The sequence below is a fragment of the Sinorhizobium fredii USDA 257 genome, assembly GCF_000265205.3.
In the GTDB taxonomy this organism is placed as follows: domain Bacteria; phylum Pseudomonadota; class Alphaproteobacteria; order Rhizobiales; family Rhizobiaceae; genus Sinorhizobium; species Sinorhizobium fredii_B.
In genome coordinates, this window is sequence record NC_018000.1 from 738,752 (window position 1) to 850,343 (window position 111,592).

The window sequence follows — 111,592 nt, forward strand, 5'->3', positions numbered from 1 at the left end:
GGAGGGTCCACCGGCTGCGGCCGGTCTGTTCTTCGGTTGCCTGCGCTTCGGACTGCTCTGCAGCCTTGGCGGCCTTTTCAGCCCGCTTGACCAGGATCTCGTAGGCCGATTCCCGGTCAAAGTCCTCGTCATAAAGTCCACGCACCGGGCTGACATTCATCACGTTCTGCCGCTCGGCCTCCGTCAGCGGACCGAGCCGCGAAGCCGGCGGCCGGATCAGGGTGCGCTCGACCATCGATGGCGAACCCTTGCCCTCGAGCGTCGAAACCAGCGCCTCCCCGGTCCCGAGATTGGTGATCACCTCGGCGCAATTGAAATCCGGATTGGGGCGGAAAGTCTCGGCCGCCGTCTTCACCGCCTTCTGCTCGCGCGGCGTATAGGCGCGCAGCGCATGCTGGACGCGATTGCCAAGCTGTGCGAGCACGGTTTCCGGCACATCGAGCGGGTTCTGGGTGACGAAATAGACGCCGACGCCCTTGGAGCGGATCAGCCGGACCACCTGTTCGACCCGTTCGACCAGCACCTTCGGCGCGTCGTTGAAGAGGAGATGCGCCTCGTCGAAGAAGAACACCAGTTTCGGCTTGTCCGGATCGCCGACCTCCGGCAGTTCCTCGAAAAGCTCCGACAGGAGCCAGAGCAGGAAGGTCGCATAAAGTCGCGGATTCATCATCAGCTTGTCGGCCGCAAGCACCGAGATTGCGCCGCGCCCGTCATTGGTCGTGCGCATGATGTCGGTGATCTTCAGCGCCGGCTCGCCGAAGAAGTGTTCGGCACCCTGCTGCTCGAGGATCAGGAGTTCCCGCTGGATCGAGCCCAAGGAGGACTTGGAGATGAAGCCGAACTGGCTGGAGAGTTCGCTCGCATTCTCGCCCATGTAGTTGAGCAGCGACTGCAGGTCCTTGAGGTCGAGAAGCGGCAGGCCGCCTTCATCGGCGATCTTGAAGGCGATGTTCAGGACGCCCTCCTGGGCGTCGCTGGCATTCATCAACCGCGACAGGAGAAGCGGTCCCATTTCCGAGAGCGTCGTGCGGACCCGGTGGCCCTTTTCTCCGTAGAGATCCCAGAAGATCACCGGGAATTCCTGGAAATCATAAGGCGAGAGGCCGATCTGTTCGGCGCGCTTGACGAGGAAGTCCTTGGGCTCGCCAATGGTGCCGATACCGGAAAGATCGCCCTTCACGTCGGCGCAGAAGACCGGAACGCCGGCGTTCGAGAAGCCCTCGGCGAGTATTTGCAGCGTCACGGTCTTGCCGGTGCCGGTGGCGCCGGTGACCAGACCATGGCGGTTGCCGAACTTCAGTTCCAGATATTCCGGCTTGTTGATCGAATCGTCCGGCTTGCGGCTGGTCCCGATATAGAGCTTGCCTTCTTGCAGCATGGCCTTCCTCTCCGTCGAATGGATTTTGTCAATGGAACCGGGCATTTGCCGGATTTCTTAGAAAGTCCGTCATCGAAATATTGCTCGGTTCTGTTATAGGCCGTGCACTGCGACCCGGCAACACGGGTTGTAGGGGAGGCAAGGCTCTCGCCAGCCTCTGAACGCCAGATATGTTGACGCAGGACGGATCCGTGTTCGGGTGCTATTGTCATTTCAGAAGCGATATTTTACCTTGACGTTAACGTCAAAACTACACGAGGAGATTTCCATGAGTGAACTGGTCACGCGGGTGGCGGAGAATGTCGGTCTCGAGCCCGCGACGGCAGAGAAGGCGGTGGGCATGATCCTCGGTTTCCTCCAGCGCGAAGCGGCCGAAGGGCCGGTCGCGCGGATGATCGAGGCGATTCCCGGTGCGCCTGAACTGGTCGCTCAGTACAACGGCGAGGGTGGCAATGGCGGTGGCCTGCTCGGCGGGCTCCTGTCGGCGATCGGCGGCGGTGGCGTCATGGCGCTCGGCCAGCAACTGATGAGCCAGGGGCTAGGCATGGGTGAGATCACCGGGCTCGCCAGGGAAACCATCGCCTATGCCAAGGAAAAGGCAGGCGAAGAAGTTGTGGACGAGGTGGTTGCCTCCGTTCCGGGTCTCAGCCAGTTCGTCTGAGCGGCGTCAAGTAATAGCACCTCTGGCCGGTAGGCCAGAGGTGCACCGCCGGTCTCATCTCAATCGTCCCACACCGGCGCAAGACCTGCCGGATTGACGATCCGCCCGTCCGGGCGGGCAAGCCCTCGGATCGCGGCCATTTCCTCTCGCGTCAGCGCGAAATCGAAGATCGCGAAATTTTCCCTGAGCCGCGTCTCGGTGGCGGTTTTCGAGAGCGTGATCACATCCTGCTGCTGCACGAGCCACCGGAGCGCCACCTGCGCCGCGGTCTTGCCGTGGCGGGCGCCGATGTCGTTCAGCAGCCGGTCGGAGGGGACCTTGCCGTTGGCCATGGCGTAATAGGCGGTCAGCGACATGCCGTGCCGTCGGGCCGCCTGCAGCACCTTCCTCTGGTCGAGATAGGGGTGATACTCGACCTGGTTGGTCGCAATCGGCGCATCGCTGAGGCGGACCGCCTCCTCCATCTGCGCCGTGTTGAAGTTGCTGATGCCGATATGGCGCACCTTGCCCGCCTTCTGAACCTCGTTCAGCGCGCCGATGCGCTCGGCCATTGGCACGTCGCTGCCGCCCGGCCAGTGCAAGAGCAGCAGATCGACGTGATCCGTCTTCAGCTTTCTGAGGCTCTCGTCGACCGAAGCGACGAAGTCGCCATGGCGATATTTGTCCACCCAGACCTTGGTCGTCAGGAAGATGTCGGCGCGCGGAATGCCGGAATGGTGGATAGCCTCGCCGACCTCCGCCTCGTTGCCATAGGCCTGCGCTGTGTCCACGTGGCGAAAGCCGATCTTCAGGGCTTCCGGCAGGATCCGAAGCACCTCGGCTCCCGGCATGCGGAACGTGCCGAAACCGAGGGCGGGGATGTTGGCGCCATTGGAGTTGACTGCGTGCATGGATGGCTCCTTGATGGCGGCGGAGAATTGACAGACATGCTCCTATACTTGTCGCGGTCGGTCGCGGCTTCAAGGCGCCCGGGCAAGTCGTCGTGTCGGTTCTAAAGCGTTTTGACGGCGACGATGAACAGGCGGGGAAGCGCAGCAGCACGCGCCCGTCGGCCATCACCGGATAGGCTCTGCGAATCTTCTCGGCATAGGCGGCGAGGTAATCTTTGCGCCGGCTGGCGGGCAGCGCGTCGAGATAGGGACGCAAGCCCGTGCCCTTCACCCATTCGACGATCGCATTCGCGCTGGCAAGCGGGTGGTAGTAGGTCGTGTGCCAGACTTCGACCCGCGCCGCCTTGGGAGCCAGCCTTTCGACATAGGTTCTCGGCGAGGGCAGGGGCGTTCGTCGGATCGTTCGGCCGCCAATGGCCGCGGCGAATGCCCGCTCCTCGGCCGTTTCCTGCATCAGGAGATGCGACGGCTCATCCAGGTTGTCGGGCATCTGCACCGCAAGCGTGCCGCCGGGCAGCAGCGCGTCGAGGAGCCGCTCGAGCATGTCGACATGCTTCGGTACCCATTGAAAGACGGCGTTGGCGAAGAAAAGCGCTGCCCCTTGCGGCGGTGTCCATCCCGCCAGATCGGCTCTTTCGAAGCGCAGGCCGAGCAGCCGTTTGCGAGCCGCCTCCAGCATATCCTCGTCGCTGTCGATACCGACGAGCGGGTTGTTAGGAAAGCGTTCGAGGATGAGTTGCGTCGAATTGCCCGGTCCGCAGCCGAGGTCGAAGGCGGGGCCGGCGGGCAGGTCAGGAACCTGCGCCAGGAGGTCGCGCGCCGGTCGCGTGCGCTCGTCCTCGAACTTCACATATTGCGCTGCCGACCAGGCCATCGTGGCGCTCCTTCATATGCCGAATTGCAGGCTTTCCAGTGAAGGCAGGATGAGCGAGGGGCCATAGTCCTGGTACTCGTCGGGCATATCAGCGCGGTTGATCCACACCGTACGGAAGCCGAATTTGGTAGCGCCGGCAATGTCGAAGCGGTTCGACGACTGGAACGAAACCGCATGCGGATAGAGCCGATATTGCGTCGTCACCAGGTCGTAGACGGCCGGTGCCGTCTTGAAGGCCTTGACCGCATCGACCGAGAAGACATCGTCGATGATGATGTCGAGGGCGGCATTCTTGACGGCCGAGGCAAGCATGGCCGGCGAGCCGTTCGAAAGAATGGCGATACGGGCGCCGCGCTCCTTCAACCCCTTGAGCACGGCCGGAACCTCCGGATAGCAATCGAGCGCCCAATAGGCGTCGAGCAGTTGCTTCTTGAGTTTCGGATCGGCGGAGGGAAAGCGGGCGAAAGCATAGTCCAGAGATTGCTCGGTCAATTGCCAGAAATCGACATAGGCGCCCATCAGCGAGCGCACCCAGGAATATTCGAGTTGCTTGGCGCGCCAAAGCTCGGAGAAAGCCTGGCCGTCTGGACCCATTGCCTCGGCGTGTCGGCGCACGGCCGCATGGACATCGAACAGCGTGCCATAGGCATCGAAGACATAGGCCGCATGAGACATTGAACTCTCCCGTCTTGGCCATCGTCTACGACATTCCCGGTTCGGTTGCCGTAGCGAAGGTTCTTGCGACGAAGAACGCGCCGCTTCTCCATTTGTTTTTAGGGGATCATGTCAAATTTTTGTGCGCCGCACAATGCACTTCGCCGTCGCCGTGATTTTAGCCTTTCCAGATCTTCGTCGGAAACCGCAGCGCTTGTTTGGCGAGCTTGCCCTTGAGCCCGAGGGTTGCGTCGCAGAGGCCGACCACATGTCGGTTCGGCTTGGCCTCGGGGCGGAGTGCGTGCAGGGCTGCCGCCGCCTCTTCCGGTTCCATATAGCGCGCCAGGATGCCGAGCGTCAGCGCCGTCGAGCGGCCGATGCCCCTCAAACAGTGGATCAGCAGGTCGGCGTCCTGCGGCAGCCCGTCGATGAAGGCGAAGGTCGCCTCGACCGCCTCGGCGCGCGCCGCATCCGGCGCATCCGGATCGGTCGCGTCGCCGAAATAGAGTTCCAGGTGCTGCTCCGGCGGCAGTTCGATCATCGAAAGCAGGCGGGTTGCGGGCGCACGGATCGAGACAAGATGCGTCGGCGCCCAATCCGCACGATTGTGCCGCGCCTCCGTCTGCGAGCTCACGATCACCCGTACCGGCCAGCCGCTCGGATGTGCCGGATTGGTGCCGAGAACGGGCCGGTAGAGTTCGCCTTCCGTGGCTTGAGCGGCAAGCGCCATGACGGGACCTCCCTGATTCGTCTTGCTCGCCGGTAGGGTACCAGCGCGGCGGGACGATCGGAATCCCCGATCAGAACCGGGTGATGACGCTGATGCCGAGGTCAGTGGCGCGGTCCATCGCTACCAGCGCCGGCACGGCCTCTTCCAGTGATATCTCGCGGCCGATCAGTCGCTTCGGGTCGAGCTTACCGGCGACGATCATCGAGAGCATCGCGTCATAGCGCCAGGCCTGCATGCCATGGCTACCGTAGATTTCGAGCTCGTGGCCGATCACCTGCGCCATCGGGATCTCGGGCAGCGCGTGCTCCGCGAGCATCAGGCCGACCTGGACGTGACGGCCACGGCGGCGCAGGTTCTTGATCGAGTTGAAGCAGGTGACCGGCGATCCGAGCGCATCGACCGAAACATGCGCGCCACCTCGCGTGATCTCCCTGACGGCGCCGGCGACATCCTCCATCGCGCGTGCGTTGATCGCGGCGACAGCGCCGAGCGTCCGGGCAAAGTCGAGCTTCTCCTCGGAAATGTCGATGGCGATCGGGTTGGCGCCAAGCGCTGCGGCGATCATGATCGCCGAAAGACCCACGCCGCCGCAGCCGTGCACCGCCACCCATTCGCCGCCCTGAACGCGGGCCTGATCGGCAATCGCCCGGAAGGAGGTGGCGAAGCGGCAGCCGAGGCTGGCCGCCGTCGCAAAGTCCATGCGCTCCGGCAGGTGTACGAGGTTCTGGTCGGCGAAGTCGAGTGCCACAAATTCGGCGAAGGAGCCCCAATGGGTGAAGCCCGGCTGGAACTGCGCTTCGCAGACCTGTTGGTTGCCGGAACGGCATTCGCCGCAGCGGCCGCAACCGGAAACGAACGGCACGGTCACCCGGTCGCCGACCTTGTAGCGCATGACGCCGCGCCCGGCGGCGGCAATGGTGCCGGCAAGTTCGTGTCCCGGCACGTGCGGCAGGCGGATGTCCGGGTCGTGCCCCATCCAGCCGTGCCAGTCGCTGCGGCAGAGGCCCGTCGCCTCGACCTCGATGACGACGCCGTTTTCACTCGGGCTCGGATCGGGCAGCGTTCGGATTTCCGGGGTCTTTTCGAAGGCATCGTAATACATCGCTTTCATTGGCGATCAGTCTCCATTGGTATTTTTGGTATTCTGGCACGGCGCCCGGAGTGGCTCCAGAATGGCCGCCATGACATTTTTTGATATACCTATTCACCCCAATGCTGTTTTTTCCGGCTAGATCGGATGCACGCACTTAGCCGAGTAGGAGACACCGATGCCCGTCGATACATCCCCCCGATCCACCACCTGGACCTATGTCGACGGCGAATGGCTTTCCGGCAACCCGCCGCTGATCGGCCCGACTTCGCACGCGATGTGGCTGGGCTCGACGGTATTCGACGGCGCCCGCTGGTTCGACGGCATCGCCCCGGACCTCGACCTTCATTGCCAGCGCGTCAATCGCTCGGCGGAGGCGCTCGGACTGAAGCCTACCATGGCGGCCGAGGAAATCGAGGCGCTGACCTTCGAGGGCGTCAAGAAATTCGACGGCAAGACGGCGCTCTACGTGAAGCCGATGTATTGGGGCGAACATGGCTCCTGGAGCGTCGTGGCGGTCGATCCGGATTCGACCCGTTTTGCCCTCTGCCTGTTCGAGGCGCCGATGGGCAACGCCCATGCCGGCTCGGCGCTGACGCTCTCGCCCTTCCGCCGCCCGACGCTCGAATGCATGCCGACGGACGCCAAGGCCGGCTGCCTCTATCCCAACAATGCCCGCATCCTCAAAGAAGCGCGCTCGCGCGGCTTCGACAATGCGCTCGTGCGCGACATGCTCGGCAACATCGCCGAGACAGGCTCTTCCAATATCTTCATGGTCAAGGACGGCGTCGTCTTCACCCCGGCCGCCAACCGGACCTTCCTCGCCGGCATCACGCGCTCGCGCGTCATGGGCCTGCTGCGCGAGGCGGGTTTCGAGGTGATCGAAACGACCCTGACGATGGCCGATTTCGAGGCGGCCGACGAGATCTTCACCACCGGCAACTATTCGAAGGTCCTGCCGGTGACCCGGCTTGACGACCGCGACCTGCAAGCCGGCCCGCTCACTGCCAAGGCCCGCGATCTCTACATGGACTGGGCGCATTCGAGCGGCGACGTGTAGTGAGACCCTTGCCGACCATCAAATGACGATCGCCCACAGCGAGGCGCTTGAGATCGTCGCCCGCCAGTTCGGGTTCAGACCTGGAACATCCTGTCGGCGAAAATAGACGCTGCGGGCACCGCTCGAGGCGGTGCGGGAATCGCGTTTGAGCAGGCCGTGCCGATCGTTCGCATCTTCGACGTGGCGAAGGCGCACGAATTCTATCTCGGTTTTCCTCGGCTTCACCGTCGACTGGGAGCACCGTTACGGCGACGATTTTCCGCTGTACACGCAGATCTCGCGAAGCGGACTTAAGCTGCATCTTTCCGAACACGCGGGAGACGCGACGCCCGGTGGGAATATGTGCGTCTACATGAGGGGCATCCATGCGCTCCACAAAGAACTCCTCGCCAAGAACTACCGCTTCATGAGGCCCGGTCTCGAGGACGAGGGCACGCGGCTCGAACTGACGGTCATCGACCCGTTCAGCAATCGCATCCGTTTCATGGAACTCAAGGAATAGGCGTTTATCGATCCGAACGGGAGGCGCGCGGCGCTGTCGAGCGCGCCCGCCCGTTGCGTTCCCGGCGATCGAGCCTCAGGTCTCGACGGGACGGACGACGACATCGCCGGCAGACCGTGTCGTCGGCCCGTGATGGACCGCCTCGACGTTGTTGCCGTCGGGATCGAGGACAAAGGCGGCATAATAGCCCGGATGATAGGGGCGCTCGCCGGGTGCACCGTTGTCCATACCGCCGTTTGCCAAGCCGGCGTCGTAGAAACGCTGGACCGAATCCCGGTCGGCCGCCTGGAAGGCGAGGTGAACGCGGCTGCAGTAGTCATCCGCCTGATCGACGAAGAACTCGTCGAACGCGAAAAATGCGTCGGTCTCGAAGGTGGGCCGATGTCCAAGCGCGCCAAGCACCGCTTCATAGAAGCGCTTGCTGACGGCGAGATCCTGGACGCGCAGATGCACGTGGTCGATGAGACGGCCCTGATGGAATTCCATTCTCTCCTCCTGTGCCGAGGGCGAAGTGAGTTGGCTTGCCCCCCGTAAGATAGGACAGGAATCCTGCGCGTCGACATTCGCGTCAAACGCGCACCGATCGCCGAATGAAAGTATTTTGCGCGGCTTAGGCAAAATTTGGCACCCCATCGGTTGCCTCCCGCCGAGGCGGTGCCTATGTTCCCGCTCACAGATTTCCGTCACGAAATCCAATGCCAAGAGGAGATGCCACAATGGCTTTCGAATTGCCGAACCTTCCCTATGACTATGAAGCGCTCGCGCCCTACATGTCGCGCGAGACCCTCGAATACCATCACGACAAGCATCACCTCGCCTATGTGACGAACGGCAACAAGCTCGCCGAGGAAGCCGGTCTTTCCAATCTTTCGGTGGAAGAGATCGTCAAGAAGTCCTACGGCACCAACCTGCCGCTGTTCAACAATGCCGGCCAGCACTACAACCACATCCACTTCTGGAAGTGGATGAAGAAGGGCGGCGGCGGCACCAGCCTGCCGGGCAAGCTCGACGCGGCCATCAAGTCGGATCTCGGCGGCTACGACAAGTTCCGCACGGATTTCGTCGCCGCCGGCGCTGGCCAGTTCGGCTCCGGTTGGGCTTGGCTGTCGGTCAAGAACGGCAAGCTCGAAATCTCCAAGACCCCGAACGGCGAAAACCCGCTCGTGCACGGCGCCTCGCCGATCCTCGGCGTCGACGTCTGGGAGCATTCCTATTACATCGACTACCGCAACGCCCGGCCGAAATACCTCGAGGCTTTCGTCGACAATCTCATCAACTGGGATTACGTCCTCGAAATGTACGAGGCTGCGACGAAGTAACCGTTGGTTGGTTAGACAGGAAATTCGGCCCGGCGCTTGCGTCGGGCCTTTTCGTTTCGGGCCGGCCGGCGCTATGCGTTCCCCGCCTCGAGCGGCCGCATGGCATTCGTTTTCCAGCCGGCGATCCACAATTGCCGAAGCCTCTCGCCTTCACCGCGGAAGAAAGTCGCGACCGGCTCGCAGTGCTCCACCCGGTCGGCGCGGAAGTTGCGGATGTCCTGGCGCAATTCACACCAGGCCACCATCATCGCATGCTCCGAATAATAGATCAGCGCCAGCGGCCGGACGGTGCGTTCCGTCGCCTGTCCGAGTTCGTCGCGATAGTCGAGCGCGAGCTTTTGTTCGTCGCGGATAGCGCGGCGAATCATGGCGAGGTCGACCGCCGGTGGCGGGGCGGCGATCGTGCCCCAGGCGTGCAGCGCCTGCGACTGGAAAATCTGGCGCAGCGGCTCCGGGACGGCGCCGGTGATTTTCCGGTTGACGCGCTGGGCCGCCGCCTTCAGCTCCGCGTCGCCCGTGCGCGCCAGCAGCGCGAGTGCGAGCACGATCGCTTCCGTCTCTTCGATCGAAAACATCAGCGGCGGCAGGTCGAAGCCGGGCCTCAGGATATAGCCAAGACCGCGCTCGCCTTCGATCGGCACCCGCATCGCCTGCAGGGCGACGATGTCACGATAGATCGAGCGCGGTGTCACCTCGAGCTTCTCGGCAATCTCGGCGGCGGTGATCGGCTGCCGAGCAAGCCGCAATATCTGGATGATCTCGAAAAGCCGCGCTGCCTTGCGCATCGCAAAAACCCCACCAAACCCGAAACGCTCCTGACAGAACCCTGTCAGTTGGAGAGAGCTATAGCATTTGCCAACGGATTGAAAAATCGGCGATCCGGACCTCCACCCTTATACAAATCTCGATGAGCAACTGACATGACCTACGCAGAAAACCTCTGGCTGTTCTTCACTCTTCTCTTCGGCATCATCATCGTCCCGGGCATGGACATGGTCTTCGTGCTGGCCAATGCGATAACGGGCGGGCGCACCTTCGGGCTCGCCGCTACGGCGGGCATCATGGCGGGCGGCGTGCTGCACACGCTCTATGCGGCGCTCGGCGTCAGCGTCGTGCTGCACCTGGTGCCGGAGCTCTTCAACGTGCTCCTCGTCGCCGGAGCCGCCTACATCGCCTGGATCGGCTTCTCGCTGCTGCGCAGTGCCATCACCATTGGCGGCGTCGAGGCGGGGGCGAGGCTCTCGCGTTGGGCAAGCTTCCGACAGGGGGCGCTGACGAGCCTGATGAATCCGAAGGCCTATCTCTTCATGCTCGCCGTCTATCCGCAATTCCTGAAGCCGCAATTCGGCCCCGTCTGGTCGCAGGCAGCGGTCATGGCGGTGATGATCGCCGTGACGCAGCTTGCCGTCTATGGCGGGCTGGCGCTTGCCGCCGGCCGCGGCCGGGACCTGCTGGTCGGCAGTCCGGGGGCGACGGTTGCCATCGGCCGCGGCGCCGGCCTGCTGCTTGTCGTGATCGCCGTTTTCACCGTTTGGCAGGGTTGGAGCGGTACCCGCTGAGTTGCCGCTTCGATTAAGGATTATACATGAATATGGAAGTTATGTTATTCGAGCGCGCAGATCCCGCCTGGCTGTCATGTATACCACGGCGAATTATGCTGAAATGACAAGCACATCAAGAAAATGTTACTTCCGCCGAAAAGCCAAAATGCCATCATGCCGGCGCCTTCAACAGGAAACCGCAGAAGCGGGTTCGAATGACCGGAGACCATGATGAAGATCAGAGCTTTTGTGCTTGCAGCCGCCCTTGCAGGCTTGGGGATGACCGCCGTCACCGCCGCGGATGAACCTCAGGCGGTCCGTCAGCAGTTGATGAAGAAGGTGGGCCAAGCCGCCGGTGCGCTGAGCGGTATCGCCAAGGGTGAGAAGCCCTATGATGCCGAGATCGTCAAGGCATCGCTGACGACGATCACCGAGACGGTGAAAGTCTTCCCGACTCATTTTCCCGCCGGCTCGGAAACCGGCTCGGAGACCGAGGCAAGCCCGAAGATCTGGGAGAACATGGAAGACTTCAAGGCGAAAGCCGCCAAGCTCGGCACCGACGCCGAGAAGATTCTCGCCGAGTTGCCCGCCGACCAGGCCGGCGTTGGCGCCGCTCTGGGCGTCCTCGGCAAGGATTGCGCCAGCTGTCATGAGAATTATCGCCTGAAGAAAGAGTAACGGAAGGCCATTGGTTCCTTCCTGCGATGCGCCGGTTCGTCCGGCGCGTTCATTTCCGTGTTGAGGACGAAGGAGAGATGATGCGGCGGCGCGCAGGGAAGCTGTTGTCCGGTCTGATTCTACTGGCCGTGGTCGGCGCCGGCGCCTTCTGGTTGCTGACGAAGCCTGCCCCCTGGGACGCCGCGCATTGGGAGGGGCTGGGCGAGCCGGATCTTGCCAATGGCAAGCGGGTCTTCTGGGCCGGCGGCTGCACCAGCTGCCATGCGGCGTCCGGCGCGAAGGACGATGCCCGGCTGGTGCTTTCGGGTGGCCGGCCGCTGAAGAGCCCGTTCGGGACCTTCTATCCTCCGAATATCTCGCCCGACGAAACGGCCGGCATCGGCGGCTGGACGCTCGCCGAGTTCGGCAACGCCATGACGCGCGGGGTCGGAAAGGATGGCGAACATCTTTATCCGTCCTTTCCCTACGGCTCCTATGCGCGGATTTCCACCAAGGACATCAACGACCTTTACGGCTATATGCGAACGCTGCCGAAGAGCGCCAATGTGGCGCCGCCGCATGATTTGCCGTTCCCGTACAATATCCGCCTGGCGCTCGGCGGCTGGAAGCTCCTGTATCTCAGCGACGAGCCGCGAGTTCAGGTCGATACCGCCGAGCCGAAGCTTGCGCGTGGGCAGTATCTCGTCGAAGGCTCGGGCCATTGCGGCGAGTGCCACACGCCGCGCAATGCGCTGGGCGGCTTCGAAGCAGGTCGGTGGCTGGCCGGTGCGCCGAACCCGGAAGGCGAGGGCCGGATTCCCGACATCACGCCGGGCTCCAAGAGCATCGGCAACTGGAGCGCGTCGGACATTGCCTCCTATCTCGAGACAGGTTTCACCCCCGACTTCGATACCGTCGGGGGTTCGATGGTCGAGGTGCAGAAGAACATGGCAAAGCTTCCCGCATCCGAGCGCGAGGCGATTGCCGCCTATCTGAAGGCGCTGCCTCCGTCATAGGCATCGCTCGCACTCGCCGTCTTGAACCGCGAGACCGGTCTCCTCCGGCTCAGCCCAGCTTCTGCATATAGCGCATGCCGGTCACCGGCCGGGGCACGAAACGCTCCGACTCGTAGAAACGATGCGCCTGGAAATTGCCGGTGGCCGCGCTGACCGCCAGGTATTCGCAGCCGGCCATCTTCGCCTGTTCGCGTGCCTTGCCGACGAGATGGCGGCCGATGCCGGTGCCGCGATGGGCGGGGCGCACGAAGAGATGATGCAGTTCCATGCCGCGCGCGCCTTCGGCTGCACGGTACTGGGGAACCAGGACTGCGTAGCCGATCAACTGGCCGCCGGCCTCGGCGACGAGGGCGGTGATCCAGGGGGTGCGTCCGAAGAGATCGCGTTCGAGCTGCTCCGGCGTGAGCGAGGCGACATCGCCGTGATGGGCGGTAAGTTCCGCAATCATCTCGCGCAGTTCGGGAAGATCGCGCGGCTTGGCGCAGCGGATCGTCACCATCGGTGCTCTGACCGACGCGAGGTGGTGGAGGTTGGGGTTGGCGGTCTGCAGCATTCTCGGCTCCTATGGGTTCCCACCATCAGGTGCCGTGAAAAACAAAAGCCGCCTGATGGCGGCCTTGTTGAATATGATCAGCAGGCCGCTCCTATCGGAACAGCCAAAAATACGCGCGACAAATGGGTGCGTTCTTGATCATGCGCGTAGATTGTTCATTTCCGCGATTTTGTCAACGGCGATTGTTGAACCCTCAGTGCTCGTTGTCGCACAAGGAATGATCAGCCAGCGCCCGGATGACGTAACAGTCGCCGATCGTGTGATCGCCATGGCAGGCGACGATGCGCTGAAGTTCGTGCTCCAGCTTCGTCAGTCGGGCGATCTTCTCCCGCACCGAAGCCAGATGCTCGCTCGCAATGCGATCCGCCTCGCCGCAGGGTCGTTCCGGGTGTTCGCTCAGCGCCAGCAGATCACGGATTGCCTCGATCGAAAGCCCCAGATCGCGCGCGTGACGGATGAAGGCAAGCCGCTCGAGCTGACGTTTCTCGTAGCGCCGCTGGTTGCCCTCCGAACGTTCCGGCGCCGCGATGAGCCCCATTTGCTCGTAATAGCGGATCGTCGGGATTTTGACGCCGGTCCGCCGGGAAAGGTGGCCGATCGAATACATGTGCGCTCCATAGCTATAGCTTCTGGAGCAATATAGGGAATGCCCCGCGGCCCTCAAGGCACAGACCGAACAAAGGACGCCACTTGGGCGAGGCTTCTGGGCTTCGCGCCGCCCGGAACGAAGGCTGTCGAGCACAAGGCCGCCGCATTCCCCGCCGAGCAGCCGACGTCCATCAGGGCAGCGTATAGGCAATCACATAATCGCCCGGCTTAGTGCCGACCGAGCCGTGCCCGCCGGCGACCATCAGTAGATATTGCCTGTCGCCGACCATGTAGGTCATCGGGGTCGCTTGGCCGCCGGCCGGAAGCCGCGCCTCCCAGAGCTGGTCGCCGGTGGTGACGTCATAGGCTCTCAGGAAATTGTCGACCGTTGCGCCGAGGAAAGCGACGCCGCCCTTGGTGACGATCGGTCCGCCGATACCTGGCACCCCGAGCCGGAAGGGAAGCGGCAGCGGCGTCATGTCGTAGACCGTGCCGTTCTTGTGCTTGTAGGCGATCTTGCCGGTCCTGAGATCGGCGCCCGCGACATAGCCCCAGGGCGGCGCCTGGCAGGGAATCCGCAAGGGGCCGAGGAAAGGACCCATATAGACGCCATAGGGCGCCCCCTCGTTGCGGTTCAGACCTTGCTCGCTGCCCTTTTCGCCTTCGCCCTTCGGCGGGATCTCCTCGCGTGGGACAAGCCGCGAGGTGAAGGCGAGATAGGTGGGCATTCCGAACATCACCTGGCGCTCCGGGTCGACGGCGACCGAGCCCCAGTTGAAAGTGCCGAAATTGCCGGGATAGACGAGCGTTCCTTCGAGCGAAGGCGGCGTATAGCGGCCCTCATACTTCAACGAGAGGAACTCGATCCGGCAGGCAAGCTGGTCGAACATGGTAATCCCCCACATGTCGCGCTCCCTAAGCGGCGGCGGCATGAAGGTGAGGCCGGAGACCGGCTGGGTCGGGGCGGTGAAATCCTCCGCGATGGCGCCGCCGGGGGCGGGCACCTCCTCGACCGGAATGATCGGTTCCCCGCTGCGGCGATCGAGCACATAGACGTCGCCCTGCTTGGTCGGGCCGACCAGCGCCGGCACGACGCTTCCGTCTTGCTTGGTGATGTCGAGCAGGGCCGGCTGCGCCGGCACGTCCATGTCCCAGAGATCGTGGTGTACAGTCTGCCTGACCCAGCGCACCGCGCCCGTATTGATGTCGAGCGCGACGATCGAGGAAGAGTACATTTCCACATGCTCGCTGCGCCCCGTGCCGAGCTGGTCGGGCACCTGGTTGCCGAGCGGGATATAGATAAGCCCCAGACCCTCGTCGACCGAGGAAACCGACCAGCTGTTCGGCGAATTCGTCGTATAGAACTGGCCCGGCGGCAGCGGAGCCGTCTGCTCGGGATTGCCGCTGTCCCAGTTCCAGAGGAGCGCCCCCGTGTTGATATCAAAGGCACGAATGACGCCGGACTGTTCCTGCGTCGAATAATTGTCGTTGACGGCACCGCCGACGATGATCTTGCCAGCGACGGCGACCGGTGGCGACGTCGAATAGTAATAGCCGGCGGGATTGTACCGCATGCCCTGTTCGAGGTGCAGAGCGCCTTGGTCGGCAAAGTCGGTGCAGACCGTGCCATTTACGGCATCGAGCGCGATCAGGCGGGCGTCCGAGGTCGGCAGGTAGATGCGCTCGGCGCAAGGGCTGCCCGCAGCCGCCGCGGGATCGGCCCAATAGGTGACGCCGCGGCAGGTCTGGTGCTGGCGGTCCGGGTTCAGCCCGGAATTCGAATCATACTTCCACTTCTGCCTGCCGGTCGCGGCATCGAGCGCGATCGCCCAATTATGCGGCGTGCAGAGATAGAGGGTGTCCTTCACCTTCAGGGGCGTCACCTGATAGGTGGTCTCGCCGATATCCTCCGGCAGCTTCACGTCTCCTGTCTGGTATTGCCAGGCGACCTTGAGTGTCGCGACGTTTTCCCGGTGGATCTGGGCGAGCGGCGAATAGCGCTGGCCGAACAGCGTGCGGCCGTAGTGATGCCATTCGCCGGCCGGCACATTGCCGCCGAGATCGGGATTGGCCGTGACGATGTCGGTCGGCAGGTCGCCGCGAATGTCATGAATGTCCTGCGTCATCGAGTAGGGCGCGACACCGACCGCGATCAGGCTGGCAAGCCCAAGCGGCCAGGCGCTGGCGCTGTAGCGTTCGCCTGATGGGCTGAGGAAACCGAGCGGTTGCCGGATCCACGGGGTCAGCAGCCAAAGCCCGAGCAGGATGATCACGCCGCCGCGCGGACCGAGCTGCCACCAGTCGAACCCCACTTCCCAAACGGCCCAGGCGAGCGAGCCGAGGACGATCAGCGTATAGACCCAGATCGCCGCGGCGCTCTTGCGATAGAGCAGCAACGCCGTGAGCAGGAAGCTTAGTCCGGTGATGAGATAGTATGGACTGCCGCCGAGCAGGACGAGCCTCGTCCCTCCCGCACCGAGCGCAAGACCGATCAGTGCGAAGAGAAGGGCGGTCAGGACAATGAGCATGAATGCGAACTCCCCGAGTTGAAGACGGCATGCCGGTTCTTGCGGGCAGGCCCGGACGGGCTGCAACGGGAGGCGAAGAACGGCTGCGAAATTCCCGCTGCCAACCTCCGTCTGAACTATGCGCATCGAGCCGCGGCATTCAGCGCCTCGATTGCGAAGGTAACGCGCTACACGTGCCTTTCAATGGCGCACGCTCCGGTTCGGCGCGTCTTTTCGGAAGCACAAAGGAAACGGGTAGCGCTTTGATTTGCTGAGGTTTTCGCTCTCGGATCGGCTTCGATCCACGGCGGCGGCCGAAGCGAGGCTCCGGCTCGTCAGGTGCCGCAGAAGGTTTGCAGCACCTCTTCGCCAGGTTGCGGCGGTGCCGCATAGGCGGCATGTCCCGGTTGGTCCTCATAGGGCCTGGAGGTCACGTCCAGAAGTGCTTCGAAGAGCGAGAAATCTGCGTTTTCGATCGCCGCTTCGATCGCCTGTTCCACACGATGATTGCGTGGAATGAAGGCCGGGTTGACGGCGCGCATGGCTGCCGCACGTTCGGCCGGCTGGCGGGCTTCGCGCTCGAGCCGGCGGCGCCAGTCCTCGAGCCAGGGCGACAGCGCCTCGGGTTCCTGGAAAAGCTTGGCAAACTCGACATCGCCGCCTGCATTTTCCGCGGACGAAGCAAGCGCTCGGAACGCGAGGGTGAAATCCGCTCCCCCCTTATGCATCAGCGCCAGCAATCCTTGTACCCGCTCCAGGTCCCCGTCTTCCGCGGTCGAAAGGCCGATCTTGCGGCGCATGCCGTCGAGCCAGTGATTTTGGAAGATCGTTCCGTATTCGCCGAGAGCGTCATTGGCGAGGTTCACCGCCACGTCCGCCGTCGGATCGAAGAGCGTCACGAGCGTTTCGGCAAGCCTGGCGAGGTTCCACTGGCCGATGGCCGGCTGGTTGGCATAGGCGTAGCGGCCGAACTGATCGATCGAGCTGAAGACCTTCTTCGGATCGTAGGCATCCATGAAGGCACAGGGTCCGAAGTCGATCGTCTCGCCCGAAATCGTCATGTTATCGGTGTTCATCACGCCGTGAATGAAGCCGATGTGCAGCCAGCGTGCGATCAACGCCGCCTGCCGCTCCGCCACCGCCTTGAGGAGGCCTAGATAGGGATTCTCGTCCGCTTTCAATTCCGGGTAGTGTCGGTCGATCACGTAGTCGGCCAGCGTCTTGACCGAGTCCATGTCGCCGCGCGCGGCGAAGAACTGGAACGTGCCGACGCGAATGTGGCTGGATGCAACACGCGTGAAGACTGCTCCGGGAAGGATCTGCTCCCGGTAGACGGGCTGGCCGGTTACCGTTGCGGCAAGCGCGCGGGTGGTCGGTACGCCAAGCGCATGCATCGCCTCGCTGACGATATATTCGCGCAACACGGGCCCAAGCGCTGCACGCCCGTCGCCGCGGCGCGAGTAGGGGGTCTGGCCGGCTCCCTTGAGCTGGATGTCACGGCGCTTCCCGTTGCGGTCCACGACTTCGCCAAGCAGGATGGCGCGGCCGTCGCCGAGTTGCGGAACGAAGGTGCCGAACTGGTGCCCGGCATAGGCCATGGCGAGTGGCTCTGCGCCGGCCGGAACCGTGTTGCCCGAGAAGATCGCCGCGCCATCGCGCTCCAGCGCTGCGATGTCGAGGCCCAGCTCTTCGGCGAGCGGCCGGTTGAGCTTGATCAGCCAGGGCTCCGCCACAGAGGTCGGCTCGACCCGGGCGTAGAAATTCGCAGGCAATCGCGTGTAGCTGTTGTCGAAGGGAAGCGGCGCCGTCGCCGAGCCCGATTGCGGCGGTACGTAATTCATCACATTCCAGCGGCATTGCTCAGGAAAATACCAGCCGCCCTTTCCCGACAAGTCTACACGAGCGGTCCCGTTTTCGCGAGATCGGGATTTGCGGCGATCCACCCGCCCTTGCGGCGGGAGGACCTTTCCGGCGATCAGGCACTGAGCGCAGTCGGTGGCAGGCAGGCCTCGCAGATTGCCGCGATATGGCGGTGGTCGGTGCCGCAGCAGCCGCCGAGGACGCGCAGCTTCGGCAAGCGGCCGGTGAGCGAGCGATAGCGCCGCGCGAGATCACTCATGTCGCCTATGTCCAATGTCTCGCTTTCATCGAGTTCTGCATGGCTCTTCGTCGAGGCGTTGGCGCGGATGCCGCCGATCCGCCGCACCCAGGCCTGATCCTGATCGAGGCTACTCTCGAAATGGCTCGGATGGGCGCAATTGATCATGTAGTAGTGCGGATAGCCCTCGGTTTCCGCGTCCACCGTTTCGATCGCCTCCTGCAGCGAGCGGCCAGTGACGAGCCGGCCGTCGGTCTCGACGGTAAATGAGATGGCGCAGGGCATGCCGTGGCGCTTGGCGGCTCGTGTCACGCCGATCGCCTCCTGGACATTCGTCATGGTGACCGCCGTTACCATGTCTGCTTCGCTGTCAGCGAAGGCGGCGACTTGGGCGGAGTGATACTCCTCCGCTTCCTCGGCATTCATGCGGCCGGCCTTGTAGCCATCGCCGCGCGGACCAATGACGCCATTGAAGACCATCGGGGCCTGCGGCCGCTCGTATTGCGCGCGCAGTTCGGTGAGCAGGTAGACCGCGTCTCGATTGACCTGATTGAGCGCCTCGCCGTCATAGCCAAGTTTCTTGCCCCAGTCGGCGTTGGCGCGCCACGTGGCGGTGTCGAGCACGAAACCGGTGCCGTGACACCGCGCGATTTCGAGATAGCGCGTGTAGTAGCGCAACAGCTGCCTGCGGCCCTCCGGCGAGGCAAGCAGAACGAAGGAGGCGAAATGCGGCAGCTCGGCCCCCTCGTGAAAGATCAGCGCCGTCTCCATGCCGCCGTCGCTGAGGAATGTGCCTCCCCGTAAGAGTGGCAGGTCGTGTCGGTACTTGGCGATTTCATGTTCCATCGTTTCCTCCTGTTCCTTTCGGACGCCCCAGCGCGAGGTCGGAAGAATTTCTGCCGTTTTATGATCTGCTAAACTAGCCGGCTTGCGGTACACTATGGGCCAATAATCCGCATTGCGATGTTACATCAGGAACTTGCCGTAAGATTCAGGCGCCAGGCGAATGGTCCGCCGCTGATTTTCCGAACCGAAAACTTTACCGGCGGTACAGGAGTGCATCATGCGAAAGGGCGAGGAAACGCGCGCGAAGATCCTCGATGTCGCCGAAGCCGCGGTGCTGGCAAAGGGTTTCGGAGGCACTTCGATCGACGAACTGATCGTCGAGACCGGCATCACCAAGAGCGGGTTCTTCTACCATTTTCGCGACAAGAACGAGCTCGCCAAAGCGCTGCTCGAGCGCTACATCGAAAATGACGAGCGCATTTATGACGAAATTTTCGGACGGGCGCGCGAACTTGCGGACGACCCGCTGCAGGCGTTCCTGATCGGCCTGAAGCTGCTTTCAGAATTGCTCTCGGATTTGCCGAACGGTCATCCGGGATGTCTGGTCGCGACGATGTGCACCCAGGAGCGTGCCTTCGATCGGGAAATCCAGGAGATGAACCGCCAGGCGGCGCTGATGTGGCGGCGCCGCTTCGGCGCCATGTTCCGTGACATCATGCAAGTCTATCGGCCGCGCGAAGCGCTCGATGCCGATCAACTTGCCGATATGGTCTCGACCGTCCTCGAGGGCGGCATCGTGCTTTCGAAAGCGCTGAAGGAGCCGAAGAGCCTGCCCGATCAGCTCCTCGTCTTCCGCAGTTTCGTGCGGCTGCTGTTCCAGCCCGCCGTCCAGCCGTGAGGCCAATCAGGCGCCTTCGTCCTCGAGAGCCGCGGCCATGTCCGCAAGCTTGCGCACGGTGTTGAGATTGCGTGTCGTGCCGGGCTTCAGCGCCGGCAGCTTGAGCTTCGACCGTCCCGATCCATTCGGGTAGTGGATATAGATCTCCCGTCCGTCGATCTTCACTTCTTCGCCATCCGGTGCGACGAGTTTGTCGAGCGCGTCCGCCGCCGGTGGCTCCGGAAGGAATGCGACGAGCAGGAAATTCGGCTTGGCGTCCGGAAACGGCACCCTTGCCGCGACCGCCTCGAGCTCGCGCCGGCTGCGCAGCAAGACGCCTGGCGCCTTGCCCATCCGTTCGGCCAGCGCCGCCTCAAGTTTGCGCCGAACTTCGGTTTCGGCGAGCTCGGAACGGAACAGCACGTTGCCGCTCTGGATGTAGGTCTTGACGTCGGCGAAGCCGAGACCTTCGCAGACGGCCTTCAGCTCCGCCATCGGAAGCGTACCGGTGCCGCCGACATTGAGGGCCCTTAGCAGCGCGACATAGACCGGCACGGGTGCACCTCTTAGATCTTGCCACCCACCTTGATGGCGAAGGCATATTCGAAGGCGATTTCCTCCAGCCTCTGGAAGCGTCCGGAGGCGCCGCCATGTCCGGCATCCATATTGGTCTTCAACAGGATCGGCTCGCTGCCGGTCGTCCTCTCCCGCAGTCTGGCGACCCATTTCGCCGGTTCCCAATAGGTGACACGCGGATCGGTCAAGCCGCCGAGCGCCAGGATTGCCGGATAGGGCTTGGCTTCAACATTGTCGTAGGGCGAGTAGCCGGCAATGATGTTGTAGAATTCGGCGCTTTCGATCGGATTGCCCCATTCCGGCCACTCCGGCGGCGTCAGCGGCAGCGTGTCGTCCAGCATGGTGTTGAGGACGTCGACGAAGGGGACGGCGGCGATGATGCCCCGGAATTTCTCCGGCGCCATGTTGGCGATCGCCCCCATCAGCATGCCGCCGGCCGAACCGCCCTCGGCGATGATGTTCGCGTAGGATGTGAACTTCTGCTGATTCAGATAGTCAGCCGCGGCGATGAAGTCCCTGAACGTATTGGTCTTCTTCGCCATCTTGCCGTCTTCGTACCACTCAAAGCCCTTGTCCTTGCCGCCGCGGATATGGGCGATGGCATAAACGAAGCCGCGGTCGACGAGCGACAGGCAGTTGGTGTTGAAGCCAGCCGGAATGGTGATGCCGTAGGCGCCGTAGCCGTAGAGCAGGCAGGGCGCCGAACCGTCGAGTGGCGTATCCCTGCGATAGAGGAGCGTTACCGGAACCGCGGCGCCGTCCGGAGCCGGGGCGAAAACGCGGCGGGTCACGTAATCATCCGGAGTGTGGCCGGAGGGCACCTCCTGGGTCTTCAAGAGCGTCCGCTCGCGCGTCGCCATGTTGTAGTCGAAGAGCTGCGAGGGTGTCGTCATCGACGAATAGGAAAAGCGGATGACGTCGGTGTCGTATTCGGCGGCACCGGAAAGTCCGAGCGAATAGGCCTCTTCGGCAAAGGCAATCGCGTGTTCCTCACCGGTTTTCCGGTCGCGAATGACGATCTCCGGCAGGCCCTCGCGGCGCTGCAGCCAGATAAGGTGGCGGGCATAGGCCATGTGGCTGAGGATCAGCGTGCCCGGTCGGTGCGGCACGACCTCGCGCCAGTTTTCCTTCTGCGGCGCTTCCACCGGCGCTTCCATGATCTTGAAATCCTTGGCACCGTCGGCATTGGTGAGAATGTAGAAGACCTCGCCGCCCTCGGTCATGGAATATTCGAGACCGGTCACGCGTTTCGCCACGACCTGTGGCTCGGCCGTCAGGTCTCTGGTCGAAAGCAGCCGATATTCGCTGGTCTCGTGATCATGGATGTCGATATAGATGAAGTCGTCGAGCAGCGACCCGCCGACCGACATGAAGAAGCCGGGGTCCGCTTCCTCATAGACGAGCCGATCTTCCGACTGCGGTTTGCCGACGATGTGGTGGTAAATCCGCGACGGGCGGTGGTTCTCGTCGAGGACGGTGTAGAAGAAGCTCTCGCCGTCGGGTGCCCAGGCGCCGCCGCCACCGGTGTTCTCGACCACGTCGGAAAGATCCTCGCCCGTCGAAAGATCGCGCACCTTCAGCGTGAAATATTCCGATCCCTTGTCGTCATAGCCCCAGATGCCGCGGGCATGGTCGCTCGAATGGTCGAGGCCGGCGATGCGGAAGTAGGCCTTGCCCCCGGCTTCCTTGTCGCCGTCGAGCAGCACTTGGCGGGTCGTTTCGTCGCCGGCGGCTCCATCGCGCGGGATACGGAAATAACGCGGATGCTCGCCGCCTTTCACGTAGAAAGTTCCGTAGGCAAAGGCGCCGTCCTTCATCGGCACGGAGGAATCGTCCTCCTTGATACGGCCGCGCATCTCGGCAAACAGCGCCTTTTGCAGATCCTTGGTGTCCGCCATGGCGGCGTTCATGTAGTCGTTTTCGGCCTCCAGGTGGCGGCGGATCTCCGGATCGAGGATCGTGGGATCCTTGAACATCGCTTGCCAGTTGTCGGCCCTCAGCCACGCGTAATCATCGGTCCGGCTGATGCCGTGGCGCGTATCCGTGAGCGGCTTCTTGTGAGCGACGGGCGCGGCGGGCAGGTTGTTGAAAACGGACAAGGGTCTCTCCGGGATCTCTTCGGTGGGAGATCATGAGATAGAGAGCGCCCGGGCGGCGATCAAGCGGAAAGCACCGCCGGGTGCCGTGGAGAAGGATAACGATGGGCGATAGAGATCACGCGGTGGGCGCGGCGAGATGGAGGCCGATGCCCCACGGGTCGGTGAGGCGATGGATGCCGCCTTCCTCGCGCACCGGGGTGTGCAGTTCGTCGAGCTTCCGGATCGCCGCGGCGAGCTGGTCGGCCTCCCTGAAGCGGATCGTGTAGTCGGAGAGCCCCGTCATGTTGGCCTGGCGTTTCGCCGCCCCGCGCGAGTTCCAGATATTGGCTGCGACGTGATGGTGATACTTGCCGGAGGCGAAGAAGCTCGCCCCCGGATAGCGCGCCATCAGATCGAGGCCCAGGATGTGGCGGAAGAAGGCGTCCGCCTGCGGTATGTCGGAGACCTGCAGATGGATGTGGCCGATCACGGTGCCGTCGGCAAGGCCGTTCCAGCCCTCTCGCGGTGCCTCGTCATAGAGCGATTGCAGGTCGAGCGGCAACGTGTTCATCGCAACCGTGCCGTCCGCTTCGTAACGCCATTCGCTGCGCGGTCGATCGCGATAGATCTCGATACCGTTGCCCTCCGGGTCGGCGAGATAGATCGCTTCGCTGACGAGGTGGTCGGAGGCGCCCTGGAGGCGGACGCCGTTGTTGGCGGCATGCGCGAGCCACCGTCCAAGTTCCTGCCGGTCGGGGACGAGGAATGCCGTGTGGAAGAGACCGGGTGCGCTGCGCGGCGCCTTTGCCGCGGCCGCTTCCGTCGTCAGCGTCAACAGGGGCCGTCCGGCAACCCCGAGCATCTCGCCCCTTGCGCTCCTCTCGAGCGGAGCGAGGCCGAGCATCTTTTGATACCAGGCGGAGACCATCGGCAGGTCCTGAACGATGAGATGTGCCCGTTCGATATAGGCGGGCATCGCCGCCGCGTGATCTGCAGGGAGGTTGGTCACAGGCTGCGATTGCATTGTCTATTCCTCGAGCTACGCCTTTCGGAGCGCCCACCGGAACCCATAGTACCTCCCGGTGGCACCCTGAACTGTAGCCCAATATGAGCACGTGAAGGAGTTCGGGAAAGCTATTATATTACTTGATGTTGTGTTCGATGAACGTTGACGGTCGCGGCCGTCGCGCTACCTCATTCTAGAGGGTGCAAGCGCGAGAGTGGTGACCGACTTGATTTCGATCATGGTCGGAATTGCCGTCGCCGCTCAATTTCGGCCCAAGAGGGCGAGAAAGGGCGGAAGAGGGCATTCCGGTCAAAGTTTCGCCCTCGGGTCCAAAGGATCGCCTTGCTCTCCAGCGGCGACCGGGAATGCAACGGAAGGAGCGTATCTGTATGTACAGGAAGATTATCGTCCCGATCGCGATGGATCAGCTCGAACACGGCGAATCCGTTCTCGGCATCGCCGAAAAACTGATCGACGAGGGAGGGGAGATCATCCTTCTCAACGTTGTCGAGGATCTCAACGCCTATGCTCAGGGCTATATGATCGTCGATTTCCCGCTCGAGATGATCGAGGAATCGCGCAGGCATGCGGTCAAGACGCTGGAGGCGATGAAGACCAAGCATGGCATCAAAGGCCGGATTGAAATCCGCACCGGCGGGGCGGCCGGCACAATCAACGCGCTCGCCAAGGAAGAGAACGCGGACCTGGTGATCATCGCGTCGCATCGTCCGGGGCTGATAGACTATTTCATCGGTTCGACTGCCAGCCGCGTGGTCAGCCACTGCCCCTGCGCCGTTCTCGTCGATCGCTAACCAACAAGAAGAATGCGGTACGGCTTTGCCGTGCCGCGACCCCAAGGGAGCTCCCGCAATGGACAAATACGCGCTTGATGATTTCCGCGAAAAGCTTCTGCGCCGCAAAGACGAACTCTATGGCCGTCTGGTGAAGATCGAAGAAGACCTGGACCAGCCGATGAATGCCGACGTGCCGGACCGCGTCACAGAGCGGGAAAACGACGAAGTGCTGGAAGGACTCGGCCTGGCAGGCCAGGGCGAGATCCGCGCCATCGATGCGGCGCTCGACCGGATTGCAGCCGGAACCTACGGAATCTGCGCGCGTTGCGGGGACCCCATATCCCAGGAACGGTTGCACGCGGTGCCGCATGCGCCGCTCTGCCAGACCTGCGCCGCCGAAGTTGCTTCCCGCACGCGATGAAGGCGACCCTTCGCGGCGGCGGCATGGGCTCTCGGCCGGGCTGTGGTCACACGTTCCCACCTGATGTGACCGCGTTGGCGGGAGCAGGCCAATTGTTGTAATGCGTTGCAGAATTTGATCCTTTCGCCCCAATCCGGTGCTTTGCCGGCAAAGATCTCTGTGGCACGATGTATCCGTGCATCGGCAGGGGCCACGGGGGGCGAGTTATTCGAGCCAGCTTATTGTGGTCCAGGACCCTTGCTGACATCGGAGCGATGCGGATCTGGAGGGGCCGCGTGGAGAGCAGCGAGGTCAAATGGAGCTATGACCGGTCGGAATTGATCGCCGACGGAATTGTCCACGGCATCGGCCTTTCCGCCGCGCTCGTTGGCGTCACAGCCCTGATTTTCTATGCAACGGTCTGGAGCACCTCTGGACAGCTTGCCGCCGCCTCGATCTATGGTGCGGGTCTGGTCCTCACCCTATCGGTCTCGTTTCTCTACAATCTCTATCCCGTCTGCCGGACGAAGTGGCTGCTGCGTCGCCTGGACCATTCCGCCATCTTCGTGCTGATCGCCGCAACCTACACGCCCTTTCTCCAGCGCGGCTGGGACGATCCGTTCCTGTTTTCGATGCTCATAGGCATGTGGGCGGTCGCCCTCCTCGGCATCGCGATCAAGTGTCTTTTACCAGGACGATTCGACCGGTTGGCGATCCTTCTCTACCTGGCCATGGGCTGGGGCGGCGTCCTTGCTGCAAAATCCTTGTTCGCCGCCCTGAGCGCAACGACCTTGGTTCTCGTCGTCGTCGGCGGCCTCATCTATTCGGTCGGCATCATTTTCCACGTCTGGGAGCGGCTACGCTTCCAGAACGCCATCTGGCACGGCTTCGTCGTTGCCGGCTCGGCCGTGCACTATTCCGCCGTCCTCAGCTGCATCAGCGGTGCGTCCGCCGCGTGATCGGGGGATCGGCAGGCTTCCACTCACTCAGGAGCCTGGCAATTGTCCGAGGGGCGCAGCGCCGCAGCCATGCGCGAGATGACGCCGTCGAAGCTCGTCAGCTTCGATTTGCGATACTGCAGCCGGAAATAGGCGGCGCTGCCGTCGCAGAGCGCGATCGCCCGGGTGTAGAAGACCTCCCGGCCACGAGCACCGGAGAAGCTCGCCCAAGCGGGCGTGACGCGCGAGTAGAGAATTCGCCAATCGTCGTCTCTCTCGTAGCCGATCCGGTCGGCGACGTCGGTCTCGAAATCGCCGGCGGGAGGGTGAGTGCCGAACACCATCAGCGTCGCGCCATTGTCGTCGGCATGGAAACTCGCGCCGTCGTTATTGTCGGCCTGCTGGTGCATCTCGAACCCCGGCGGAATCTCGACCGTGTAGCCAAAGCGGGGATTGGAATAGGGATGCCAGTCGTCCTGCGCGGCAGCGGGCAGGAGGGGCCCGAAGAGAAGAGCGATTGCAAAATAGACGCGGCGCATGCGGAGAGCATCCTTTGGTTTCTTACCTGCCGCTTTCCTTCGGAGAGTCGCGCGTTTCACGGGATGCGTAAAGGCCCCTTTGCAAAGACTGTCGGGTATCGCATAGGCTCTTCCCGAGCGCCCCGAGATCGACACCGATTCGATAGTCCTGCCGTCACGCGTTATCTGTTCCCCGCGGAACAGGGACCTGCGTTTCTCAATCTTCCTCGAACGTCATTGCCGTGCCGTTCAGGCAGTAGCGCAAACCGGTCGGCGGAGGGCCGTCGGGGAAGACATGGCCGAGATGGGCATCGCATTCGGCGCAACGGATTTCCGTCCGCACCATGAAATGCGATCGATCGACATACTCGGCAATCGCGTGCGCATCGATCGGAGCGAAATAACTCGGCCAGCCGCAGCCGGAATCGAATTTCGTGTCGGAACGGAAGAGCGCCCGGCCGCAGCAGACGCAGCTATAGGTGCCGTGTCGCTTCTCGTTGAGAAATGGACCGGTGAAGGGGCGTTCCGTGCCATGTTCGCGCGTGACGCGGTATTGTTCCGGTGTCAGCTGGGCCCGCCACTCCGCGTCCGTCTTCTGCATACTCCGCGCTCCGGCGTCGGCCATCGTCAAAACTCCCTTTCGATTGCGGCGATTATATAGGAACGCGGCCGCGCGCCGGCAAACAGAGAAACGGCAGCCGCACACCAGCGGCTATCAACGGCTTTGTTGAATTTTGCGCAGTATAACCGCGCACGAGACTGAGGACTGCGCCGATTTCTCTTGAGGCGAACCGGTCCTTCTTCTATGTCCGGTATCGAATTGACCAGATGATCAAAACGGGAAGGAGCATGCCAAGGCGATGGATGTGACGGCCCTGACATTTCTGGCGCTCGCCCTTCCCTTCGCAGCGGCCCTCGTCGCACCTAGCCTGACGCGCCTACTCGGGCAGAATGCCGCCTGGGTTCTGGCTCTTGCGCCTGCGGCGATTTTCTTGCATTTCCTGCGCTTCCTTCCCGACGTCGCGCGCGGCGAAACTGTCACAGGCGGCTATGCGTGGATACCGTCCTTCAATGTCAGCTTTTCCTGGCTGATCGATGGTTTGTCGCTCACCTTCGTGCTGCTGATTTCCGGCATCGGGGCGCTGATCGTCCTCTATTCGGGCGGCTATTTGAAAGGCCACCCGCAACAGGGACGCTTCTTCTCCTTCATCCTCATGTTCATGGGATCGATGCAGGGGCTCGTCGTCTCCGACAGCTTCCTGATGCTCTTCGTCTTCTGGGAACTGACGTCGATAACCTCCTTCCTGCTGATCGGCTTCGATCACGGCCGCGAGGCCGCGCGCCGTGCCGCCCTGCAGGCCCTGGTCGTGACCGGGGGAGGCGGTCTTCTCCTGCTCGCCGGGCTGCTGATCCTTTGGAATGTCAGCGGTGTCACGCAGCTTTCGCTGCTACTCTCGTTCGGTTCCGAGTTGAAGGAAAGCCCCTTCTATCTCGCCGCACTGCTGCTGGTCCTCGGCGGCGCCTTCACCAAGTCGGCCCAGTTTCCGTTTCACTTCTGGCTGCCGAATGCGATGGAGGCGCCGACACCGGTTTCCGCCTATCTGCATTCGGCGACGATGGTGAAGGCGGGCGTCTATCTGTTGATGCGCCTCAATCCGGTTCTTGGCGGAACGCCGGAATGGCAGCTCCTTCTGCCTCTCTTTGGCGGCGCGACGCTGGTGATCGGCGCGGCGCTTGCGGTGCGCGAGAGCGATTTGAAGCTGATGCTGGCCTACACGACGATGGCGTCGCTCGGCTTGCTGGTGATGTTGATTGGCCTCGGCTCGCCGCATGCGATCGAGGCGGCAGCGCTCTATCTCGTGGCACATGCGCTGTTCAAGGGCGCGCTGTTCATGGTGGCTGGTATCCTCGATCACGAAACGGGATCACGTGACCTTTCGCAACTCGGCGGCCTTCGCTCGGCAATGCCGCTGACCTTTGGTGTTGCTCTTGCCGCTGCGCTCTCCATGGGCGGCCTGCCGCCGTTCTTCGGCTTCCTCGCGAAGGAAGAGCTCTATGCCGCCTTCTCCGCGTTCGACCTGCGCTCTGGGCTCTTCGCGATGCTGACGGTCGTCGGCAACGCCCTGATGTTTGCCGTCGCCTTCGCGGTCGCGCTGAAGCCCTTCCTGGGGCCCCGGGTCAGCACGCCAAAGCATGTCCACGAGGCGCCGCTGCTTCTCTGGATCGGCCCGGCAATTCTCGCCCTGAAGGGGCTCTCCATCGCGCTCATGTCCGGTCTCGCCCATCGGCTGATTTCGTCGCCAATGGCCTCGGCGATCGCCGGCGAGGCAAGGACGGTCGAGATATCGCTCGAGCCGCATCTCGGACTGCCGCTCATGCTCTCCGCACTGACGACGGCGCTCGGCGTCGCCTTCTACGTCAATCTCGCCCGCTTGCGCGCGGCGATGACGGCAATCCTCGCCGATATCGGCTGGGGGCCGGACCAGGGCTTCGACCAATTCATGCGCGGCCTCGTGCGCCTTGCGGTCGCGCTGACGCGGCGACTGCAGGGCGGCCGCTTCGAAGTCTATATGACCGCTACCTTTGCGCTCGTCGCCGTCGTCCTGCTGGCAATACCGCTCCTCTACGGCGAGTTCCCGCGTGCTCCCTTCTTCTCGGCGGACGTTCCGGCCCACGAGCTTGCGATCATGGCGATCGCCGTCGCCGGTCTCCTCGCCGTCGTGGCCGCGTCCGACCGCCTCACCGCCATCGTCTCCCTCGGCATCCAGGGTTTTGCCGTCGCCGTGATCTACCTGCTTTACGGTGCGCCGGATCTGTCCTTCACGCAATTCATGATCGAGACCCTGTCGGTCGTCGTGCTGGCGCTGGTGATGACCCGTCTGCAGCTCTCGCCCGCCGACCACCGGCCGCTCCCGGAGAAGGTGCGCGATGTGGCCATAGCGCTTGCCTGCGGCTTCGGCTTCGGCCTGTTCCTGCTGAGGGTCACGGCTGTGCCCTTCGACAACACGCTGACGGAGTTCTTCAACCTTTACTCGAAATCGATCGCGCACGGGGCGAATGTCGTCAACGTCATCATCGTCGATTTCCGCGGCACGGACACACTCGGCGAAATTGCCGTGGTGATGACCACCGGTCTCGCGATCCTGGCACTCGTGAGGCTCAGGGCCGGTTCGCTCAAGCGCGCCGTGGCCGCGGAGGTCGTCGCGGATGAACATGCGCCGGAGGAACGGGTATGAAGTCGCTGATCTTCCGCACGGTTGCGCCGGTGCTGACGAGCCTGATGATGCTCTTCTCCATCTTCGTGCTGTTGCGCGGCCATAACGAGCCGGGCGGCGGCTTCATCGGCGGCTTGATCGCCGTTTCGGCTTTGGCGATCTATGGCATGGCACACGGTGTCGAGACGGTAAGGCGGGCCATCTTCTTCCATCCGATGGCAATTGCCGGGGCCGGGCTCTTTACAGCGACGTTTGCGGGCCTGCTCTCGATTGTCGCGGGGGTCCCGTTCATGACGGGGCTGTGGATCTATCCGTCGATCTTCGGCATCGAGGTTCCGCTCTCGACTCCCTTCCTGTTCGATGCTGGCGTCTACCTGGTCGTGGTGGGCGCCATCAGTTCGATCGTGCTGTCGCTCGAAGAGCGGGGAGGTGAGTGATGGAGGCCTGGTTTGCCTTGCTCGTCGGCATCTTCTTCAGCGTTGCCGTCTACCTCATGCTCTCGAAATTCATCATCCGCGTGCTCTTGGGCGTTGCAGTGCTCGGCAATGCGGTGAACTTGCTGATCTTTACGGGAGGCCGTCTGACGCGGGACGTGCCGCCGGTCATACCCGAAGGGGCCGATGCGCTCGCCGCTCCCGCAGCCAACGCACTCCCCCAGGCGTTGATCCTGACGGCAATCGTCATTTCCTTTTCCTTCTTCGCCTTCCTGCTCGTTCTTTCCTGGCGCGCCTATCGCGATCTCGCAACCGACAACACGGACGAAATGCGCGTCGCCGAACCGGTGGATGAACCGGTCCCCCGCTTGGATATTGACCGCGCCATGGCCGCTTCGATCTCACCTTCCGCCGATCTTTCCGCTGCGCTCGTTCAGGCGCCGCCGACGGTGGCCGCATGGCTGGTGATCCTGCCGGTCGCCTGGTGCCTTGCGATCGGCGCGCTCCTCGTCATGCTGCGCCGCCCGATCGGCATTCATCCGGCCATTACCATCATCGGCCTTGCCGGGCTCGTCCTGGTCAATGGGCTGCTTCTCAAGGAGGTCGCCGAGAACGGGCCGCTTACCATGGTAATGGGGCGCTGGTTGCCTCCCTTCGGCATCGCATTCACCGCCGACCTGACAGGGGCGCTGTTCGCCTTTGCCGCATCGCTTGTCGCGCTCGTGGCCGGCGTCTTCTCGCTTGGCGACATCAATGACAGTGGTCGTCGCTACGGTTTCTATCCGCTGCTGATGCTGCTGATGGCCGGCGTGTCGGGGGCTTTTCTGACCGGCGATATCTTTAATCTCTATGTCTGGTTCGAGGTGCTGCTGATCTCGTCCTTCGGCCTTCTCGTCCTGGGCTCCGAACCGGAGCAGATCGATGGAACAGTAAAATACGGGTTCCTCAATCTGGTCGGCACGACGCTGTTCCTGATAGCGACCGGCTACCTCTACGCCGTGTTCGGGACGCTCAACATGGCGGATATCGCCAGAAAGGCCGAGGGACTGCGCGACAGTGTTCCGCTGGTGACGCTGGCGGGTCTTTTCACGCTCGCCTTTGCCATGAAGGCGGCGGCCTTCCCGGTGAATTTTTGGCTGCCGGCCTCCTACCATACCCCCCGCGTCGTCGTGTCCGCGCTTTTCGGAGGCTTGCTCACCAAGGTCGGCGTCTACGCCCTGGTGCGCGTGATGGTCATGCTCTTCCCGGTGGAAAGGGAAGAACTGAGTTTCATTCTGGCCGTTGCAGGAGCTCTGACGATGATTGTCGGCGTGCTCGGCGCAATGGCGCAGACGGATTTCCGCCGCATTCTCGGCTACCTCATTGTCTCCGGCATCGGCTCGATGCTCGCCGGTATCGCCGTCGGTGGACCCGGCGGCATTGGGGGTGCAATCTTCTATGCGCTGCATTCCATGCTCGTGATAACCGGCCTCTACTTCGCCTCCGGCATCGCCATGCGTCTCGGCGGAAGCGCCTCGATCGCCACCCTTGCCGGCCTTTACCGTCGGCATGCCGGATTTGCCGCGCTCACCTTGATGTTATGTTTTGCCGTCTCGGGGCTCCCGCCCTTTTCCGGCTTCTGGCCAAAGGTCATGCTCGTCAAGGCCGCGCTTGATATCGGCGCCTGGTGGCTTGCCGCGGCGCTTCTTCTTGCTGGCTTCTTGACGACGATTGTCACCGGCCGCCTTTTCCTGTTGGCTTTCTGGCGGGAGGGGACGCGCGCCGGCAGCGAGGCGGTGTCGCTGTCGCCCGCGGCGTTGGCCCCGCTGGCGGTGCTTACCGGGCTGACTTTGTTGATCGGCCTTTACCCCGAGCCGCTGCTGGCGATGATTCAAAACGCGGCAGCAGGCCTTGCGGAGCCGTCGGCCTATGTGAATTCGGTCTTTCCGGGAGGGCCGTGATGAAATTCCTGCAGATCAATCTGCTTTTCACCGTTCTTTGGGGTGCCATCAGCGCCAGTTTCACGCCGACGAACCTCATGCTCGGCTTTGCTGTCGGCGCTTTGTCCCTGTGGCTGATCCGGCGCGAGCTGCAGCCGGTGACCTATCCCCTCAGACCGTTGCGGCTGGCTCTGCTTGCGGCACTGTTCTTCAAGGAGCTTGCCGTCTCGGCCGTCAAGGTCGCCATCCTCGTCCTGCGCTCGCGCATGGGCTTGAAACCCGGCATCTTCGCCTATCCGCTGACTGCCAAGAGCGATTTCGAGATCACCTTGCTCGCCAATCTTATCACGCTCACGCCCGGCACGCTTTCCGTTGACGTGTCCGAGGACCGCAAGATCCTCTATGTGCACGCGCTCGATTGCGCCGATCCGGGCGCCCTGCGGCAGGACATCGCACGTGGCTTCGAGCGGCGCATCCGGGAGGCTTTCGAACGATGACGCCCGGAACGGTTCTGGCCGCAGCGACTAGTCTCGCGCTCCTGCTCCTGTCTCTCGCTCTCTTGATGACGGTGCTGCGCATTATCCGCGGGCCGACATTGCCGGATCGGGTGCTCGGTCTCGATATGCTGGTCGCGATCGCGATCGGCTTCATCGCGGTCATCGCCATCAAGACCGGCTTCAACCTTTATATCGACATCGGAATCGCCCTTGGTCTCGTCGGCTTCCTCGCGACCGTCGCCTTCGCGCGCTTCATCCTGACACGCGGCCTCGCGCCGGAGCAAACAGGAGAACGCGCAGCCCTGATGGGGGCAAAGGCAGCTGTCAAGCGGGAGGCAACCCGCCGCAAACGCCGGGGAGGCCGCTGATGGGGACCCTTATCGTTGCCGGGATTACATTGCTGGTCGCGATCATCATCGTGGTTGGTGCGTGCTTTTCGCTGTTGGCGGCGCTGGGTCTCCTCCGCTTCCCGGATCTTTACACGCGCATGCACGCGGCCTCGAAAGCGGGCACCGTCGGTTCCGGCCTGCTGTTGGTCGCAGCCGGGCTGCATTCGCTCGACCCTGCCATTTTCATCCGCTCACTTGCCGGCTTCGTTTTTCTGGTGCTGACGGCGCCGATCTCGGCCCATCTGTTGGCGAAGGCTGCACATCAGGCGGGTTACAGGATGACGAAACTGTCGGTTATAGATCAGCTGCCAAAAATGGAAGAGCCGCGGCGGCATTGATGGGCGGCATTTCTGTCTCTGTATTTCGGGACAATTCCGCCACAGGGCACATTTTTAGTGATCTGAAATAGATTTGCTGCTCATTGACAAAAATTATGTTTTGACATTTTGCAGATCAATGTTAAGCCAGTAACCGCAAAGTGTCGTCGTAATCAATACTTTGAACTGGAATTCCAGCTTGAGTTGTGATTGTAACCGTTGCTTTGAGGTGCCGAAGGGTGCGGCATCTTGGTGACGGGTTTCGTTGTTGCGATTCGAGCCTTGATGTTGCGGCGGGGCTATGCTCCCGTCGCGCGGTTATCGCTCAGTTCCTAGGCGGCAAGCGCTGTTCGGCGGCATTTTGGCATTTCCTCCCTCCTGAAACACTGTTTCGGGTTTTGTTGCTGAATTCCGATAGGAGAAAAAAATGAGTGAGAATACGCTCGGTACGAGCAACGAACTCCTGGTTGAGCTGACGGCGGAAATCGTTGCCGCCTATGTGAGCAACCATGTGGTTCCTGTTGCCGAGTTGCCGACGCTGATAGCCGATGTCCATTCGGCGCTCAATAACACGACGGCTCCCACGCCCGTGGTCGTGCCGGTCGAAAAGCCGAAGCCGGCCGTCTCGGTTCGCAAGTCGGTGCAGGACGATCAGATCACCTGCCTCGAATGCGGGGGCACGTTCAAATCGCTGAAGCGCCACTTGATGACCCACCACAATCTTTCGCCGGAAGAGTATCGCGAGAAGTGGGATCTGCCTGCGGACTATCCGATGGTGGCGCCGGCCTATGCGGAAGCCCGCTCGCGCCTCGCCAAGGAAATGGGACTCGGTCAGCGTCGCAAGCGTCGCGGCAAGTAAGCGGATTCGTTCGGCAGCCGACCGGGCGAACTTCGGGCACAGTGACCTTCGGGCACAGTGAACCGATGCCTGAATAGCGGCAGGAGTTACTCACTTGAGGTGGAAGCCGGGCTGTTTCAGTCCGGCTTTTTACTGCATGTTTCCTTACATCATATTCGGTCTAAGGATAAAAACATGCAACGAGTCAAAGTGCTACAGCGACCTTTGTGCGTCTGAAAAGACGCACGGCGCTGTAGTGCCGAAAACTGTCCAACCGTCGGCTCTACTGTAGGTGCGACGATCTTACGCCGGTAGGCGCGTCTCGGCCTCGCCCTTGATTCTCCGGATCATCGAACGCAGCCCGTTGGCGCGCTGCGACGAGAGATGTTCGATAAGGCCGATCTTGCCGAAGATATCGAGGGCATCGATTCTGGCGATCTCGGAGGCGCGCTTGCCCGAAAAGATCGCAAGCGCGATCGCCACTAGGCCACGGACGATATGCGCGTCCGATTCGCCATCGAAAGTCAGGACCGGATCATCCAGATCACCGGACGTATGGGTCGCCAGCCACACCTGGCTGGCGCAGCCCTGCACCTTGTTCTCGCTGGTCCTCCAGACCTCCGGCATTTCCGGCAGGCTTTTGCCCAGTTCGATGACGTAGCGGTAGCGGTCTTCCCATTCGTCGAGAAAGGCGAAATCGTCGATGATCTGGTCAAGTGAAACCATGGCTGATCCGTATGTGGCGCTCTTGCAATCGGCTGCGCCCTGTTTCCCTCCCGCACCAATCCAAGGCCGGGATCTCGTTCACCCTTCATATAGGGGATGCCGGCCGCAAAGAGAACAGCCTATGGCTTCCGAGAAGATTTCATTCCGCGAAAGCTCGATAAATAATTCGCCGCGATATACTGAGCGTCTTCGCGGCGGCACAACTGGTAGTCGAGGCCTTCCGCAAGAACTGTCCTTATTTGGCAGGCGCCGTATGGGGATCGAGGCGTTTTTCCGGGACGGGGGTGCGTTCGAAAACCGGTATGGCTTCATTCGCAGGCTCTACGGCAGAGAGGTTCTCGGCAGGCACCACGGTGCCGGTCATGACCTTGGCGTCGGGCGTTCCGGTCTCCGCAAATTGGCTGTCAAGAAACTCATAGGCGATGCGCGCACCCTCCCGGGCACGATGGCCGAGGGCGACGAAGGTCTCGGCACCTTTCTCGCAGACGTCCGGCTTCTGGATGCAGATAGCACTTAGATAATGGAAGGCCTCGTTGGCGGCGGAGAAGGTGTCGCCGATCTCCACCTTCGGGCCGTTCTCCAGCTTGGCGCTGCTCGACGGGTCGAGGAAGGGCAGCAATACCAGCACAAGCGAAAACCAGAACGTCGCTTTTACGAGAAACCACATGTTCTGCCCATCCTCTGTAAGGCCGCCTTCGCCTCCGGACTTCGAGCCGGATTTGACGCTTTCGGCTGCCCGCTTTCGCCTACGCCTTTTGTCGCCTCGTGCCCAGTGGGTGCGTCGCTCCAATGTGGGCCCGTTCTGTCAGCGACGGTAGAACTGGAATCACAAGACGGCTTTTCCAGAAATGCTGGGATTCGGTTCAAATTTTATCGAACTGGCCGATTCTGAAATTGCCGGCGGGCGTTTGTCCGGCATTTTAACGATCGCCGTTAAGGTTCGTGGCAAGCTGTGTGCCACCGGGCCCGAGCGGCTCGACACCGCCATCGGTACGCTCTGCCCAAATCGTTAACGGGAAGCGGAAAATCCACCAATATCCGCCGCTTACGCCCCGTTAACCACAAGAGACGAAGCTCGCCGGAATTGCTTCGAAATGGGATTTTTCGCCGGTTTCGTGGGCCCGCGCGGGCCCCCCGCTTATTCTTTCATTAAGTCGGGAATGCGAGATTCGGACCATCACGAGGCGGTCCGGTCTATCCGCTTGCGAATCGCGCAGGGACCGTAAGCCTGCCTCGCAAAAACAATAATGGTGGCAGGGCAAGGCGTGAGTGTATTGCGTAACATGGCTGGCAAATGGGCATCCCGCGTGGATGAAGCCGCTGCAGCGTGGTTGCCGCGCCGCCCGGATGGCCCCGTTGCGGAACGCTATGATTTTAAGAGACTACGCGCCGTGGCTGCAGTCTCCTTGACGGCCCTGCCGATTGTGCCGCTCATCCTGTCGGCGGTTCTGCCGGTTTCCGTGGCACTGCCGGCGGGCACGGCGCTCTGGGCATCGGCCTCGTTGCTGGCGGCAGCCGCGAGCCTTGCGGCGCACAGGATGGTGCCGACATCCGCCGGGACGAAGCCGTCGGGCGTGACCGACCTGCCCGATCTTTCTGCGGCCTACGATCTCTTCGCCGGCCTCGTCACCATCCATGACCCGCGTGGGCACGTTCTGTCCGTTCATGGTCGCGATGCCGCCGATCACCTCAAGTTGCTGCGCGACCCTCGCGGATGCGGCTTTATTGAACAGATTCACGTATCCGACCGCATCAGCTTCCTGAAGGCGATCGATGCATTGCGCCAGGGCGGCGAGTGCTCGGCCGTCGACATTCGGCTCGAGCGCCCGTCGACTTCCGCCGATGGCGTGCAATTCGTGCACATGCGATGCGAGATGACGCCCCTTCGCGATGCCGAGGGGCGTCTGATGGCGATCATTGCTCAATCGCGCGATGTCTCGAACGAGGCTCGCCTGAGGGCGGAAGTCGCCGCCAAGGCCGCGCATGCGGAATCGGCCAATGACGCCAAGACGCGGTTCCTGGCGGCTGTGAGTCATGAGTTGCGCACGCCGCTGAATGCCATTCTCGGCTTTTCGGATGTCCTTTCCGGAGAGTATTTCGGCAGGCTGGAGAACGACCGGCAGCGCGAATATGTTTCCTTGATTAACCAGTCCGGCATGCATCTGCTTTCCGTCGTGAACACGATGCTCGACGTGAGCAAGATCGAGGCGGGCCGCTACGAGTTGGTGCCCGAGCCCTTCCGGGTAGCGGACGCGATCGCCGCTTGCGAAGCGATGCTGTCGCATCAGGCGCGCGAAAAGGGTGTGATGCTGGCAAGCCGCGTGACGCGGGCGGTCGGTGAAATCAACGCCGATCGGCGCGCTGTGCAACAGATCCTCATTAATCTCGTCGGCAATGCCGTGAAGTTCACCGACAAGGGCGGCCTCGTAACCATCGATGCGGAAGTCGACGGCGCGCTGCTGAAGTTGACCGTCAGCGATACCGGCATCGGTATTGCCGAAGATAAGCTGGAAATGCTCGGCCAACCTTTCGTCCAGATTCAAAATGACTATACGCGCCGCTACGAGGGCACCGGTCTCGGCCTGTCGCTGGTCAAGGGGCTCGTCGAACTGCATGGCGGCAGGATTTCCATCCGCAGTTCGGAAGGCGAGGGGACAGTAGTCGTGGTCACCATACCGCGGGACGGTACCGGAATTGACGAGCGCGAGCAGGTGAGCACGCGCGGGGCAGTGGAGTTTCCGCCGCGATTGAAGGGGCGCGACGAAACGGCGAGCGATTTGCGGCTGCAGACAGAGGCCTCCGAAGGAACAGTCAAGGAAAGGCGACATGGCGCCGCGCAAGCGAAAACAGCCTGAGCGGAAACGGGGCGGCCGGCCACGGCCGGGCATCGCGTTGCGCGGACTGGCGCTCGCGGGCCAGGGCCTCGGACGTTGCGCTGTGCTTGCCGGCCGGTTGATCGTGCACCACCCGGTGGGAGCCGGCGGGTTGGCAACTTTCGCCGTTGTTTTCAGCTTCGTGGCGGCGAACGCCATGTGGTATCAGCACGGCAACCATCCCTCGCCGCTGTTGCGCACCCGAGTTCCCCTGGTGGGTCCCGAGGTTGCCGAGCGTTTGGCCGCCGCCAATGGCGAGGCCGTCGAGCCGCGCAAGGTGACGACCTTCGTGATCGAGCGCGAAGGCGAGACCAAGTCGGTACAGGTCAAGGACACGGTCGGCGAAAGGGAATCGTCCGAGCAACGCATGCCGCGGTCCCCCGAATCCGTGTCGGACGTGGGCGCTGCCCTTCCACCACCGGCACTCGTCGCCGATGTCCAGAAGGAGCTTGCCCGGCTTGGTCTTTATGTCGGCACGCCGGACGGCCGCAGCGGTCCAAAGACCGAATCCGCTATCCTTCGCTTCGAAAAGCGCGCCGGTCGCAGCGAGACCGGCTTGGCCAGCGTCGATCTCCTTCAAGCGCTCCGTGCAGCGCCGGGCTCGGAGATGGCCATTGTAGCGCCGGACAATCGGCCCTATTCCGACCCGAAATCGACGCCCGCCGAAGTCGATCCCGTCGCCGCCGCAATCCGAACGGCGGAAGAGGATGCAACGCTTACTCCGCGCGCCGAAATTCCGGTATCGAGCGAATTGGTCATGAATATCCAAAAGGGGCTGAGCAATCTCGCTTACGCGGATATCGTCGTCGACGGTGTAGCCGGCGATCAGACACGGGCGGCGATCCGTCATTTCGAGAAGCACTACCGGCTTCCGCAGACCGGCGAACCGAATGGCAAGGTTCTCGATAAACTTAAGGAAATCGGCGCGCTCTAGGCAATCGCCGAGAAGCCGTGCGACGATCTCCCCCGGGACGGTCATTTGCATATCGATCATCGCGCGTGTATCTGCCTGGAATGCGCGTCAAAACCCATATCTTCGTCGCTTCGCTCCTGCGCCGCGTTTTCGCGAGCGGCGGTTATGCGGCGGTGCTGCGCAAGGGAGCGGAAGAGGCCGGGGCGATCTTCATTCGCCACCGCACCCGCTTGGGGACCGAGACGCTCTATGCGCCGGCGCCGCAGAGCTTCTTCGAGGAGGAGGGCGAAAGCATCCGCAAGTTCGAACTCCGGCTGCGGGACGCGGAGGCGGAAAATGTCGACGGCGCTCTCTCGTCCGAGATCCGCTTCGACCCGGATTGCTGGATCGTCGAGATCGAACTCGACGATTGCAGCGATCTGTTGCATGTCGTCACTGACCCCGGCCGCTGAGTCTGCGGCCCGGAAGACATATGGCGCTGAATAGGCGGCGGCGTTGTTATTTTCGTCCAATCGTCCGCTTGGGCTGTGCCGCACCCGCGGTGGCGCCGGCCGCACGGGCCTCCTGCAGACGCGAATCGCGTGCCCGATTCTCGGCGAAATTGGTCTCGTGCCGGTTCGGCCTTACCTCTCCGTCGGCGCGCAGCCAGGATTCCACGCGCTCGACGCTTGTCTTCCGGTCGATGCTCCTGATCAGCGCCTCGGCATGATCGCCTGAGCCAAGCCTATCGGAAAGATGTGGGTAGAGAGCCACAAGCAGGGCGTGCAGGTCCCGGCCCGGGAAGTCGATCGCCGCGAGTGTGACGGCGAGCTGCTGGCCGGAAACGTCCAGGAGGATTCTCTCAGCAAGCGCGCGGCTCGCCGCCAGGGCGTCGGCAAGAGCCGTCGCAAAGAGGACCGCTTCGTTGTTGCGGGCAAACCGCAAGAGCAGCGCCTGATGGAGCTCGTCGATCGGCTGGAGGCGTGCGCCCTCGGGGAGAGGTCTGGACCCGGCGCGCGCCAGCGTCCTGATCTCCTCGCGCAGCGTGTTTTCGCGCGCCAGGCGCTCGGAGGATGGATGATCGTCGGCCGTTGCCGTTTCGGTCGGGGCGGCCGCAACGGAAATGTCGCCGCGCGGCGCGGCGGCGGTGAACTGGTGGTGCTCGACAAGCGCGTTGACGATCGCCGGTGAAAGATCCTCCCGGTGCGCGATCGCATTGGCATGGGCGGGGCCCTGCTGGCGGATTATCGACATCAGGGTCCGATCGGGGATCGCTTTCGACCGGGTGAGAAAGATCGCGGCAATCGAGATCGGCATGCTGCCGATCAGCAGCGCCACCGATTCGGGCACATGGGCGCATTGCGACAGGGCGGCCGCCGCCTGCCGGCGCGCTTCGTTGCTGGAACCGAGGAAAAGCGGTTCGAAGAGTTCGGCAAACTGCTTCAGGTCGGACTTGCGCGGAACGCGAAGGCTCTCGAAGCCGGTGACGGTCGCCATCAGCACGACGTCCTTCAGCCGGCCCGTCTGCGGCCTTTCCAACTCACGAAAGCGGTTCGTCACGACAAATCCCAGATGCAAAAAGCGTGACGCCATTGCCGATGGCTCGGAACGGCACACGTCTCAAAAAATAGATCGAAAACGTTAGCGTAGCATTAACTATGGCCCCTGAGGCTTTATTCAGGCTTGCGGCATCGGCGTGACGCACGATCGCCAGCGGACGTCATCATGGCGGCGTGACGAGACCCAGCCTTAAAAAACTCCACATGCGGCCCTATTGCTTGTTTCGACGGTGAAGGGCGATTTGGCCCGCCGAAGCAGAGGGCCATTGGCCTTCCGATGGGAGAAGTATCTGTGAAGAAAGCGTTCTTGCGGGCGGCTGCTGTTTGTGCGCTCTCGCTCATGCCGTTCGTTGCCGAAGCTGCGGAGGGCTTTGCCACCGCCAATGTCAACATGCGCTCAGGCCCGAGTACCCGTTATCCCGCGGTCACCATTATTCCGGCAGGTGAAGCGGTGGAAATCCACGGATGCCTGGCCGACAGACCCTGGTGCGACGTTTCCTTCTATGACGGACGCGGATGGGTCGCCGGGCAATATGTCCAGGCGCTCTACCGCAGCAATCGGGTCTACCTCGAGCCGGAATATTATCGGCCGCTCGGGATTCCGACGGTCGTCTTCGAATTCGATCGCTATTGGGACCGCAACTATAGGGGACGCGATTTCTATCGTGACCGCGACCGCTGGCGCCGCGGACCCGATTGGGCCGAGGAACGCGACTGGCAGCGGCAGCGCGAAGAGCCGCGCCGCGAATGGCAGCGCAGGCAGGCGACGGAACGCGAGGAATGGGAGCGCGAGCCGGAGCGCCGCGAATGGGAACGCCAGCAGGCCAGAGAACGGCAACGGGCCACAGAGCGCCAAGAGGCGAGAGAACGCCAGCAATGGCAGCGCGAGCGGGAACGCGAGCATCGGGACTGGCGGGACCGTCGCCGCGATGACGAGCGGCAGGAAGGCGGTTCCGCCGAGAACTATCAAGGTGCTCGCAAGGAAGAGCGGGCGCGCCAACTTCGTGAGCTGCGACGGGACGGTGAAGTCAGAACGGTTCCGAAGTGCGTTTTCAACGATTTCGCCTGTGAAAACGACTGACGCACTGTGCTTTCCGGGAGCGGCCCGGCACCGTCGCGCGAGCGATAGCGGCCCCTCCGATCATGGTTGCGCGAAGGCGGGAGGCGATTTGCCGCCCCCTTTTTCTTGTCTGCATTGGCGAAGCTTTGCGGGAACCAAACCTTGTTCGAGGCGTTGATTTCGCGCGAAAGGTAAGGAGCGGAGACAATGGCGGAAAAGAAGCTGGCAGCGGTGGGCGCCGATATGGACACGGAAAAGACCGCGGCGGACACCCAGGTGGAATTGCAGACCCAGGTCGCGGAGTTGAGGTCTGAGATCGTAAGGCTGACGGAAACGGTTTCGGCCATCGGCAGCGGCGCCAAGGCGGTCGTGCAGGGGGAAGCGGAACTGATGACGGAACGGCTCAGGGAGCGTGTTCGCGATGATCCGATCTCGACGCTGCTGACCGTCGCGGGCGTCGCGTTCCTCGTCGGCCTGTTCGCGAGGCGCTGAAGGCTCTTTGGCGCGCCTTCAAATACCACCAGAATTGGGTATTGCGCTTGGTTAACGGGCCGTGATCTGGATTAAGAAAGAGTTAACCTAACCAGGCTATGGCTCAATCGAAGCGAGCCCGCTATTATTGGTTCGGATCTGATGTGCATTGAAACTGGAAATCCGGGTAACCGGAAGAAGGAGTGAGTTGAGAACGGCGCGTCTGTCCGGGCCTTCCGGGAATGCGCCAGCCCGCAATCGGGCAGGGTGAAATCTGTGTTCATCCGTCTCATGGAAGTATGGAGACGAGCATGGCAGACGTAATCAGATTGCAGGACCGCAAGGTCAAGATGCCGCGACGGCGGCCCGTCACCGCGGGCGGTGCCAAGGTGTTGTTCTTTACGGGCATCCGTTACGAGCGCCTCGACGGCCGCGGCCCGCAGCCAAGCGCTCCGACAGGGCGGCAGGTCAAGAAGCAGTAGCCGGCCCGCGTATTCGGCTGCAAGCCGCGGGTTGGCCGATGCTCTCCGCTGCGCGGCTCATTCGGCTCTCTAACTCCCTACATTCTTGTCACTGGCGCCGGAATGGCGCGCAGCTCGAGTCCGTCAGGAAATCGCGGACCTGCTCCTCGAAACTGTTAAGCGGCGCCAGGGCGCGCAGGACCGCATAGCCCTCCTCGTCCTTCATCTCGATCATGATCGCTTGGGCGAGCGCTTCCGGCGGCGACTTGCGCAGCTCGACCAACTGGATCGGCGTCGCGACGACCAGATCGAGATCTCCATTGACGGCGGTCTGATCGTTCATGCTGAAGACTTCGTTCGACCCGCTGTCGAAGATCGAAAGCGACCAGAAAGGTACGGAACCACGCGCAATGAAACGCGCCGGCGCATCCGCGACGGAGAAGTTGCAAACGGCGGTGCGTAGAAAAGGGTCGCTATTGTCCAGTCCAGTCGGACCGGGCTCGGCCGTGAGCGGAAAGAAACTGTCCATCTCGAGAAGACCGAGGATACGCGTATAGGCGTCCCGGCCGGTGAACCGCGGCAGGGCAAGGACGATGACTATATGCAGGAGAGCGGCGCCGACGAGCCCGACGAGAAAGGTGAACAGCGCCCTACGCATTCCCGCACCCCGTCTTGACGATCTTCGGCATTGCGAGGTCGATCAGTCCGGATGAGCCGGCCGTTGGCGTATCGAGCAGCGTCAGCACGAGCTGGAAGTTTCCCGTGTGGCGGATGGCGAGCCAGTTGTCCGGCTGTGCGGCCGGCGAGGCGTGAATGACGAAGCTGCTGTCCTTGGCGCGCAGCACCGTCCACGAATTGATCGCCGAAGGCATCTCGGAGCCCGGTCGTAGCGTCGCGCCGTCGGTGGTTGCGGTGTAGAGGGTCCAGAAACGGGCGGGTGGCGTGATCCCGGAAACGTCATAGGAGCAAGCGGCTGAAAGGCGCGCGCCGGTATCGTCGGTAGCCGCTGTGAATTTCAACCCTTCCGCGCCGCCATAGAGCAATTCCCCGACACGAGCGCGGTGCGCCTTTGCATAGGGATCCGCCGCGACGGTTTGCGCCTCGGGGAAGGCCACCCAGGGGCCGATCGCGATCGATCCGAAGCCGACGGTCGCCTTCAGCGCCCATATGGCTGACGTAATGCCGCCGCCGAAGGCGACGATAAGTGCAAGGGCGACGAGGAGGGGAACGCGGAACAAGGGGGGCTCTATCGAATGATGTCTCGTTTATCCTGCCGGCAGTGAATCGATTGTGCGGCGATGGCTGGGCCGCCAGAAAACGGATTTGTCGTGACGAAGTCAATTCTTCGCGGCATCTGTCACCCGCGGCATCGCTGACGTTTCATCAGGCGCTTCGAGCACCGCGACCCGGCCGCCACCCTTTTCCTTGGGCTTCAACGGTGACGCCTGTTCGAATGCATTGCCGATCGACTTCAAGAGGCGGGTCACGTCGGCAGACAGGGATCGCGGCCGGACGAGCGGCGGCAGTGCGTTTTCGTCAGCTTCGGCCTCGGCGACCGCTTCCGGTTTCTTTTGCGTTTCGGCCGGCGGAGCCTCGATGCCCGGGATCGCACGGTGTTCGATGCCCTGCTCGGCATAGTCCATCAGCCGTTTGAAGGTCATCGCGGGGAGGGAGCCACCGGTCATCTCTTCGGTGGACGTGTAGTCGTCATTGCCGAACCAGACGGCCGTCGTGTAGTCGCCGGTGAAGCCCACGAACCAGGCGTCGCGATAGGCTTGCGTCGTTCCCGTCTTTCCGCCCGTCACGACCCCGTTGCTCAGCGCGGCCCTGCGGCCGGTTCCGATGACCGGGATCTGGGTGAGAATTCGATTCATCGACGAGATGGCCTGCTCGCTCAGAACCCGTCGCGCCGGCTGAGCGTCGCGGCCGAAGTCGTAGAGGATATCGCCATCGTAGTTCAGGATCTGACTGATGCCGTGGCGGCGGGATTCCAATCCTCCGGCGGGGAAGACGGCATAGGCGGTCGCCTGGTCGAGCACGGTCACCTCGGACGTGCCGAGCGGCATGGTCTTGTCGGTGCGGATCGGCGTTTCCACGCCCATCCTTTTTGCGGTTTGGGCGATGATCTCGGTGCCGAGCTTGTCCTTGGCGAGGCGGACCGGAACGGTATTGATCGATCTCGCCAGCGCGTTCATCAAGGTGACCCGGCCGGCATATTTGCGGGCGTAGTTCTGCGGCGACCAGCCGCGCCAGGTGATCGGCGCATCGACGACCACCGTCTCGGGCGTCATGCCTTTCTCCATCGCCGCCGCATAGGTATAGACCTTGAAGGAGGAGCCGGGTTGGCGGAGCGCACGGGTGGCCCGGTTGAACTGGCTTTCGCCATAGTCGCGGCCGCCAACCATTGCACGCACGGCACCGCCGTTTTCGATCATGACCAGAGCGCCCTGCTTCACCTTGTAGCTTTCGCCGTATTGCCTGAGGCTCGATTCGATCGATTCTTCGCCCGCCTGCTGCAGCCCCATGTCGATCGTCGTTCTGACGATTAGCGAATGCTGCGCGAAGGGAGCGGCAATGCGCTGAACCTCGTCGAAGGCCCAGTCGAGGAAGAAGTCCGGTGCCTTGACCTGGGCGCGATCGATGACGGTCGCCGGATTGAGACGGGCGGCGAGCACCTGGCCCTCCGTCATCAGGCCGCCCTGGACGAGATTGGACAGCACCTCGTTGGCGCGGGCGCGTGCCGCCGGCAGGTTGACGTGCGGCGCGTATCGCGCCGGGGCCTTGAACAGCCCGGCCAGCATCGCGGACTCGGCGAGGTTGACGTCGGTGATCGCCTTGCCGAAGTAGAATTGAGCCGCCGCCGCCGCACCGAAGGTGCCGCCGCCCATGTAGGCGCGATCGAGATAGAGGCGGAGGATTTCCTTCTTCGAGAGATTGGATTCGAGCCAGACAGCGAGAAAGGCTTCCTTGATCTTGCGCTCGATCGTTCGCTCGTTCGACAGGAACAGGTTCTTGGCAAGCTGCTGCGTCAGCGTGGAGCCGCCCTGAACGACGCCGCCGGCGCGGGCGTTCTCGGTCATGGCGCGCGACAGGCCGAGGAAGTCGATGCCCCAGTGGTCGAAGAAACGGCGGTCCTCCGTCGCCAGGACCGCCTTGATCAAGTGATCCGGCAGTTCGTCGATCGGAACCGAATCCTCGTGGATGATGCCGCGATGGCCGATCTCATTGCCATAGCGATCGAGAAAGGTGACGGCAAAGTCGCTTTGCGCCCGCCAGTTCCCCTTGGTTTCCTCGAAGGCCGGAAGCGCCAGCGCAAGCATCAGCACGGCGCCGGCGGTGCCCCAGGTCATCCCCTCGCCGAGCACCTCAAAAAACGCTCTTTTCCAGCCGCGCATGCGAAAGCGACGGAAGAAGATGGTGGTGTCTTCCCACCATTCCGCCAGACGGAATCCGGCGCTCCACACCGTGGAATCGATCCAGGAATCGATCCGCAGAAAGATGTGTCGCTTCTTCGGCCGGTCTTCCTCTTTTCGCGGTTCCTGCACGGCTTTCCTGTCCCGAAGCTTCCTTGCCACACGACGATATTTGCACGGCGCGGAATTCCAATCTACTTGCATATCGCGCTGTCGGCCTTAAAAAACCGGCAATCTTCTGCAAAGTTTCGATGTCGGCGTGGACGTGACGAAAGTGTGACGCGATGGGCGAGATGCCTTTCTGGAAGACGAAAAGCCTGGACGAGATGAACGACGCCGAGTGGGAAAGCCTCTGCGACGGCTGCGGGCTCTGTTGCCTCAACAAGCTGGAGGATTGGGACACGGGTGAGATTGCCTGGACCTCGATCCGCTGCACGCTGCTCGACGGCGAGAGCTGTCGCTGCAAGGACTATGATAACCGTCAGACGACGGTTCCCGACTGCGTCCAACTGACCCCGAAGGCGGTGCGTGAGATCAGCTGGCTGCCGCCGACCTGCGGCTATCGTCTGATCGCCGAGGAACGTGACCTGTATTGGTGGCACCCGCTCGTCTCCGGCGATCCGGACACGGTGCATGCGGCCGGAATCTCCGTGCGCGGGCGCACCACCGCCGAGGACGGCATCGACATCGAAGACTATGAGGAATTCCTGGTGACCTGGCCTCTGGAAGTGGGCCTGGAACCGGCGGAGTAGATCCGCAGTCGTCAGTGACCGCCGTTCTTCCGTACAAGGCTCTTCGGGGCGGCATTTCTCCAGGCCGTCTCCAGCGACTGGCGAATGAGCTCCTCGTCGGCATCCACGAAATAGAGAGATGTCCAGCCACGCGCGCCCCAGCCGCCGTGCACCGCGGCACAGACGCCCGGCTCCAATTCGAGCAGCATGCGCTGCTGATCGGGCGTCAGCTTGAAGACGGCACGGCCGGCTTCCGGCAGGGTCATGAAAATGCGCTTGCCTACCCGGAAGTCGCGCGTTCCGAAATGGGCGTTCTCCTGCGTCCCCGGAAGGCTAAGTGCCAGCTTTTCGATCTCTTCGGTTAGCATCCGAAAAGAGTAGCACGAAATCGGCAATTGACAAAAAACCCGCGCCCGCCGTGCGTCGGCGGGCGTAGACAATGCTGTCAAGGGATGGAGACCGCTACTTCTCGGCGAGTGATAGCCGAGAAGGAGCAATTATTCTGCAGGCGGAACGGGCTTTTGAGCAGTTTCGCTGGCCACGCGCATTTCGCGCCACTCGTTTTCGAAACGATCGAGCAGCGACTGTGGAATCCTGGACTGCGGTGCTACGGGCGGCTTATTCGCGAGTGTCTGCATCCGGTCCTCCTATGCGAGACGGTGGGGATGGCGGACCATTCCATATGGCAAATACTTTGTAAATCAGGCGCTTAAACCATTTAAACGATTGAAGAATCTTTAAATCGATTAATTGTCGCTCTTCCACAGCCGTGCTTCTCATGCCGACGCGAATGGTTTGCCAAAGGCGGCCACGTGCGCGCAGTAGCGCGTAATTTCCGAAATCACTGGTTCGCGGAGAATTGGTTGAGAGCTAAAAGGCATCATCTTCAAAGGCTTGCGAGCAGGCGCGGATTTGCCTTTCGAGCTTCCTCGCTCGATTTCCGGCAATCGGACTCGAATTCTCAGAAAAAGCTTCCAACCGACTCGATCGACTCGCGAATCGGCGACCGCTTGAGCCGCAGGCCAGCGTCTGATTCGGGAAAGTCCGCCGACCAGCCCTCCCGACAGTGTGGAGCAAAGTTCTTAACGGACCGCTGACCACGTCTGGTGACGCGGCAGGCCGAACGGCAATTGCAATTCCCGGTGGATTTCGGCTCGAGGGCTGCCGGCGCCCGCTACGGGATGTCGCGTGTCGCCACGACTGACATTCATTTGCCATTCAGCCTCTATCGGCTAATGATTTTGCATGATCTTCCCAAGTCGAAAGTGCGTTCATGTCTTCATCAGTGACCATAGTCGCGCTCGCCGCAGGCCTCGCAGGTTTTTCGCTGCCTGCCGTTGACGTGCCTAGGGTTGTTGTCCGCGTGGCGGGTGACTGCAGCGCTGCGGCGGCACAAGTCGTCGCCGAGACCGGCGGCGAATTGCTCTCCGCCCAGCCGACAGCCGATGGCAAGTGCGTCGTGACCGTGCTAATCCCCGGCAATGGAGGGCGGCCTAAGAAAGTGACCGTCAAGGTGCCGATGTAGGCATCTGCGGCGCCTGCCAGCAAAGGGAAGTAACAGCAAGATGCGCATCCTGATAGTCGAGGACGACGTCAACCTGAACAGGCAACTGGCCGACGCGCTGAAGGAAGTCGGATACGTCGTCGACCAGGCCTTCGATGGAGAGGAGGGCCACTATCTCGGCGAAGCGGAACCTTACGACGCGATCATTCTCGATATAGGCCTTCCGGAAATGGACGGCATCACGGTGCTTGAAAGGTGGCGCGCCGACGGTAAGACGATGCCAGTGCTGATTTTGACCGCCCGCGATCGCTGGAGCGACAAGGTGGCGGGTATCGACGCCGGCGCCGACGATTACGTAGCAAAGCCTTTCCATGTCCAGGAGGTGCTCGCCCGCATCCGGGCGCTGATCCGCCGCGCCGCCGGCCATGCCAGTTCCGAGATCGTCTGCGGACCGGTCCGGCTCGACACGAAAGGCTCGAAGGCGACCGTCGGCGGCGTTGCGCTGAAGCTGACCTCCCACGAATTCCGGCTGCTCTCCTATCTCATGCATCACATGGGCCAGGTGGTTTCTCGGACGGAACTTGTCGAGCACATGTATGATCAGGACTTCGACCGCGACTCCAACACGATCGAAGTCTTCATCGGTCGGCTTCGCAAGAAGATCGGCAATGACCTGATCGAGACGGTGCGCGGTCTCGGATATCGGATGCAAGCACCCGGCAATGGCCATTAGATCCCTCACGGCGCGCGTTCTGGCGGTTTCGACCGTTTGGGCCGTCGTTGCCCTCGTCGTGATCGGAGTGGTTATCTCGGCACTCTACCGGCAGGGCTCCGAGCGTGGTTTCCAGGACCTGCTGCGCGCCCAGCTCTACAACGTCATCAATTCGATCTCCGTTGACGAGAAGGCCGCCCTGTCCGGGAGTCCCCAACTCGGCGACCTGCGCTTCTCCCAGCCGCAGACCGGTTGGTATTGGATCGTCGAGCCGATCGGCGAATTCGCTACGCCGCCCTTGCTGTCGACGTCGCTCGGTTCCGCCAAGCTGCCGATCGTGAGTGTCGACGAGGTTCCATTCGATATTCGCTATGAGCGCTTCTACACGACCGAGGACCCATTCGGAAACGAGGTCGAAGTGGCCGAGACCGAAGTGGTGCTCGACATTCAGGGCCACACGGCGCGCTTCCGGGTTGCCGGCAACCGCGACGTCCTGGAGGCGGACATCGACCGTTTCACCCGCAATCTGACGATCGCGCTCTCGATCTTCGGTCTCGGCGGCCTCGGCGTGAACGCCTTGACCATTCTCTTCGGTCTGCGGCCGCTCGATCAGGTGCGCCGCTCGCTCGAAAAGATCCGGACGGGCCAGAGCGAGCGCTTGGACGGTGCTTTCCCGCGCGAGATCCAGCCGCTGGCCAACGAGGTGAATGCGCTGATCGACAGCAACCGCCGCATCATCGAACGCGCCCGCATGCAAGTCGGCAATCTTGCCCACTCCCTGAAGACGCCGATCGCCGTGCTGCTCAACGAGGCGCGCGTTCTCGAGGTCCCCCACGGTGAACTGATCAGGACGCAGGCGGACGCGATGCAGACCCAGGTGCAGACCTATCTCAGCCGCGCCCGGATTGCGGCCCAGCGCGGCTCCATCCTGGCGAGGACCGAGGCTCAGCCGGCCCTCGAAAGGATCGTTCGGGTGATGCGGCGGCTCAATCCGGAGAAGCAGTTCAGCCTGTCGATCAACCCGCCGGGGCTGGTGCTGGCAATGGAGCAGCAGGATGTCGAGGAGACCGTCGGCAACCTGCTCGAAAATGCCGCCCGATACGCACGTGATCACGTCGTACTCAGCGTTGAGCGCGCCGCCGACCAGGAGCGCAGCAAGGAGTCCGGCCGCGAATGGATCGTCCTGCGGATCGACGACGACGGCCCGGGCCTCAATCCGGATCAGATCGCGTTGGCGATGAAGCGCGGCAAACGACTCGATGAAAGCAAGCCGGGCACCGGCCTGGGGCTTTCGATCGTCAGCGAGATCGTCGGTGAATATCAGGGCAGCGTCGAGCTCAGTCGACGCGACGAGGGGGGCTTGAGGGCCAAACTCGTTCTGCCAGCGGCGGTCTGACGCGGGACGTTAAGCAGCTTTCAGGTCGGTCGCCTCCGCCATCGTGATCCGGCGGTCACACCGGCAGTCGAAAATGCCCTGTCCGGCACGGCCCGCGGTTGCCTCGCGAGGCCGAGGGTGCAAAAAGAAATCCTGAAAGCGCCGCCGCCTCGACGCCATCGCCGAGACGCAGGCGGCGACCGGTCAATGAGGATTGAGTTGTCGCGTATCATGAAGATCAACGCAGAAATGGGGCGGGCCGTTGCCTTGAGCGGCAGGATCGTGGTCGTCGCATCGACTGTTGCCCTTGCCGGCTGCGGGACGACGGCCGGCGGCCAGCGCGGCGCGGTCGGTCTTGGCGCAGCCGCGGCGGGCGGAGCCTCATCGGCGTCCTATATCGAGGCCCTGCAGGGCGGTGTCATCGCGCGCCTCGGCAATATCGACCTCGGAAAGTCGGACCGGCAGCGCGCTCTCGAAGCGGAGTACCGTGCGCTCGAGGCCGCCCCCGGCGGCCAGCCGGTGGCTTGGGAAGGGCGCAGCGTTAGCGGCTCGGTCGTCGCCGCCGCCCCCTATCAGGTTGGCTCTCAGAATTGCCGTCAATACAGCCATACGGTGGTCGTCAAGGGGCAGTCATCGACGGCGCGCGGCGCCGCATGCCGCAACAGCAATGGCACCTGGTCGCCGCTGACCTGAGGGCGAACGCGGCGCCTTGCCATCATTCGATTGGCGGCGCTGCCCCTGCCGGGCCGCCGCCCATTGCGGCGAAACGCCTCAAATATTCGTCATTTTCGGTTTTCGAGTTGGAAAGCCGGGAACCTCATAGTATTTCGCATCCATGTTGTTCTGGATTCTTGTCGCCACCTTGACGGCGGCTGTCGCAGTCGCGCTCGTCCTCCCGCTGATGCGGGCGGCGTCGCCCCTCCCGTCTCCTCACAGCCATGACATGGAGGTCTACCGCGACCAGCTCGACGAACTGACCAGGGACCGCGAGGCGGGGCTGATCAGCGGCGATGATGCGGAACTCGCCAGGGCCGAAATCGGACGCCGAATGATCTCCGCCAGCGCCGCAGATGCATCAAAGCAAGAAAGCATGTCCAAGCGGCTGGGTTCGAAGCGCCTGGCGCAGGCGTTCATTCTCCTCTGTCTTCCGGCCGTGGGGCTCTGTCTGTATTTGACGACGGGCAGTCCTGGCGTGCCGGCGCAACCGCTCGCAGCGCGGCTCGCCAATCCCGGCGAGGATATCAATATTTTGATCGCCAAAGCCGAAAATCATCTCACTCTTAGCCCCGACGACGGGGCAGGGTGGGACCTGCTTGCCCCGATTTACATGCGCAACGGCCGCGTCGACGACGCGGTCGGCGCCTATGACCACGCGATCCGGCTGCTCGGACCGACGGCGGCCCGACTGGGCGGCTATGCCGAGGCCCTGATCGTACAGTCCGGCGGCCTTGTGACGGCGGCGGCACAGGATGCCCTGAAGAAGGCGCTGGCTCTCGATGCCAATGATCCCCGCTCGGAGTTCTACCTCGCCCTCGGCCTCAAGCAGGAGGGAAAGCATGGCGATGCGCTCGCCGCCTTCCGCAAGCTCGCCGGCAGGTCGCCCGCCGGCGCGCCGTGGTTGCCGCTGGTCAACCAGCATATCGCGGAGCTCTCTGCCGACAAGCCCGGCGCCGGTGGCGAAGCGCTCGGAAATCCGACCTCCGAGGATATTGCGGCAGCCGAGGGCATGGGTGCCGGCGATCGTCAGGCGATGATCCGCGGCATGGTCGACAGTCTTGCCGGCCGCCTGAAGGAAAATCCCGACAACTTCGAGGGCTGGATGCGCCTGGTCCGCGCCTATGTTGTCCTCGATCAAAGAGATAAGGCCGAGGATGCTCTAAGCGAGGGACTGCAGGCCTTTCCGGCCAGCGTCGACGAAGGCAAACGATTGCTGGCGCTCGGCCGTGAACTCGGCCTCGATGGCGGCGGAGCGAAAGAATGACCCGTAAGCAGAAACGGCTGGCGATCATCGGCGGCGGCGTCGGCTTCCTGACGGCCGCCGTCCTTCTGGTAATGGTCGCCTTCAGCCAGGCCGTGGCCTATTTCTATGTCCCCGGCGACCTTGCCAAAGCGGGTCTCGCGCCGGGCACACGCATCCGTCTCGGCGGGCTGGTGGAAGCGGGCTCGGTGAAGCGCGGCGACGGCAAGACCGTCACCTTCAGCGTCACCGATACGCTCGCGACGGTGCCGGTGACCTATACCGGCATTCTTCCGGACCTCTTCCGCGAGGGGCAGGGCGTGGTGGCGGAGGGGACCTTCGTCGCAAGCAGCCAGATTTTCGTTGCCGACACGGTGCTCGCCAAGCACGATGAGACCTACATGCCGAAGGACGTGGCCGACCGCCTGAAAGCCCAGGGCGTCACGCTCGGCGGGAAGGAAAACATTCAATGATCATCGAGCTCGGACACTATGCGCTGGTGCTGGCGCTCGCGACCGCGCTCATCCAGTCGGTGCTGCCGCTCTTCGGCGTTCGGCGCAACGATCGGGCCTTGGTCGAACTGGCGGGCAGCGCGGCGATCGTCTCCTTCCTGCTCGTCGCCTTCTCCTTTGCGGTGCTGACCTTCGCCTATGTGACCTCCGACTTCTCGGTCCGGAACGTCTGGGAGAACTCGCATTCGCTGAAGCCGCTGATCTACAAGATCTCCGGCGTCTGGGGCAATCACGAGGGCTCGATGCTCCTGTGGCTCCTGATCCTCGTGTTCTTTTCGGCTCTGGTGGCAAGTTTCGGCCGTAACCTGCCCGAAACCCTGAAGGCGAACGTTCTGGCGGTTCAGGCCTGGATCGCTGCCGCCTTCACGCTCTTCGTCCTGCTGACGTCCAATCCTTTCGCCCGGCTCGTTCCAGCCCCAGGCGAGGGCCGGGATTTGAACCCCGTGCTGCAGGACATCGGCCTCGCCATCCATCCGCCCTTGCTCTATCTCGGCTATGTCGGCTTCTCCGTGTGCTTTTCCTTCGCGATCGCAGCCCTGACGGAGGGCCGCATCGATGCCGCCTGGGCCCGCTGGGTCAGGCCCTGGGCCCTGGCGGCCTGGACATTCCTGACCGCGGGCATCGCCATGGGCTCCTACTGGGCCTATTACGAGCTCGGCTGGGGCGGCTGGTGGTTCTGGGACCCGGTCGAGAATGCCTCCTTCATGCCGTGGCTGGCCGGGACGGCGCTCTTGCACTCGGCGCTCGTCATGGAAAAGCGCGAGGCGTTGAAGATCTGGACGGTGCTGCTCGCGATCCTGACCTTCTCGCTGTCGCTGCTCGGCACGTTCCTGGTGCGCTCGGGCGTGCTGACATCGGTTCATGCCTTCGCCACCGATCCGACGCGCGGCGTCTTCATCCTGGCGATCCTCGTCGTCTTCATCGGCGGCGCGTTGTCGCTCTTCGCCTTGCGCGCCTCGCATCTCAAGTCCGGCGGGCTCTTTGCGCCGATATCGCGCGAGGGCGCACTCGTCCTGAACAATCTGATCCTGACGACGGCTACGGCGACCGTCCTCACTGGCACGCTTTATCCGCTGGTGCTCGAGGCACTCACCGGCGACAAGATCTCGGTCGGCGCTCCCTTCTTCAACATGACCTTCGGGCTGTTGATGCTGCCGTTGCTCTTTGCGGTTCCCTTTGGCCCGCTGCTGGCCTGGAAGCGCGGCGATCTTGCTGCTGCCGCCCAGCGCCTCTTCGCCGCCGTGGGCGCCGGTCTGCTCTTCGCCGCCGCCGTCTACTATACCAGGAACGGCGGTCCGGTTCTCGCCGTCCTGGGCATCGGGCTTGGCGTCTACCTGATCCTCGGTTCCGTCACCGATGTCGCGCTTCGATCCGGCCTCGGCAAGGTGGCAGGCAGCATTGTCTTGCGGCGGTTCCTGGGCCTGCCGCGCTCGGCCTTCGGCACGGCGCTCGCTCATATCGGTCTCGGCGTCACGCTGATCGGCATCGTTGCCGTGACGGCCTACGAGACGGAGACCGTCGTCGAGATGAAGCCTGGAATGGTGGTCGAGGCCGGCGGCTACAGCTTGCGCTTCGATGGCATGCGCCACGGCCGCGGGCCGAACTATACCGAGGACACTGGTCACTTCACCGTCAGCCGCGGCGGCGTAAAGGTGACAGAGATCTGGTCGTCCAAGCGCCTCTATTCGGCACGCCGGATGCCGACGACCGAGGCCGGCATCAGGACGTTCGGCCTCAGCCAACTCTATGTTTCGCTGGGCGACGAGATGACCGGCGGCGGTATCGTTGTGCGCATCTGGTGGAAGCCGCTGATCCTCTGCATCTGGGGCGGCGCGCTCGTGATGATGGCGGGCGGTGTCGTTTCCTTGAGCGATCGACGCTTGCGGGTGGGCGCCCCGTCGCGCGCTGCCAGAGCGGCGCGCCTTGCTGCCGGAGCAGCCGAATGATCCGCATCCTCGTCGCGCTGTTCCTCTCCCTCGCTTCCGTCGCGCCGGCCTTCGCGGTCAACCCGGACGAAGTGCTCACCGATCCGGGGCTCGAAGCGCGGGCGCGGGCAATCTCGGCCAAGCTTCGCTGCATGGTTTGCCAGAACCAGTCGATCGACGATTCCAATGCGGAACTCGCCAAGGATCTGCGATTGCTCGTACGCGAACGCCTGAAGAGCGGTGACACAGACGAGGCGGTGATCGCCTATGTCGTCTCGCGCTACGGTGAATTCGTGCTGCTGAAGCCCCACTTCGAGGCCAAGACGCTGCTTCTCTGGGGTATGCCGGTCGTCCTGCTCTTCCTTGGCGCGGTCACCCTGATCGTCGCCGCGCGCCGGCGCGGGGCGCAGGGCGCGGGCCCACCGCTTTCCGACGACGAAAAGGAAAAGCTGGACAAGCTGCTGCGGTCGTAGGATTCCGTCGGCCCAGTCGGCAATCGAAAAAAGATAATCCGTTCAAGGGGTTGAACGAACGATTTGCCGGGCGCCGGGCGATTCCGCAGCTCGCTCACGGGCGGCCCATTGCCGCCCTGCGGGAACATTACCAAAAATTCATCTTCCGGACAGAACTCAGTAAGGTCCCATCCGTTACACGTTTCGTCATCGGCTGTTCCTCCAGTCACAGCCAGGCGAGCGGGTGTCCGGGCGATCTCGTCCTCCGGATACAGGCTCGTGGGTCAAGGTTTCGAAGCCGTCCACCGCTCGGCGGCGGCTTCATGCAAGAGAGAAGGCAACACGAATGTCCATGATCAAAACTCCGCGTCCATCGCTGAAGACCGTCCTGAAGACCTCCACGGTCGCCGGCCTTGCCGCAGTCATGCTGACGACCGGTCTGCCGGCGCAGATTACCCAGTCCTTCGCTGAAGCCGTGAGGATTCAGGCGCCGTCTGTTCCGAGCTTCGCCAACGTCGTCGACGCTGTTTCCCCGGCCGTCGTTTCTGTTCGCGTCCAGGCAAGGCAACAGGCTGCCGACGACGAAAGCAACTTCACCTTCGATTTCGGCGGCCGTGGTTTCGAGGATCTGCCCGAGGACCATCCGCTGAGGCGCTTCTTCCGTGAATTCGGCGGGCCTGACTCCCGCGACGGCGACCGCGCCGATCGCTGGCGTGATCGGCGCGGTCCCCGCGGTGAGGGCCGTCTGCGCCCGAGAGCCCAAGGCTCCGGCTTCTTCATCACCGAGGACGGCTACCTCGTCACCAACAACCACGTCGTTTCCGATGGCTCCGCCTTCACTGTCATCATGAACGACGGAACGGAGCTCGACGCCAAGCTCGTTGGTAAGGACAGCCGCACCGACCTTGCCGTGCTCAAGGTCGATGCCGGCAACCGCAAGTTCACCCATGTCAGCTTTGCCGATGACAACAAGGTTCGGGTCGGCGACTGGGTGGTCGCCGTCGGCAACCCCTTCGGTCTAGGCGGCACCGTGACGGCGGGTATCGTCTCGGCGCGCGGCCGCGACATCGGCTCCGGCCCTTATGACGATTATCTGCAGGTTGACGCGGCGGTGAACCGCGGCAATTCCGGCGGCCCGACGTTCAATCTCTCCGGCGAGGTCGTCGGCATCAACACGGCGATCTTCTCGCCATCGGGGGGCAATGTCGGCATTGCCTTCGCAATTCCCGCCTCGGTCGCGAAAGATGTCGTCGACTCCTTGATCAAGGACGGCTCTGTCTCGCGCGGCTGGCTCGGCGTTCAGATCCAGCCGGTGACGAAAGACATTGCCGAGTCGCTCGGTCTCTCCGAACCGAACGGCGCCCTTGTCGTCGAACCGCAGGCCGGTTCGCCGGGCGAGAAGGCAGGGATCAAGAAGGGTGATATCGTCACCGCAGTCAACGGTGAGCCGGTCAAGGATCCGCGCGATCTCGCGCGCCGGGTAGCGGCGATGCGTCCCGGAGCCACCGCCGACGTCACCCTCTGGCGTGACGGCAAGTCTCAGAGCGTCAAGCTCGAGATCGGCACGCTGCCGGAAGAGGCCAAGGCGGCGACGCCGGACACGAGCGACGAGCAGCCCGACCAGGGTCAGGCCGGCGAAGAGGCATTGGCGGATCTTGGCTTGGCAGTCTCCCCCTCGGAAGACGGCAAGGGTGTGACGATCGCTTCGGTCGACCCGGACTCGGATGCCGCCGATCGCGGCCTGAAGGAAGGCGAGAAGATCGTCTCCGTCAACAATCAGGAAGTGAAGACGGCGGACGACATCCTGAAGGTGATGAACAACGCCAAGAAGGATGGCCGCAGCAAGGCGCTGTTCCAGATCGAAGCCGAAGAGGGCAGCCGCTTTGTCGCTCTGCCGATCGCTCAGAGCTGAGACGCGGCGCCAACAAGACACGGGAGCGGGCGGACTTAGGAGCGCTTACCGCCCGCTCCTGGCCGATGACGAGGCGCCGCGACATCTGTCGATATCGCGGCGTCCTCTGTTCCGGCCGAACTCTGCATTTGGCCGATGCAAACCCCGAAACCGGTTGAGACGAACAGAGGTCCGGGACTATGGTCACCCGTATGAAGATTTTGATTGTTGAAGACGACCTCGAGGCAGCCGCCTATCTGGCTAAGGCGTTTCGAGAAGCGGGTATCGTTTCCGACCACGCCAGCGACGGCGAAAGCGGCTTGTTCATGGCGAGCGAGAACACCTACGACGTGCTCGTGGTGGACCGCATGCTGCCCCGCCGGGACGGCCTGTCGCTGATCACCGAATTGAGGCGCAGGGGCATCCACACGCCGGTGCTCATCCTTTCGGCCCTTGGCCAGGTAGACGACCGAGTGACCGGCCTTCGCGCCGGTGGCGACGATTACCTCCCCAAGCCTTACGCCTTCAGCGAGCTTCTGGCGCGTGTCGAGGTGCTCGGCCGGCGCAAGGGAACGCCGGACCAGGACATGGTCTATCGCGTCGGCGACCTCGAACTGGACCGGCTTTCCCACTCGGTCCGCCGGCAGGGCAAGGAGATCCCGCTGCAGCCGCGTGAGTTCCGGCTGCTCGAATATCTGATGAAGAATGCCGGGCAGGTGGTGACGAGGACCATGCTGCTCGAGAATGTCTGGGACTATCACTTCGACCCGCAGACCAACGTGATCGACGTGCATGTGTCGCGCTTGCGCTCCAAGATCGAGAAGGATTTCGATCCGCCGTTGCTGAGGACCGTTCGCGGCGCCGGCTACATGATCAAGGACGACCGGACCGCTGACGCATGAGCAAATTCGGCGTTCTGTTCAGGACGACCGCGGTCCGGCTTTCCGCGCTCTATCTCGTTCTCTTCTCCCTCTGCGCCGTCTTCCTCGTCTTCTACGTCACCGGCATGTCCGAGCGTTTCCTGCAGCAGCAGACGCGTGAAGCGATTTCTGTCGAAGCAACCCAGATCGAGGGCATATACGAGCGCGCCGGCGTCAACGGCCTGCTTCGCTCGCTGGAACGGCGGGCGCGCCAGCCCGGCGCCAACCTTTACGTCATTGCGGGACCGAGTGGAGAAATCCTCGCGGGCAACGTGGCCGGCCTCGAGCCCGGCTTGCTAGACGACGAGGGCTGGACATCTGAGCCTTTTCACTACCGCCGCTTCACCGATGAAAGCCGCGCGGACAACCACGTCGCACTCGCCCAGGTGCTGGTGCTGGACAACGGTCTGCGGATTCTCGTTGGCCGCGACTTGCAGGAACCGGAAAAGTTTCGCGTTCTCGTGCGCCAGGCCCTGGTGGTCGCTCTCGGCATCATGGGGCTCGGCGCGCTGGTGATCTGGTTCGGCATCGGCCGCAATGCCTTGAGGCGCATCGACCGGATGTCGGAGGCGAGCACCAAGATCATGGCGGGTGACCTTTCGCAGCGGCTGCCGACGAGCGGTTCGGGCGACGAGTTCGACCGTCTGTCGGAATCGTTGAACGCCATGCTGGGCCGGATCGAGAAGCTGAACGAAGGCCTGAAACAGGTCTCCGACAACATCGCGCACGATCTCAAGACGCCGTTGACGCGGCTGCGCAACAAGGCCGAGGCGGCGCTCGGCAGCAAGGAAGGCGGGAGCCAGAACGGCGCGCTCGAGGAAATCATTGGGGAGTCCGACCAGCTGATCCGCACCTTCAATGCGCTGCTGATGATTTCGCGCGTCGAGGCTGGTTCCGCTGTCGCCGAGATGAGCGACGTCGACTTGTCCGGCATCGTCGACGATTGCGTCGAGCTTTACGAGCCGGTCGCCGAGGAAAGCGCCCTCCGCCTGGAAGCGGACATCCAGCCCGGCATAACAATTTCCGGCAACCGCGAGCTGATCGGCCAGGCGCTTGGGAACCTGATCGACAACGCGATCAAATATGCGGATGGTGCGGAAAATCCGGTCATGCGGGTCGAGATGAAGAAAAGCGGTGTCAACGCCGTCCTGACGGTCGCCGATCACGGTCCAGGCATTCCCGAAAATATGCGCCGCGAAGTGGTCAAACGCTTCGTGCGGCTGGACGAAAGCCGTTCGAAGCCCGGCACCGGTCTCGGCCTTTCGCTCGTCGAAGCCGTGATGGAGATGCACCATGGCTCCCTCGCTCTCTCGGCGACGGAGCCGGAAGGAAAGGGATTGACGGTTCGCATGGTTTTCCCGGCCGGCACGACCTGATACACCAGCCAAGCAATGACCGGTTGGATCAAGGTTTCCCCGATGATCCGAAAGGGAGGAGAAGACCGATGGTGGACGCGACCGAGAAGCGGTTGTCCGATATCGAGGCGGTGCCGATCCGTCCCGCGAGCCAGGCCGACGCAAAGGTCGCTCTTTCCGTTCTCAAGGACATGGCAAAGGGGCGCGAGCCGATCGCGAAGCTTTTGGCCTCCGATGCGCCGCTCAAGCACTTTATCCTTGCCGCATTCGCGCTCTCGCCGTTTCTGCGCGATACGGCCGCCAGCAGCCCTGCCACCCTCGAGGCGCTGCTTGGCGAGAGCCTGCCGGGGTTTTTGCAAAGCCGGATCGACGCCGCGCGAAGGGCCTGGCAGGGCGAGGCGGCAGGCAAGGCGCTGCCGGACGCGGAGATCATGTCGCGGCTGCGGCGGGCAAGGCGCGAGGTCGCCTTTGCCGTCGCGCTTGCCGATCTCTCGCGGCTGTTCAATGGCCGTGAAACGACACGATGGCTGAGCGACTTCGCCGGTGCGGCGGTATCGGCCGCGATCGATCACCTGCTGCTCGGCGCGGATGAGAGCGGCAAGTTCGTCCTTCCGGATCCCGCCGCGCCGAGCGTCGCCTCGGGGGTCGTGGTGCTCGGCATGGGCAAGCTCGGCGCCTGCGAGCTCAACTATTCCTCCGACATCGACCTCGTGATCTTTTATGATCCGCAGGCCGGCATCCTCGTCAGTCGCGACGAGGCGACGGAGATCTTCGCGCGGCTCTTGCGGAGGCTGATCCGCGTCCTGCAGGAGCGGACCGGCGATGGCTACGTGTTTCGCACGGACCTGCGCCTCAGGCCCGATCCTGGTTCGACGCCGCTCGCGATCCCCGTCGAGGCGGCCATGCTCTATTATGAAAGCAGAGGGCAGAACTGGGAGCGGGCGGCGTTCATCAAGGCGCGGCCGATCGCCGGCGACCTCTCGGCCGGCGAACGCTTCCTCAAGGAGCTGACGCCCTTCGTCTTCCGGAAATACCTGGATTACGCGGCGATTGCCGACATTCACTCGATCAAACGGCAGATCCACGCCCACAAGGGCCACGGCGAAATTGCCGTGAAGGGGCACAATGTCAAACTCGGCCGCGGCGGCATCCGCGAGATCGAGTTTTTCGTGCAAACGCAGCAGTTGATTGCCGGCGGGCGGACACCCGCCCTTCGGTTGCGCGAAACCGAGGCAATGCTGCATGTGCTCGCCGAGGCCGGCTGGATCGACCGTTCGACGGCGCACGAACTGGTGGACGCCTATTGGTTCCTTCGCGACGTCGAGCACCGCATCCAGATGGTGCATGACGAGCAGACCCACCTTGTGCCCGAGACCGAGGCGGAGCTGAAGCGAATTGCCTGCATGCTCGGCTTCGAAGATACGGCGTCCTTCTCCAGAGAGTTTTCGCGCGTGCTGCGGACGGTCGAACGACGCTATGCGCAGCTTTTCGAACAGGAGGCAAAGCTCTCGACCGAGACCGGAAATCTGGTATTCACAGGCCAGCAGGATGACCCCGACACACTCGAAACGCTGAAGAGGCTGGGGTACCAGCGTCCCTCCGACATAGCCCGCATCATCCGCACCTGGCATTACGGGCGCTATCGGGCGACGCAGTCCGTCGAGGCGCGCGAACGCTTGACGGAATTGACGCCGGAGCTCCTGCGCGTATTCGGTGAGAGCCGGCGCGCCGACGAGGCTTTGCTGCGCTTCGACCAGTTTCTTTCCGGCCTGCCGGCCGGCATCCAGCTCTTCTCGCTGCTCGGCAACAATCCGGGACTGTTGTCGCTGATCGTCAATATCATGTCCTCGGCGCCGCGCCTGGCGGATATCATCGCTGCCAGGCCGCATGTTTTCGACGGCATGCTGGACCCGGGCCTGCTCGCCGAACTGCCGACGAAGGATTATCTGGCGCCGCGGATCGCCAGTTTCGTCGCCGGCGCGCACCATTATGAAGAGGTGCTGGACCGACTGCGCATCATCGCCGCCGAGCAACGCTTCCTGATCGGCATCCGGTTGCTGACCGGCTCGATCTCCGGCCTGCAGGCGGGAAGGGCCTTCACCGATCTCGCCGACCTGATCATTGCAGCTGCGCTGGATGCGGTTCTGGAAGAGATCCGCTCGGTGCACGGCCGCTTCCCGGGCGGTCGCGTTGCGGTCGTCGGCATGGGAAAGCTGGGCAGTCACGAACTGACGGCCGGTTCCGATGTCGACCTCATCCTGCTCTACGATTACGACAGCGATGCCCACCAATCCGACGGCGCCAAGCCGCTCGACCCGACACGCTATTTTACGCGCGTGACGCAGAGGCTGATCGCCGCGCTTTCCGCCCCGACCGCCGAGGGCATCCTCTACAATGTCGACATGCGGCTCAGGCCGTCGGGCAATAAGGGACCGGTCGCGACACGCATCACCGCCTTTGCCAAATATCAGCGTGAGGAGGCCTGGACCTGGGAACACCTGGCGCTGACGCGCGCTCGATGCATCTGCGGCGACGAAAGCCTTGTCAGTGAAGCGGAAGCGATCTTCGCCGAGGTCCTGTCGCAAAAGCGCGATATCGCCAAGATCCGCAAGGAAGTCGAGGAGATGCGCAATCTCATCGACAAGGAGAAGCCGCCGAACGACATCTGGGACTTCAAGCTCATCCCCGGCGGCCTCGTCGATATCGAGTTCATTGCACAATATCTGACGCTCGTGGCGCCAACGAAAGGCGAGGCGCCGCCGCCTGCCGGAACCCAAACGCTGGAGGCGCTGAAGAGGCTCGGCGCCACGCTGATGGATGCAAACGATCTCGACACGGCAGTCGAGGCGCTCGCGCTGTTTACGGAGGTCTCGCAGGTCGTCCGGCTCTGTCTCGACGGCGATTTCGATCCGAAGGAAGCGCCGGCAGGTCTCGTCGATCTCGTTTGTCGGGCCGGCGATTATCCGGACCTGAAGCACCTCGAGGCTGACATACGCCGCTTCTCCAAGGCGGTTCGCGGCATCTTCCACTCGGTTCTCGCGGCCTGACTCACGCGAGGTCTGGAATTCGCACCGAGATGATCGTGCCGACGCTCTCGGCGGAATGGATTTTCATCCGGCCCCCATGGAGCCGCGTGAGCGATCGGGAGATGGCAAGGCCCAATCCGGATCCGCCCTTGCTCTTGGCGTACTGGCTCTGCACCTGCTCGAAGGGATGGCCGATCTTCTGCAGCGCGTGCCGGGGAATGCCGATGCCGGAATCGGCGATCGTCAGCGTCACTGCGCCGCGAACCTTGCGGGCCCTGAGCGAAATGCGTCCACCTTCATTGGTGAATTTGACCGCGTTCGACAGCAGGTTGAGCAGCACCTGTTTCATGGCGCGGCGATCGGCGAACATCGTCAGGCCCGAGGAGATCTCCTGGACGACGCGGATATTCTTCTGCTCGGCCGGTATCGTGGTGAAGCGAAGCGTTTCCTCGATCAGCGGCGCAAGATCGATCCTCTCGCGCGTGATGCGCATGTGACCGGCCTCGATCTTCGACATATCGAGTATGTCGTTGATGACGTTGAGCAGGTGCTTGCCGCTCTCGTGGATGTCACGCGAGTACTCGTCGTATTTCTCCGACCCGAGCGGCCCGAACATCTGGTTCTGCAGGATCTCGGAAAAGCCGAGAATGGCGTTGAGCGGCGTGCGCAACTCATGCGACATGTTGGCGAGGAATTCCGACTTGGCCCGGTTTGCCGCCTCCGCCCGGTCCTTTTCCGCCTGGTAATTGGCGTTGGCGACGGAAAGCTCGGCCTTCTGCCGTTCGAGCGTGATGCGCGAGGCCGAAAGGTCGCCGATCGTCGCCATCAGCCGCCGCTCGGATTCGCGCAACCGCACCTGATGCCGCTTGAGCAGCGTGATATCGGTGCCGACCGAGACGAGGCCGCCGTCGCGCGTGCGGCGTTCGTTGATCTGCAGCCAGCGCTCGTCGGCGAGTTGCACCTCGCTCGTCTGCGAGTGATTGCTGCGGTCCGGATCGGCGACGCGTCGCTCGACGACGGGCCTGGCCGCCGCGGCATGGACGACCGCCCGTTCGGTCCCCGGCACGAGGACGTGGTCCGGCAGCTGATAGGCCTCCTGGTAATGGGTGTTGCACATTACCAGCCGGTCGTGCTTGTCCCACAGCACGAAAGCTTCCGAGGTGCACTCGATCGCATCCGTCAGACGCTGGTCCGCTTCCGCGTAGCGCTGGGCGAGCCGGTGCTGCTCGGTCACGTCCATGGCGATGCCGATCAGGTGCGTGCGCCCGGAAACCGTGCGGATGACCTGGGCGCGCGCCCGAAGCCAAACGTAATGGCCGTCGGCGTGGCGCATGCGGAACACCTGGTCGATCTGACGCTCGCTGCCTTTGGCGATCGCCCGCGCCACCCGGTAGATGCCGCGGTCCTCCGGGTGCATGAGCCGCGCCGCATCGCCGAACGACAACACGCTGCTGTCGCCCGGCATGCCGAGCATCTCGTACATGGAGCGAGACCAGAACAGGCGCCGATTGGCGAGGTCGAAATCCCAGAGCCCGCAGCGGCCGCGCGACAATGCGGTCTCGACGCGCAGGTTCGATTCCGCGAAGACGGAATCGGCGTCCCGCGCGCGTTTTGCCTGGATATAATAGGCGTAGAGCACGACGAGCAGGATTGCCGAGATGCCGGCAAACAGCGTGACATTGAGCGAGACATCGTCGCGCCAGGCGGCTTCGAACTGGGCGACCGGCGTTGCCGCCAGCACGACGCCCGCGGAAGCCGGGACCTGCATCAGCGCCACCAGGTGTTCGACGCCGTCGATTGTCGCCCTCATCGCGCCGGCGCCTTCGCCGTAATACTGCAGCGAGGCCATGTCCGGGGCGATCGAGGTGAGCGTGCGTCCGATGAAATGTGCCCCGGCATGGGTGCTCGCGAATATGCGGCCGTCCCGGCGAACCGTCAGCAGGAACATGCCGGTGTCGAGGAGCTCGGCGGGCAGGTATTCAGCGAGCCGGCGTTCGGTCTCCCAGCGCTGCCCATCGACGAAGAGCTCCGGGCCATCTGCCTGGAAAGCCGCCGTTGCGGCGGTTGCCGCCAGGCTGACGGTCCGGCGCGAACTGGCTTCCATTCGGGCGTGCTCGTCCATGATCCCCGACATACGGGATATCGCCACGATGAGCAGGAAGGCGATGATGAGGACGGGAATTGCGCGCTTGAGAACGGGTTCGGCCCGCGCAAGCCTGCGCGATGCCGGCTCGGCAAAGAGCCTCGCCTTGTCGATGAGCTCCCGTTCCAGGCCGAGAAAGCCTGGGAACTTGAGTCGCAACCGCCCGTCGGCTGCGCTTCCCCGTCGCGCGTCCGCTATCTTTCCCAATTTCTGCCGTCCTCGAGAGCGTCCCGCATTTGAATGCGAAAGGAACGCTGTGATCTCTCAATCCGAAACGTCATCGGAAATCGGGACGCTTCGGTGATTCGGTGCGCCGCTCGCCCGAACCTGACTCAATGAATCACAGGGCGATTCGCCTTGTCCAGAGGCAGGGGTAAAGATTTATTAACCAATTTTCATCGTTGGAAAGTTGTAGCTCCTTGCCGCCGAGTCGAGCGCGCGGCGAAATTACGCCGCGCTTCCATCGTTCAGCATTCGATCGACGATGTCGCTGGCATCGGCGGAGAGGCTGGCACTACCGGCGATTTGCTTGAGGGCATTCAGGGCGTGGTTGGCCCTCACCTGCTCCAGCGACCGCCAGGAGCGCATCGATGTCAGAATCCGTGCCGCAAGTTGCGGATTGCGGGGATCGATATCGAGGATCTGCTGCGCCAGGAAGCGGTAGCCTTCGCCATCCGCCCGGTTGAAGCCCGTCGGGTTGGAGAAGGCGAAGGCGCCGACGAGAGAGCGTACGCGATTAGGGTTGTTGGCGTTGAAGAGCGGATCGGACATCAGCGCCTTGACCCGGTCGAGGGTCGAGGCGCCGGGGATTGTCGCCTGGATGGCGAACCATTTGTCGATCACCAGCGCATTGTCTGCGAAGCGTTTCTTGAACGTCGCCAATGCATCGAGCGCCTCATCCGCGTCCGGAAAGCGGTGGGCGAGCAGTGTCAGCGCCTGACTGAGATCGGTCATGTTGTTGGCGGAACGGAAGGCGCTTACCGCTTTCTCCGGCCGATCGTCCCCATAGACGAGATAGGAGAGGGCGGCGTTGCGCAGCGCCCGCCGGCCGGCGCTCGCAGCATCGGGCCGGAACGGACCGGACAACGTCATCTCCCCGAGCAATCGCGTGAAGATACCCTTCCCGGAAGCGGAAACGGCGGAAAGGATCGCCTGGCGGCCCGACTGGATGGCATCCGGGTCGTTGTCGCGGCCGATTTCCCGGGCGATGTCGGCCTCGCTCGGCAACGAGAGGACCTGTGCGCGGAACGCCGGCTCCAGCCGTTCGTCGCCCGCGGCCGCCAGAAGTCCGCCGATAAGGGCGTCGTCGCAGGCGATCGGCTGGCCGTTTCGCGCCTCTCCCGCGGCCTTGGCCAGATTGTCGAGCGCCATGGCGTTCAGCGCCTGCCAGCGGGCGAAGAGATCGGCCTCATGGCGTGCGATGTGCGCGCGGTCTTCCGCGCTTTGTTCGACGTGCAAGTTGATCGGCGCCGAGAAGCCGCGATTGAAGGAGGGCACCGGCCGGGACGGAATGCCGGCAAAGACGACGGTCTGCTTGCGCTCCGTCAGGTGCACCACGTCTGCCGTGACGTCGGCGCCCGAAACGGCCGCGGGTGTTGCCTCGCTGCCGTCCTCGAGCAGGAGCCCGACACGCAGCGGGATATGCATCGGCTTCTTGGCGCTCTGCCCCGGTGTTGCCGGCACCGTCTGTTCGAGCGACAGGATGTAGTTCTGCTTCGTCGCGTCATAAGATCCGGAAGCGCTGATCAGCGGCGTTCCTGCCTGATGATACCAGAGCGAGAATTGCTTGAGATCGCGCCCGCTCGCGTCCTCGAAGCAAGCGATGAAGTCCTCGATCGTCACCGCCTGGCCGTCATGGCGGTCGAAATAGAGATCCATGCCCTCCTTGAAGAGATCGCGACCAAGAATGGTCGCGATCATCCGCGTCACCTCGGACCCCTTCTCGTAGACGGTCGTCGTGTAGAAGTTGTTGATCTCGCGGTATTTCGTCGGGCGCACCGGATGGGCGAGGGGACCGGCGTCCTCGGGGAACTGTTCGGATTTCAGGTGCCTGACTTCGGCAATGCGCTTGACGGCGCGCGAGCGCATGTCCGCCGAAAACTCATGATCCCGGTAGACCGTAAGCCCTTCCTTCAGGCACAGCTGGAACCAGTCGCGGCAGGTTATGCGGTTGCCCGTCCAGTTGTGGAAATATTCATGGGCGATGATCGCTTCGATATTGGCATAGTCCGTGTCGGTCGCCGTTTCCGGATCGGCGAGAACGTATTTGTCGTTGAAGACGTTGAGCCCCTTGTTCTCCATGGCGCCCATGTTGAAGTCGGAGACGGCGACGATCATGAAGATGTCGAGATCGTATTCGCGGCCGAAGGCCTCTTCGTCCCACTTCATCGAACGTTTGAGCGCGTCCATCGCATAGGCAGCGCGCGGCTCCTTGCCGTGCTCGACATAGATCCTCAGCGCCACCTTGCGGCCTGACGCGGTCGTGAACGTGTCCTCGACCACGCCGAGATCGCCGGCGACCAACGCGAAGAGATAGCTCGGCTTCGGATGCGGATCGAACCAGGCGGCGAAGTGACGGCCGTCACCCATGTCGGCGCCGCCGAGATAGTTGCCGTTCGAAAGGAGAAGGGGGGCGGTCGCCTTGTCGGCGATGATGTTGACCGTATAGACGGCGAGCACGTCGGGCCGGTCGGGGAAATAGGTGATGCGGCGGAAGCCCTCCGCCTCGCATTGCGTGCAATAGACGCTGTTGGTGTAGTAGAGACCCATCAGCTTCGTGTTCGTCTCCGGCGACAGGAGCGTCGTCACGGTGATCTCGAAGGGAGCGGTTTCCGGCAGGCTGCGGATCGTCAGCGTATCGTCCGTCAGATCGTAGAGCGTCGCCGGGATCTCTTCCTGGTCGAGCAGCAGGCCGGCCATGCTCAGCTCGTCGCCGTCAAGAACCAGCGGGGCGGAGGGGTCGACGCCTTCGCGACGGTGGAAGATGAGGCGTGCCTCGACCTTCGTCTCCTTGGGGTCGAGTTCGAAGGTCAGATCCACTCTTTCGAGAACGAAATCGGTCGGCCGGTAGTCTTCCAGATGAATGATCTGGCCAGTATTTGTCCGCATGGTCAGTCCCGCTTGCGCCTTCCGTTCCTAAGGTAGAGGGCGCCTGTGATGGTGAAAAGGCCAAGAGGCGAGATTTTGTGCTTGCAATGCCGTCGACCGCACTTCGGAAGCAAACACGTTCGATTTTTTCCCGCCCCCGTACGGCAGGTTTAACGAAACGGCACTAACAAGAACTAAATCCAACAAGTTTTTTTCGTGATTGCTAAAGCAAGCGAGGAAAGCAACTCGTTCAAGCCATCACGAATATCCCGCACCCATCAAGAAAATTGATCCAACATCCCGCGCCGTGCAGCTAGACTGGCTCCATCCTCCCGCGGCTTGGGCCGCGTCCTTCTTCCCGCGACCGGCTCGCCGGTACCATCTCGAAAATGTCCTCCATGGATGCCGACATTCACAATCCCATGAAGGGGATTCTGCTCAAGGTCCTGTCCGTCATCGTCTTCGTTTGCATGTCCACTTGCATCAAGGCGGCCGGCAGTGACATCGCCACCGGGCAGATCACCTTCTATCGATCGGCCTTCGCCATGGTGCCGATTCTCGGTTTCCTCGCCTGTCGCGGCCAGCTGCGCGACGCCTTCCGGACAAACAATGTCCCGGGGCATGTGCTACGCGGCTTGGTCGGCATTCTGTCGATGAGCTGCGGCTTCTACGGGCTCGTGCATCTGCCGCTTCCGGAGGCGATTGCGATCGGCTACGCGATGCCGCTGCTGGCGGTGGCCTTCGCTGCAGTGTTTCTCGGCGAGATTGTCCGGCTTTACCGCTGGTCTGCGGTGGTCATCGGCCTCGTTGGCGTGCTGATCATCACCTGGCCACGCCTGACACTGTTCGGCGAAGGAGGATTTGGCTCGTCGGAAGCGCTGGGTGCCGTCGCGGTGCTGCTTTCGGCGACGCTCGGAGCGGTCGCGATGGTCCTCGTGCGCAGGCTCGTGCAGACGGAGCGCACGCACACGATCGTTCTCTACTTCTCGCTCTCCGCCGCCGTGTTTTCCCTGGCAACACTTCCCTTCGGCTGGTCGGCGATATCGTGGACGTCCTTCCTGCTCTTGATGCTCGCCGGCTTCTGCGGCGGGGTCGCCCAGATTTTACTGACGGAGAGCTATCGCCACGCCGACATGTCGACGATCGCGCCCTTCGAATATGCCTCTATCGTGCTCGGCATCGCCATCGGCTATTTCCTTTTCGGCAACGTACCGACGGCAGCCATGCTCCTGGGCACCGCGATCGTCGTCGGAGCGGGCATCTTCATCATTTTCCGGGAGCACCGGCTCGGGCTTGAGCGGAAGGGGGCGCGCAAACACGTCACACCGCAGGGCTGACATCGCCTATTGCGCCTGCCTCTGCCAGTCGGAGGGACGGCGTCGACCTTGCCCGGGGCGCAAGGGGTGGATGGTGCAGGGATCAGTTGGGCAGCAGAGGGCTCACCGCGACACGATGCGCGCGGCGAGCATCCGAGATCGTGCTCAGCCTGGTGAACTCGCGCGAGGCACGAACGGCGGTGCCGATATCAGAAATCGTGTCGAGCAGGCTACGGATAGACATGATCGTGATCTCGCTCAGGCGAGCGCCGGGACCGAAGACCGGCGCGGCACCATTTGTTCAGCGTTGAATGAAATCGGCGTAGATCTGGGCCGGGCGGCGCGTGGTGCGCGCGAAGCCGATCGCCGTCATCTGTTCGTTGGCTACGGCGCCGAAGCTATTGTACGGCGTCCGCAGAGCGACACGGGCCTGACGGAGCGTCTCGAAGCTGCTGTGGATCGGGCGAAGGCGGGCAGTCATGGTTCAGTTCCTTAATCCATTCCTCCCGTGCCCTTATATTGCGGCGCAGCATAATATTTGCAACGCATCAAAACGCGGCACTGACCTGCGCAAATCGCATGGCTTTGTTCATATTTCCTTCATCCGTCGGAAAGGCGGGTCAGCCGGTGATCCGGGCCCTGAAGGCGAGGAGATCTTGCCAGGCGAAACGCTTGTTGACCGGCGCGCTGATGAGATCCTGGGGGTGCAACGTCGCCAACCCCTGAACGGGGTGGCCTCCGGCGGAAAGCTCGCGCCATTGCCCCCTCGTCTGATGGATCGTCTCGTTGGTGCCGAAGAAGAAGCGGGCGGTGAAATTGCCGAGTAGGAGCAGGTGCCTGGGCTCGGCGAGGGCAATCTGCCGCTCGATGAAGGGACGGCAGATGTCGGCCTCCCGTCCGCTTGGCACGCGGTTTCCGGGCGGCCGCCAGGGTACGACATTGGCGAGCAGCACATCCGACCTCGACAGGCCGATGCCGAAAAGCATCCGTTCCAGCATATCACCGTGCTTGCCGGCGAAGGGCTGGCCATCCCGGTCATCCTCCGCATAGGGCATCGGACCGACAATCATGACGCCGGAGGCGGTGTTGCCGTCGGCGAATACGAGGTTGCGGGCGCTGTTCCTCAGGTTGCAGCCGGTAAAGGCCTCCATGGCCGTGCGCAATTCGGCGAGCGAGCGCGCGCTTTCGGCAGCGAATCGTGCTTCGCTGATCGCTTGCTCGTCCGGGATCGCCACCGCCGGCGGAACACTTGCCGGCGCGGCAGGAAGAGGGTCCCGGGCCTTGCCGGGGGGCGCCGGCTGGACACGACCGCTCTGCACCTCCGAGGGGCTCGGCGGCCTGACTTGCGGGGCAGCCCGCGCGTCGGCGCGTTTGGCCCTCATCGCCTCGAACTCTGCCAGCCGATCGACGGGCTTGTCCTCAAGCAACCATTCGACGCCCGCCTCCGCATGGAAAGCAAGAAGGGCGGCGAGTTCCGAAGGGGAGAGGTCGTTGGCCGAGATCATGGGCGGAACCTAGAGCCTTTCATGGCCAAATGGAACCATTCTGTTGGCTCCATTAGGTCATATGAAAGGCTCTAGCAGATCGGCGCAAGCGGTCAGCGGCGGGCGGGACACTTACGCAGCGATCGTCCAGGCCGTGATGTCCTCCCGCTCGCCGATGAGCGCAAGCCCGTGGGCGATCGACAGGAGTTCGCCGCCGCTCTCGATCCGCTCCTGGCCGAAGCGGTTGTCGAAAAGCCGACGCACGGCGGGCACGAAGGACGTACCGCCGGTCAGGAAGATTCTGTCGATTTCGGCCGGCGCAGTCGCCGTCGTTGCAAGCACCTCGTCGAGAGCCGCTTCGATACGGGCGAGGTCCGGGGCGATCCACGCCTCGAAATCCTTGCGGCGAACCGTTCGCCGCGAGCGCTCCCCAAGCGGTGCGAAGAAGAATTCGGTTTCCTCCTCCTGCGACAGTCGCATCTTGGTAGCCGAGATCGCCTGATATAGCGGATAGCCTTCGTCATGCTCGATCAGGTCGACGAAGGCCTCCAGTTTCTCCGGTTCGAGGCTGGTGCGCACGAGCTTCTTCAGCTCGGCAAAGTCCTTGAGCGTCTTGAAGATCGACAGCTGGTTCCAGCGGCCGAAGTTGGCGTAGTAGCTCGACGGAACTTCAAGCAGCTTGTCGAAACTCTTGAACAGACTCCCCTTTCCGATCAGCGGCGCGACGATGTTGTCGATGATGCGGAAGTCGAAGTGATCGCCGGCAACGCCGACACCGGAATGCCCGATCGGCGTGGCGACCAACCGCCCGCCGTGGCTTTCGAACCGAATGATCGAGTAGTCCGTCGTCCCGCCGCCAAAGTCGGCGACGAGCACCGTCGCATCGCGCTCGAGCTTGCGGGCGAAGTAGAAGGCGGCCGCAACCGGTTCATAGACGTAATGGATCTCCGGAAAATCGAAACGGGCAAGCGCGCGGCCGTACCGTTCAATCGCCAGCTTCTCGTCCGGACTGGCGCCGGCAAACTGCACCGGACGCCCAACGACAAGTCGCCGCAACGCTCCGTTCCAGTCGTCTCCCGCATAATCTCTGAGGCGGGCCAGAAAGCTGTGCATCAGATCTTCGAACTCATGACGTTTCGCGAAGACGAGGGTGCCTTGAAAAAGCGCGCTTGCGGCAAAGGTCTTGATCGACTGGAGGAAACGGCATTCACCCGGATTGTCGATGAAATCGCGGATCGCCGCCTGGCCTGCTTCGACTTTCAAGGAAGCGGGGCCCTTCATGAAGGAAAGAGCCGTCCGTGTCGTGTCGAACCGGCCGGCGGGGCTTTCCACGTAGAGGGAGCGAGTCGAGGCGCCCTGCGCCAGCGCCAGTACGGAGTTCGTCGTTCCGAAATCAAGGCCGAGGGCCGAAGCCATGATTGTCTCCTTGCGATGTCAAGACGGGGCCGGCCTCCTTGCATGCGGGCGCCGCAAAAAGCAAGCTGAGACAGACTATTCGGTTGCCGTTATTTACGTTTACGTTCACGTAATATATAGGATTGTGCTAAACTCATGAAGTCATGCGCAAATGCAGAGACAGTCTGTCGCATCCCGGCTCGACAAGGTTTGCGGCATTTGTCATGACGGGATGATCTGCCTGGGAACGGAGCCGGCGGAGAACGGCAAGACTGGAGAACGCGATAATGACCGAGGCGATGGAACTGCCCGAACGCGAGAGCATGGAATTCGACGTGGTGATCGTCGGGGCGGGTCCGGCGGGGCTTGCCGCGGCAATTCGGCTGAAGCAGGTCAATCCGGAGCTGTCGGTCGTTGTGCTGGAAAAGGGGGCGGAGGTCGGCGCGCACATCCTCTCCGGCGCCGTCGTCGATCCGATCGGCATCGACCGGCTGCTGCCCGGCTGGCGCGACGAGCCCGATCATCCGTTCAAGACCGAAGTCACCGACGACCATTTCCTCTTCCTTGGCCCGGCCGGCTCGATCCGCCTGCCGAATTTCCTGATGCCGCCGCTGATGAACAATCACGGCAACTACGTCGTATCGCTTGGGCTCGTCTGTCGCTGGCTGGCGACGCATGCCGAGGCGCTCGGCGTCGAGATCTATCCGGGCTTTGCCGCAACCGAAGTGCTCTACAACGACGAGGGCGCTGTGATCGGCGTTGCCACCGGCGACATGGGCATCGAGCGCAACGGAGAGCCGGGGCCGAACTTCGCCCGCGGCATGGCGCTTCTCGGCAAGTACACGCTGATCGGCGAGGGCGTGCGCGGCTCGCTCGCCAAACAATTGATCGCCAGATTCAAGCTCGACGAAGGCCGCGACGTGCCGAAATTCGGCATCGGCCTCAAGGAGCTCTGGGAGGTGAAGCCGGAGAACCATAAGCCGGGTCTCGTGCAGCATTCCTTCGGCTGGCCGCTCGACATGAAGACCGGCGGCGGCTCCTTCCTCTATCACCTCGAAGACAATCTCGTCGCCGTCGGTTTCGTCGTCCATTTGAATTACAAGAACCCCTATCTCCATCCCTTCGAGGAGTTCCAGCGCTTCAAGACGCACCCGGCGATCCGTGGCACCTTCGAGGGGGGAAAAAGGCTCTCCTACGGGGCCCGCGCCATCACCGAGGGCGGCTACCAGTCGGTGCCGAAGCTCTCCTTCCCCGGCGGCGCGCTAATCGGCTGTTCGGCCGGCTTCGTCAACGTGCCGCGCATCAAGGGCAGCCACAATGCGGTGCTGTCGGGCATTCTCGCGGCGGAGAAGCTGGCGGCGGCGATCGCTAGCGGCCGCGCCAATGACGAGCCGATCGAGATCGAGCGCGGCTGGCGCGACAGCGCCATCGGCCAGGACCTGAAGAAGGTGAGGAACGTCAAGCCGCTGTGGTCGCGCTTCGGCACGGCAGTCGGGGTCGCGCTCGGCGGCCTCGACATGTGGACCAACACGCTGTTCGGCTTCTCCGTCTTCGGCACGCTGAAGCACGGCAAGAGCGACGCCCAAGCGCTGGAGCCGGCGGCCAAGCACCAGAAGATCGACTACCCGAAGCCGGACGGCGTGCTGACCTTCGACCGGCTCTCCTCGGTGTTCCTGTCGAACACCAATCACGAGGAAGACCAGCCGATCCACCTGCAGGTCAGGGACTGGGAGCTGCAGAAGCGCTCCGAATACGACGTCTATGCCGGTCCCTCGTCGCGCTACTGTCCGGCCGGCGTCTACGAATGGGTGGAGAAGGACGGCCAGCCGGTCTTCGTCATCAACGCGCAGAACTGCGTCCACTGCAAGACCTGCGACATCAAGGACCCGAACCAGAACATCAACTGGGTGCCGCCACAGGGGGGCGAAGGCCCGGTTTATCCGAACATGTGACGCTCGGGGGCGCCGGGCCGCACGGACTCCCGAAAGCGAAGTGCGGGGAAGGCCCCGTCTATTCGAACATGTAGTGCTCGGCAGGCTGCACGGACCTTATCAATGGCCAAGGTGCGCATCCGAGGAGGGATTCTCGGAGCACCTGACCGCGTTCCCCATGCCCCTGCTGCAGATGAAATTTGCAGCCAGTCCTTCAATTGCTCATCTTCGTGAAAAAAGACAATGAGCGCGATCGCTGACGCAAATGGGCAAGCCTTTGCCCGCGAGACTCGATAGCAGTAACATGAACCATCGATCGGGAGTTTGGGTCGATGGCGACAAAGGCCGTTCGATCCGGTCCTGATCCAATCACTGTCCGCTGCCGCGGTGAGGCTGGCAGTTCGTCACGGGTACACCGTTAGAAGAGAGGGAAACGAGATGAAAAAACTACTTGCAACGACGTGTCTGGCCGTGGGCCTCTTCGGACTTGGCAGCGCCGCCTCGGCGCAGGAGTGCGGCGATGTGACGATCGCCAACATGAACTGGCAGAGCGCCGAAGTGCTGGCGAATGTGGACAAGTTCATTCTGACGGAAGGTTATGGCTGCAGCGCCGAATTGGTCGTTGGCGACACCGTGCCGACCATCACGTCGATGATTGAAAAGGGCGACCCGGACATCGCTCCGGAAGGCTGGGTCGACCTGCTGCCGGACGTCGTCAATCGTGGTCTGCAGGAAGGCAAGCTCGTCGGCGCGGCGATGTCGCTCTCCGACGGCGGCGTCCAGGGTTGGTGGATACCGAAATACATCGTCGACGCCAATCCGGACATCAAGACGATCGATGACGTGCTGAAGCGCAAGGACCTCTTCCCGGATCCGGAAGATCCGAGCAAGGGCGCCGTCTTCAACGGCCCGCAAGGCTGGGGCGGCACGGTGGTGACGACGCAGCTCTACAAGGCCTATGGTGCGGAGGCCGCGGGCTTCACGCTCGTCGACCCCGGCTCGGCCGCCGGTCTCGACGGCTCGATCGCCAAGGCCTACGAGCGCAAGCAGGGCTGGGTCGGCTACTACTGGGCGCCGACGGCGCTGCTCGGTAAATACGAGATGGTCAAGCTCGACCATGGCGTGCCGGCTGATGCGGCCGAATGGAAGCGCTGCAACACGGTCGCCGATTGCCCCGACCCGAAGAAGAACGACTGGCCGAAGGACAAGGTCCAGACGCTAGTGACGAAGGCCTTCGCCGACCGTGCCGGTCCGGTCATGGATTATCTCAATACTCGCGCTTGGTCGAACGACGTCGTCAACAAGCTGATGGCCTGGATGACGGACAATCAGGCGAGTGGCGAGGAAGGCGCCAAGCATTTCCTCGAAGAGAACCCGGATATCTGGACCAAGTGGGTCTCGCCGGAAGTCGCAGAGAAGGTCAAGGCGGCCCTCTGATCCAGTTTCTAGCCGAAGAGCGGCGCGCCCGAATGCGCGCCGCTTTCATTTAAAGAGCGATTGTGAGGCGGCTCCAGCCGTCGCAGCAACCCTCCGCCCTCCGGGGAACGCAGGCGCTGCGGCGGCCGTAACGAGAAAGCAGAAAATCTCGCCTCGACCAAAGCGAAGGGGAATGAAGCAATGGAATGGCTGACCAATTTTCCGCACATGGATGATGACCGCCTTCGAGAACTGAAGAAAGTGATCGATGAAGGCTTTCGGACCTTCACGCGGGCCTATGGTGACGGCATCGAGACGTTCTTCGAGCCGCTGCAATTTTTCCTGATCCAGTCCGAGCGGTTCATGACGCGCACGCCCTGGCCGATTATCATACTCCTGATTGCGGTGATCGCCTGGTTCGCCAGCCGCAACTGGAAGGTCGTCGCCGGATGCGTCGGCACCCTCCTGCTGATCGGTTACTTCGACATGTGGGACGACACCATGAAGACGATCTCGATGATCTTCGTTTGTACGGTGCTGTCCATCGCGATAGGCATTCCGCTAGGCATCCTCATGTCGCGCTCCGATCGCGTCCAGAACGTCGTCAATCCGGTGCTCGACGTGATGCAGACGATGCCCAGTTTCGTTTATCTGATCCCCGTGGTGATGCTGCTCGGCATCGGCAAGGTGCCCGGCCTGATCGCAGTCGTCATCTATGCCATCCCGCCGATGATCCGCCTGACCAATCTCGGCATCAGGCTGGTCGACAAGGATGTCCTCGAAGCCGCGGACGCCTTCGGCTCATCGAGCTGGCAGAAGCTGAAGAACGTGCAGATGCCGCTGGCGCTGCCCACCATCATGGCCGGTATTAACCAGACGATCATGATGGCGCTTGCCATGGTGGTGATCGCGTCGATGATCGGCGTCCAGGGCCTGGGCCAGCCGGTGCTGAAGGCCATCGCCAACCAGTATTTCACGCTCGGCATCTTCAATGGCCTCGCCATCGTCGGCATCGCCATCATCTTCGACCGCGTCAGCCAGGCCTATGGCCGCCGCCTGCAGCGGCACCGTGAAATCGTTCACGGCTAGAATGGCACTGCGGTTGCGGCCGGGTCGGCCCGCGAGCAGTGACAGAAATCGGCCCGGGACCACACTCCCGGGCCGTCTGCCTTTAAGGCTCATGCCCGCCGAGCCGAGAGGATGCCGGTCGACAGCGCAACACCCGCGGCCGTAATAAACGCTGCGGCAATCTCGAATGGACCGATCGTCTCTCCAAGAAGCATGCCGCCACCAATCATCGCGAGCACGGGCGTCATGGCCGTGAAGGCGGCCGCCTGCGTGCCGCCGAGGCGCCGGACGGCAAGGCCGTAGGCAAGCGTCGCAATAAGACCGGAAAGAACGCCCTGGCTCATCACCTGCAGGCCGATCTCCTGCGCGGGCACGTTCCCGAGCGTGCTGCCGAAAACGAGCGCCAGGGCGATATGGATGAGGAACGACCAGATTGCGATGAGCGCGCTGCCTTCAAGCGGGTTCAGACCCGAGCGCCGGAAGGCGTGCGTATAGATCGCCCATAGCGTCGCGGCGGCAGGCAGCAGCAGGTAGCCGGTCCAACTGGGCGCGTCCGACGCGCCGAGGCTGCGGAATAGCAGGACCGTCATGCCGATGATGATCGCCGCAAAACCGAGGAGCCGCATGGGATCCGGACGTTCCCGGAACAGCATCACGCCGATGATTGCCGTCGCGAGCGGCATCGAGCCTCCGAGGAGCACCCCGACCGAGGCCGCCGGCGTCGCGTGGATGGCGAAAGCCGCCACCTGGAAGAATACGGCGCCCGATCCCGCGACCATCAGGGCGAGAAGTGTCAGCGGCAAGCCTTTCGGGATGAGACCCGCCTTCAGCCAAACCGGGGTAAGGAGCAGTGCCGGTATCCCATAGCGAATGAGCCCGAGATCGATGGTGCCGAGCTTGGTCGCGGCGGTGTGCCGCGTCGCGAGAATCCAGCCGGCCCAGATCAAGACCGTGACAAAGGCGCCGGCATAGCCGGCGGCAGGCGAATCGGAGTGGCCATCGAGTGTCAGCGCAACCATTGTCTTGTTCCTCCAGCGTCGTGGTGGGGTGTTTCAGGTGCGTGAATCTAGCGCCGACACGCGGGGCATGTCCTTGCTATCTATGTCTTGGTATTGGTATATGAAGCAATGATCTGCCAATATTAGTATAGAAGTGATTCATCTATGCCAAAACTCGACAAATTCGACATCGCCATCCTCAAGGTCCTGCAGGAGGATGCACGCGCGACCAATGTAGAGATCGCCGAGCGCATCAACCTTTCGCCGTCTCCCTGTCTGCGGCGCATCCGCAATCTGGAGAAGTCGGGCGTGCTGCGCGGCTACCGCGCCGATATCGACCGCAAGGAGGTGGGGCTGGGGCTGACTGTCTTCGTCGAGATCAAGGTCGGCCAGCACAGCCAGGAAAATGCGCGACGGCAGCAGGAGGCGTTGTTCGCCATACCGGAGGTGGTCTCCTGCTTCCTGATTTCCGGCAATGCGGATTTCCTCGCCGAGGTGGTCGTGGAGGACCTCTCGGCCTATGAGAGGCTGCTCACCGAAACCTTGCTGACCCTGCCCGGGGTGACGGATATTCGCTCGAATTTCGCCATCCGAACGATCAAGACCGCCGGTCCTCTGAAGCTGCCGGTCCTGTGAGGCCGCGACACCGCACCCACCAACCGGCCGCGAAAGTCTTTTGCCGGTGTGCTCTGGAATCCCCCGCTGCCGCCCTTATCTCAGGACCAGAAAGGTTTCACGGATGAAAGAGAGAGCAGTCCTTGAGAGTTAAAGCCATCTTCAATCGGGATGGAGGGACTTTCCGCACCACGGATATGGAGACCTATGGTAGGAGGGTCGAGGAGGTATTTCGCGCCGCCGGGCATGAGATGGAAATTGCCGCGGTGGCCGCGAGCGATATCCTGCCGGCGCTGGAGACGGCCTGCCGGCGCGATGATCTCGATGCGATCGTCGCCGGTGGCGGCGACGGCACGATCTCCGCCGCAGCCGGGGTTGCCTGGCGAACCGGCATGCCGCTCGGTATCATACCTGCGGGAACGATGAACCTGTTCGCCCGCTCCCTCAAGCTGCCGCTCGATATCTGGAGGGTCCCCGAGGTCCTCGCCAATGGTCGAATCATTGATGGCGACATCGGCAGTGCCGACGGCCGGGCGTTCGTGCATCAATTCTCGATGGGACTGCACGCCCGCATGGTGCGTTATCGCGAGTCCTATAAATTCGCCTCCCGCCTCGGGAAAATCGGTGCCAGCGTGCGCGCCGCCATTGGCGTGATCTTCAACCCGCCGGATTTCGAGATCGAATTCGACGCCGACGGCCACCGCGAGCTTAGGCACGTTTCCGCCATTTCAGTCTCGAACAACCATTTCGGACACGCGACGCTGATGTATGCGGATGATGTTACGGCCGGACATCTCGGTTTCTACACGGCCCCGCCGCTGAGCCCGGCGGGCGTCGCAAAGCTCGCCTTCGACATTCTGCGCGGCCGTTTCCGGGCAAGCCCGCTGATCACCGAGATGAGCGCCCTGGCAGTCGATCTGCATTTCCCCAAGGTCGATCGCAAGATCAACTGCGTCATCGACGGCGAACTCGTGCCAATCCAGCGGCGCGATGTCGCCCTGCGCATCCATCCGGGCGAACTGAAGCTGCTCGTCGGCCCGGAATAGCGGCTGCGGTTATTCGCCCACCCAGATATAGTTGAACCCGTAGCGATCCGGTCCGGACGCGTAGACGTAAGGCACTTCGAGTCTGCGCGGCGTTGCTGCGGACCCCGGGACGCCAGATGACCGAAGTGCCTCCTTCAGATTGGCAGGGAGCAGCGGCGATGGGTTTGCCTTATCGCGCCAGACCACCAGCAGCGGCCGCTTCGCGGCGTTGGGCAGAGGTACGTCCGAAAGATGAGGGATTACCACCGTAGCATCGGCAAGCCGCGTGCGGATGTTGCCGGCTACCTGCCGGTCATTGGTCAGCACCAGCGCAGGCGGTCGGCCTTCTGCCTCGACGACCGCTTCGACAAAGGCGGCATAGGGGATGTTCAATTTCGAGTAGTCACCGAACCATGGACGGACCACGGCCCGGGCCGACACGATGACGAGGGCTCCGAGGACAATGCAGGCAACCAGCGGCACGAAACGCCGGAAGCCCGGCGCCGGATCGATCGCCGCCGCCTCGATCTTGAGACAGAGATAAAGCGGCAGCAGCACCAGAAAAAGTACCAGCCATTTTTCGCGGACATGGGTCGCAGCGACGCCGAGAACGACAAGCAAGACGCCCAAAAGGCAAATCGCGATCATCCGCCCGATCATCCGGGTCCATTGGCTTTCAGCCTGCCAGATCGTCCGGATTTTGCCGCGGAAGACGAGGCCGAATACAAGCAGGGTGACGAGACTGCCGCCAATGATTGCCGAGGCGAGGGCGAAGACGCCGTGAAGCGCCTGCATGAGGCGCCCCTCTGCCGCGCGCTCCTTCATCTCGTTCAACGTGCCTGACGAAGCAGCGTCGAGATTTTGAAGCACCCACAATCCGTGCGGCAGGGCAACGACGCCGGCGACGCCGATCGCCGCCAGAATTCGCCAATCGAAGATGCGCTTGCGCAGTTCCGGTTCGGGCAGCACCGCAACGATCGCGGCGATCGGCACGAGGACAAAGTTATACTTGGAAATCACACCGATGCCGACCGCAGCGCCGGCCAACAAATAGGAGAAAAGGCTCGGCCGCGTGAGTGTCCGCAGAAAACCGTAGAGGAACAGCGAAACGGCGAAGAGGGCGGCAACCGTATGGGAGAGATCCCGCTGGGCGAGCAGGAAAACCGGCGGCAGGCTCAAGACACCAAACATCGCGATCGCCGACAGGCGTCGATCTTTGAGAACAAGCTGCGCCGCGAGGCCGTAGAAAAGACAGCACAGAAACAGGAGCCCGTTCTTGAGAATGGTCATCGTCGCGAGCGACGTGCCGATCAACTGCGCCAGACCGTATTGCAGCCAATTGTAGAAGGGCGGTTGCGGCCCGTATCCGAGCTGCAGGAATTGCGACAGGAAGGCCTGTTCCGCCTCGTCGATCTCGAGCGAAGGCGAAGCGGCAAGGCGCAGCATGATGCACAGCAGGAAGTAGCCGGCCAGCACGCTGAACACCAGGTTCGGCCGCCGATCGACGATGTCACGCATGCGGCTGGTCCTGCCCGAAGACCTGGCGGACGATATAGCTCGCCGTATCGTCGTCGCGGAAATAGGCGCGCGCCATCATTTCCGCGAGAATGCCGGTGGTGATGAGCTGGACCGAGGACAGGAACAGCATGACGCCGACAATTAGCAGCGGTCGGGTGCCGATATCGTTGCCGAAGAGGAACTTGTCGATCCCGAGATAGAGCAGGATGAAGGCGCTCAAACTGCCGGTCGCAAGCCCGATCGAGCCGAAGAAGTGGCCGGGACGCGCCTTGTAGCGCATGAAGAACAGGACCGCGAGCAGGTCGAGGATGACGCGGAAGGTGCGCGAGATTCCGTATTTCGATGCGCCGAAGTGTCGAGCGTGATGCGTCACGGGCATTTCACCGATTCGGCTGCTCGGCACGACGCCGGCAACCCAGGCCGGAATGAAGCGGTGCATCTCTCCCATCAGCTTGACCTGCTTGATGATCGCGCTGCGATAGACCTTGAGGCTGCAGCCGTAATCGTGAAGCTTCACGCCGGTGATCTTGCCGATCAGGAAGTTGGCGCACCAGGACGGGATCTTTCTGAGCACGAGGCCATCCCGGCGGTTTTGCCGCCATCCGACCAGCAGGTCGAGCTCGCGCTCCTCGATGGCGGCGACCATTTGAGGGATGTCCTTGGGGTCGTTCTGCAGGTCACCGTCGAGCGTGGCGATCAGCCGGCCGGCGGCGGCATCGATCCCGGCCTGCATGGCGGCGGTCTGGCCGAAGTTCTTCTGCAGCTCGATGATCTTCAGTTGCAGGCTCGGGCGCGAAAGCTCCTTGCGGGCGTTCGGCAGGGTCCGGTCGGTGCTGCCGTCGTCGACCAGGATCAACTCCCAGGATCGGTCGAAACCGGCCATAGCCTCTTGAATGCGGGTGATGAGCGGCGCGACACTGTCCTCCTCATTGAACACCGGCACCACTATGGACAGCTCGATCGCCTCCATGGCGCCCGTCGTTGCGGTCAGAGGTTGTTCTATGTGAGTCAAGGCAGTCTCTCCGGTGTGCCGTCGCAGGTTTTCTTGCACAGTTAACGGTGATAACCAACGCTCATTGCGTGGCTCTGTACAGGAAATCGGCATCTCATGAATTCGGACTGGCAGTTGGGCCGGCGCGCGTGGCTCGCGCGCAACCGCATGGCACTGATTTCCGTGACGGCGATAGCGGCTTACGCCGTTTTCGTCGAGTGGGTCTGGGGATGGTCGGTCCTGCTGCAGCAATGGGCCAACATCGGATTCTCGTCGGTGCTTGCCGCGCTTGGCCTTCTCATCGCGACCTACTTCGTCCGCTGCTACCGCATCTACGACTACTTTCCGGAGCAGACCGCGGGCAAATTCCTGGCGCTCTTTCGCGTGACGCAGGTCCACAATCTTCTCAACATCATGCTGCCCTTCAGGGCCGGCGAGACGAGCTTTCCGCTGCTCATGCGTGCCGAATTCGGCGTTCCGCTGCTTCGCGGAACATCGGCGCTGCTCGTCATGCGTCTCTTGGACCTGCATGCGCTGCTCACCGTAGCGGCGATAGGCCTGGTCATCGGCCGCAGCAATCAGATGGTCGCGTGGCTGCTTTGGACGACGGCCTTTTTCTCGCCGCTTGCTTTCTTCCTGCTCAAGACCAGGATTCTTCGCCTGGTGCGCCGCGTGGCTCCGGCGCCGCTCGTGCCCCATGTCGACGAGATAGAGGCGGGTTTGCCGGAGCATGTTCCGGCGTTCCTGCGCGCCTCTGCGATGACGATGCTGAACTGGGGGGTCAAGGTCGCGGTGCTCGCCTGGGTGCTGGCGATCATGGGCGTCGCGCCGCTTGCCGCCGCCTTCGGCGGTGCACTTGGAGGCGAGCTCTCGTCCGTTCTCCCCGTTCACGCGCCGGCCGGCGTCGGCACCTATGCGGCTGCGATCGTTGCCGGGGCGGTCGCCTTCGGCGCGTCCGGTGGAAAGGCGGCGCTGGAGATCCTCGGGCGCGCCAGCGTCAACGCCCATCTCATCATCATCGCCTCGGCCGTGGCCGGCACGTTGCTATCGCTCGTGCTGCGGCCCAAGGCTTGATGCGTCCTACTGGAACGACGTTTCGTAGAAGCTTCTGAGCTTGCGCGAATGCAGTTTCTCCGGCGGCATGGCGGCGAGCTTCTGCAGCGCCAGGATGCCGATCTTCAGGTGCTGGCTGACCTGCGTGCGGTAGAAGGCCGTCGCCATGCCGGGCAGCTTCAATTCGCCGTGCAGCGGCTTGTCGGAGACGCAGAGCAGCGTTCCATAGGGCACCCGGAAGCGGAAGCCGTTGGCGGCGATCGTCGCCGATTCCATGTCGAGCGCGATGGCGCGGGCCTGCGAGAGGCGCTTGACCGGGCCGCGCTGGTCGCGCAGTTCCCAGTTGCGGTTGTCGATCGTCGCGACCGTGCCGGTGCGCATGATCCGCTTGAGATCGTAACCCTGATAACCGGTCACTTCCGCCACCGCATCCTGCAGGGCGACCTGCACTTCCGCCAATGCGGGCAGGGGAATCCACACCGGCAGGTCGTCGTCGAGCACGTGATCCTCGCGCATATAGGCATGCGCCAGGACATAATCGCCGAGCCGCTGGCTGTTGCGAAGCCCGGCACAGTGGCCGAGCATCAGCCAGACATGCGGCCTCAGGACGGCGATGTGGTCGGTGATCGTCTTGGCGTTCGAGGGCCCGACACCGATATTGACCAGGGTGATGCCGCCGTGGCCCTTCTTCTTCAGGTGATAGGCCGGCATCTGCGGCAGGCGGGCAAGCGTATAGTCGGCCTCGGGCCTGTCGGCGCCCGCGGGCGTCACGATGTTGCCTGGCTCCACGAAGGCGGTGTAGCCGTTGCCGCCTACCGCCATCTGCTGGCGTGCCCAGGCGCAGAACTCGTCGACATAGAACTGATAGTTCGTGAAGAGCACGAAGTTCTGGAAGTGCGTGGCGCTGGTCGCCGTATAGTGGCTGAGGCGGGCGAGCGAATAATCGATGCGCTGCGCCGTGAAAGGTGCGAGCGGCGAGGGCTCGCCCGGCCCAGGCTCATAGGAGCCGTTGGCGATCTCGTCATCCGTCGTCGTCAGGTCCGGCGCATCGAAGAGGTCGCGCAGCGGGATGTCGATGGTATCGGCTGCCGACGCCTCGACATGGGCGCTCTCGCCGAACGCGAAGTGCAGAGGGATCGGTGTCGACGATTCCGAGACGGTGACGCCGCCGCCGTGATTGCGCATCAGATGGCCGAACTGCTCCTTCAGATAGTGACGGAAAAGCCGCGGCCGCGTGATCGTCGTCGTATAGACGCCGGGCGCGCTGACATAACCGAAGGAGAGCCGGGAATCCACATGTCCAAAGCTGCTCGTCTCGATGCTCACCTGCGGGTAGCAGGCGCGGAAACGCGTGACCGGCCGACCGTTCTTGCCCAGCCCCTCGAAAGCCTCGCAGAGGAACCGGGTATTGCGTTCGTAGAGAGCCTGCAAGCAATCGACGGCCGCGGCCGGATCGTCGAAGGTTTGCGGCTCGAAGGCTTCAGGGGTGGCGACGGAAAGGATAGAGTTTGCAGAGATTCGTGTGTCCATGGCGTATTATAGGCTGCGGCATCTGACAAGCAAACGACAAGATACGCGTTTGAATAGTGCCGTCTAACGTGGCCCGACGAGAATGATCGTCGTGCCGACAAGCGCCACGGCCATACCGGTCCAGGTTCCAGCGGTCGGGCCGCACGCCCTCGGCAAGCCAGAGCCAAACGAGCGAAGCTGCAATATAGACCCCTCCATAAGCGGCGTAGGCGCGTCCGGCCGCCGGCACGGCTATCATCGTCAAGAACCAGGCAAAGAGCGCCAGCGACCCCATCCCCGGAAGGAGCCACCAAAAGGACTTGCCGAGGCGGAGCAGGCCCACAAGGGAAAGCATCCGGCGATTTCGGCGACCGCGGCGAGTGAATAGAGGGCGAATGCTGGCATCTGGCGACCTTTCAACCGCGAAGGGATCGAAAAGTCAGAGCATGCGCAAGAGGGAATTTCGTTTCCTGCGGTGCCACTGTGGGAGTGAGGCAGGTTTTCAGCCTCGGCCCACCCGGGCGAGGATCAGCTCATCGCCTGGCGTTGCAGCGTGACGAAGAGAACGAGGCCGGCGCCATGCTTTCCGATGCCGGCGCCGGTGGCCTTGTTGTAAGCGACCGCTCCGATCGGCGCCATCAGCAGGCCCGTGAGTACCAGGAGCCGGAGCGAGAGGATGGCGGAAGAGACGAGGGCGGCCATTTGAGTGTTCCTCTACAGCTTGGCTTGGCAATATTGCGCCGTATGGGCGGTGCAGTCGGTCAGCGAGCCGATATAGGTGTTTTGGCGGCGACGCTCCGTATCGGCGCCGACTGCGGCGGCAAGCGACATCGCGAATACGACCATCAGAAGGCTGATGATGGTGAGGCGGCGAGCGAGAATATCCATTGTTCTGTCCGTGGGCTGGAGCGCGTTCAAATCGATTGAGCGTCTTTTCGCACAACCAAACTGAATTCTTGCTGAGATGCTCGTTCATCTGCCGTTCATCTTGGGCGCCGTGCCCTTGCCGGCGTCGGCGTGCGTTCCTACGTGTGTGTGCCCCGCAACCTTAGGAGACACCGCCTATGACCGCTCCCATCGAGCTCTATTACTGGCCGACACCGAACGGCTGGAAGATCACCATCATGCTGGAGGAGCTCGGCGTTCCCTATGCGGTCAAATACATCAATATCGGCCGCGGCGACCAATTCGCGCCGGATTTCCTGAGGATATCGCCAAACAACCGCATGCCGGCCATCATCGATCCGGACGGTCCGGGCGGCGAGCCGATATCGATCTTCGAATCCGGCGCGATCCTGCAATATCTCGGCCGCAAATACGGGAAGTTCTACCCGGCCGACGAGCGCGCCCGCGTCGAGGTCGAGCAATGGCTCTACTGGCAGGTTGGCGGTCTGGGCCCGATGGCGGGGCAGGCCCATCATTTCCGGCTCTATGCGCCGGAGGAGATCCGATACGGCATCGACCGTTACACCAATGAAGTGAACCGCCTCTATGGCGTGATGAACAAGCGGCTCATCGATCGGCCGTTCCTTGCCGGCGAATATTCGATCGCCGACATGGCCGCCATCGGTTGGGTGATCCCGCACGAGAACCAGGGACAGGATCTCAATGATTTCCCGAACCTGAAGCGCTGGTTCGACACGATGCTCGCCCGACCGGCGGTCCAGACGGCGATCGAGGTGGGCAAGGAAGAGCGAGCCCGTCAGAAGAGCCTTGCCGAGGACGAGGAAGCGCAGAAAATCCTGTTCGGGCAGCGCGCCCGCTGAAACGACGGCGAGGGCGGCCACGGCAGACCGCCCTCGCTTGATTCTGAAAGAACTAAAGCCGCGTCCAGGTCTGGGACTTGCACAGCACTTTAAGCACGCAGCCTTTCATCTTCAGCGAATTGCCGTCGACCGAACCCGAACCGCTATAGGTCTTGTCGTTTTCCGGGTCGGTGATCTCGCCGCTGTAGCTGCCACCGGTTCCGGCAAGGTTGCCGATGCGCTTGCCGGCGTGCTTGCCCGTCTTCAGCGTCACGCAGAAGGCGCCGCCGCATGGGGCGATTTCCGCCGTGGCTCCGCTCGCTGTCTTCCAGGTGCCGAGAATTGGTTCGGCGGCTTGGGCCGCTCCCACCACTCCGAAGGCGAGCGCCGCGCTGACGAGCAAAGTTCGAATCATTCAAAGTCCTCCTTTGGAGGCGGTCGGCTGCCAGCCGCCGCGATCTGGATACCTCGCGCCGGCGGCCTCCTCGCCGCCTGAGCGCTGCACGATAACTTACGCGTACGTAAAGGTAAATACGTGCCAGCAGCGCGAAAATCGCCGCGGCTGAACGCTGGTTATGCGTCGCGGAAGGCGCCAGCGGTCGAGCGGCAGATTTGTTCTTGGTTAGCGACCGGTTGAAATCCGAGATTGAATTTTTCGTAAATTTTGAACCGGTTTGTCGGTCCTCCAGGCGCTCCGATGCTTAACAAAAACCCAAGTTTACCAAGTGTTTGAACTTTGTTTGCGGCAAATTAATCATGCATTTTAAGCGCGTATTGAAGGCCCCGGGGCATACTCGAACCATAAGACGAGCGGAGACAACGCCCCGCCAAATCAGACCGGAGCCGACGCCGCAGAAGACGGCGCGTCACCGGAAAGCCCGCCAAGAGGCAAGACTGAAACAGGGACAATAAACAAGCAACTGAAGCCGGGCGCGCCCCGAAGGGGGCGTGCCGCTTCGGCTGAACCAACAAAGAACGACAGGGACAAGACAAATGGCACGCTTTCACTTCGAGATCACGTCGGATGCGGCATTGGGCGGCGAAAACCGGGCCGACGCTCTTTGCGAAATGGGCCTCGCCTATGCGACCGGTCGCGGCCGGCCGGTCGACCTGGTGGCCGCCCATAAGTGGCTGAACATCGCCGCCATCAAAGGCTCGGACCGCGCAGCCGACCTTCGCGCTGACCTTGCGGCGACGATGAGCAAGACCGACCTTGCCGCGGCTCTGCGCGCGGCACGCGAATGGATGACCGTGCATTGACCCCATACGGGAGCGCGTGACAGTGCTCTAAGTCTCGGCCAGGCTCTGGAGCACTGCGGGCAGGGCGGACTCCAGCAATTCCATCTCGGCGTCAGGCCCCGTGCTGATGCGGATGCAGCGATTGAGCGGCGCGACGCCCGGCATACGGATGAAGATGCCGTGATCGCTCATCAGCCGGTCGACGATCGCCCGGGCGTAGGCCGCATCCCGTCCGCAGTCGACAGCGACGAAATTCGTCGCCGAGGGTAGCGGCAGAAGCCCGGCATGACGCGCAATGCGCGCGATCCGGTCGCGCGACGCCGCGATCCGCTGCGTCACTTCCTTCAGATATTGCTGGTCGGAAAGCGCGGTGATCGCCGCAGCGACACCGACACGATTCATGCCGAAATGATTGCGGATCTTGTCGAAGGCCTGTGCGGTACCCGGCGTCGTCAGCGCATAGCCGACGCGCGCGCCGGCGAGACCATAGGCCTTGGAGAAGGTGCGGGTTCGGATGACGTTCGGCCGGTCGATCAGGCCATCGATCGGCGGCAGAGTCTCGGGCGGAGCCGTTTCACAATAGGCTTCGTCTAGGATGAGCAGTGTCGTTTCCGGCAGGGCGGCCGCGAACTCGATGACGCGTTCGGCCGGCCACCAGCTCCCCATCGGATTGTCGGGATTGGCAAAATAGACGAGCGGCGCCGCCTCGCGCTTCACGGCGGCAAGCAGGCCATCGAGGTCTTCGCGGTCATCGACGTAAGGTACGGTGACGAGCCGGCCGCCATGTCCTGCGACGTGGTAATTGAAAGTCGGATAGCCTCCGAACGAAGTGACCACCGGCATGCCCTGCTCGATGACGAGGCGGACGATCTGCCCGAGCAGACCGTCGATTCCCTCTCCGACGGCAATATTGGCCGGCGATGTACCGAGATGCGCCGCGAGCGCATGCCTCAAGTCGTAATTTTCGGGATCGGCATATTTCCAGGTTTCGGTGGCGGCTCGCTCAATGGCGCGCAATACCGAATCGGCCGGGCCGAATCCGCTCTCGTTGGCGCCGATGCGGGCCGCGATCCCGCGGCCGCGCTGCCGCTCGATCGCTTCCGGACCGACGAACGGAATCGTGGCCGGCAGAGATTGGATAAGCGGCGTGAAACGAGAGAATGCAGACATCTGGATAACCTGAGCTCCGTTCGACAAGCGCCGCGGAAGTTATCGCATCGCGACGCCGAGCGGAATGCGCAAAAGTGACTGCGGTCAGCTTCTGCCCGGCAATGCGACCGTCTGCCTCGCAGGTGCGGGGCGATAGGCGCTGGCCGCAGGTTTGGCGTTGCCGGACTGACCCGTGAAAAATTCGTGGCGTACGATTTGGTGAAGGAAAGTCTCGTCGATGGCCTTGATGAATTGCACGCCGATTCGGTTGTCCCGCCGGTGGACCTCGGCGCAGCCAATCCGGAAATTCGTTCCGATGATGTGGAGATAGTAATGCGAAGACAGGCCGATTGTCGTGCTTACGGAGAAACTCGCTCCACCGCGCGAGATATCGATCATCTTGCAAGCGTGGATCGACACGCCGCCGAGGGCCGGCCGCACCGACATCAGCGTTGCGGCATGCCCGATCGCGAAGCGGTCGTAGCGCCGCTCGTAGAGCGGAGATGGGACAAGCGAATACATGGTCGACTGCAGCATGCGTCGTGCTCCGGTAGCGGCGTACGCCCAACACACGTCACGCGGTCTTACGCCCGCCGGCCCAAGGGAGTTTGCCAGACGCCGGCAAGTCATTTGCCGGCACCCGTGAGGCGCGAGACGCCTGCAAGGTCGACAGTCAGTTTCCTTCAGCAATCTTGCAATCGCTTGAAGATCTTCAATAGAAATCTAATGAACGCCATCCGGCCTTAGAGTAGGGCCTTGCCCGGCCCACAACCCGCTCGAGAACTGGACACGAATCAGCCTGCTCAGGAAATCCTGCGCCAGCAGCATGTTGAATCGCACGCCCGAGTTCGGGACCGCTGCGGTGCACTTCGGCGCAGCCGATTTCCTCCTTGAAGCCATCGACTTCCAGAAAGAAGTGCTTCGGCAGGAGGATTGCGGCGTTGAAGTCGAGCATGGCGCCGCCGATGGAAATGTGCCGCAGCAGCGCCCGATATCTGGTCGTCGCCTTCAACTGACTGCCGATGACGAGAATCCGGCAGCGACGCTCTATGTGATAATGCGGATAGGCAACGGCCGACTGGCCGGGCTTTCCTTGCGCGAGATGCATGATCATCGACATGGTAGGGTCCGGGAAATACCTGTCCTCTCCACCGGAGAAACGCACATTCAGCGGCACAGCGTGTGCCAATTTTGTGTCAAACGTTGTTCTTTTTGCCGAAAACCCGGTCAATAACTTCCCGGACGGCATCCCCTTCCACATAGGTCTCAATCAGCAGCCGGCGTGACTTCCATCCGCCGATTGGGGCGCTCGGGACATCTCTGGGCCTGACGGATGAACAAATAGACGAGATGTGGCTATCTTCGGTCGGCATCTAGATTGGAACCGCAGCTTGCTTTGGCCAGACGCCCCTTGTAATTGACCTCGATCTGGTCATCGAGGATCGACTATGGGGATGCGCGAGTTTAAGAGGCGAGTGAATTTGTTCCTGAACGGGGATAAGGCGCTGCCTGGCTTTCACTCGGACAATGTGCGGGTGGTCAAGAAGAATCTCGGCTTCTTGGATGAACCGCGGTTCAAGACGGCCTGGGAATTCGGTCGGGATGGCAACAAGCATGCGTTTGGCAAGAAGCGCGATGTTCCGGACATCCGTTGGCGAGCCCATGTTTGTTGCTGGGCGGCCAGCAACGCTCTGAACCTTGAAGGCGACTTCGTTGAGTTCGGAGTGAACGGCGGCCTCGTCTCGATGACGGTGTGCGACTATCTGGACTTTGGGAAGCAAAACCGCTCATTCTGGCTCTTCGACACCTTCGCCGGCATACCGACAGAGAGCCTGAGCGGAGAAGCGGAAGAAAAAGCCAAGCGTGCTAACGACGGGCTCTATTCGGACGTCTTCGAGATTGCCAAGCGCAACTTTTCCAAGTTCGCAAATGCCCGTCTGGTGAGGGGCAATTTGCCCGGGACGCTGGATGCGTCGCCAGTTGGGAAAATCGCCTATCTGCACGTTGATTTGAACGTCGCCAAGTATGAAAAGCAGTGCATCGAACGGGTGTGGGACCGTATCGTCCCGGGCGCCCCGATCGTCTTGGACGACTACGCATTTCAAGGGCATGAGGATCAGTATGAAATGTGGAACGAGTTCACGGCGGCTCGGGGACATATGGTTCTTACGCTCCCAACAGGCCAAGGCATGATAATCAAACACTGAGTCCGAGCTATCAAGAGCAAAGCCCCGATTACCGTGCGGGGCTTATTTTTGTTCCTTGGCGGCGCTGGTCTTGCTGACCCTTTACGGACCGAGAGGGTTTCAAGGAACGTTCGGACTCTATTCATCATTGAAGCACTAGAATCGTGATCCTGACCAGAGGAGACCGAAGATGGCCGGTTTACCGTTCAAGATTCTTCTCGCGTTTGCGACCGCGCTGACTGCCGCGCCGGGCGTCAGTGTTTCTCAAGACTTCGACGTCTACATCGGCGGCGGATATGTCCCCCGGTATTATGATGAATACAGGCCGCGGCGATATTATCGCGAGGATTACCCCCGGGAAGCGTATCAGTGTACCGAGCGTCAGGCGCTTTACATGTCAAGGCAGTATCTTCGAAAGCCGAGAATCGGGCGAACGACGAGACATTCAATCGAGGTTAAAGGGATCGGGCGCCGAGGAGAGCGCAATCGCGTTATCTTTGGGGCTGAACCTGGCTGCCCGCGGATCGATTAGCGGGCAGACCGGAGTTCGAAGCGAACTTACTTGGATGCAGATGCTGACCAAGCGAGTCTTGCGATGGCCCCGTCTGCCATGGCGCAGTTGGTGAGGGCAATCTTCCCGACGTTCTGCAGGTCAACTTTCTCACGCTCGCATTCCCCGCTTAGGCGGGGTTTTTGGTGCCCATAGGGCAAGACTGCAACCCCCTACATTCAGGTGAAACATATGGCTCGGGAAACCTTCCCGTCGCCCTCGAACTCACGTTCGGGGATGAGGGCGGCTATTCCAATCAGAAAGGCGACAGGGGCAACTACCTGAACGGCGCTCTCGTCGGCACCAAGTACGGCATCACGCGGCAGACGCTGGCGGCACACCGCGGCGTCAAGTCGGTCACCGCCGCCCAGGTGAAGGCGATGAGCCGGGAGGAGGCCGAGGATATCTATCGGCGCTCCTATTGGGGGCAAAGCGGCGGCGATCTGCCGCCCGGTCTGGACTATGCCGTGTTCAACAGCGGCGTCATGTCTGGGCCGTCGCGGGCTGTGAAGATCCTGCAGGAGACGCTCGGTGTTCGCGAGGATGGGCACGTCGGCGAGCAGACGCTCGCGGCCGTGCGGGCGGCATATCAACGCTGATCCGCGCCTATTGCGATGCCTACATGCGCTTCCTGCGGTCGCTCACCAATGCCAAGACAGGTTTTCCCGTCAACGGCCGCGGCTGGACCATCCGGGTCACCGGCAAGGATCCGAAGGGCGAATGGAAAGACCAGCCTGGCGTTCTCGGCAACGCGCTGCGCTTGGCGGCCGACGCCAGCGGCCAGACCGTGGAGAGGCCCAAGACACAGCCGGAGGCCAGCGCGAAGGCCGACAGCCGCGATATAGGACTTGGCGAGGTGCTGAAGAAGCCGGAAGCGTGGGGCCCGCTCGGCGGCCTGTTGTCCGCAGGAGGCGCGCTATTCGCCGGCAATGGACCGGTGCAGGGCGCTTGCCCTCGCGATGGTCGCCGCGGTTCTCGTCGGCGTCTGGTATTTCGTCCGTCGTGTTCGGGAGGCGGGTTGATGCTCAGCCGTCTCAGCCTCGCCGCCGGCGCGCTTGTAGGTGTCGTCCTCGTCTTCCTCGTTATGCAGGCAGTCAAGGCCGTCTGGATCATCCCGGCGGCGAAGGAAGAGGGGCGGAAGCTGGAGCGCCCGAACTCGATTCCGCAACCAACAAGGCAATCGGAGAACTGCGAAATGAAGCTGACGCTGCTCGCTTTAATCGACGTCTGTGCATTAAGCGCGGCCGGCTGTACGTCAACGCAACAGGTCAGTGCATCGAAAAACCGCCTCAACCAGGCGGCTAGGGCGGTCGTCGGCACGTCGCTGATCGGCCCCGCGGCGCAACGCCAGCCGATCAAGACAAGATCGACGAGACAGTCGCGGGCCTGTGCGGCGCCCGCGCCTGGACGCAGAGCGAATGCGCCCGCCACGACGTGGCGCAGTAAACCATTTCAGACATTCGCATTGCATACCAGGGCCGGGGATTGGAAAACGGAAACGAAGAAAAAACCGTCGTGAAAACTGCAACATGGAAGTTCGAATGGAATCTGAACACCCTCGTCATCCTGTTCGGTTTCGCCGGGGGCGTCATAGCCTGGGGCGCGACGTGGGAGAGGGTGGGCGCCAATCAGGATGCTCATGGCCGCTCGATCGATCGTCTTGAAAACCGGGTGACGGCCGTAGAGACGACAGTGCGGCAGCTCGACAATCACGAACTCAGATTGTCGGCCGTCGAGAAACAAGCGGCAGAGGCGGCAACCTCAATGAGGGCGGTGGAGACCACGCTGAACAGCCTTTTGGCAGACACGCGGGTTATGCGGGAGATATTGCAGAGGATCGAAGCGAGCCAGCGCGACGGGGCAGCATTGCGGCGGTGAGAACGGATCGCGATTTCCTTGTGCCAATTTTGTGCTGCGCGTGCCGGCGCGTTCCCGACTCGTTCGCGTTTTCAACTGCAATGACCTGCAAGATGGCAAATTGGCCAAAATCGCCAACAGCCTCAAAATCCTCTTGATCGGCAAGGCGTTTGCCCCTATCAGGGCGCTAACGGAGAGGTGGCCGAGTGGTCGAAGGCGCTCCCCTGCTAAGGGAGTATACCGGAAACGGTATCGAGGGTTCGAATCCCTTCTTCTCCGCCATTTCCGCAAAGCCGTTCTGAAGCTGCCGACCGCCTTGGCGGTAAAGCGCATGCCCACTTCTGTCGGCGGGGGGTCGAAGCCTTTCCAAGACGAGTCGCCAAAACGACTTCGCGCACGAAGGTCCGCACGTCCTCAGGGCTCTGCGCGACGACGCAGGACAGCCGCGAATCTCCGGCCGCTGATTCTCCGGGAATCGTCCGGAAAGCCTCCGGCTCCGGCTCGTCGAGCGGCGCTCTGGCCGGACCGAGGCGTGTGCGAAGCAGGCGCCCCGCAGCCCCGTTGCCCGGTTTTGCCCCCGTTTTGGGCCCTTTTCTGCCTCTTTCTGAAACAAATGCTGCGTTGAACCCCGGTGCTAACCCCCCGTGGCTAAAGGATTTTCTTAATGGTTTGTTAATGACCTCCGGCCGTCTGGGGCGATTTTGTGTCGTTTCAGCAACAGGGATCAGGGAAGGGCAGCGCAAAGCAGTTGATCTGACAAGTTGGACATTGCGCGCCCCACCCGGTTTTGTATTTTCAACTCCGGAAGCAAGGGCGGTTGATCGTCCGACTTCTTGAACGTTGGGGATGGGGCAGGGAACGCTGTCCTTCAGCAAAGAAACCCAGACCCGTTTGAAACTTTTGACTGGAGGTCAGAAATGAACATCAAGAGCCTTCTTCTCGGCTCCGCTGCTGCTCTCGCAGCAGTATCCGGCGCTCAGGCTGCCGACGCTATCGTCGCTGCCGAGCCGGAGCCCATGGAATACGTTCGCGTCTGCGACGCCTTCGGCACGGGCTACTTCTACATCCCGGGCACGGAAACCTGCCTCAAGATCGGCGGCTTCATCCGCGTACAGGGCGACTTCGGCCGTGACGCCGCTGACAACCGTTTCAACCTTGAAAACGACAACGATGGCGATGGCTTCGCTGACGGTCAGTCCACGTCGGACTGGGATGTCTTCTCCCGCGCTTACATCTCGTTCGACGCCAAGAGCGACACCGAGTACGGCACGCTCACCGGCTTCTTCGCTGCTGAGTTCAACGCCGACAACGACAGCGACGCTGGCGATAGCCTGATCGACGTCGATGAAGCCTACATCCAGCTCGGCGGCCTCAAGGCTGGCTTCTTCTACAGCTGGTGGGATAAGGGTCTGAACGGTGAAACCGACTCGATCGGCGAGAACACCGAATTCAACTCGATCGCTTACCTCTACGACGGCGGCACCTTCCAGGCTGGTATCGCTGTTGATGAACTCGAAGGCGCTACCACGAAGGCTAATGGTGTTGGCGTTGAAGGTATCGTTTCCGCTACGCTCGGCGGCGTGAGCTTCGACCTGCTCGGCTCTTTCGACACCGAAGTTGAAGAAGGCGCGATCCGCGCTCTGCTCTCCGCAGACGTTGGTCCGGGCACCTTCCAGGCCGCTGCTATCTGGGCATCCGACCCGAACGCTTACTGGTCTGACTCCGAGTGGAGCGTTGCTGCTTCGTATGCCTTCCAGGCAACCGAGAAGTTCAAGATCACCCCCGGCGCCCAGTATTGGGGTGACCTGAACGATGGTGCTGGCGGCTTCGACTCCGGTGACGATCAGTGGCGTGTTGGTATCACCACCGATTACCAGATCACCGAAGGCCTCGCTTCGCGCTTCACGATCAACTACACGGATCCGGATAACGCTGAAGAGCAGGTCAGCGGCTTCCTGCGCCTGCAGCGTGACTTCTAATCTGACCTGACCTCGGTCAGTAGGGAAAAGCCCGGCTCTTGAGCCGGGCTTTTTCTTTATGCGCTTTGTGTAGGGAAGCTGCGACGCGGAACGAGATTCCATCTTGCCGCTGGGCAAGCGCGCCAGTTCGGGGACCATTGGGATCTTGCTTAGCCTTGAATAAAGGCGGCGATCTCGTTTCGGAGGCCATTGAGGTGCAGGAGCGGCGCGTGGCCCTGGCCGGGAGCGGTGACTGCAACCAGGCCGGGGTGTCGCCGCGCCATTTCCCGGACGGAAGACTCGCTGAGCAACCGCGAATATTCGCCCCGGACAACCATCATCGGTACGCCTGCGAAAGCCTCGAATTGCGGCCACAGCGACGGCAGCACGGCTTCGCTGGTGAGGCCTTGCAGTTGCGCTGCGATCTCCGGGTCGAAATCTGCGATCGGAACTCCGCCTTCATCCCGATAGATCGCTTCGGCCATTTCTCGCCAGTCCTGTGGTCGGAGAGTGGGAAAGTCTGCTCCGTGCTCGCGCTGCAGGAAGCTTGGAGCCTCCGCCCAGTTACTCGGGCTCGCCGGATCATTGAGGTAGTCCCTGATCCTCAGCAGCCCGTCGATCTCGATTACCGGACCGATGTCATTGAGCACGACACGGGCGATGAGGGCAGGGGCTGACATGATGAGGTGATGCAGGATGAGGCCGCCCCGCGACGTGCCGATGAAGGTCGCCTTGCTCATGCCGAAATGCGCGCAGGCCGCGATGACATCCCCTGCCTCGACGGCGATCGCGTAACGGCTCTTGTCGCTGTCGCGCTCCGACTGTCCCCGGCCGCGATAGTCGAGCGTGACAACGGGATAAGCACCGCCGTCGGGCGAGGCAAGGAAAGCTGCCAGACGATGAAAATCGCGGCTGTTGCGCGTCAGTCCGGGCAAGCAGACGATGGGCGTCTTCTCATCGCGCCCTATGCCATCGCTGCCGTAGCGTCTGCCATAGAGCCTGAGGCCGTCCCTTGCGTGAAAATAGTGCTCCCGAAACACCTGTTCCTCACGCACCAGATGCTCTCGCATGGCTCCACCTTCGCTTACATTGCCGGAGATTGCCCTTGCCTGCGGGGGCTGCCGCTCAGGAAGGGTTGCGGCCCATCCTCAGGTCGGCGACGATGTCCGCCTGCTGCCCAAGTCGGGATTTGTAGACCTGGTAATTCTCCATCACCCGCTGAACATAGTTGCGCGTTTCCTGAAAGGGAATGCGCTCGATCCAGTCGACCACCTCGTCGATCGGCTTGCCGCGCGGGTCGCCGTAGCGCGCCAGCCATTCCGGGACGCGGCCGGGGCCGGCATTGTAGGCGATGAATGTCAGGATGTAGGAGCCGCCAAAACTGTCGATCTGCTCGCCGAGATAATGCGAACCGAGCGTGGCGTTGTACCCGGCGTCCGTCGTCAGGCGGTCCTTGGAATAGGCAAGGCCGTAGCGGCTGGCGACGCCCTTGGCGGTCGCCGGCAGAAGCTGCAGCAGGCCGCGGGCATTGGCCGCCGAAACTGCGGCCGGATTGAAGGCGCTTTCCTGCCGGGCGATGGCGTAAGCAAGTGCCTTTCCGGCGCCGCTGATATTGGCGTCCGACGGAATGACGCCGAGTGGAAAGGCAAGCGCGGCGACATCGATGCCGCGGCCGAAGGCGATCTTGCCGATCTGCAGGGACAGCTGATGATTACCCGCCTTTTCCGCTCGTGCCGAGAGAATGGCGAGTTCACCGGGGCTGGCGAGGTCCTCGGCGAGCGCCCGGTAGAGGCTCTCCGCTCGCCAGCCGTGGCCGGCAGCTTCCAGCCGTTCAATCGCCCGAACGGCTTCGCGGCCTTCCAGCCGCGCGCGCTCCTCCGCGGTCGGCGAGGGATAGGCGACGTTGAGGATTGGGCGCCCGAGCCGCGCCGCAGCGAGCTGCCCGTAGAATGTAGCGGGATAGCGGGCCGCATTGGCAAAATATTCGTCCGAACGCCCGGGACCGCCGGCCTCGGCGGCACGTCCCAGCCAATACCAGGCCCGCGAGGCCGAAATCGGCCGGCTGGACGCCTCGAGGATCTTGCGAAAGTGGCGTGCCGCGGTCGTTGAATCTTCCAGTCCGCGGAGCGCGTACCATCCGGCGTGGAATTCGGCATCCACGATGTCGGTCGCCTCGGTTGCGGCGTGGTGGGCGGCAACCCGGTAGGCGCCGCGGAAGTCGCCCTTGTCGAGCAGGCCCCGGCTGACGATCCTTTGTTCCGTCCACCATTCGCCGGGATCGACGAGGGCATTGCTGTCCTTCGGCGCCAAAGCGAGAAGCTTTGCCGCTTCCTGGAACTTCTCCTGCTTGCGCAGGTGCTCGATGCGCACGAAGAGATGGGCAGGATTGTCGCGCCAGGATGGATCGATCGCTGCGATCAGCGCCGCCGCCTTGCCATTGCCGCGGATGACCGCAGCCCAGGCCCTGTAGAGCGATTGCGCCTTGCCCAGTTCGCTGAACCGCTGCGCCTGCTCGACGCGGCCGCGGTAAAGAAGCATCTCCATGCGGCGCCTGTGGTCGGCGGTTGTAAGCAAAGAGGAGAATTCCGAAAGAATCTTGCTTTCCATCCCTCTGTCCAGCACCTCCTTGGACCAGACGGCTCGGAGGTGCTGCGTGGCCGCGCCGCTTTTTCCCTCGGCGGTGAGCGCGCGTGCGAGAACGATGGCGCCGTCGGCCGTTTCGGGCCGGGTCGAGCCGAATGCGGCGATTATGTCCACCGGACGCGGATTTTCGCGGGAAAGGGCGCGTTCGGAATGGGCGCGCAGCGTCTTCAAGCCGGGCCAGCCCTGAAGCTCGCGCTGCGCTTCGGCGATTTCGTAAGAGGGGATGTCCTTCTGCCCGGAGACGGCGATCGCCCAGGTGAGGATATGCCGGTCGAGCGTTCCCGCACCCATTCGGTTGCGGATGGTGATCGCCTCGGTCGGCCTGCGATCGGACAGCGCGTCGAGCCCGGCCTTCAGATCTGCCGCGACAGGCGCGACCGCGGCCCGTATGGCTCCGGTGACCTCGTTGGCCACCACGCGTCCCGATTTGCTGGTAGCGCCGGGCTTGCCCGTCGGTACGGGCATGCGGGTCTCGGCTGCGAGGGCGGAGGACGCCAGCATCGCGGCACCGAGAATGGCGGCGACAGGCAGAAAGAGTGGTCCGCGCATCAAGCCCCGTGCTTCCCCGTTTCTCTCAACTTCATTAGCTGCCGGATTCTCTAACGAAAAGTTAGCGGGCATCCGCCATCGACGCAATCGCCGGCAAAAGCCCGCCATCGTGCATCCCTGCCGTTTGCGACGCGCATCGAGCGGTCCAATTGCAAGAAATCTGGCAGGAAATGCGCCTCTCCGACGCTTGCCGCGGCCATGTCACATGATTATGGTGCGGCAGTTTCTAACCGTCGATTGCGGCCAAAGCGTGGGCGTGTGTTTGCCCCTTCAGCCGTCAGGAGTTGTGCATGTTCAAGGGTTCCATTCCCGCACTCGTAACCCCGTTCACGTCCACCGGCGCGGTGGATGCGGCAAGTTTCGTCGCGCATGTGGAATGGCAGATAAAAGAGGGTAGCCACGGCCTGGTGCCGGTGGGCACGACCGGTGAATCGCCGACCCTTTCGCACGACGAACACAAGCAGGTGGTGGAGCTCTGCGTCGAAGCGGCGGCGCGTCGCGTGCCGGTGATCGCCGGCGCCGGCTCGAACAACACGACTGAGGCGGTCGAACTTGCACAGCACGCAGAGAACGCTGGCGCGGATGCCATTCTGGTGGTGACGCCGTACTACAACAAGCCGACGCAGAAGGGGCTCTTCGCTCACTATGCCGCGATTGCCGAAAGCGTGAAGCTGCCGATCGTCATCTACAACATTCCGGGCCGCTCGGTGGTCGACATGAGCGTCGAAACCATGGCCGCGCTGGCAAAGGCCTATCCGACGATCATCGGTGTCAAGGACGCGACCGGCAAGATCGAGCGCGTTTCCGAGCAGCGCATGGCCTGCGGCAAGAGTTTCGTCCAGCTTTCCGGTGAGGATGCGACGGCGCTCGGCTTCAACGCCCATGGCGGCGTCGGCTGCATCTCCGTGACGGCGAATGTCGCACCGCGCCTCTGCGCCGAATTCCAGGAGGCGACCCTTGCCGGCGACTACGCCAAGGCGCTGGAATATCAAGACAAGTTGATGCCGCTCCACAAGGCTATCTTCATGGAGCCTGGCCTCTGCGGGGCCAAATTTGCGCTTCATCGTCTCGGGCGAATGAGCCGTGCCGTGCGCTCGCCCCTGCTGCCGACGCTCGAGCCGGCGACCGAAGCAGCCATCGATGCAGCGCTCAGGCATGCGGGATTGATGAGCTGATGGCACCCAAGGGCAGCGAGCGGACGGTCAGGAAAGTGGTGGCGGAGAACCGCAAGGCCCGCTTCAACTACGAGATCGTCGACACCTACGAGGCCGGTCTTGTGTTGACCGGCACGGAGGTCAAGTCGTTGCGCGAGGGTAAGGCCAATATCGCGGAATCCTACGCCACCGACGAAGGCGGCGAGATCTGGCTGATCAATTCCTACCTGCCGGAATATCTTCAGGCCAATCGCTTCAACCACGAGACCCGGCGCCGCCGCAAATTGCTGTTGTCGAAGCGCGAGGTGAACCGGCTGCAGGGCGCGGTCAATCGCGAGGGCATGTCGCTCATTCCGCTCAAGATCTACTTCAACGAGCGGGGACGGGCGAAACTGGAACTGGCGCTCGGCAAGGGCAAGAAGCTGCACGACAAGCGCGAGACGTCCAAGGAGCGCGATTGGAACCGGCAGAAGAACCGCCTGCTGAAGGAGCGCGGCTGAGTCGCTGCCACGCCGCCTTCCGTCCGCGACGCGACCCAATCCGCGGCGTGCCGCTTGGGTGGAGGGCCGGGGGCAGATCGACCGGGATTCGAACGGGGTTCTATTAAAGCTCGGCGTCGTTGGAGACGGGCTCGGGCGGGCGCGGCATGCGTTCGGACGGCTCGCGGCCGATCTCGCCCCTGAGCGTTGCCAGATCGATGAAGTGGTCGGCCTGGCGGCGCAGGTCGTCGGCGATCATCGGCGGCTGCGTCGACATCGTCGAGACGACGGAAACCTTGCGTCCCTTGCGCTGCAGCGCCTCGACAAGCGTGGTGAAATCGCCGTCGCCCGAGAAGATCACCAGATGGTCGACGGTTTCGGATTGCTCCATGGCGTCGATCGCCAACTCTATATCCATGTTGCCCTTGATCTTGCGCCGTCCGAGCGAGTCCGTGAACTCCTTCGCCGGTTTGGTGACGACCTTGTAGCCGTTGTAATCCAGCCAATCGATCAATGGGCGGATCGAGGAGTATTCCTGGTCCTCGATAAGTGCGGTGTAATAGTAAGCGCGCAGCAGGTAGCCACGTTTCTGGAACGCCTTCAGCAGCTTTCTGTAATCGATGTCGAAGCCCAAGCTCTTAGAGGCGGCGTAGAGATTGGCGCCGTCGATGAAAAGAGCGATTTTTTCGCGAGGATCGAACATCGTAATTTCCTTTTCCATGCCCTGCGCATTATAGCGAACCGCCCTTGCGGAAGTGCGCAGAAAATAGGTGCATTACATTAATAATTGCTGATATTGCAAATAATGTAAGTTATGCCACGCATTAATCCAAGCGACGTACGATGCATATAGCAAGTTTTAGCAGTTGCTCCAGTTGATCCACACTTCAATTTACGATTGCTGGTGGAGATTTCCGAGGACGCCGCCTGAAATACAATCCATATCTGTAGCCTTCGGCCGGGTCGGGGAAATGTCGTATTCTAACATGGGGCTGGGAAGATGTGAGCGCCGGGCGCAGGAAAAACTTGAACTTGTGCTGTTTTGATTGTATCCGGGCGACTAATTCCAGAAATCGGAGCTGCACGTGCCGTCCTGTCGCGGCGTTCCGGTTTCGTGTCGTTAATCATGCCGCGGCAGCCGCCGCGCTCTCGCAAAGGACAAGGCCATGGCCCGCGTCACCGTCGAAGACTGCATCGACAAGGTCGAAAACCGTTTCGAACTCGTCCTGCTAGCCAGCCACCGCGCACGCCTAATCTCGCAGGGCGCCCCCATCACGATCGACCGCGACAATGACAAGAATCCGGTTGTTGCGCTGCGCGAGATCGCCGATGAGACGCTGTCGCCGGGCGATCTCAAGGAAGATCTGATCCATTCCCTGCAGAAGCATGTGGAAGTGGACGAGCCGGAGCCCGATGCGGCCGCCATCGCCCAATCGGAACCTGCCGCTTTTGCGGAGGCTGCGGAAGAGGAGGACCAGCCGGAGGCGCTAACCTTCGATCGCATGTCGGAAGAGGAACTGTTGGCCGGCATCGAAGGGCTGGTACCTCCGGAAAAGAGCGACGACTACTGAGATCCGTTCGCGAACAGCCGTTCCAAACGTGTTTCGAAGCAGTGCGCCACTCATATGATTGGCGCACTTTTTGTTTGTCTGACTGTCATGGAGCTGCCTGCGGATGATGCGCCAATACGAGCTCGTTGAGCGCGTGCAGAAATACAAGCCCGACGTGAACGAGGCCTTGCTCAACAAGGCCTATGTCTATGCCATGCAGAAGCACGGTCAGCAGAAGCGGGCAAGCGGCGATCCGTACATTTCCCATCCGCTGGAAGTGGCGGCGATCCTCACGGAAATGCACCTCGACGAATCGACGATCGCCGTAGCGCTGCTGCATGACACGATCGAGGACACGACGGCGACGCGGCAGGAGATCGACGAACTCTTCGGCGAGGATATCGGGGCGCTGGTCGAAGGCCTGACGAAGATCAAGAAGCTCGACCTCGTCACCAAGAAGGCCAAGCAGGCTGAAAATCTGCGCAAGCTGCTCTTGGCGATTTCGGATGACGTTCGCGTGCTGCTGGTGAAGCTCGCGGACCGGCTGCACAACATGCGCACCCTCGACCATATGTCGGCGGAAAAACGCGCGCGCATCTCCGAGGAGACGATGGACATCTATGCGCCGCTCGCCGGGCGCATGGGCATGCAGGATATGCGCGAGGAACTCGAGAACCTCGCTTTCCGCCACATCAATCCTGAGGCCTACGAAACCGTCACCAGGAGGCTCGAAGAGCTGTCCCAGCGCAACGAGGGCTTGATTAAGAAGATCGAGGAGGAATTGAGCGAGCTGCTGCAGGCCGAAGGTTTGAGGAATGCGCAGGTAAAGGGGCGTCAGAAGAGGCCCTATTCCGTCTTCCGCAAGATGCAGTCCAAATCGCTGTCCTTCGAGCAACTGTCGGACGTCTGGGGCTTCCGCATCATCGTCGACGACATTTCCTCGTGCTACCGGGCGCTCGGCATCGTGCACACCCGCTGGCGCGTCGTTCCGGGCCGCTTCAAGGACTATGTTTCGACGCCGAAGCAGAACGACTATCAGTCGATCCACACGACGATCATCGGTCCGTCGCGCCAGCGCATCGAACTGCAGATCCGCACCAGGCGCATGCATGAGATCGCCGAATACGGCATCGCGGCTCATGCGCTCTACAAGGATCGGGATGCCGTTACGGGCGACCTGACACGGTCTCCGACGTCGAACGCCTACGCCTGGCTGCGGCGTACCATCGAATCGCTTGCCGAAGGCGACAATCCCGAGGAATTCCTGGAACACACCAAGCTCGAGCTCTTTCAGGACCAGGTCTTCTGCTTCACGCCCAAAGGCCAATTGATCGCGCTGCCGCGAGGCGCCACGCCGATCGATTTCGCGTATGCGGTGCACACCAATATCGGCGACACATGCGTGGGCGCCAAGATCAACGGCCGCATCATGCCGCTGGTCACCCGCCTCAACAATGGCGACGAGGTCGAGATCATCCGCTCGGGCATCCAGGTGCCGCCACCCGCCTGGGAGGAGATCGTCGTCACCGGCAAGGCGCGCGCGGCAATCCGCCGCGCCACCCGCGCCGCCATCCGCAAGCAATATGCGGGTCTTGGCTACCGCATCCTGGAGCGCACCTTCGAACGGGCCGGCAAGACCTTCTCGCGCGAGGGGCTGAAGCCGGTGCTGCACCGGCTCGGCCAGAAGGAGGTCGAGGATGCTATCGCTGCCGTCGGCCGCGGCGAGCTCTCCTCGCTCGACGTGCTGCGTGCCGTCTTCCCCGATCACCAGGACGAACGCGTGACCGTCAAGCCGAGCGCCGACGATGGCTGGTTCAATATGCGCAGCGCCGCCGGCATGATCTTCAAGCTGCCGGGGCGTTCGAAGGAGACAGCCGCGGCTGGGCAGGTCGAGGGACCCGAAGCGCTGCCGATCCGCGGCCTTTCCGGCAATGCCGAGGTGCATTTCAGCCCGGCCGGGGCCGTTCCCGGCGACCGCATCGTCGGCATCATGGATCGGGACAAGGGCATCACCATCTATCCCATCCAGTCGCCGATCCTGCAGAAATTCGACGAGGAGCCGGAGCGCTGGATCGACGTTCGTTGGGACCTCGACGAGGCCAACAACAACCGCTTCATGGCGCGAATCGCCGTGAGTGCGCTGAATGAGCCGGGCACGCTGGCCGAGATCTCTCAGGCGATCGCCACGAGCGACGTCAATATCCGCTCGCTTTCCATGGGGCGGGTCGCCGCCGATTTCAGCGAGTTGCAGTTCGACCTGGAGGTTTGGGACCTGCGGCAGCTCAACCACCTGATGACCCAGCTCAAGGAATTGCCGAGCATTTCGCTGGTCAAGCGGCTCTTCGAATAGCCTCTCGCAGAGGTGAGGCCTGCTCGCCATGCCTCTTTCTTGGGCAGCGGGATTGGCACGCATGCGCGAAACGCATGGCTGCCGGTTGATCATGACGCTGGTAGAACACCGATCGCTAAACTACTCTTCGGATCGGGAGGTAAACGAAGAGGTTTGCCATGTTCAAGCAGTTGAAGAAAATCACCCGTGCCCTGCACGGCCCCACCACCGAAGAGCGCGAGACCGCCTATCTGAACGGCTCGGTCGACCGCATCGACCTCGAGTACCGCCAGCGTCAGATCGACCGCGGCCTGTTCCGCAAGAACTTTTGATCCTCAGGTCCGCGCCCGGTAGCGGTTTTTGGATCGCGGGAACCTGGGTTCCGGAGCGGACGATGCAAGAAGGCTGTCTCGAGCTGTGCGTTTGATGAATGGCTCGGATGCTTGTCCCGCCCGTTTGCGGCTCAACCTTGCGCCTGGCGGGTCTGGCGCCTATCTTGCGCCCATCAGAAGGCGGGCGGGCTGTCTTGCGCGGTTTCAAGGTGCGACGACGACAGAATGTTATTTAGGCGCAGAGAACCGGTCACGATCTCCGAAAGGCTTCGCGTGTTCTTCTGGCCGCGCAAGGGCTTCTCGCGCGGTCCGCGCTACATCGCCCTGCGCATTCTTCGCCTGAATTCCTCGCCGCATTCGATCGCCGTCGGTGTGGCAGCGGGCGCGGCTGCTGCCTGCACGCCGCTCTTCGGCTTGCACATCGTCCTTGCGGTCATTCTCGCGTGGCTCTTCTCCGGGAATCTGGTGGCCGCAGTCATTACCACTGCGCTCGCCAATCCGATCACCATTCCCGTGATCCTGACGGCATCCTACGAGATCGGCATCGCTCTCATCGGGCCGCAGTCCGGTCCGAGCGTCGGCTCGGCGGAGATCGGCCAATTGATCGAGCATATGCAGCTTGCCGAGCTTTGGGGGCCCGTCGTCAAGCCGACGCTCGTTGGTTCGTTGGCCCTTGCTCTTGTCGGCGCTTCGATCTTCTACCCGCTCGCCTTCCAGACCGCCCGGATTTTCCAGGTGCGGCGGCGGGAGCGCCTGCAGAAAGCCGGATACCCATCATGATCATCGGTATCGGAAGCGATCTCATCGATATCCGCCGCGTCGAAAACTCGCTCGAACGTTTCGGCGAGCGCTTCGTCAATCGTTGTTTCACCGACATCGAGATCGCCAAATCGGATGCGCGCAAGAACCGCGCGGCTTCCTATGCCAAGCGCTTCGCCGCCAAGGAGGCCTGTTCGAAGGCGCTGGGTACGGGGCTGGCCCAGGGCGTCTTCTGGAAGGACATGGGCGTCGTCAACATGCCGGGCGGAAAGCCGACGATGCAACTGACCGGCGGTGCGGCGGCCCGGCTCCAGGAGATGCTGCCTGTCGGACATCGCGCCGCCATTCATCTGACGATCACCGACGACTTCCCGCTCGCACAAGCTTTCGTGATTATCGAGGCGCTGCCGGTTGCCCCCGCCGAGGGAACGGTTTAGAGCACTGCCGGGACAGTGCCGGCTCCGACGGTCGCTTGAAGCGAACTCATCCGGTGAACATATAGATGCGGTTGCGCGGGCAGGATGACAAGGAAGAACTGAGCGTGGAAGAAAAGACAGAAACGCACCAGAGCGCCCTCTGGGAAAATGTAAAGGTCATTATTCAGGCACTGCTCTTGGCTTTGGTCATCCGCACCGTTTTCTTCCAGCCCTTCACGATTCCATCCGGCTCGATGATGCCGACGCTCCTCGTCGGCGACTATATCTTCGTCAACAAGTTCGCCTACGGCTATTCGAAATACTCGCTGCCCTTCTCGCCGGACCTTTTCAGCGGACGGATCTTCTCGAGCGAGCCGAAGCGCGGCGATATCGTCGTCTTCCGCTTTCCGCCCAATCCGGACATCGACTATATCAAGCGCGTCGTTGGCCTGCCAGGCGATCGCATTCAGGTCAGAAACGGCGTCCTCCACGTCAACGACAAGCCGGTCGATCGGGTCCCTGACGGGACTTTCCGTGCCGATGACAAATATGACACCGGCGGCGACGTACCGGTCTATCGCGAGACGATGGACACGGGGGTCGCCTACGACACCCTCGACCAGTTCGCCGACTCGAGCGGTGACAACACGCGCGAATTCCTGGTGCCGGAAGGCCATTATTTCATGATGGGCGACAACAGGGACAATTCCTCGGACAGCCGCTTTGACGTCGGCTTTGTACCGGCGGAAAACCTGGTCGGTCGCGCCAGCATGATCTTCTTCTCGCTCGGCAACGGCACATCCTTCCTGAAGATCTGGGAGTGGCCGGCGAATCTGCGTTACGACCGGCTGTTCAAGGTCGTCGAATGATGAAGGGGCGGTCGCTGAACGCGGAGGATCGGGCCAGGCTCGAGACCGCGATCGGTTATCAGTTCGTAGAGAAGGAGCGCCTCGACCGGGCGCTGACGCATTCCAGCGCCCGCAATGCCAGAGCGAGCAACTATCAGCGTCTTGAGTTCCTCGGCGACCGCGTGCTCGGCCTTTGCGTCGCCGAACTTCTGTTCCAGACCTTTCTCGACGCCAATGAGGGAGAGCTGTCGGTTCGCTTGAACCAACTTGTCAGCGCCGAGAGCTGTGCCAATGTTGCCGATGAGCTGTCGCTACACGAATTCATTCGCACCGGCTCGGACGTGAAGAAGATCACCGGCAAGCACATGATGAATGTGCGTGCCGATGTGGTAGAGTCGCTGATCGCCGCGATCTATCTCGATGGTGGACTGGAGGCGGCACGTCGCTTCGTGCTGCGGCACTGGACCGATCGCGCCGCGAGCGCCGACGGTGCCCGCCGTGACGCCAAGACGGAATTGCAGGAATGGGCGCACGCCAAGTTCGGCGTCGCGCCCCGATACAGGACGGACGATCGCTCCGGTCCCGACCATGATCCGCGCTTCACGGTGACCGTAGAGGTCGACGGGATCACGTCGGAATCCGGGACCGATCGATCGAAGCGCGGAGCCGAGCAGATCGCCGCCATGCGATTGCTGGAACGCGAAGGTGTTTGGCAGAAACGGTCTGCCGGAAATTGACGGAAGCCATGACGGACAAACAACAGAACACGGGCGCCGACACCACGGCGACCCGCTCGGGCTTCGTGGCGCTGATCGGCGCGACGAATGCAGGCAAATCGACTTTGGTGAACCACCTGGTCGGCGCCAAAGTATCGATCGTCAGCCACAAGGTGCAGACGACGCGGGCGATCGTCCGCGGCATCGCCATCCATGATAAAACCCAGATCGTGTTCATGGACACGCCCGGTATCTTCAAGCCGCGCCGCCGGCTGGATCGGGCCATGGTGACGACGGCCTGGGGTGGTGCAAAGGACGCCGACCTGATCATGCTGCTGATCGACAGCGAGCGGGGATTGAAAGGGGATGCCGAAAAGATCCTCGAGGGCCTGAAGGACGTTCACCAACCGAAGATCCTGGTGCTCAACAAGATCGATCGGGTTCGCCCGGAGGACCTGCTGAAGCTCGCGGCCGTCGCCAACGAAGCCGTTCCGTTCGAGCGCACCTTCATGATTTCGGCGCTCACCGGCTCCGGCTGCGGCGATCTCATGGACTATCTTGCCGCGGCACTGCCGGACGGGCCGTGGTACTATCCGGAGGACCAGATCTCCGATCTGCCGATGCGCCAGCTCGCAGCCGAGATCACCCGCGAGAAGCTGTTCCTGCGCCTGCATCAGGAGCTTCCCTATGCCTCGCACGTCGAGACGGAGAAATGGGAAGAGCGCAAGGACGGTTCCGTTCGCATCGAGCAGGTGATCTATGTCGAGCGCGACAGCCAGAAGAAGATTGCGCTCGGCAAGGGAGGGGAGGCGATCAAGGCGATATCGACCGCAGCCCGGAAGGAGATCTCCGAGATTCTGGAGCAGCCCGTGCACCTCTTCCTGTTCGTCAAGGTGCGCGAGAACTGGGGCGACGATCCGGAGCGCTTCCGCGAGATGGGACTCGATTTTCCAAAATAACCGCTATTCTTGGTCGTTTGAGGCGGCGAGCCTCCTGTTCAGGAGCGGTCCGATCGTCTCGGCCCGATTGGTCCAGACGTAGCCGGGAAAATTCTCCGGAACGAGTGCGAGCTCATCGGCGCTGTCGATGCCGGAGGTGAAGTCGCCGCCGCGATGGGGACCGAGCAGGATGATCTCGCTTCCGGCGGCCTGCATCCGGGCGGCAAATCTATTCGGCCACCCCCATAGAAAAGGCGCGTAGTTGGCGGGCACGACGATCAGCGTATCGCGGCAGGCATCCGGCACGATTCCGGTCCAGCCATAAGCGGCATAGCGGCCAAGGCAGGCCATGGTGGATTGCCGGTCGTAGCCCCTCAGCCCGCCGACAAGCCGCAGGGCCTCCTGCGTCGGCGTTCTGCCTCCATAAACCCCGAAGACCAATTTGCGCCACTCCGGGTGAATGCGCAGCATGACGGCGAGTGTCGCACCTTCCTCCCGCCGCTCACTTTTGAAGTTGATCAGGAAGCGACCGTGCGGCAGGGCCGTGAAGACCTCCCTGAGTGTCGGCATCTGGCCTTCCCCAAGGCCGCGGAAGGGAAAAGTCTTGCCGCCATCGGCCGTGTACCCGTAGCCGATGTCGAGCGTCTTCAGCTTCGACATTGGCGTCGCCTCCGTGACACCCGCTCCATTGGTGCGGCAGTCGAGCGTCCAATCGTGGAAAACGGCGAACTGGCGATCCGGAGTCAGGTGGATATCCAGTTCGATCACCTCGGCGCCGCTGTCGAGGGCAGCGCGCATCGACGCGATCGTGTTCTCGAGATAGGCATGCCGCGGCGGTTCGATGCGCTGCGCAGTGCAGGTATCATTGCCAAGCCCGTCCAGGCTGTAGACCTGATGGATGCCGCGATGGGCGAGGACCTTCGCCGCGCCGGCGGGCGGGGTCACCAGGTAGGACGTGTTGAGGAGCCAGACGATGGCGACGATGATGACCGCGACGATGGCTATGACGGCGACTTTCCTCATCGTAAGTCCTCCTCTCGCACCACGCTTTGCTCGGCATCGCGGCGATCCCGGACGTTTGCTGCCACGCTCCCTGTTATGCGGATTGCGAACAAACTGTCACCTCCGCGCGCGATTGACCGGTAGCAGGCCCTATGGGAGGTAGGCGACCGTGCCGTCCAATGCAATGCCGCAGGAGAACTTAGGTGCCGCAACTCGTCCAGGGAAAATGGGTCAAGGATGATGTCGCCGCAAGCGAAATGAAGGACGGTGCGTTCCATCGCGAGCCGACCCGCTTCCGTGATTGGATCACCGTCGACGGACGACCCGGGCCGGACGGACAGCCGGCGGTCGCGGCGGAAGCGGGACGTTACCGCTTGTTCGTCTCCTATCTCTGCCCCTGGGCTTCTCGGACGATCGCAATGCGCAACCTCAAGGGACTCGGAGGTATCATCGGGCTCACGGTGGCAAATCCCGTGCTCGGAGAGGATGGATGGACCTACGACACGTCTGCGGACGCAGGCACCCGCGTCGGCCGTATCCGCTACCATCACGAGCTCTACACGGCGAGCGATCCGACCTATAACGGCAAGGTCTCCGTGCCGGTGCTCTGGGATATGAAGGAGGGGCGCATCGTCAACAACGAGTCGGCCGATATCCTTCGCATCCTCAACACGGCCTTCGACCATTTGTCCGGCAACCGCCTCGATTTCTACCCGGCGACCCTCCGGGCCGCCATCGATCGCTGGAACGAGCCGGTCTACGCGCGAGTGAACAATGGCGTCTACCGAGCCGGATTTGCAAAGACCCAGGCCGCCTATGACGAGGCTGTCGCGGCCCTTTTCGGTATGCTTGACGAACTCGAGCGGCATCTCGATGTGAACCGATATCTCGCCGGGGAATATCTGAGCGAGGCGGACATCCGCCTGTTCGTAACCCTGGTCCGTTTCGATGTCGCCTATCATGGCGTCTTCAAATGCAATATTCGCCGGATCGAGGATTATCCCAGCCTCTCCAACTATCTGCGCGAGCTCTACCAATGGCGGGGCATACGTGAGACTGTCCGGATCGACGATATCAAGCTTGGATATTACGGGATTCGGCACGTCAATCCCACTGGCATCGTGCCGGCGGGCCCCCGGATCGATTTCGATCGCCCGCATGATCGCTCGCGCCTTGCTGGTCTCGGCATAGTTGGCGCCTAGAGCGCGGCCGCGCTGCCGACCGGAGGCCGCACGTCTTCCCCATGTACTAAGGAAACAAATCCTTGAGGGGCCACAAAGCAGCCCATTGAATAACCGCCGAACGCCGCTAAGTTAATGGAAGTTCTGATGGATAGGAGCCTGAAGAGGCTGGCCTGACGACATCCCGGTTGAGCCCCGCGCCTCGTGCACGGCGCCGGCCCGCCGGAGGCCGTGAGGGCTTGCCCGAACCGGTTTCTCGCTACTTCTGGACACACCGGCGCTGTTTCCAAGGCGCGCGTCTTTCCAGAAGCCGACCAAACCGCCCGCGCTTCATACTGAAGAACCAATATGGTCCGTGTAGGTCTGGCGCTGAGGTTGGAAATGAATGCAGCATTGTTGAAGTTGCTTCGCCGTCTTGTCCAGAAGGGAACTCTGACGGTCGTTTTTTCATCGGGAGAAAAAGTTGTTCTGGGTGATGGAACGGGAAAGCCCGCCGCCATCCGCATAACGGACGCCGAGGCGGAAAGGGCGATACTATACGATCCCGGCCTGAAATTCGGCGAAATGTACATGGATGGCCGCGTCTTGGTTGAAGAGGGGGATATCTTCGACGTCCTGGCCATCATCAAGAGCAACGGTGTGGAAAACGCGGCGACCTTCGCCAATTCCTTCGTTGCTTTTTGGCATGTGCTGCGCCAGCAGCTGAAAAGTCGGCTGCCGGTCAACCGCAACCGCTACAATGTCGCGCATCATTACGATCTCGACGGCAAGCTCTTCAATCTCTTCCTCGACGAGGACTGGCAATATTCCTGCGCCTATTTCCATCCGCCGGGCATCTCTCTGGACGAGGCGCAGCGCGCCAAGAAGCGCCATATAGCGGCGAAGCTGCTGCTCGAGCCCGGTCAGCAGGTTCTGGAAGTCGGTTCCGGCTGGGGCGGCATGGCGATGTACCTTGCCGAAGCGACCGGAGTTGAAGTCACCGGCATCACATTGAGCGAGGAGCAACTGAAGGTTTCGCGCGAACGCGCCGCCAGGCGCGGGCTTTCCGATCGCGTGCGGTTCGAATTGCAGGATTACCGCACCATGGAGGGACAGCAGTTCGACCGGATCGTCTCCGTCGGCATGTTCGAGCATGTGGGCATCGGCAATTACGGCAATTTCTTCCGCAAGATCAAGGAATTGCTGAGACCCGACGGCGTCATGCTGCTTCATTCGATCGGTCAGGTCTACAAACCCTGGGCGACCAATCCATGGATCGAGAAATACATCTTCCCGGGGGGCTACATCCCGGCACTTTCCGAGGTCTTGCCGCCGGCCGAGAGCACGCGCCTGCTCGTCAAGGACATCGAGATTTTGCCGATGCATTATGCCTGGACGCTCCGGGCCTGGCGCGAGCGTTTCGTGGCCCGGCGCGAGGAAGCGGTCAAACTCTATGACGAGCGCTTCTTCCGGATGTGGGAGTTCTATCTCGCCGCTTCCGAGACCGCCTTCCTCTATGACAAGCACTTCATCTTTCAGTTGCAGCTCTCGCCATCGCTGGAGACGGTCCCGGTTTCGCGCGATTACATCGAAGCGAAGGAGCGCGAATTGCTGGAATTCGAGAAGACCCGGTCGCGCCTGGAACTCGTCGCGGTGTAGTGGCGTCAAGACCTGCGTTTCTGTGGAGTGCGGGCGACTGATTGGCCGCCTTCACTTGGCCTCGTTCGCCCGGACCATTATGGTCCGGCTGGAAACAACGGACGGAACGCAGAATGGTCATGACCGCAAAGCCCATCGCCGCCATCATCGCAAGCGAGATCAAGGCAACCGTGGCGCAGGTCGGCGCCGCTGTCGAACTTCTCGACGCCGGAGCGACGGTGCCTTTCATCGCCCGCTACCGCAAGGAGGTCACCGGCGGTCTTGACGACACGCAATTGCGGACCCTCTCGGAGCGGCTCACCTATCTGCGCGAGCTCGAGGCGCGGCGGGCATCGATTCTGGAGTCGATCCGCGGCCAAGACAAGCTCACCGACGAGTTGGAAGGCAAGATCGCCGCCGCCGTTACCAAGGCGGAACTCGAAGACATTTACCTGCCTTACAAGCCCAAGCGGCGGACGAAGGCGGAAATTGCCCGCGAACGGGGTCTCGGACCGCTCGCCGAGGCGATTATTGCCGATCGGTCGATTGCGCCCGCTGAACGGGCGACGTCCTTCCTCTCCGCCGACGTGCCGGACGTGAAGGCCGCACTCGACGGCGCCCGCGACATTATCGCCGAAGGCATGACCGAGAACGCCGACCTCCTGGGACGTCTGCGCAGTTATATGCGTGACGCGGCATTCCTGAGAGCAAAGGTCGTCGACGGCAAGCAGGAGGCCGGGGCGAAGTTCTCGGATTATTTCGATCACTCGGAGCGCTGGGCAACGGCGCCGGGTCACCGCGCGCTGGCGATGCTGCGCGGCTGGAACGAGGAGATCCTGTCGGTCGATATCGTCGTCGACCAGGACGCGGCATCTCAACAAAAGCCGGTCGAACGCATGATCGCCGCCGCATACGAGGTCGGTGGTCGTCTGCCCGGGGACAAATGGCTGCTGGACGTGATCGGCTGGACCTGGCGCGTCAAGCTTTCCCTGTCGCTTTCGCTCGATCTGATGCGCGAGTTGCGCGAGCGGGCCGAGGAGGAAGCAATCCGCGTCTTTGCACGCAACCTCAAGGACCTATTGCTTGCGGCCCCCGCCGGCTCGCGTGCGACCATGGGTCTCGATCCCGGCATCCGAACCGGCGTCAAGGTCGCGGTCATCGACGGCACCGGCAAGCTGCTCGATACCACGACCGTTTACCCGTTTCCTCCGAAGAACGACATTCGCGGCACGCAGGCGGAACTCGCATCGCTCGTCCGCAAACACAAGGTCGAACTGATTGCCATCGGTAACGGCACGGGCAGCCGCGAAACCGAGAAGCTGGTCGCCGAT

111 protein-coding genes, 1 tRNA gene and 3 pseudogenes (2 of these 115 cut by a window edge) are annotated in these 111,592 nt (G+C 62.4%); 68 read left to right on the forward strand and 47 right to left on the reverse strand.

The genetic code is table 11. The annotated features are described in order from the left end of the window. Window positions 1-1,378, reverse strand: partial view of a helicase HerA-like C-terminal domain-containing protein gene (locus USDA257_RS03400; protein WP_014761477.1) — the 5' portion only. The gene continues 176 nt to the left of window position 1, outside the view; only the first 1,378 of its 1,554 coding nucleotides appear in the window; its start codon is at window positions 1,376-1,378; its stop codon lies beyond the left edge, outside the window. 268 nt (window positions 1,379-1,646) lie between these two features. Between USDA257_RS03400 and USDA257_RS03405 the strand changes: the two genes are divergently transcribed. Further along, window positions 1,647-2,039 carry a DUF2780 domain-containing protein gene (locus tag USDA257_RS03405; protein ID WP_014327670.1) on the forward strand — a complete coding sequence of 131 codons (393 nt, stop codon included), beginning with the start codon at window positions 1,647-1,649 and terminating at the stop codon, window positions 2,037-2,039. A 59-nt stretch (window positions 2,040-2,098) separates the two neighbouring features. Here the strand turns inward: USDA257_RS03405 and USDA257_RS03410 are convergent, their stop codons facing one another. From USDA257_RS03410 to USDA257_RS03430, 5 genes and pseudogenes are all read right to left on the reverse strand, one after another. Next, window positions 2,099-2,929: an aldo/keto reductase gene (locus tag USDA257_RS03410; RefSeq protein WP_014761478.1), complete on the reverse strand. Its 831-nt coding sequence runs from the start codon at window positions 2,927-2,929 to the stop codon at window positions 2,099-2,101. A 101-nt stretch (window positions 2,930-3,030) separates the two neighbouring features. Beyond that, window positions 3,031-3,803 (reverse strand): annotated as a pseudogene (gene tam / locus USDA257_RS33420) (trans-aconitate 2-methyltransferase). 12 nt (window positions 3,804-3,815) lie between these two features. After that, entirely contained in the window at window positions 3,816-4,478 is a 663-nt protein-coding gene (locus USDA257_RS03420) for a haloacid dehalogenase type II (protein ID WP_014761479.1), read from the reverse strand. Between the two features lie 157 nt (window positions 4,479-4,635). Continuing rightward, window positions 4,636-5,187, reverse strand: coding sequence for a phosphatase (locus USDA257_RS03425; RefSeq protein ID WP_014761481.1), 552 nt, complete (start codon window positions 5,185-5,187; stop codon window positions 4,636-4,638). Between the two features lie 70 nt (window positions 5,188-5,257). Beyond that, window positions 5,258-6,298: a zinc-dependent alcohol dehydrogenase family protein gene (locus tag USDA257_RS03430; RefSeq protein WP_014761482.1), complete on the reverse strand. Its 1,041-nt coding sequence runs from the start codon at window positions 6,296-6,298 to the stop codon at window positions 5,258-5,260. Window positions 6,299-6,455: 157 nt separating this feature from the next. On the opposite strand from USDA257_RS03430, the gene USDA257_RS03435 reads away from it, so the two are divergent. Next, on the forward strand, window positions 6,456-7,337 hold the full coding sequence (locus USDA257_RS03435; protein WP_014761483.1) for a branched-chain amino acid aminotransferase: 882 nt from the start codon (window positions 6,456-6,458) through the stop codon (window positions 7,335-7,337). Further along, window positions 7,297-7,839: pseudogene (locus tag USDA257_RS03440) on the forward strand (glyoxalase superfamily protein). Before USDA257_RS03435 ends, USDA257_RS03440 begins: the two are co-directional and overlap by 41 nt. 75 nt (window positions 7,840-7,914) lie before the next feature. On the opposite strand, the gene USDA257_RS03445 reads toward USDA257_RS03440, so the two are convergent. Then, the gene (locus USDA257_RS03445) at window positions 7,915-8,325 is read right to left on the reverse strand and encodes a VOC family protein (protein WP_041413887.1); all 411 of its coding nucleotides are present in this window, start codon (window positions 8,323-8,325) and stop codon (window positions 7,915-7,917) included. A gap of 230 nt (window positions 8,326-8,555) precedes the next feature. Between USDA257_RS03445 and USDA257_RS03450 the strand changes: the two genes are divergently transcribed. Then, the gene (locus tag USDA257_RS03450; RefSeq protein WP_014761486.1) at window positions 8,556-9,158 is read left to right on the forward strand and encodes a superoxide dismutase; all 603 of its coding nucleotides are present in this window, start codon (window positions 8,556-8,558) and stop codon (window positions 9,156-9,158) included. A 71-nt stretch (window positions 9,159-9,229) separates the two neighbouring features. On the opposite strand, the gene USDA257_RS03455 is transcribed toward USDA257_RS03450, so the two are convergent. Continuing rightward, the gene (locus USDA257_RS03455; protein WP_014761487.1) at window positions 9,230-9,943 is read right to left on the reverse strand and encodes a helix-turn-helix transcriptional regulator; all 714 of its coding nucleotides are present in this window, start codon (window positions 9,941-9,943) and stop codon (window positions 9,230-9,232) included. A 135-nt stretch (window positions 9,944-10,078) separates the two neighbouring features. Here USDA257_RS03455 and USDA257_RS03460 point away from each other — a divergent pair, with 135 nt between their 5' ends. From USDA257_RS03460 to USDA257_RS03470, 3 genes are all read left to right on the forward strand, one after another. After that, window positions 10,079-10,717: a LysE family translocator gene (locus tag USDA257_RS03460; RefSeq protein ID WP_014761488.1), complete on the forward strand. Its 639-nt coding sequence runs from the start codon at window positions 10,079-10,081 to the stop codon at window positions 10,715-10,717. Window positions 10,718-10,930: 213 nt separating this feature from the next. After that, complete coding sequence (locus USDA257_RS03465; protein ID WP_014761489.1) at window positions 10,931-11,377, forward strand: c-type cytochrome; 447 nt, start codon at window positions 10,931-10,933, stop codon at window positions 11,375-11,377. An 80-nt stretch (window positions 11,378-11,457) separates the two neighbouring features. Further along, complete coding sequence (locus tag USDA257_RS03470) at window positions 11,458-12,372, forward strand: cytochrome c (protein WP_014761490.1); 915 nt, start codon at window positions 11,458-11,460, stop codon at window positions 12,370-12,372. Window positions 12,373-12,421: 49 nt separating this feature from the next. Here the strand turns inward: USDA257_RS03470 and USDA257_RS03475 are convergent, their stop codons facing one another. The 5 genes from USDA257_RS03475 to USDA257_RS03495 form a co-directional block, all read right to left on the reverse strand. Beyond that, entirely contained in the window at window positions 12,422-12,925 is a 504-nt protein-coding gene (locus USDA257_RS03475; RefSeq protein WP_014761491.1) for a GNAT family N-acetyltransferase, read from the reverse strand. Between the two features lie 193 nt (window positions 12,926-13,118). Next, on the reverse strand, window positions 13,119-13,532 hold the full coding sequence (locus USDA257_RS03480) for a MerR family transcriptional regulator (protein WP_014761492.1): 414 nt from the start codon (window positions 13,530-13,532) through the stop codon (window positions 13,119-13,121). Between the two features lie 172 nt (window positions 13,533-13,704). Next, window positions 13,705-16,041 carry a glucose/quinate/shikimate family membrane-bound PQQ-dependent dehydrogenase gene (locus tag USDA257_RS03485; RefSeq protein ID WP_014761493.1) on the reverse strand — a complete coding sequence of 779 codons (2,337 nt, stop codon included), beginning with the start codon at window positions 16,039-16,041 and terminating at the stop codon, window positions 13,705-13,707. A 314-nt stretch (window positions 16,042-16,355) separates the two neighbouring features. Continuing rightward, window positions 16,356-17,861 carry a protein adenylyltransferase SelO gene (locus tag USDA257_RS03490; RefSeq protein ID WP_014761495.1) on the reverse strand — a complete coding sequence of 502 codons (1,506 nt, stop codon included), beginning with the start codon at window positions 17,859-17,861 and terminating at the stop codon, window positions 16,356-16,358. A 134-nt stretch (window positions 17,862-17,995) separates the two neighbouring features. After that, window positions 17,996-18,952: a homocysteine S-methyltransferase family protein gene (locus tag USDA257_RS03495; protein ID WP_041414932.1), complete on the reverse strand. Its 957-nt coding sequence runs from the start codon at window positions 18,950-18,952 to the stop codon at window positions 17,996-17,998. Between the two features lie 229 nt (window positions 18,953-19,181). Between USDA257_RS03495 and USDA257_RS03500 the strand changes: the two genes are divergently transcribed. After that, window positions 19,182-19,802: a TetR/AcrR family transcriptional regulator gene (locus USDA257_RS03500; RefSeq protein ID WP_014761497.1), complete on the forward strand. Its 621-nt coding sequence runs from the start codon at window positions 19,182-19,184 to the stop codon at window positions 19,800-19,802. Window positions 19,803-19,808: 6 nt separating this feature from the next. Here USDA257_RS03500 and USDA257_RS03505 read toward each other — a convergent pair whose 3' ends face one another. The 3 genes from USDA257_RS03505 to USDA257_RS03515 form a co-directional block, all read right to left on the reverse strand. Next, window positions 19,809-20,336, reverse strand: a complete 528-nt coding sequence (locus USDA257_RS03505; RefSeq protein WP_014761498.1) for a DUF1697 domain-containing protein — start codon at window positions 20,334-20,336, stop codon at window positions 19,809-19,811. A gap of 11 nt (window positions 20,337-20,347) precedes the next feature. Then, a complete protein-coding gene (locus USDA257_RS03510; RefSeq protein ID WP_014761499.1) occupies window positions 20,348-22,456 on the reverse strand; it encodes a S9 family peptidase in 2,109 nt (702 codons plus the stop codon). A gap of 115 nt (window positions 22,457-22,571) precedes the next feature. After that, entirely contained in the window at window positions 22,572-23,459 is an 888-nt protein-coding gene (locus tag USDA257_RS03515) for a VOC family protein (protein ID WP_014761500.1), read from the reverse strand. Window positions 23,460-23,830: 371 nt separating this feature from the next. Between USDA257_RS03515 and USDA257_RS03520 the strand changes: the two genes are divergently transcribed. From USDA257_RS03520 to trhA, 3 genes are all read left to right on the forward strand, one after another. Further along, a complete protein-coding gene (locus tag USDA257_RS03520; protein WP_014761501.1) occupies window positions 23,831-24,253 on the forward strand; it encodes a universal stress protein in 423 nt (140 codons plus the stop codon). Between the two features lie 58 nt (window positions 24,254-24,311). Beyond that, complete coding sequence (locus USDA257_RS03525; RefSeq protein ID WP_014761502.1) at window positions 24,312-24,656, forward strand: TraR/DksA family transcriptional regulator; 345 nt, start codon at window positions 24,312-24,314, stop codon at window positions 24,654-24,656. Between the two features lie 254 nt (window positions 24,657-24,910). After that, a complete protein-coding gene (gene trhA / locus USDA257_RS03530) occupies window positions 24,911-25,594 on the forward strand; it encodes a PAQR family membrane homeostasis protein TrhA (protein ID WP_370056439.1) in 684 nt (227 codons plus the stop codon). 23 nt (window positions 25,595-25,617) lie between these two features. Here trhA and USDA257_RS03535 read toward each other — a convergent pair whose 3' ends face one another. Together USDA257_RS03535 and msrB are read right to left on the reverse strand one after the other, a co-directional pair. Further along, window positions 25,618-26,112 (reverse strand): hypothetical protein, encoded by a 495-nt coding sequence (locus tag USDA257_RS03535; protein ID WP_014761504.1) that lies wholly within the window; start codon window positions 26,110-26,112, stop codon window positions 25,618-25,620. Between the two features lie 196 nt (window positions 26,113-26,308). Continuing rightward, window positions 26,309-26,716 (reverse strand): peptide-methionine (R)-S-oxide reductase MsrB, encoded by a 408-nt coding sequence (gene msrB, locus USDA257_RS03540; protein WP_014761505.1) that lies wholly within the window; start codon window positions 26,714-26,716, stop codon window positions 26,309-26,311. Window positions 26,717-26,951: 235 nt separating this feature from the next. Between msrB and USDA257_RS03545 the strand changes: the two genes are divergently transcribed. The 7 genes from USDA257_RS03545 to mucR all read left to right on the forward strand — a co-directional run bounded on the left by USDA257_RS03545 (window position 26,952) and on the right by mucR (window position 33,721). Further along, on the forward strand, window positions 26,952-29,327 hold the full coding sequence (locus USDA257_RS03545) for a putative monovalent cation/H+ antiporter subunit A (protein ID WP_014761506.1): 2,376 nt from the start codon (window positions 26,952-26,954) through the stop codon (window positions 29,325-29,327). Continuing rightward, window positions 29,324-29,743 carry a Na+/H+ antiporter subunit B gene (locus tag USDA257_RS03550; RefSeq protein WP_014761507.1) on the forward strand — a complete coding sequence of 140 codons (420 nt, stop codon included), beginning with the start codon at window positions 29,324-29,326 and terminating at the stop codon, window positions 29,741-29,743. The genes USDA257_RS03545 and USDA257_RS03550 overlap by 4 nt, the downstream gene beginning before the upstream one ends. Further along, window positions 29,743-31,680 (forward strand): Na+/H+ antiporter subunit D, encoded by a 1,938-nt coding sequence (locus USDA257_RS03555; protein WP_014761508.1) that lies wholly within the window; start codon window positions 29,743-29,745, stop codon window positions 31,678-31,680. Before USDA257_RS03550 ends, USDA257_RS03555 begins: the two co-directional genes overlap by 1 nt. Continuing rightward, window positions 31,680-32,156, forward strand: a complete 477-nt coding sequence (locus USDA257_RS03560; protein WP_014761509.1) for a Na+/H+ antiporter subunit E — start codon at window positions 31,680-31,682, stop codon at window positions 32,154-32,156. The genes USDA257_RS03555 and USDA257_RS03560 overlap by 1 nt, the downstream gene beginning before the upstream one ends. Continuing rightward, entirely contained in the window at window positions 32,153-32,524 is a 372-nt protein-coding gene (locus USDA257_RS03565; protein WP_014761510.1) for a cation:proton antiporter, read from the forward strand. The genes USDA257_RS03560 and USDA257_RS03565 overlap by 4 nt, the downstream gene beginning before the upstream one ends. Next, the gene (gene mnhG, locus USDA257_RS03570) at window positions 32,524-32,883 is read left to right on the forward strand and encodes a monovalent cation/H(+) antiporter subunit G (RefSeq protein ID WP_014761511.1); all 360 of its coding nucleotides are present in this window, start codon (window positions 32,524-32,526) and stop codon (window positions 32,881-32,883) included. Before USDA257_RS03565 ends, mnhG begins: the two co-directional genes overlap by 1 nt. A gap of 406 nt (window positions 32,884-33,289) precedes the next feature. Then, the gene (gene mucR / locus USDA257_RS03575; protein WP_014761512.1) at window positions 33,290-33,721 is read left to right on the forward strand and encodes an exopolysaccharide biosynthesis transcriptional regulator MucR; all 432 of its coding nucleotides are present in this window, start codon (window positions 33,290-33,292) and stop codon (window positions 33,719-33,721) included. Between the two features lie 282 nt (window positions 33,722-34,003). Here the strand turns inward: mucR and USDA257_RS03580 are convergent, their stop codons facing one another. Continuing rightward, a complete protein-coding gene (locus USDA257_RS03580; RefSeq protein ID WP_014761513.1) occupies window positions 34,004-34,426 on the reverse strand; it encodes a SufE family protein in 423 nt (140 codons plus the stop codon). Between the two features lie 235 nt (window positions 34,427-34,661). Further along, window positions 34,662-35,093, reverse strand: a complete 432-nt coding sequence (locus tag USDA257_RS03585; RefSeq protein WP_014761514.1) for a DUF5330 domain-containing protein — start codon at window positions 35,091-35,093, stop codon at window positions 34,662-34,664. A gap of 181 nt (window positions 35,094-35,274) precedes the next feature. On the opposite strand from USDA257_RS03585, the gene USDA257_RS36545 reads away from it, so the two are divergent. The 4 genes from USDA257_RS36545 to USDA257_RS03600 all read left to right on the forward strand — a co-directional run bounded on the left by USDA257_RS36545 (window position 35,275) and on the right by USDA257_RS03600 (window position 38,664). Further along, window positions 35,275-35,439 (forward strand): hypothetical protein, encoded by a 165-nt coding sequence (locus USDA257_RS36545; protein ID WP_014761515.1) that lies wholly within the window; start codon window positions 35,275-35,277, stop codon window positions 35,437-35,439. Between the two features lie 270 nt (window positions 35,440-35,709). Next, on the forward strand, window positions 35,710-37,281 hold the full coding sequence (locus tag USDA257_RS03590) for a PAS domain-containing sensor histidine kinase (RefSeq protein WP_041413889.1): 1,572 nt from the start codon (window positions 35,710-35,712) through the stop codon (window positions 37,279-37,281). After that, window positions 37,253-38,233 carry a peptidoglycan-binding domain-containing protein gene (locus USDA257_RS03595; protein WP_014761517.1) on the forward strand — a complete coding sequence of 327 codons (981 nt, stop codon included), beginning with the start codon at window positions 37,253-37,255 and terminating at the stop codon, window positions 38,231-38,233. The genes USDA257_RS03590 and USDA257_RS03595 overlap by 29 nt, the downstream gene beginning before the upstream one ends. 80 nt (window positions 38,234-38,313) lie before the next feature. Next, window positions 38,314-38,664 (forward strand): DUF1491 family protein, encoded by a 351-nt coding sequence (locus USDA257_RS03600; RefSeq protein WP_014761518.1) that lies wholly within the window; start codon window positions 38,314-38,316, stop codon window positions 38,662-38,664. A gap of 46 nt (window positions 38,665-38,710) precedes the next feature. Here the strand turns inward: USDA257_RS03600 and USDA257_RS03605 are convergent, their stop codons facing one another. Beyond that, entirely contained in the window at window positions 38,711-39,784 is a 1,074-nt protein-coding gene (locus USDA257_RS03605; RefSeq protein ID WP_041413890.1) for a DUF2336 domain-containing protein, read from the reverse strand. Window positions 39,785-40,042: 258 nt separating this feature from the next. Here USDA257_RS03605 and USDA257_RS03610 point away from each other — a divergent pair, with 258 nt between their 5' ends. From USDA257_RS03610 to USDA257_RS37000, 3 genes are all read left to right on the forward strand, one after another. After that, on the forward strand, window positions 40,043-40,831 hold the full coding sequence (locus tag USDA257_RS03610) for an SH3 domain-containing protein (protein ID WP_014761520.1): 789 nt from the start codon (window positions 40,043-40,045) through the stop codon (window positions 40,829-40,831). Window positions 40,832-41,017: 186 nt separating this feature from the next. Then, window positions 41,018-41,302: a hypothetical protein gene (locus tag USDA257_RS03615; RefSeq protein ID WP_014761521.1), complete on the forward strand. Its 285-nt coding sequence runs from the start codon at window positions 41,018-41,020 to the stop codon at window positions 41,300-41,302. A gap of 290 nt (window positions 41,303-41,592) precedes the next feature. Beyond that, window positions 41,593-41,763 (forward strand): hypothetical protein, encoded by a 171-nt coding sequence (locus USDA257_RS37000; protein WP_014761522.1) that lies wholly within the window; start codon window positions 41,593-41,595, stop codon window positions 41,761-41,763. An 88-nt stretch (window positions 41,764-41,851) separates the two neighbouring features. Here the strand turns inward: USDA257_RS37000 and USDA257_RS03620 are convergent, their stop codons facing one another. The 3 genes from USDA257_RS03620 to USDA257_RS03630 all read right to left on the reverse strand — a co-directional run bounded on the left by USDA257_RS03620 (window position 41,852) and on the right by USDA257_RS03630 (window position 45,317). Further along, the gene (locus tag USDA257_RS03620) at window positions 41,852-42,400 is read right to left on the reverse strand and encodes a DUF1254 domain-containing protein (RefSeq protein WP_014761523.1); all 549 of its coding nucleotides are present in this window, start codon (window positions 42,398-42,400) and stop codon (window positions 41,852-41,854) included. After that, window positions 42,393-42,980, reverse strand: coding sequence for a DUF1214 domain-containing protein (locus USDA257_RS03625; RefSeq protein WP_014761524.1), 588 nt, complete (start codon window positions 42,978-42,980; stop codon window positions 42,393-42,395). The genes USDA257_RS03620 and USDA257_RS03625 overlap by 8 nt, the downstream gene beginning before the upstream one ends. 99 nt (window positions 42,981-43,079) lie before the next feature. After that, window positions 43,080-45,317, reverse strand: coding sequence for a transglycosylase domain-containing protein (locus USDA257_RS03630; protein WP_041413891.1), 2,238 nt, complete (start codon window positions 45,315-45,317; stop codon window positions 43,080-43,082). 122 nt (window positions 45,318-45,439) lie between these two features. On the opposite strand from USDA257_RS03630, the gene USDA257_RS03635 reads away from it, so the two are divergent. After that, complete coding sequence (locus USDA257_RS03635; RefSeq protein WP_014761526.1) at window positions 45,440-45,907, forward strand: YcgN family cysteine cluster protein; 468 nt, start codon at window positions 45,440-45,442, stop codon at window positions 45,905-45,907. 11 nt (window positions 45,908-45,918) lie between these two features. Here the strand turns inward: USDA257_RS03635 and USDA257_RS03640 are convergent, their stop codons facing one another. Both USDA257_RS03640 and USDA257_RS37005 read right to left on the reverse strand, forming a co-directional pair. Then, window positions 45,919-46,254: an MmcQ/YjbR family DNA-binding protein gene (locus USDA257_RS03640; RefSeq protein WP_041413892.1), complete on the reverse strand. Its 336-nt coding sequence runs from the start codon at window positions 46,252-46,254 to the stop codon at window positions 45,919-45,921. A 129-nt stretch (window positions 46,255-46,383) separates the two neighbouring features. Then, window positions 46,384-46,524 (reverse strand): hypothetical protein, encoded by a 141-nt coding sequence (locus USDA257_RS37005; RefSeq protein ID WP_162832913.1) that lies wholly within the window; start codon window positions 46,522-46,524, stop codon window positions 46,384-46,386. Between the two features lie 635 nt (window positions 46,525-47,159). Between USDA257_RS37005 and feuN the strand changes: the two genes are divergently transcribed. From feuN to USDA257_RS03700, 12 genes are all read left to right on the forward strand, one after another. Continuing rightward, a complete protein-coding gene (gene feuN / locus USDA257_RS03645; RefSeq protein ID WP_037379546.1) occupies window positions 47,160-47,411 on the forward strand; it encodes a two-component system FeuPQ modulator FeuN in 252 nt (83 codons plus the stop codon). Window positions 47,412-47,451: 40 nt separating this feature from the next. Next, complete coding sequence (feuP, locus tag USDA257_RS03650; RefSeq protein ID WP_014761530.1) at window positions 47,452-48,123, forward strand: two-component system response regulator FeuP; 672 nt, start codon at window positions 47,452-47,454, stop codon at window positions 48,121-48,123. Next, on the forward strand, window positions 48,113-49,498 hold the full coding sequence (locus USDA257_RS03655; protein WP_014761531.1) for an ATP-binding protein: 1,386 nt from the start codon (window positions 48,113-48,115) through the stop codon (window positions 49,496-49,498). The genes feuP and USDA257_RS03655 overlap by 11 nt, the downstream gene beginning before the upstream one ends. 210 nt (window positions 49,499-49,708) lie before the next feature. Beyond that, complete coding sequence (locus USDA257_RS03660; RefSeq protein WP_370056427.1) at window positions 49,709-50,170, forward strand: hypothetical protein; 462 nt, start codon at window positions 49,709-49,711, stop codon at window positions 50,168-50,170. A gap of 142 nt (window positions 50,171-50,312) precedes the next feature. Then, entirely contained in the window at window positions 50,313-51,458 is a 1,146-nt protein-coding gene (gene ccmI, locus USDA257_RS03665; protein WP_014761534.1) for a c-type cytochrome biogenesis protein CcmI, read from the forward strand. Next, window positions 51,455-51,907 (forward strand): cytochrome c maturation protein CcmE, encoded by a 453-nt coding sequence (ccmE, locus tag USDA257_RS03670; protein ID WP_014761535.1) that lies wholly within the window; start codon window positions 51,455-51,457, stop codon window positions 51,905-51,907. Before ccmI ends, ccmE begins: the two co-directional genes overlap by 4 nt. After that, entirely contained in the window at window positions 51,904-53,892 is a 1,989-nt protein-coding gene (locus USDA257_RS03675; RefSeq protein ID WP_014761536.1) for a heme lyase CcmF/NrfE family subunit, read from the forward strand. The genes ccmE and USDA257_RS03675 overlap by 4 nt, the downstream gene beginning before the upstream one ends. Continuing rightward, window positions 53,889-54,344, forward strand: coding sequence for a cytochrome c-type biogenesis protein (locus USDA257_RS03680; protein ID WP_014761537.1), 456 nt, complete (start codon window positions 53,889-53,891; stop codon window positions 54,342-54,344). Before USDA257_RS03675 ends, USDA257_RS03680 begins: the two co-directional genes overlap by 4 nt. Before the next feature lie 325 nt (window positions 54,345-54,669). Continuing rightward, complete coding sequence (locus USDA257_RS03685) at window positions 54,670-56,235, forward strand: Do family serine endopeptidase (protein ID WP_014761538.1); 1,566 nt, start codon at window positions 54,670-54,672, stop codon at window positions 56,233-56,235. 179 nt (window positions 56,236-56,414) lie between these two features. Further along, entirely contained in the window at window positions 56,415-57,116 is a 702-nt protein-coding gene (locus USDA257_RS03690) for a response regulator transcription factor (protein ID WP_014761539.1), read from the forward strand. Next, entirely contained in the window at window positions 57,113-58,510 is a 1,398-nt protein-coding gene (locus USDA257_RS03695) for a sensor histidine kinase (protein ID WP_014761540.1), read from the forward strand. Before USDA257_RS03690 ends, USDA257_RS03695 begins: the two co-directional genes overlap by 4 nt. Before the next feature lie 68 nt (window positions 58,511-58,578). Continuing rightward, complete coding sequence (locus USDA257_RS03700) at window positions 58,579-61,536, forward strand: bifunctional [glutamine synthetase] adenylyltransferase/[glutamine synthetase]-adenylyl-L-tyrosine phosphorylase (RefSeq protein ID WP_014761541.1); 2,958 nt, start codon at window positions 58,579-58,581, stop codon at window positions 61,534-61,536. 1 nt (window position 61,537) lies between these two features. On the opposite strand, the gene USDA257_RS03705 is transcribed toward USDA257_RS03700, so the two are convergent. Then, entirely contained in the window at window positions 61,538-63,865 is a 2,328-nt protein-coding gene (locus tag USDA257_RS03705) for a PAS domain-containing sensor histidine kinase (RefSeq protein ID WP_014761542.1), read from the reverse strand. Window positions 63,866-64,105: 240 nt separating this feature from the next. After that, window positions 64,106-66,766 (reverse strand): aminopeptidase N, encoded by a 2,661-nt coding sequence (gene pepN, locus USDA257_RS03710; RefSeq protein ID WP_014761543.1) that lies wholly within the window; start codon window positions 66,764-66,766, stop codon window positions 64,106-64,108. Between the two features lie 377 nt (window positions 66,767-67,143). Between pepN and USDA257_RS03715 the strand changes: the two genes are divergently transcribed. After that, a complete protein-coding gene (locus USDA257_RS03715; RefSeq protein WP_041413893.1) occupies window positions 67,144-68,082 on the forward strand; it encodes a DMT family transporter in 939 nt (312 codons plus the stop codon). A gap of 82 nt (window positions 68,083-68,164) precedes the next feature. On the opposite strand, the gene USDA257_RS37010 is transcribed toward USDA257_RS03715, so the two are convergent. From USDA257_RS37010 to USDA257_RS03730, 4 genes are all read right to left on the reverse strand, one after another. Then, a complete protein-coding gene (locus USDA257_RS37010; protein ID WP_014761545.1) occupies window positions 68,165-68,305 on the reverse strand; it encodes a hypothetical protein in 141 nt (46 codons plus the stop codon). Window positions 68,306-68,362: 57 nt separating this feature from the next. Further along, window positions 68,363-68,542, reverse strand: coding sequence for a hypothetical protein (locus USDA257_RS03720; RefSeq protein ID WP_014761546.1), 180 nt, complete (start codon window positions 68,540-68,542; stop codon window positions 68,363-68,365). Window positions 68,543-68,681: 139 nt separating this feature from the next. Next, window positions 68,682-69,566 carry a uracil-DNA glycosylase gene (locus USDA257_RS03725; RefSeq protein ID WP_014761547.1) on the reverse strand — a complete coding sequence of 295 codons (885 nt, stop codon included), beginning with the start codon at window positions 69,564-69,566 and terminating at the stop codon, window positions 68,682-68,684. A gap of 111 nt (window positions 69,567-69,677) precedes the next feature. Beyond that, window positions 69,678-70,961, reverse strand: a complete 1,284-nt coding sequence (locus USDA257_RS03730; protein WP_014761548.1) for an Hsp70 family protein — start codon at window positions 70,959-70,961, stop codon at window positions 69,678-69,680. A 266-nt stretch (window positions 70,962-71,227) separates the two neighbouring features. Here USDA257_RS03730 and USDA257_RS03735 point away from each other — a divergent pair, with 266 nt between their 5' ends. The 3 genes from USDA257_RS03735 to USDA257_RS03745 all read left to right on the forward strand — a co-directional run bounded on the left by USDA257_RS03735 (window position 71,228) and on the right by USDA257_RS03745 (window position 75,376). Further along, a complete protein-coding gene (locus tag USDA257_RS03735; protein WP_014761549.1) occupies window positions 71,228-72,892 on the forward strand; it encodes an electron transfer flavoprotein-ubiquinone oxidoreductase in 1,665 nt (554 codons plus the stop codon). A 417-nt stretch (window positions 72,893-73,309) separates the two neighbouring features. Continuing rightward, entirely contained in the window at window positions 73,310-74,308 is a 999-nt protein-coding gene (locus tag USDA257_RS03740; protein WP_041413894.1) for an ABC transporter substrate-binding protein, read from the forward strand. Window positions 74,309-74,488: 180 nt separating this feature from the next. Continuing rightward, window positions 74,489-75,376 (forward strand): ABC transporter permease, encoded by an 888-nt coding sequence (locus tag USDA257_RS03745; protein WP_014761551.1) that lies wholly within the window; start codon window positions 74,489-74,491, stop codon window positions 75,374-75,376. An 89-nt stretch (window positions 75,377-75,465) separates the two neighbouring features. On the opposite strand, the gene USDA257_RS03750 is transcribed toward USDA257_RS03745, so the two are convergent. Then, window positions 75,466-76,374: a DMT family transporter gene (locus USDA257_RS03750; RefSeq protein WP_014761552.1), complete on the reverse strand. Its 909-nt coding sequence runs from the start codon at window positions 76,372-76,374 to the stop codon at window positions 75,466-75,468. 144 nt (window positions 76,375-76,518) lie between these two features. Between USDA257_RS03750 and USDA257_RS03755 the strand changes: the two genes are divergently transcribed. Both USDA257_RS03755 and USDA257_RS03760 read left to right on the forward strand, forming a co-directional pair. Continuing rightward, complete coding sequence (locus USDA257_RS03755) at window positions 76,519-76,989, forward strand: Lrp/AsnC family transcriptional regulator (RefSeq protein ID WP_014761553.1); 471 nt, start codon at window positions 76,519-76,521, stop codon at window positions 76,987-76,989. Window positions 76,990-77,111: 122 nt separating this feature from the next. Beyond that, entirely contained in the window at window positions 77,112-78,014 is a 903-nt protein-coding gene (locus USDA257_RS03760) for a diacylglycerol/lipid kinase family protein (protein ID WP_041413895.1), read from the forward strand. 9 nt (window positions 78,015-78,023) lie between these two features. Here USDA257_RS03760 and USDA257_RS03765 read toward each other — a convergent pair whose 3' ends face one another. Together USDA257_RS03765 and USDA257_RS03770 are read right to left on the reverse strand one after the other, a co-directional pair. Continuing rightward, window positions 78,024-79,511: an ArnT family glycosyltransferase gene (locus USDA257_RS03765; RefSeq protein ID WP_014761555.1), complete on the reverse strand. Its 1,488-nt coding sequence runs from the start codon at window positions 79,509-79,511 to the stop codon at window positions 78,024-78,026. Further along, on the reverse strand, window positions 79,504-80,523 hold the full coding sequence (locus tag USDA257_RS03770; protein WP_080605516.1) for a glycosyltransferase family 2 protein: 1,020 nt from the start codon (window positions 80,521-80,523) through the stop codon (window positions 79,504-79,506). The genes USDA257_RS03765 and USDA257_RS03770 overlap by 8 nt, the downstream gene beginning before the upstream one ends. 96 nt (window positions 80,524-80,619) lie before the next feature. Between USDA257_RS03770 and USDA257_RS03775 the strand changes: the two genes are divergently transcribed. Beyond that, window positions 80,620-81,576, forward strand: coding sequence for a lysylphosphatidylglycerol synthase domain-containing protein (locus tag USDA257_RS03775; protein WP_041413896.1), 957 nt, complete (start codon window positions 80,620-80,622; stop codon window positions 81,574-81,576). A gap of 6 nt (window positions 81,577-81,582) precedes the next feature. On the opposite strand, the gene USDA257_RS03780 is transcribed toward USDA257_RS03775, so the two are convergent. The 4 genes and pseudogenes from USDA257_RS03780 to USDA257_RS37020 form a co-directional block, all read right to left on the reverse strand. Beyond that, on the reverse strand, window positions 81,583-83,085 hold the full coding sequence (locus USDA257_RS03780; protein ID WP_014761557.1) for an AMP nucleosidase: 1,503 nt from the start codon (window positions 83,083-83,085) through the stop codon (window positions 81,583-81,585). A 63-nt stretch (window positions 83,086-83,148) separates the two neighbouring features. Continuing rightward, window positions 83,149-83,469, reverse strand: a pseudogene (locus tag USDA257_RS33445) (YnfA family protein). 123 nt (window positions 83,470-83,592) lie between these two features. After that, entirely contained in the window at window positions 83,593-83,766 is a 174-nt protein-coding gene (locus USDA257_RS37015; RefSeq protein ID WP_014761558.1) for a hypothetical protein, read from the reverse strand. A gap of 12 nt (window positions 83,767-83,778) precedes the next feature. Beyond that, window positions 83,779-83,952: a hypothetical protein gene (locus tag USDA257_RS37020; RefSeq protein WP_012707384.1), complete on the reverse strand. Its 174-nt coding sequence runs from the start codon at window positions 83,950-83,952 to the stop codon at window positions 83,779-83,781. A 176-nt stretch (window positions 83,953-84,128) separates the two neighbouring features. Between USDA257_RS37020 and USDA257_RS03795 the strand changes: the two genes are divergently transcribed. Then, the gene (locus tag USDA257_RS03795) at window positions 84,129-84,830 is read left to right on the forward strand and encodes a glutathione S-transferase N-terminal domain-containing protein (protein ID WP_014761559.1); all 702 of its coding nucleotides are present in this window, start codon (window positions 84,129-84,131) and stop codon (window positions 84,828-84,830) included. 52 nt (window positions 84,831-84,882) lie between these two features. Here USDA257_RS03795 and USDA257_RS03800 read toward each other — a convergent pair whose 3' ends face one another. Next, window positions 84,883-85,224: a DUF2147 domain-containing protein gene (locus tag USDA257_RS03800; RefSeq protein WP_014761560.1), complete on the reverse strand. Its 342-nt coding sequence runs from the start codon at window positions 85,222-85,224 to the stop codon at window positions 84,883-84,885. Between the two features lie 578 nt (window positions 85,225-85,802). Here USDA257_RS03800 and USDA257_RS03805 point away from each other — a divergent pair. Continuing rightward, complete coding sequence (locus USDA257_RS03805; RefSeq protein ID WP_014761561.1) at window positions 85,803-86,069, forward strand: SEL1-like repeat protein; 267 nt, start codon at window positions 85,803-85,805, stop codon at window positions 86,067-86,069. Window positions 86,070-86,096: 27 nt separating this feature from the next. Here the strand turns inward: USDA257_RS03805 and USDA257_RS03810 are convergent, their stop codons facing one another. From USDA257_RS03810 to USDA257_RS03820, 3 genes are all read right to left on the reverse strand, one after another. Next, on the reverse strand, window positions 86,097-87,218 hold the full coding sequence (locus tag USDA257_RS03810) for a pyridoxal phosphate-dependent aminotransferase (protein ID WP_014761562.1): 1,122 nt from the start codon (window positions 87,216-87,218) through the stop codon (window positions 86,097-86,099). Window positions 87,219-87,302: 84 nt separating this feature from the next. Further along, on the reverse strand, window positions 87,303-87,734 hold the full coding sequence (locus USDA257_RS36710; RefSeq protein WP_041413897.1) for a PilZ domain-containing protein: 432 nt from the start codon (window positions 87,732-87,734) through the stop codon (window positions 87,303-87,305). Between the two features lie 175 nt (window positions 87,735-87,909). After that, window positions 87,910-88,317 (reverse strand): hypothetical protein, encoded by a 408-nt coding sequence (locus USDA257_RS03820; protein ID WP_223843391.1) that lies wholly within the window; start codon window positions 88,315-88,317, stop codon window positions 87,910-87,912. On the opposite strand from USDA257_RS03820, the gene USDA257_RS35845 reads away from it, so the two are divergent. From USDA257_RS35845 to USDA257_RS03860, 8 genes are all read left to right on the forward strand, one after another. Beyond that, entirely contained in the window at window positions 88,304-88,483 is a 180-nt protein-coding gene (locus tag USDA257_RS35845) for a hypothetical protein (RefSeq protein WP_144051890.1), read from the forward strand. The genes USDA257_RS03820 and USDA257_RS35845 overlap by 14 nt on opposite strands. Before the next feature lie 168 nt (window positions 88,484-88,651). Further along, window positions 88,652-89,404, forward strand: coding sequence for a TylF/MycF/NovP-related O-methyltransferase (locus USDA257_RS03825; protein WP_223843392.1), 753 nt, complete (start codon window positions 88,652-88,654; stop codon window positions 89,402-89,404). Between the two features lie 169 nt (window positions 89,405-89,573). Beyond that, window positions 89,574-89,915: a hypothetical protein gene (locus USDA257_RS32970; protein ID WP_048657352.1), complete on the forward strand. Its 342-nt coding sequence runs from the start codon at window positions 89,574-89,576 to the stop codon at window positions 89,913-89,915. A 164-nt stretch (window positions 89,916-90,079) separates the two neighbouring features. Continuing rightward, entirely contained in the window at window positions 90,080-90,532 is a 453-nt protein-coding gene (locus USDA257_RS37575) for a glycoside hydrolase family 108 protein (protein WP_014761566.1), read from the forward strand. A gap of 23 nt (window positions 90,533-90,555) precedes the next feature. Beyond that, window positions 90,556-91,452: a hypothetical protein gene (locus tag USDA257_RS38690; protein ID WP_014761567.1), complete on the forward strand. Its 897-nt coding sequence runs from the start codon at window positions 90,556-90,558 to the stop codon at window positions 91,450-91,452. Continuing rightward, window positions 91,419-91,811: a hypothetical protein gene (locus USDA257_RS03850; RefSeq protein ID WP_014761568.1), complete on the forward strand. Its 393-nt coding sequence runs from the start codon at window positions 91,419-91,421 to the stop codon at window positions 91,809-91,811. Before USDA257_RS38690 ends, USDA257_RS03850 begins: the two co-directional genes overlap by 34 nt. 171 nt (window positions 91,812-91,982) lie before the next feature. Next, window positions 91,983-92,072, forward strand: a tRNA-Ser gene (locus USDA257_RS03855). A 635-nt stretch (window positions 92,073-92,707) separates the two neighbouring features. Beyond that, window positions 92,708-93,769, forward strand: coding sequence for a porin (locus tag USDA257_RS03860; protein ID WP_014761569.1), 1,062 nt, complete (start codon window positions 92,708-92,710; stop codon window positions 93,767-93,769). A 149-nt stretch (window positions 93,770-93,918) separates the two neighbouring features. Here the strand turns inward: USDA257_RS03860 and USDA257_RS03865 are convergent, their stop codons facing one another. Continuing rightward, window positions 93,919-94,818 carry an alpha/beta fold hydrolase gene (locus tag USDA257_RS03865; protein WP_014761570.1) on the reverse strand — a complete coding sequence of 300 codons (900 nt, stop codon included), beginning with the start codon at window positions 94,816-94,818 and terminating at the stop codon, window positions 93,919-93,921. Window positions 94,819-94,873: 55 nt separating this feature from the next. After that, a complete protein-coding gene (locus tag USDA257_RS03870; RefSeq protein WP_041413898.1) occupies window positions 94,874-96,940 on the reverse strand; it encodes a lytic transglycosylase domain-containing protein in 2,067 nt (688 codons plus the stop codon). Window positions 96,941-97,230: 290 nt separating this feature from the next. Between USDA257_RS03870 and dapA the strand changes: the two genes are divergently transcribed. Together dapA and smpB are read left to right on the forward strand one after the other, a co-directional pair. Then, window positions 97,231-98,115, forward strand: coding sequence for a 4-hydroxy-tetrahydrodipicolinate synthase (dapA, locus tag USDA257_RS03875; RefSeq protein ID WP_014761572.1), 885 nt, complete (start codon window positions 97,231-97,233; stop codon window positions 98,113-98,115). Further along, window positions 98,115-98,594 (forward strand): SsrA-binding protein SmpB, encoded by a 480-nt coding sequence (gene smpB / locus USDA257_RS03880; RefSeq protein WP_014761573.1) that lies wholly within the window; start codon window positions 98,115-98,117, stop codon window positions 98,592-98,594. The genes dapA and smpB overlap by 1 nt, the downstream gene beginning before the upstream one ends. 103 nt (window positions 98,595-98,697) lie before the next feature. Here the strand turns inward: smpB and USDA257_RS03885 are convergent, their stop codons facing one another. Further along, window positions 98,698-99,276, reverse strand: coding sequence for a LabA-like NYN domain-containing protein (locus USDA257_RS03885; RefSeq protein ID WP_014761574.1), 579 nt, complete (start codon window positions 99,274-99,276; stop codon window positions 98,698-98,700). A gap of 463 nt (window positions 99,277-99,739) precedes the next feature. On the opposite strand from USDA257_RS03885, the gene rpoZ reads away from it, so the two are divergent. The 8 genes from rpoZ (at window position 99,740) to era (ending at window position 106,482) form a co-directional block, all read left to right on the forward strand. Continuing rightward, the gene (gene rpoZ / locus USDA257_RS03890; protein ID WP_014761575.1) at window positions 99,740-100,144 is read left to right on the forward strand and encodes a DNA-directed RNA polymerase subunit omega; all 405 of its coding nucleotides are present in this window, start codon (window positions 99,740-99,742) and stop codon (window positions 100,142-100,144) included. A 103-nt stretch (window positions 100,145-100,247) separates the two neighbouring features. Then, a complete protein-coding gene (locus USDA257_RS03895; protein ID WP_014761576.1) occupies window positions 100,248-102,473 on the forward strand; it encodes a RelA/SpoT family protein in 2,226 nt (741 codons plus the stop codon). A 158-nt stretch (window positions 102,474-102,631) separates the two neighbouring features. Continuing rightward, window positions 102,632-102,784, forward strand: a complete 153-nt coding sequence (locus USDA257_RS33470; protein WP_014761577.1) for a DUF3563 family protein — start codon at window positions 102,632-102,634, stop codon at window positions 102,782-102,784. 273 nt (window positions 102,785-103,057) lie between these two features. Next, on the forward strand, window positions 103,058-103,564 hold the full coding sequence (locus USDA257_RS03900; protein ID WP_223843393.1) for a DUF2062 domain-containing protein: 507 nt from the start codon (window positions 103,058-103,060) through the stop codon (window positions 103,562-103,564). Further along, the gene (gene acpS, locus USDA257_RS03905; RefSeq protein WP_014761579.1) at window positions 103,561-103,980 is read left to right on the forward strand and encodes a holo-ACP synthase; all 420 of its coding nucleotides are present in this window, start codon (window positions 103,561-103,563) and stop codon (window positions 103,978-103,980) included. The genes USDA257_RS03900 and acpS overlap by 4 nt, the downstream gene beginning before the upstream one ends. A gap of 104 nt (window positions 103,981-104,084) precedes the next feature. Further along, window positions 104,085-104,828 (forward strand): signal peptidase I, encoded by a 744-nt coding sequence (gene lepB, locus USDA257_RS03910; protein ID WP_041414939.1) that lies wholly within the window; start codon window positions 104,085-104,087, stop codon window positions 104,826-104,828. Then, the gene (gene rnc, locus USDA257_RS03915) at window positions 104,828-105,544 is read left to right on the forward strand and encodes a ribonuclease III (protein WP_086018037.1); all 717 of its coding nucleotides are present in this window, start codon (window positions 104,828-104,830) and stop codon (window positions 105,542-105,544) included. Before lepB ends, rnc begins: the two co-directional genes overlap by 1 nt. A gap of 8 nt (window positions 105,545-105,552) precedes the next feature. Beyond that, on the forward strand, window positions 105,553-106,482 hold the full coding sequence (era, locus tag USDA257_RS03920; protein ID WP_014761582.1) for a GTPase Era: 930 nt from the start codon (window positions 105,553-105,555) through the stop codon (window positions 106,480-106,482). Between the two features lie 3 nt (window positions 106,483-106,485). Here the strand turns inward: era and USDA257_RS03925 are convergent, their stop codons facing one another. Further along, window positions 106,486-107,484, reverse strand: coding sequence for a glycerophosphodiester phosphodiesterase family protein (locus USDA257_RS03925; RefSeq protein WP_014761583.1), 999 nt, complete (start codon window positions 107,482-107,484; stop codon window positions 106,486-106,488). Between the two features lie 182 nt (window positions 107,485-107,666). On the opposite strand from USDA257_RS03925, the gene USDA257_RS03930 reads away from it, so the two are divergent. From USDA257_RS03930 to USDA257_RS03940, 3 genes are all read left to right on the forward strand, one after another. Further along, complete coding sequence (locus USDA257_RS03930; RefSeq protein WP_014761584.1) at window positions 107,667-108,665, forward strand: glutathione S-transferase family protein; 999 nt, start codon at window positions 107,667-107,669, stop codon at window positions 108,663-108,665. Between the two features lie 360 nt (window positions 108,666-109,025). Continuing rightward, complete coding sequence (locus tag USDA257_RS03935; protein ID WP_014761585.1) at window positions 109,026-110,282, forward strand: SAM-dependent methyltransferase; 1,257 nt, start codon at window positions 109,026-109,028, stop codon at window positions 110,280-110,282. A gap of 113 nt (window positions 110,283-110,395) precedes the next feature. Beyond that, window positions 110,396-111,592, forward strand: partial view of a Tex family protein gene (locus USDA257_RS03940; protein ID WP_014761586.1) — the 5' portion only. 1,110 nt of this gene lie beyond the right edge of the window; only the first 1,197 of its 2,307 coding nucleotides appear in the window; its start codon is at window positions 110,396-110,398; its stop codon lies off the right edge, out of view.

Bases quoted from the DNA above. Each gene is read 5' to 3' on its own strand.
- USDA257_RS03405 (WP_014327670.1), top strand. From the start codon at position 1,647: ATGAGTGAACTGGTCACGCGGGTGGCGGAGAATGTCGGTCTCGAGCCC.
- USDA257_RS03410 (WP_014761478.1), bottom strand. From the start codon at position 2,929: ATGCACGCAGTCAACTCCAATGGCGCCAACATCCCCGCCCTCGGTTTC.
- USDA257_RS03420 (WP_014761479.1), bottom strand. From the start codon at position 4,478: ATGTCTCATGCGGCCTATGTCTTCGATGCCTATGGCACGCTGTTCGAT.
- USDA257_RS03425 (WP_014761481.1), bottom strand. From the start codon at position 5,187: ATGGCGCTTGCCGCTCAAGCCACGGAAGGCGAACTCTACCGGCCCGTT.
- USDA257_RS03430 (WP_014761482.1), bottom strand. From the start codon at position 6,298: ATGAAAGCGATGTATTACGATGCCTTCGAAAAGACCCCGGAAATCCGA.
- USDA257_RS03435 (WP_014761483.1), top strand. From the start codon at position 6,456: ATGCCCGTCGATACATCCCCCCGATCCACCACCTGGACCTATGTCGAC.
- USDA257_RS03445 (WP_041413887.1), bottom strand. From the start codon at position 8,325: ATGGAATTCCATCAGGGCCGTCTCATCGACCACGTGCATCTGCGCGTC.
- USDA257_RS03450 (WP_014761486.1), top strand. From the start codon at position 8,556: ATGGCTTTCGAATTGCCGAACCTTCCCTATGACTATGAAGCGCTCGCG.
- USDA257_RS03455 (WP_014761487.1), bottom strand. From the start codon at position 9,943: ATGCGCAAGGCAGCGCGGCTTTTCGAGATCATCCAGATATTGCGGCTT.
- USDA257_RS03460 (WP_014761488.1), top strand. From the start codon at position 10,079: ATGACCTACGCAGAAAACCTCTGGCTGTTCTTCACTCTTCTCTTCGGC.
- USDA257_RS03465 (WP_014761489.1), top strand. From the start codon at position 10,931: ATGAAGATCAGAGCTTTTGTGCTTGCAGCCGCCCTTGCAGGCTTGGGG.
- USDA257_RS03470 (WP_014761490.1), top strand. From the start codon at position 11,458: ATGCGGCGGCGCGCAGGGAAGCTGTTGTCCGGTCTGATTCTACTGGCC.
- USDA257_RS03475 (WP_014761491.1), bottom strand. From the start codon at position 12,925: ATGCTGCAGACCGCCAACCCCAACCTCCACCACCTCGCGTCGGTCAGA.
- USDA257_RS03480 (WP_014761492.1), bottom strand. From the start codon at position 13,532: ATGTATTCGATCGGCCACCTTTCCCGGCGGACCGGCGTCAAAATCCCG.
- USDA257_RS03485 (WP_014761493.1), bottom strand. From the start codon at position 16,041: ATGCTCATTGTCCTGACCGCCCTTCTCTTCGCACTGATCGGTCTTGCG.
- USDA257_RS03490 (WP_014761495.1), bottom strand. From the start codon at position 17,861: ATGAATTACGTACCGCCGCAATCGGGCTCGGCGACGGCGCCGCTTCCC.
- USDA257_RS03500 (WP_014761497.1), top strand. From the start codon at position 19,182: ATGCGAAAGGGCGAGGAAACGCGCGCGAAGATCCTCGATGTCGCCGAA.
- USDA257_RS03515 (WP_014761500.1), bottom strand. From the start codon at position 23,459: ATGCAATCGCAGCCTGTGACCAACCTCCCTGCAGATCACGCGGCGGCG.
- USDA257_RS03520 (WP_014761501.1), top strand. From the start codon at position 23,831: ATGTACAGGAAGATTATCGTCCCGATCGCGATGGATCAGCTCGAACAC.
- USDA257_RS03525 (WP_014761502.1), top strand. From the start codon at position 24,312: ATGGACAAATACGCGCTTGATGATTTCCGCGAAAAGCTTCTGCGCCGC.
- trhA (WP_370056439.1), top strand. From the start codon at position 24,911: ATGCGGATCTGGAGGGGCCGCGTGGAGAGCAGCGAGGTCAAATGGAGC.
- USDA257_RS03535 (WP_014761504.1), bottom strand. From the start codon at position 26,112: ATGCGCCGCGTCTATTTTGCAATCGCTCTTCTCTTCGGGCCCCTCCTG.
- msrB (WP_014761505.1), bottom strand. From the start codon at position 26,716: ATGGCCGACGCCGGAGCGCGGAGTATGCAGAAGACGGACGCGGAGTGG.
- USDA257_RS03545 (WP_014761506.1), top strand. From the start codon at position 26,952: ATGGATGTGACGGCCCTGACATTTCTGGCGCTCGCCCTTCCCTTCGCA.
- USDA257_RS03550 (WP_014761507.1), top strand. From the start codon at position 29,324: ATGAAGTCGCTGATCTTCCGCACGGTTGCGCCGGTGCTGACGAGCCTG.
- USDA257_RS03555 (WP_014761508.1), top strand. From the start codon at position 29,743: ATGGAGGCCTGGTTTGCCTTGCTCGTCGGCATCTTCTTCAGCGTTGCC.
- USDA257_RS03560 (WP_014761509.1), top strand. From the start codon at position 31,680: ATGAAATTCCTGCAGATCAATCTGCTTTTCACCGTTCTTTGGGGTGCC.
- USDA257_RS03565 (WP_014761510.1), top strand. From the start codon at position 32,153: ATGACGCCCGGAACGGTTCTGGCCGCAGCGACTAGTCTCGCGCTCCTG.
- mnhG (WP_014761511.1), top strand. From the start codon at position 32,524: ATGGGGACCCTTATCGTTGCCGGGATTACATTGCTGGTCGCGATCATC.
- mucR (WP_014761512.1), top strand. From the start codon at position 33,290: ATGAGTGAGAATACGCTCGGTACGAGCAACGAACTCCTGGTTGAGCTG.
- USDA257_RS03580 (WP_014761513.1), bottom strand. From the start codon at position 34,426: ATGGTTTCACTTGACCAGATCATCGACGATTTCGCCTTTCTCGACGAA.
- USDA257_RS03585 (WP_014761514.1), bottom strand. From the start codon at position 35,093: ATGTGGTTTCTCGTAAAAGCGACGTTCTGGTTTTCGCTTGTGCTGGTA.
- USDA257_RS36545 (WP_014761515.1), top strand. From the start codon at position 35,275: ATGCTGGGATTCGGTTCAAATTTTATCGAACTGGCCGATTCTGAAATT.
- USDA257_RS03590 (WP_041413889.1), top strand. From the start codon at position 35,710: ATGGCTGGCAAATGGGCATCCCGCGTGGATGAAGCCGCTGCAGCGTGG.
- USDA257_RS03595 (WP_014761517.1), top strand. From the start codon at position 37,253: ATGGCGCCGCGCAAGCGAAAACAGCCTGAGCGGAAACGGGGCGGCCGG.
- USDA257_RS03600 (WP_014761518.1), top strand. From the start codon at position 38,314: ATGCGCGTCAAAACCCATATCTTCGTCGCTTCGCTCCTGCGCCGCGTT.
- USDA257_RS03605 (WP_041413890.1), bottom strand. From the start codon at position 39,784: ATGGCGTCACGCTTTTTGCATCTGGGATTTGTCGTGACGAACCGCTTT.
- USDA257_RS03615 (WP_014761521.1), top strand. From the start codon at position 41,018: ATGGCGGAAAAGAAGCTGGCAGCGGTGGGCGCCGATATGGACACGGAA.
- USDA257_RS37000 (WP_014761522.1), top strand. From the start codon at position 41,593: ATGGCAGACGTAATCAGATTGCAGGACCGCAAGGTCAAGATGCCGCGA.
- USDA257_RS03620 (WP_014761523.1), bottom strand. From the start codon at position 42,400: ATGCGTAGGGCGCTGTTCACCTTTCTCGTCGGGCTCGTCGGCGCCGCT.
- USDA257_RS03635 (WP_014761526.1), top strand. From the start codon at position 45,440: ATGGGCGAGATGCCTTTCTGGAAGACGAAAAGCCTGGACGAGATGAAC.
- USDA257_RS03640 (WP_041413892.1), bottom strand. From the start codon at position 46,254: ATGCTAACCGAAGAGATCGAAAAGCTGGCACTTAGCCTTCCGGGGACG.
- USDA257_RS37005 (WP_162832913.1), bottom strand. From the start codon at position 46,524: ATGCAGACACTCGCGAATAAGCCGCCCGTAGCACCGCAGTCCAGGATT.
- feuN (WP_037379546.1), top strand. From the start codon at position 47,160: ATGTCTTCATCAGTGACCATAGTCGCGCTCGCCGCAGGCCTCGCAGGT.
- feuP (WP_014761530.1), top strand. From the start codon at position 47,452: ATGCGCATCCTGATAGTCGAGGACGACGTCAACCTGAACAGGCAACTG.
- USDA257_RS03655 (WP_014761531.1), top strand. From the start codon at position 48,113: ATGGCCATTAGATCCCTCACGGCGCGCGTTCTGGCGGTTTCGACCGTT.
- USDA257_RS03660 (WP_370056427.1), top strand. From the start codon at position 49,709: ATGAAGATCAACGCAGAAATGGGGCGGGCCGTTGCCTTGAGCGGCAGG.
- ccmI (WP_014761534.1), top strand. From the start codon at position 50,313: ATGTTGTTCTGGATTCTTGTCGCCACCTTGACGGCGGCTGTCGCAGTC.
- ccmE (WP_014761535.1), top strand. From the start codon at position 51,455: ATGACCCGTAAGCAGAAACGGCTGGCGATCATCGGCGGCGGCGTCGGC.
- USDA257_RS03675 (WP_014761536.1), top strand. From the start codon at position 51,904: ATGATCATCGAGCTCGGACACTATGCGCTGGTGCTGGCGCTCGCGACC.
- USDA257_RS03680 (WP_014761537.1), top strand. From the start codon at position 53,889: ATGATCCGCATCCTCGTCGCGCTGTTCCTCTCCCTCGCTTCCGTCGCG.
- USDA257_RS03685 (WP_014761538.1), top strand. From the start codon at position 54,670: ATGTCCATGATCAAAACTCCGCGTCCATCGCTGAAGACCGTCCTGAAG.
- USDA257_RS03690 (WP_014761539.1), top strand. From the start codon at position 56,415: ATGGTCACCCGTATGAAGATTTTGATTGTTGAAGACGACCTCGAGGCA.
- USDA257_RS03695 (WP_014761540.1), top strand. From the start codon at position 57,113: ATGAGCAAATTCGGCGTTCTGTTCAGGACGACCGCGGTCCGGCTTTCC.
- USDA257_RS03700 (WP_014761541.1), top strand. From the start codon at position 58,579: ATGGTGGACGCGACCGAGAAGCGGTTGTCCGATATCGAGGCGGTGCCG.
- pepN (WP_014761543.1), bottom strand. From the start codon at position 66,766: ATGCGGACAAATACTGGCCAGATCATTCATCTGGAAGACTACCGGCCG.
- USDA257_RS03715 (WP_041413893.1), top strand. From the start codon at position 67,144: ATGGATGCCGACATTCACAATCCCATGAAGGGGATTCTGCTCAAGGTC.
- USDA257_RS37010 (WP_014761545.1), bottom strand. From the start codon at position 68,305: ATGTCTATCCGTAGCCTGCTCGACACGATTTCTGATATCGGCACCGCC.
- USDA257_RS03720 (WP_014761546.1), bottom strand. From the start codon at position 68,542: ATGACTGCCCGCCTTCGCCCGATCCACAGCAGCTTCGAGACGCTCCGT.
- USDA257_RS03725 (WP_014761547.1), bottom strand. From the start codon at position 69,566: ATGATCTCGGCCAACGACCTCTCCCCTTCGGAACTCGCCGCCCTTCTT.
- USDA257_RS03730 (WP_014761548.1), bottom strand. From the start codon at position 70,961: ATGGCTTCGGCCCTCGGCCTTGATTTCGGAACGACGAACTCCGTACTG.
- USDA257_RS03735 (WP_014761549.1), top strand. From the start codon at position 71,228: ATGACCGAGGCGATGGAACTGCCCGAACGCGAGAGCATGGAATTCGAC.
- USDA257_RS03740 (WP_041413894.1), top strand. From the start codon at position 73,310: ATGAAAAAACTACTTGCAACGACGTGTCTGGCCGTGGGCCTCTTCGGA.
- USDA257_RS03745 (WP_014761551.1), top strand. From the start codon at position 74,489: ATGGAATGGCTGACCAATTTTCCGCACATGGATGATGACCGCCTTCGA.
- USDA257_RS03750 (WP_014761552.1), bottom strand. From the start codon at position 76,374: ATGGTTGCGCTGACACTCGATGGCCACTCCGATTCGCCTGCCGCCGGC.
- USDA257_RS03755 (WP_014761553.1), top strand. From the start codon at position 76,519: ATGCCAAAACTCGACAAATTCGACATCGCCATCCTCAAGGTCCTGCAG.
- USDA257_RS03765 (WP_014761555.1), bottom strand. From the start codon at position 79,511: ATGCGTGACATCGTCGATCGGCGGCCGAACCTGGTGTTCAGCGTGCTG.
- USDA257_RS03775 (WP_041413896.1), top strand. From the start codon at position 80,620: ATGAATTCGGACTGGCAGTTGGGCCGGCGCGCGTGGCTCGCGCGCAAC.
- USDA257_RS03780 (WP_014761557.1), bottom strand. From the start codon at position 83,085: ATGGACACACGAATCTCTGCAAACTCTATCCTTTCCGTCGCCACCCCT.
- USDA257_RS37015 (WP_014761558.1), bottom strand. From the start codon at position 83,766: ATGGCCGCCCTCGTCTCTTCCGCCATCCTCTCGCTCCGGCTCCTGGTA.
- USDA257_RS37020 (WP_012707384.1), bottom strand. From the start codon at position 83,952: ATGGATATTCTCGCTCGCCGCCTCACCATCATCAGCCTTCTGATGGTC.
- USDA257_RS03795 (WP_014761559.1), top strand. From the start codon at position 84,129: ATGACCGCTCCCATCGAGCTCTATTACTGGCCGACACCGAACGGCTGG.
- USDA257_RS03800 (WP_014761560.1), bottom strand. From the start codon at position 85,224: ATGATTCGAACTTTGCTCGTCAGCGCGGCGCTCGCCTTCGGAGTGGTG.
- USDA257_RS03805 (WP_014761561.1), top strand. From the start codon at position 85,803: ATGGCACGCTTTCACTTCGAGATCACGTCGGATGCGGCATTGGGCGGC.
- USDA257_RS03810 (WP_014761562.1), bottom strand. From the start codon at position 87,218: ATGTCTGCATTCTCTCGTTTCACGCCGCTTATCCAATCTCTGCCGGCC.
- USDA257_RS36710 (WP_041413897.1), bottom strand. From the start codon at position 87,734: ATGCTGCAGTCGACCATGTATTCGCTTGTCCCATCTCCGCTCTACGAG.
- USDA257_RS35845 (WP_144051890.1), top strand. From the start codon at position 88,304: ATGATCATCGACATGGTAGGGTCCGGGAAATACCTGTCCTCTCCACCG.
- USDA257_RS03820 (WP_223843391.1), bottom strand. From the start codon at position 88,317: ATGTCGATGATCATGCATCTCGCGCAAGGAAAGCCCGGCCAGTCGGCC.
- USDA257_RS03825 (WP_223843392.1), top strand. From the start codon at position 88,652: ATGCGCGAGTTTAAGAGGCGAGTGAATTTGTTCCTGAACGGGGATAAG.
- USDA257_RS32970 (WP_048657352.1), top strand. From the start codon at position 89,574: ATGGCCGGTTTACCGTTCAAGATTCTTCTCGCGTTTGCGACCGCGCTG.
- USDA257_RS38690 (WP_014761567.1), top strand. From the start codon at position 90,556: ATGCGCTTCCTGCGGTCGCTCACCAATGCCAAGACAGGTTTTCCCGTC.
- USDA257_RS03860 (WP_014761569.1), top strand. From the start codon at position 92,708: ATGAACATCAAGAGCCTTCTTCTCGGCTCCGCTGCTGCTCTCGCAGCA.
- USDA257_RS03865 (WP_014761570.1), bottom strand. From the start codon at position 94,818: ATGCGAGAGCATCTGGTGCGTGAGGAACAGGTGTTTCGGGAGCACTAT.
- USDA257_RS03870 (WP_041413898.1), bottom strand. From the start codon at position 96,940: ATGCGCGGACCACTCTTTCTGCCTGTCGCCGCCATTCTCGGTGCCGCG.
- dapA (WP_014761572.1), top strand. From the start codon at position 97,231: ATGTTCAAGGGTTCCATTCCCGCACTCGTAACCCCGTTCACGTCCACC.
- smpB (WP_014761573.1), top strand. From the start codon at position 98,115: ATGGCACCCAAGGGCAGCGAGCGGACGGTCAGGAAAGTGGTGGCGGAG.
- USDA257_RS03885 (WP_014761574.1), bottom strand. From the start codon at position 99,276: ATGTTCGATCCTCGCGAAAAAATCGCTCTTTTCATCGACGGCGCCAAT.
- rpoZ (WP_014761575.1), top strand. From the start codon at position 99,740: ATGGCCCGCGTCACCGTCGAAGACTGCATCGACAAGGTCGAAAACCGT.
- USDA257_RS03895 (WP_014761576.1), top strand. From the start codon at position 100,248: ATGATGCGCCAATACGAGCTCGTTGAGCGCGTGCAGAAATACAAGCCC.
- USDA257_RS33470 (WP_014761577.1), top strand. From the start codon at position 102,632: ATGTTCAAGCAGTTGAAGAAAATCACCCGTGCCCTGCACGGCCCCACC.
- acpS (WP_014761579.1), top strand. From the start codon at position 103,561: ATGATCATCGGTATCGGAAGCGATCTCATCGATATCCGCCGCGTCGAA.
- rnc (WP_086018037.1), top strand. From the start codon at position 104,828: ATGAAGGGGCGGTCGCTGAACGCGGAGGATCGGGCCAGGCTCGAGACC.
- era (WP_014761582.1), top strand. From the start codon at position 105,553: ATGACGGACAAACAACAGAACACGGGCGCCGACACCACGGCGACCCGC.
- USDA257_RS03925 (WP_014761583.1), bottom strand. From the start codon at position 107,484: ATGAGGAAAGTCGCCGTCATAGCCATCGTCGCGGTCATCATCGTCGCC.
- USDA257_RS03935 (WP_014761585.1), top strand. From the start codon at position 109,026: ATGAATGCAGCATTGTTGAAGTTGCTTCGCCGTCTTGTCCAGAAGGGA.